This is a genomic window from Streptomyces sp. RLB3-17 (assembly GCF_007113425.2).
Lineage (GTDB): Bacteria > Actinomycetota > Actinomycetes > Streptomycetales > Streptomycetaceae > Streptomyces > Streptomyces mirabilis_D.
Genome location: NZ_CP041610.2, coordinates 8,981,506 through 9,096,848, shown reverse-complemented (window position 1 = coordinate 9,096,848; position 115,343 = coordinate 8,981,506). Strand labels below are relative to the sequence as shown.

The following is a 115,343-nucleotide window of genomic DNA, read 5'->3' as shown; positions in this document are numbered from 1 at the left end:
CACCGGCGGCCACCTCCGCGCTCTGGGTGACCTTGCCATCCGTTCCGACGGCGGTGCGGGTGAATTTCCACTGGTAGACGCCGGTCTCGGGCTTGACCACCCACAGTGCCCACGAGGACTCACCGCCGATCGCCTGTCCCGCCACCTGGGCCTGATAGCCCACCGGCTTGGACGCCAGCTGCGACGAGTTCAGCCTCACGTGCGCCGACACGGTGAACGAGCCGGTCTCGTCAGTCACCGGGCCGGTCGCCGAGGCGTAACCCGACGTTCCGTCCAGGACAAGGGAGTTGTTCTCCTCGTCGAGCACGGCACCCGTCGGTGACAGCGACAGCGCCGGTGCGGGGTAGGGCGACAGCTCCTTGACTTGGTTACCTGTCGAGGAGGTGGCGTCCCAGTGCGCCACGAGTTCGTTGGCTGCAACGCCGTCCTGAAGGAGTTGCGCCTCCGCGGCGATCTGCTTGGGCTTCAGGGCGTCCTGCCACACGGAGACCTCGTCGACGCGCCCGCGGAAGTTCTCCCCGTAGGCGCCGCCGACCAGGGAGCGGCCGAACTGCAGACCGGCCGAGGACGTCCACGGCTGATATGCGGAGGACAGCGAGTTCAACACCACCGGCTTGCCCTGCGGCCGACCGTTGACGAAGAGCTGGATGGTGTCGTTCGTCTTGTCCGTGTCCTTTCCTGTGTCGAATACGGCTGCCAGGTGTGTCCACGCATTCAGCGGCGCAGGCCCGGCGTCAGCGATCGACCGCAGGTAGACCGGGTTGTCCTTGACGTCCGCGGCGGTGCGGTTGAAAACCCACTTCTTATAGCTCGTGGAGTAGTAGAGCGTGAACGCCGACGCGTTCGTGCCTGGCGCCGACAGAACCACGTGGTTCTGCGAGGCGTCCGTCAGGTAGACCCAGGCCGAGACTGTGAAGGAGTCCTTGGTATTCACGGCCGGGACTGCGGTGGCGGCGTATCCCGAGCGCAGTGCGTCGTCCGAACCGTCATTGAGCCACAGTGAGTAGTCGGCGTCGCCGCGGCGCGCCAAGGTGGACCAGCCCGCGCCCGCGGTCTGCAGCGTGGCGTCGTGCCGGGTTCCCTCGGTGGCGGTGTCCTTCGCCACCGTCACCCCGGAGCCGGGCGCCCCGTCATCGAAGTGCCAGCGGCCGACCGCGCCTGCGGCTGGAGCCACCTTGAAGATGAACTCCGCGGGCGTACCCCACCGGTCGTGGACGTCCTTGGCCCGTACCGAGAGAACCTGGGTGCCGGAAAGCGGAGGTGTCACATCCGTGACGTCGGCCTTGAGGCCGCCAGTTACCTGCCGGGCCGGCGTGGACAGCAACTTCCACTCATAGGCTTTGACGTCGGTATGCCCGGCGGCGTCGATGTCGGCGGCGTTGGGCTGGAAGGTGAAGGAACCGGGCACACCCGGGCCTCCCTTGCCGTCGCAGAGCGTGCCGCACTCGGTGTAGGGGGAAACGGCAGTGACACGGGGCATCTTCGGTGCCAGCGAGTCGATCTTGAAGTAGCACCAGGAGCTGTACGAGGACCAGAGGTCGCCGCTCTTGCCGTCGTAGGACCAGTGCGACTGCGTCCGCGCCCTATAGCGATACAGGCCCCCATCAGCACGGTCGTTGGTGCGCAGCTTCTCCAGGGTCTCGTCGGGGTGCCAACCGGGGTTCGGCATGTAACCGGTCCACGCCTCGTGCCAGGGCGAGTCGTCACCGCGCTCGATGACGTACTCGGCCTGAAGGGAGCCCTCCTCGCTGCCCTTGTGGGACTCCACCAGGGTCTGCACCCGGGCCTGCACCATCGGATCCTTGCGCGTCACGATGAGCGGATCGGTGGATTTCTTGCAGTAAGCGGTGGTGCCATTGCCCGGAATGAGACCGACGTCCGTGGGCACGCCAGGCTTGTAGGCGAACGTGACCTGCAGCTCGGCGCTGTCGTCGAACCGCTTCCAAGCCCGCGGATCGCCCTCGTCCTTGGCCCGCAGCATCAGCGTCAACCGGCTGATCTTGCCATCCGCGAACGAGCGGACCGTATTCTTCAGATTCTCGTCCGGCTCATCGGGGTTGTCATTGAACTCGATCCACGCATCCGGCTGGTCCGGGCTGCACAGGGAGCCTCGTCCCGCCGAGACGTAGCGGTCACCCATCAGGTCGAGTTGCTTGGGTCCCGGCCACCGGGTGCCCTCGGAAATGTTGTCCGTGCGCACCAGCTCGGTCCAGTGCGGATCGCAGTTGAACGACCATGTCTCACGGGCACGGAACGTCGCGTCCAGCACGTACTTCCCGGCCAGCTTGGTGGGCGCGAACTCGAAGTACATGCGGTCTACGTAGCCACTGCCGCAGGAGTACCCGTCCGCGGTGCCACACTTGCCGACACCCTTGTCCCCGTCGAACATCCAGAACTTGTCGCCGTCGGAGGAAAGCTTCGTGCGCTCCGAGACACCCAGGCCGACGGAGGGGTCGATGTAAACCGGGTAGACCGTGTCCGCGCCGCGCAGCAATGCCAAGTCCGGGTGCACAGCTACGGTGCCGTCGTCCACCTTGACCGGTAGCACGGCACTGGCGTCGCCGTCACCGGGCTGCAAAGGGTCGTCCTGCGGTCCCCCGTTCGCGGGTACGTCCGCAGCGGACCTCAGGAGCTGGGTCTGCGACCCGGTTTCGGTGCCGCCGGCGGAATCCCACATCTGCCCGGCGGGCCCACGGAAAACCGCGTTGCCGTCCTCGTCGAGGGCCCTGAGACCGCCACCGGCGCCGGGCACCACGGTCAGACCGTCCCCCGAGGCCGCGAGCCTGACCTGATCCAGCGCGGGGTTCTGAGCGGCCTCGGACGTCTTGACGACGAGCACCTCGCGGTAGCCCTCAGCCGTGGCCGTCAGTTGAAGATCCACCCCGGCCAACACCTCGGCATAGGTGGCCGTTGCACCATCCAGCGTCGGTTCGGGCAGCGGACCGGCCCACCCCAAGGTGATCGACCGGCCGTCCTTGGCCAGGTCGAGCATGTCCGAACCCGGACCGCCGCCGGAGAAGGAAAGGTCAACGACCGCTCCCCTGGGGGCGATACGACCGTCGGCCCTACGCTCCAGCGTGGGATCCACGGCACTCCAGGACCCGTCGCTCTTCTTGACCCGCTGCGGTGTGGTCGCCTGCCTCAGCGTGAACGATCCGTCTGGATTGGCGCTGGTGGTCGAGTACTCGGTGCGGTCCGCCGTCACTTCTACGGGTTCACCGGAAGCCTGCGCCCGGGCCAGCGCGGTCGACTCGCCCACCACCCCCGGCGCTGCGTCCACGGCAGCCGCCGAGGCGGCTGTCCCAACCGGGAGTACGGGCAGCGCCGTCAGCACCAACGACGCGGCCACGCCCCCGAACAGCAGGCCGGACAGTCTTCGCGACCTCCACATGGGCTCCACGACGCCCCACCCCGTTTTCACTGCATTCACTCCACTCACATGATTCTCACAGTAAGCGGAAAGTAAAGACGTCATTACTTAAGCGCGTCAACGTTCATTACGCACATCAGCTCCCTTTACGCCCCGATCCATCCAGTTTTGACCCGGCGGGCGCGCAGCACTTGTCTCATTGAGTGCGCGTCATGTCTGAAAACGACTCGTGTCACAAGGGAGTTGAGCCCCGACGGCCAAACCGTCACCCAGGCGTTCACACAGGCAGCCCGCAGATTCCGGCGGACGGCACCCACCCCCTGGCCAAACAGTGAGGTTAGGCTAACCTACCTTGGAACTTGTCTGGCGGGCCCTACTAGTGTTCCGAGTCGGGAATTCCATTCAGATGTATAGGCTTGCTCTATGGCACGGACGGGGCGGCCGAAGGCCGAATTGACACTGTCGGACGAGGAACGAGCCGCACTCGAGGAGTGGGTGCGGCGTCGTTCCACGCCGCAGGCGTGGGCCTTGCGGTGCCGGATCATCCTGGCCTGCGCAACTGGCGCGTCGAACAAGGATGTTGCGGAGCAACTGGGTTCGACACCTCATGCGGTGGGCCGCTGGCGGGCCCGGTTCGTGCGGTACCGGATAGCCGGTCTGGGTGACATGCCACGTCCGGGCGGCCCCAGGACCGTGACGGACGAACAGGTCGCCGCGGTGGTCACCAAGACGCTGGAATCCACTCCGAAGAACGCGACGCACTGGTCGACGCGGTCGATGGCCAAGGAGATGGGCCTCTCGCAGTCGTCGGTGTCACGGATCTGGCGGGCGTTCGGCCTGCAGCCGCACCGGTCGGAGACCTTCAAGCTGTCGACCGATCCGTACTTCGTCGACAAGATCCACGATGTCGTCGGCCTCTACCTGGACCCGCCCGAGCGGGCCCTGGTGTTCTGCGTCGACGAGAAGTCGCAGATCCAGGCGCTGGACCGGTCCCAGCCCGTGCTGCCGATGATGCCCGGCGTTCCCGAGCGGGCGACCCACGACTACATCCGAGCCGGCACCACCCCCCTGTTCGCCGCGCTCGAGGTCGCCACCGGCAAAGTGATCGGCTCCCTGCACCGCAGACATCGAGCTGAGGAGTTCAAGAAGTTCCTGATCAAGCTCGACAAAGAGGTGCCTGACACGCTGGATGTTCACCTCATCTGCGACAACTACGCCACCCACAAAACCCCGGCCATCAAGAAGTGGCTGCTGGCCCACCCCCGGTTCCACCTGCACTTCACACCCACGGGGTCGTCCTGGCTCAACCTGGTGGAACGGTGGTTCGCCGAGCTGACCAACAAGCAGATACGGCGAGGCGTCCACCGATCCGTCCAGGCCCTGGAGAAGGACATACGCAACTGGATCGCCGCATGGAACACCGACCCGAAGCCCTACGTCTGGACCAAGACCGCAGACGAGATCCTCGAACGCCTCGCCAGCTATCTGAACAGAATTCCCGACTCAGAACACTAGCGGTGGTTTGTTGACGGCGGGTTCTTGCGGGAGTAAGCCGTGAGGTGAAGGCGTCAACTACGGCCTGGGGAGCCCGAGATGACGAAGCGACTGCCGTGTCCACCCGCACCCGGTCCACTGGAAGCGTACGCCGCTCGCTTCGATGATCTCTTCGGGACGCTGGCCCAGCGACGTGGGTTTCGTGAGTACCTGGCCGGGCTGCTGCTGCCCCGTGATCGGAACAAGACGCTGACTTGCCTGGCCGGCGCCGAGCCGGTTGCCGGTGCCCAGCACGCAGCGGTGCAGCGGCTGCAGTTCTTCCTGTCCGAGTCGGCCTGGGACCAGGAAACAGTCAACGCCCGCCGCCTGGAACTGCTGCTCGCCGACCCGGCCACCGCCCCGCACCCAGGCGGGGTGCTGGTCATCGACGACTCCGGTGACCGCAAGGACGGGACGGCGACCGCGCATGTGGGCAAGCAGTATCTCGGCTCGGTGGGGAAGATCGACCGTGGTGTGGTCACGGTGACCACGTGCTGGGCGGACGAGCGCGTCTACTACCCGGTGCACTCCTGCCCCTATACCCCGGCCCATCACTTCCCCCGCGGCAAGAACGATCCCGGCTTCCGCACCAAACTGCAGATCGCGGCCGACCTGGCCGCCCAGGCCAAGGCGGCCGGGCTGGTCTTCCGCGCGGTGGCCGCCGACTGCGCCTACGGCGACCAGGACAGCTTCCGCTCGAGCCTGCACGACACCGGCCTGCCGTTCGTGATGGCCCTCAAGCCCCGGCACGGCACCTGGGCCTACGGCCCCGACGTCCACACTCCCGTCGACGCCGCCCTCCGCCTGTCCTGGCGGGACCCCGAACACCCCGGGGACTGAACGCGCATCGAGCGCACCTTCCGCGACGGGCACACCACCACCTGGTGGGCCGCCGAGGCCCGGCTGGGCTGGTGGGGCCCGGACGGGAACGTCCGCCTGGTGGTGGCCACCGCCGACCCGGCCACCCTGCCGGCGAAGGCGACCTGGTACCTGGCCACCGACCTGCCCCGCCCGGGCTCCCCACGCGTCGCCGAATCGCCCTACCCGCCCGCCGCCCTCGCCGAGATCGTGCGGATCTACGGGCTGCGGCACTGGGTCGAACAGAGCTACAAGCAGGTCAAGGACGAACTTGGCTGGGCCGACTTCCAGGTCCGCTCCGATGCCGCCATCCGGCGCCACCAGACCCTCGTGAACTGCGCTTTCAGCTTCTGCTGGAACACCTGGTTCGCTCCGCCACCGCCCGTTCAAGCAGGTCCGCCAGCCGGGCCTGACGCACTGCCAGGCCCGTTAGAGAGGGGGAGAACCGATGTCCGCAGCTACCCCCTGCCGGAGCCCGCCCCCTCCATTCCCCTCGTCCTCGCCTGGCACGCCGATCTGCATGTCGACGGCACCCTGGCGCAACTCGTCGACCGTCGTGCGGGACTCACCGAGCACGCGCAGGCAGACACCGTGCCGACACTGTCCCTGGCACTGCGCATGGTGGCCACCCACGACCTGATCACCGTCGCCCCGGCGCTGCTCGGCACGCACGGACTCCCCACGGGCCTACGCGCCACGATCGCGATGCTGCCCACCGCTGGCTCCGCGACCTGATCACCACCAGACCTCGTCCAGGTGCCACTTGTCCCCAGGCCGAGGCCGCCGGCGGCGCAGCGCGCTCGCGTACCGCTGCCCGAACTTGCCGCACCAGCGGCGCACCGTCTCGTAGGAGACGGTCACGCCCCGCTCGAGCATCAGCTCCTCGACCGCGCGGAACGACAGCGGGAAGCGGTGATACAGCCACACACAGTGGGAGATGACCTCGACCGGGTACCGGTGCCCCTCGTACGACAGCGACGCGCTCCCCACGGACGACCCTTCCCCGGCTGATCAACCAGAAGATCATCCCACCGGCCAGCCAACGTGACAGTGCCCCGCGGCGAGCTGGACTGGTCACGGTGTGCGATCGACTCCGTCAGCGTCCGGGCCCTCAAAGGGGGCAGCTGACGGGACCGAATCCGACCGACCGCGGCAAGAAGGGATCGAAAATCCATCTCATCGTCGACCGTCGCGGTCTGCCCCTGTCGGTCGGCATCTCCGCCGCCAACCGCCACGACAGCCAGGCCCTCATCCCGCTGGTCCGTGGCATTCCGCCCATCCGCTCCCGTCGCGGCCCGCGACGCCGGCGCCCCAGCAAGCTGCACGGTGACAAGGGCTACGACTACCGGTACATGCGGCGATGGCTCGCTTCCCGCGGCATCCGGCACCGTCTCGCCCGCAAGGGCATCGAGTCATCCCGACACCTGGGCCGGCACCGCTGGGTCGTGGAACGGACCGTGTCCTGGCTGTCCGGCTGCCGCCGCCTCCACCGCCGCTACGAACGCAAGCCGGAACACTTCCTCGCCTTCACCGCCATATCAGCGACCCTCATATGCCACCGCAGACTGACCAAGTGAAGTGGCGTCTTAGGGCGGGCGTCTCGCCGGTGGCGAGGGTGGCCAGGGCCTGGGGGATGTTGATGCCGGTGGCCCGCTCGACGAGGAGTGGTATGAGGTCCCCCGCCGGCCGACCGTTGACCTCGATCACGCGGGGACCGCTCGCCGTCAGCCGCAGCTCGACGTGAAGCACCCCCAGCCCAGGCCCAGAGCCCGGACCGCGGCGGCCACGACCCCTTCAACAGGCCGCTCGACCTACTCGGCATCGCCTGACCTGCACGATCACCCGCAAACAGGACTTTGAAACGACCCTGCCTCAGGCCTCCCGCTTCGGACACGAGAAGATACCGAGGGAGAAGCAGTACCTGTGTGTACTGCTTCGCGCGCAAGACCCACAGCTATCTGGACCTCGACACGGGACTCGACTTCGACTCCCAGATCGTGGTGAAGGTCAACGCGCCGGAACTGCTGCGCCGCCAGCTCGGCTCGCGCCGCTGGCAGGGCGAGCACATCGCGATGGGCACGAACGTCGACTGCTACCAACGGGCCGAGGGCCGCTACCGGCTGATGCCCGGCATCATCGCGGCCCTGCGCGACCACGCGAACCCCTTCTCGATCCTGACGAAGGGCACGCTGATCCTGCGCGACCTCGACCTGCTGAAGCAGGCCTCCGAGGTCACCGACGTCGGGATCTCGGTCTCCGTGGGATTCACCGACTCCCAGCTGTGGCGCACCGTCGAGCCGGGCACCCCGGCCCCGGAACGCCGCCTGGACGTCGTGCGCACCCTCACGGACCACGGCATCGGCTGCGGGGTCCTGATGGCCCCCGTGATCCCCTTCCTGGGCGACAGCCCGGCCCAACTGCGGGCCACCGTAAGGGCGATAGCCGCCTCCGGGGCCACCTCGGTGACCCCGCTCGTCCTGCATCTGCGGCCCGGCGCCCGGGAGTGGTTCATGGCCTGGCTGGAGCACTACCACCCGTATCTCGTACGGCGTTACGAGCGGCTGTACGCGGAGGGCGCGTACGCCCCGAAGTGGTACCAGCGCCGGATCACCCGTCAGGTCCACGAGCTGGGCCAGGAGTACGGCATCGGTCCCACGCGCGCGGGGATGCCCCGCAGGATCGCCGCGCCCGCGGAGCCCGCCGAGCCCGTGGCGCCCGCCACGCCGGAGCCGACCCAGCTCACCCTGCTCTGACCACGGCGAACGGCCGTTGCCCGGACCGTCCCTGACGGCATCCGAGCGGATCACACGGCTCAATCGGGTCAAGACTTTCCAGAACGAGTTCTTCCGGGGCCCCTTTCCGGGACGATGCGGCGAAGGCCGTGGCGTGCACGGCTCAAAATCCTCCGTCCTTGGGAGGCTCTGTGAAGAAACGCGCAGCTGCTCTGTGCGGGGCGGCGGCCGTGCTGGCCGGGATGATCACGTCGATCCCCGCCGACGCGAGCGCCGGTTCCGCGACCGCACCGCGCACCACCCTCACCACCGCGAAACCCACCTGGAAGAAGTGCGGGACCAGCAGGTATCCGACGCTCCAATGCGCGTCCCTGAAAGTGCCGTTGGACCACTCCAAGCCCCACGGCCGGCAGATCACCCTCGCCCTCTCACGCGTCGCGCACACCGCGAAGACGTACCAGGGGCCGCTGCTGGTGAACCCGGGCGGTCCCGGCGGCAGCGGGCTCTCGCTGGCCGGATTCGTCGCCTCCTCGCTGCCGAAGGCAGTGGCGGCGCAGTACGACGTCATCGGCTTCGACCCGCGCGGCGTCGGCGCCAGCAGGCCCGCCCTGGACTGCAGGCCCGGGTCGTTCAACCCGGTGCGCCCGGACTCCGTGCCCAGTACCCCCGCGATCGAGAAGGCCAACCTCGACCGCGCCAAGGCCTTCGCCAAGGCGTGCGGCAAGAAGTACGCCGACCTGCTGCCGTACATCGACACGGTGAGCGCGGTCCGGGACATGGACTCGATCCGCGCCGCGCTCGGCGCCAAGAAGATCAACTACTTCGGTTACTCGTACGGCACCTACCTCGGTGCCGTGTACGCGAAGCTCTACCCGCAGCGCGTACGCCGTCTGGTGCTCGACTCCATCGTCGACCCCAGCGGTGTCTGGTACGAGGACAACATCGGCCAGGACTACGCCTTCAACGACCGCCACCAGGCGTTCATGGCCTGGGTCGCCAAGCACGACGCGACCTACAAGCTCGGCACGGACCCGGCCGGGGTCGAGGCCAAGTGGTACGCCATGCGGGGGGCACTCGCCAAGAACCCCGCGGGCAAGAAGGTGGGCGCCTCCGAACTGGAGGACACCTTCATTCCGGGCGGCTACTACAACGGCTACTGGCCCTCCCTCGCCAAGGCGTTCGCGGCCTACGTGAACGACAAGAACACGGCCCCGCTCGTCGCGGCCTACGAGAACCTCGGCGCCGTCAACGCCTCCGGCGACAACGGCTACAGCATCTACACCGCGGTGCAGTGCCGTGACGCGTCCTGGCCGCGCGACTGGAACCAGTGGCGCAAGGACAACTGGGCGGTGTACGGCAAGGCGCCGTTCATGGCCTGGAACAACGCCTGGTACAACGCGCCGTGCGCGTTCTGGCCGACGAAGACGCTGCGGCCGGTGAACATCGCCAACAAGGCGCTGCCGCCGACGCTGCTCTTCCAGGCCACGAACGACGCGGCCACCCCCTACCAGGGCGGCGTGACGGTCCACCACGCACTGCGCGGCTCCAGCCTGGTGGTCGAACAGGGTGGCGGGAACCACGGCATCACGCTGAGCGGGAACGCCTGCCTGGACAAGTACCTGGCGACGTACCTCACCAACGGCAAGGTGCCGCACGGCAGCGGTGTGGCCGACGCGGTGTGCAAGAAGCTGCCGGATCCGGAACCGCAGAGCACGAAGGCGGCGCTGTCCACCGCCTCGGACGGTGCGTCCTCGGCAGGCGCGACGCTGCACGGACTGCTCGGCCACCGCGGCTGAGCCCGCCCTGACGGCCCGTCGGGGGCGTTGTCGGACCCATGGTCCACCATGGACGCATGAGTGAGCTGACCCGCATTCCCGCCCCCGACGGGGTCGCCCCCGCCGCCGCGTACTCGCATGTCGTCCTCGGTACGGGCCGCTTCGTCGCGGTCTCGGGGCAGCTCGCCCTGGACGAGGACGGCAAGCTCGTCGGCGCGGGTGACGCGGCGGCGCAGGCCCGCCAGGTGTTCGAGAACCTGCGCCGCTGCCTGGCCGCCGCCGGGGCGACCTTCGACGACGTCGTCAAACTCACCTTCTTCGTCACGGACATGGCCCACATGCCGGCCGTCCGCGCGGCCCGCGACGCCCACATACCCGCGGACCGTCTCCCGGCCGCGTCGGCGGTCCAGGTCGCCGCGCTGGTCCGCCCCGAGTTCCTGATGGAGATCGAGGCGTACGCGGTGGTGGGCGAGTGAAGGCACTCCCGGTCCGGATCCGGGAGATGGTCCTCTCGGACTGCGAGCGGGTGGCCGAGATCCGCGTCCGCGGCTGGCAGCGCGCGTACCGGGGGCTGATGCCCGAGGCGTACCTCGACGCGCTCAGCGTGGCCGAGGACGCGGCCCGGCGGCGCGAGCGTTTCGGGCGGGGCGGCGGCGCGATCGTGAACCTGGTCGCCGAGCGGAACGGCGAGGTGGTCGGCTGGGCCTGCCACGGCCCGTACCGGGACGACGAAGCCCGCGGCGACGGCGTCGGGGCGGCCGAGTTGTACGCGATCTACGTCGATCCCGAGCGGGTCGGGACCGGGGTGGGCCGCGCGCTTCTCACGGAATCGATCGCCCGCTGCACCGCCGTGGGGCACGAGCGCCTGCTGCTGTGGGTGCTCGAGGGAAACACCAGGGCTCGCCGGTTCTACGCACAGGCCGGGTTCGGTCCCGACGGTGGCGAGGAGCCCTTCGACGTGGACGGTGTCGCGGTGCCCGAGGTCCGGTACGCCCGCACCCTCACGCGCCCGGGTGCCGGCACCGGGGCGCGCCCGTAGCGCGGGAACATCTTTGCGGTGACGACCCGTTCCCGTGCGGACGTCACGCACTACGCTCGAAGGGCCGGGTCCGGGACGCGACGACACGGTGAGCACGGTCGACGAGGCGCTGCGGGAGGCGGCCCGTCGGCCGCCCGCCGTGTCACCCGGGCAGTCGGGCCAGCGCGTGCACCGCCGCCTCGGCGAGTGCCGGATGGGCGAGCGCCTCGTTCAGGACGGGTCTCGCGCGTACGTCCCCCAGCGCCCCGAGCCCCTCCACACAGGCCAGGGCGACGCCGCGGTAGGGGTCGTGGGGGCGCAGCCTGCGCCCCAGGGTGGTGATCAGCGCCGGTACGGCCTCGGGGGCGCGCAGCTCGACCAGGAGCCGTACGGGATGCAGCGCGTAGGCGACGCGCAGTTCGTTGGTGGCGAGCGCGGCCGCCGCGCGGGCCGTGCGCGGATCGCCGAGGCGGGCGAGCGCGTGCGCCGCGGACGCGCAGCGCTGTGGGTCGCGGTGGTTCAGCAGCAGGACGAGCGCCTCGAAGGCCCGCCGGTCCCCGGCGAGTCCGAGCCGGAAGGCGACCAACTCCCGGGCCCACAAGGGCTGTCCGGGCGCGGTCAGCGCGTCGGCCAGCACATTCGGATCCTCGGTCGCCACGAGTTGCTCGTACGCCGGCGAAGCCCCCGCCTCGTTTCGTAGACGCTCCGTGAGTGATCGCAACTCTTCGTCCATGAAGCCGAGCCTAGGCGTGGCCCCCGTCGCTCCGGGACCTACATCACAAACTCGGGGGCTGGCGCGCTCGTTACCGGCGGGTTAAGCTCAGACGAGCGAGTTACCCACTCGCGCCTTGCTTGCGGTGGCCTGGTGACGCAGCCATCGTGAGAGCAGTCGGTTCGGTACCTCAGGTACCTCAGTACGACACGGCTCCGGGACAGGGCCGGTCGGCTTCACCGTTCCCTGGGTGCGCCCTCGCGGGCACCCCCCTCTGGACGGCACCGGGCGTGTGCGCTTGTCAGCCCGGCAACACCCGCACTCTCCGCACTCCGTGCGCCTCCTGGGCGTACCTGCGTGCGCTCCTCAGTCGTCACCCTCTTCCTGGAGTCCCGCGATGGCAACTCCCCTGTCCGACACCCCTCTGTCCCCCATCAAGACCGTTGCCGTCGTCGGCCTCGGCACGATGGGCACCGGCATCGCCGAGGTCCTCGTCCGGGCCGGCCGCGACGTCATCGGCATCGACATCAGCGAGGCCGCGGCCGCCCAGGCCGTCGCCGCCCTCGAAGCCTCCACCGCCCGCGCCGTGCGACGCGAGCGTCTCAGCGAGCAGGAGCGCGCCGACGCCCTGCCCCGCTTCCGCACCTTCACCGATCTCGCGGCCGCCGCCGACGCCGATCTGGTCATCGAGGTGACCCCGGAGTCGTACGACATCAAGCAGCAGGTCTTCCGGGCGCTGGACGGCATCGTGCGTCCGGACACCATCCTGGCCACCGGCACCAACGCCCTCTCGGTGACGCGCCTGGCCGCCGACTCGGCCCGCCCCGAGCGCGTCCTCGGCCTGCACTTCTTCAACCCGGCCCCCGCGATGAAGCTGGTCGAGGTCGTCTCCTCGGTGCTCACCGCGCCCACGGCCGTCTCCGCGGTCACCAACCTCGCGCTCGACCTCGGCAAGGAGCCCGTCGCGGTCGGCGACCGCCCCGGCTTCGTGGCCGACGGGCTGCTGTTCGGCTACCTCAACCAGGCCGCCGCGATGTACGAGGCCAAATACGCCTCCCGCGAGGACATCGACGCCGCGATGAAGCTCGGCTGCGGGCTGCCCATGGGCCCGCTCGCGCTGCTCGACCTGATCGGCGTCGACACCGCCCGGACGGTCCTGGAGGCCATGTACGCCGAGTCCCGCGACCGGCTGCACGCCCCCGCGCCCATCCTCAAGCAGCTCAGCGAGGCGGGTCTGACCGGCCGCAAGTCGGGGCGCGGCTTCTACTCCTACGAGGCGCCCGGCAGCGCGACGGTCGTGCGGGACGCGCTGACCCCCCTCTCCGGCGGCCCCGAGGTCCCCGGCCGCACGGTCCGCTCGGTCGGCGTCGCGGGCTCGGGGACCATGGCCTCCGGCATCGCCGAGGTCTTCGCGAAGGCCGGGTACGAGGTCGTCCTCGCGGCCCGCACCGAGGAGAAGGCACAGGCCGCGAAGGCCCGCATCGGCAAGTCCCTGGCCCGCTCGGTCGACAAGGGCCGGATGACCGCCGAGGCCGCCGCGAGCACCCTGGACCTGATCGTCCCGGCGGGCTCGTACGACGCCTTCGCCGACGTCGATCTGGCCCTGGAGGCGGTGGCCGAGGACCTGGAGGTCAAGCAGCAGCTGTTCGGGGTGTTCGACAAGGTCTGCAAGCCCGGCGCGATCCTCGCCACGACCACGTCCTCGCTGCCCGTCGTCGCCTGCGCCCGTGCCACCTCACGCCCCCAGGACGTGATCGGGATGCACTTCTTCAACCCGGCGCCGGCGATGAAGCTGGTCGAGGTGGTCCGGACCGTCCTGACCACGGACGACGTGCACGCCACGGTCCGCGAGCTGTGCGGGAAGATCCGCAAGCACCCGGTGGACTGCGGGGACCGGGCCGGTTTCATCGTGAACGCGCTGCTCTTCCCGTACCTGAACAACGCGATCAAGATGGTCCAGGAGCACTACGCCACCCTCGACGACATCGACGCCGCGATGAAGCTGGGCGGCGGCTACCCGATGGGGCCGTTCGAACTCCTCGACGTCGTCGGTCTGGACGTCTCACTCGCCATCGAGAAGGTACTGCACCGCGAGTTCCGCGACCCGGGTCTCGCCCCCGCGCCGCTCCTGGAGCACCTGGTGGCCGCGGGCTGCCTCGGCCGCAAGACGGGCCGCGGCTTCCGCGAATATGCCCGCCGCTGAGCGTCCCGGCGACCGGCTGCCCGACACCGCCCGCTGGGGCGGACTGCTCGGCCCGGCCGGCAGCCCCCCGCCCGTCGAGGGCGGGGGGTTCCCCGGACATGCGCGTTCCCCTGCGCACATGCAGTACGTTCGGGTCATGTCCCAGCCCGCCAAGTCCTCACGTACACCAGCCACGCCCGACGCTCCGGAGAGCGCCGCGGGCAGTCGCGCCGCCGCCCAACGGCTCAAGATGCGCCGAGAACTGGCGGCCGCGGCCATGGAGCTGTTCGCGACCAAGGGGTACGAGGCGACCACCGTCGACGAGATCGCGGCCCGGGCCGGGGTGGCCCGCCGCACGTTCTTCCGCCACTTCCGCTCCAAGGAAGAGGCGATCTTCCCCGATCACGACGACACCCTGATCCGCGCGGAGGCGGTCCTCAACGCGGCTCCGGCGCACGAGCACCCGCTCGACACGGTGTGCCGCGGCATCAAGGAAGTCATGACGATGTACGCGGCCCAGCCCGAGATCTCCGTCTCGCGCTACAAGCTGACCCGCGAGGTACCCACGCTCCGGGAGGCCGAGATCGCCTCCGTGGCCCGCTACGAGCGGCTCTTCACCCGCTATCTCCTGGGCCACTTCGACGAGCACGCGCACGACGACGACGCCAACGACGATCCGCTGCTCGCGGAGGTCGCCGCGTCCGCCGTGGTCACGGCCCACAACCATGTTCTGCGGCGCTGGCTGCGGGCCGGGGGACAAGGTGACGTCGAGGCGCAGCTGGACCACGCCTTCTCCATCGTCCGCAAGACCTTCGGGACGGGGATCGGGGCCGGGCGGGAGACCACGCCCCGTACGGCGCCGGCGTCCGCCTTCACCGAGGGTGACGTCCTGGTGACCGTGGCCCGGGTCGACGCGCCGTTGGACCAGGTCATGCGGACCATCGAGCAGGCGCTGCGGGAGCGGTCGTAGAGCGCGGGGCGCAGGCACCTGTCGGCGCCGGGGGCGCGGTCCCGCCCCGACTCACACGCGCCCGGGAGAGGGGCCGAGTCCCCTCCTGACGGCTCGGCCGGGGGCGAATCCGGGGGTCAGGGAGTCGTCCGGCTTTCCCGTCAGGAGTCCCGTCACCAGGCGTCCCGTCGCCGGGGCCAGCATCAGCCCCAGCACGTTGTGGCCGGCCGCCAGGACCACCCCCGGGCGCCCGGGGAGCGGGCCGATCAGGGGGGGGAGGCCGTCCGTGGTCATGGGGCGCGGGCCCATCCACTCCTGCTCCCTGTGCTCCCAGTCCGCCCCCCCCCCCGGCGGATAGGGGCGGGCCGCCGCCACGATCGCGTCCACGCGGGACTGGCGGAAGCGGTCGGGGTCGCGGTCGCACTCCATCGTGCCGGCGACCCTCACCTTCCCCCGGGCCCTCGACTCCGCCCGACCGGAAGGCACCCCCGCGCCCATCGGCGCGAAAGATCGAGGAACTGTCCACCCGCGACGTCCGCGACCCGCGCACGGCGATGGCCCTGTACCCGGCCTGCCTGGCGGACGCATTCTGACGCCGACCCGGCACGCCACCGCCCCCGCGGGACGGACGCGGCCCGCATCGCGGGTATCCCCCGGGGACCCCGGCGCCGCGGCATCCCCGGGGCCCCCGGCGCCGTGGCGTCGCCGCCGAGGGCCGGGGCAAGCGGTCCGGAGTCGGCGCCGATGGGCGGACGGGCGCCGCGAGCCCTGGGCCGAAAAGTGCCGCCTCCAGGCAGGCATGCCCCCCTGGTTCCGTCGCCCGCAGCCCCGGCTCCGCCGCCGAGCGCCCCCGTCATCGACCGCCCGGCGCTCCCGACGCCCGGCGCTCCCCGGGACGCCTCGCCGGCCCTCCGCAGCACCGCCCCACCCCGGCCCCACCCCCGCACGCACCCCCGCACGGGAACCCTCACGCCGTGCCACCGACACCAGGTGTTCTCCGAAGCGGCCCGCCGCCCCGCCCCTCCGGCCCCTGCACCGGCCCCTCCGCACCGCCCCTGACCAGTGCGTTTTGATCGATCATCGGTCGATCTGATCGATCATCGCTCACGTGTTACGTAAAGATTTCACCTGAGCGAAACTCATGGCACTCCGTGCCTTGCACGGTGACACGGCGTGCCATACGTTGATGTTGTCCGGGCGGCCGGCGTGCAGAGACCTTTCGTACGCCGGCTGTCCCCGCAAGCCAATGGCGAGCGCGCCCGGACGCCTGCGTCACAGGCAACCTTTTGCGCCAACCCGGCGCTGCCACCGCACCACCACCTTCGCCGAACCGACGGCACACCCCTCACTTCCAGCAGCAGCACCGACGTAACCCTCAAGTGTCTTCCCTCAAGACGCTCATCGCCGGAGGCAACACCGTGAAGGACATCCTGGACGCGATTCAGTCGCAGACGGCCACGTCTGCCGACTTCGCCGCTCTTCCGCTCCCCGAGTCGTACCGCGCGATCACCGTGCACAAGGACGAGACGGAGATGTTCGCGGGGCTCACCACCCGCGACAAGGACCCCCGCAAGTCGATCCACCTGGACGACGTGCCGGTGCCGGAGCTCGGCCCGGGCGAGGCCCTGGTGGCCGTGATGGCCTCCTCCGTCAACTACAACTCGGTCTGGACCTCGATCTTCGAGCCGATGGCGACCTTCGGCTTCCTGGAGCGCTACGGCAGGCTCAGCGAGCTCACCAAGCGCCACGACCTGCCGTACCACATCATCGGTTCCGACCTCGCGGGCGTCGTCCTGCGCACCGGCCCCGGCGTCAACGCCTGGAAGCCCGGTGACGAGGTCGTCGCCCACTGTCTGTCCGTCGAGCTGGAGTCCAGCGACGGGCACAACGACACGATGCTCGACCCCGAGCAGCGCATCTGGGGCTTCGAGACCAACTTCGGCGGCCTCGCCGAGATAGCCCTCGTCAAGTCCAACCAGCTGATGCCCAAGCCCGACCACCTGTCGTGGGAGGAGGCCGCCGCTCCCGGGCTCGTGAACTCCACCGCGTACCGGCAGCTCGTGTCGAGGAACGGCGCCGGCATGAAGCAGGGCGACAACGTCCTCATCTGGGGCGCGAGCGGCGGCCTCGGCTCGTACGCCACGCAGTTCGCGCTCGCCGGTGGCGCCAACCCCATCTGCGTCGTCAGCAGCGACCAGAAGGCGGACATCTGCCGGGCGATGGGCGCCGAGGCGATCATCGACCGCAACGCCGAGGGCTTCAAGTTCTGGAAGGACGAGCACAACCAGGACCCGAAGGAGTGGAAGCGGTTCGGGAAGCGCATCCGTGAGCTGACGGGCGGCGAGGACGTCGACATCGTCTTCGAGCACCCGGGCCGCGAGACCTTCGGCGCCTCCGTCTACGTCACCCGCAAGGGCGGCACCATCGTCACCTGCGCCTCGACCTCGGGCTACAACCACGAGTACGACAACCGCTACCTGTGGATGTCCCTGAAGCGCATCATCGGCTCGCACTTCGCCAACTACCGCGAGGCCTGGGAGGCCAACCGGCTGGTCGCCAAGGGCAAGATCCACCCGACGCTCTCCAAGGTGTACTCCCTGGAGGAGACCGGGCAGGCCGCGTACGACGTCCACCGCAACCTCCACCAGGGCAAGGTCGGCGTGCTCGCGCTGGCGCCCCGCGAGGGCCTGGGCGTGCGCGACGAGGAGAAGCGCGCCCAGCACATCGACGCCATCAACCGCTTCCGGAACGTCTGAGGTCCCCAGATGACTGAGCGTCAGAACGCCGCTGGACGGCGGGAGAAGGACCGGCCGTGGCTCATGCGGACCTACGCCGGTCACTCCACCGCCGAGGCGTCCAACGAGTTGTACCGGCGCAACCTCGCCAAGGGGCAGACGGGTCTCTCCGTGGCCTTCGACCTGCCCACGCAGACCGGGTACGACCCCGACCACATCCTCGCCCGCGGCGAGGTCGGCCGGGTCGGGGTGCCGGTCTCGCACCTCGGTGACATGCGCCGGCTGTTCCAGGACATCCCCCTGGAGCAGATGAACACCTCGATGACCATCAACGCCACCGCCATGTGGCTGCTGGCGCTCTACCAGGTCGTCGCCGAGGAGCAGGGCGCCGACATCACCAAGCTGCAGGGGACGACGCAGAACGACATCGTCAAGGAGTACCTGTCGCGGGGTACGCATGTCTTTCCGCCGGTGCCCTCACTCCGGCTGACGACGGACATGATCGCGTACACGGTCTCCCACATGCCCAAGTGGAACCCGATCAACATCTGCTCGTACCACCTCCAGGAGGCGGGCGCGACCCCCGTCCAGGAGATCGCGTACGCGATGTCGACGGCCATCGCCGTGCTGGACGCCGTCCGCGACTCGGGGCAGGTGCCCGCCGAGAAGTTCGGTGACGTCGTCGCCCGTATCTCCTTCTTCGTGAACGCGGGTGTCCGGTTCATCGAGGAGATGTGCAAGATGCGGGCGTTCGGGCGGATCTGGGACCAGGTCACGCGCGAGCGGTACGGCATCCAGGACGCCAAGCAGCGGCGTTTCCGCTACGGCGTCCAGGTCAACTCGCTGGGTCTGACCGAGGCGCAGCCGGAGAACAACGTCCAGCGGATCGTCCTCGAGATGCTGGCCGTGACGCTCTCGAAGGACGCACGCGCGCGTGCCGTGCAGCTGCCCGCCTGGAACGAGGCGCTGGGGCTGCCCCGGCCCTGGGACCAGCAGTGGTCGCTGCGCATCCAGCAGGTGCTGGCGCACGAGAGCGACCTGCTGGAGTACGAGGACATCTTCGAGGGCTCGCACGTCATCGAGGCGAAGGTCGCGGCCCTCGTCGAGGAGTCACTCGCCGAGATGGACCGGATCGACGAGATGGGCGGGGCGATGGCCGCCGTCGAGTCGGGCTACCTGAAGTCCCAGCTCGTCTCCTCGCACGCCGAGCGCCGGGCCCGGATCGAGGGCGGCACCGAGAAGATCGTCGGCGTCAACATCTACGAGTCGACCGAGCCGAACCCGCTCACCGCCGACCTGGACGCGGCGATCCAGACCGTCGACCCGGCCGTCGAGGCCCGGGTGGTCGCCGCGCTGCAGAACTGGCGCGACACGCGCTACCAGCCGCCGTTCAACCACCCGCGCCCCTGCAAGGCGCTGGAGCGGCTGAAGGAAGCTGCCAAGGGCACCGACAACCTCATGGAGGCCACCCTCGAGTGCGCCCGCGCCGGGGTCACGACCGGCGAGTGGTCCGAGGCCCTGCGCGAGGTGTTCGGCGAGTTCCGCGCCCCGACCGGCGTCTCGTCCGCGCCCGTCGCGGTGACCGCCGAGGAGGGCACCGCGCTGGCGCTGGTGCGCCGCAAGGTCGAGGAGACCGCCCGCGAACTCGGCGTCGGCAAGCTCCGCTTCCTGGTGGGCAAGCCGGGCCTGGACGGGCACTCCAACGGCGCCGAGCAGATCGCCGTGCGCGCCCGCGACGCCGGGTTCGAGGTGGTCTACCAGGGCATACGGCTCACGCCCGAACAGATCGTGGACGCGGCCGTCGCCGAGGACGTGCACGGCGTCGGCCTGTCCATCCTGTCCGGCTCGCACGCCCAGTTGGTGCCCGACGTGCTGGAGCGACTGCGCGAGGCCGGCGCGGCCGACATCCCGGTGATCGCCGGCGGGATCATCCCGAACGCCGACGCCGAACTGCTGCGCGCCGCGGGAGTCGCCGCGGTTTTCACACCGAAGGACTTCGACATCACCGGAATCATCGGCCGTATCGTCGACGAGATCCGGAAAGCGAACAAGCTCGACCCCCTGGAGGTCCCCGCATGACCACGCCCGTCAACCGCCTTCGCCCGCGGCGTTCCTGCCTGGCGGTGCCCGGCTCGAACCCCCGCTTCCTGGAGAAGGCCCAGGGCCTCCCCGCGGACCAGGTCTTCCTGGACCTGGAGGACGCCTGCGCCCCGCTCGCCAAGCCCGAGGCGCGGCACACCATCGTGAAGTTCCTGAACGAGGGCGACTGGACCGGCAAGACGCGGGTCGTACGGGTGAACGACTGGACGACGCACTGGACGTACCGCGATGTCGTCACGGTCGTCGAGGGCGCGGGCCAGAACCTCGACTGCATCATGCTGCCGAAGGTCCAGGACGCCCAGCAGGTCGTCGCGCTCGACCTGCTGCTCACGCAGATCGAGAAGACGATGGGCTTCGAGGTCGGCAAGATCGGCATCGAGGCCCAGATCGAGAACGCGAAGGGGCTCGTCAACGTCGACGAGATCGCGGCCGCCTCACCGCGTGTAGAGACCATCATCTTCGGCCCCGCCGACTTCATGGCCTCCATCAACATGAAGTCGCTGGTCGTGGGCGAGCAGCCGCCGGGCTACCCGGCGGACGCGTACCACTACATCCTGATGCGCATCCTCATGGCCGCCCGTACGCACGACCTCCAGGCGATCGACGGCCCCTACCTCCAGATCCGCAACCAGGAGGGCTACCGCGAGGTCGCCCGGCGCGCCGCCGCCCTGGGCTTCGACGGCAAGTGGGTGCTGCACCCGGACCAGGTCGCCGCGGCCAACGAGATCTTCTCGCCCTCCCAGGAGGACTTCGACCACGCCGAGCTCATCCTCGACGCGTACGAGTACTACACGTCCGAGGCGGGCGGCAAGAAGGGCTCCGCGATGCTCGGCGACGAGATGATCGACGAGGCCAGCCGCAAGATGGCCCTGGTCATCTCGGGCAAGGGCCGGGCGGCCGGCATGCAGCGCACGTCCAAGTTCGAAGCCCCGGAGGCCTGAGCACCATGCAGTTCGGACGCACGTACGAGGAGTTCGAGGTCGGCGCGGTCTACAAGCACTGGCCCGGGAAAACGGTCACGGAGTACGACGACCACCTCTTCTGTCTCCTGACCATGAACCACCACCCCCTCCACATGGACACGAACTATGCGGAGCGGACGACGGACTTCGGCAGGAACGTCGTCGTGGGCAACTACATCTACTCGCTGCTGCTCGGCATGTCCGTCCCGGACGTCTCCGGGAAGGCGATCGCCAACCTGGAGATCGAGTCGCTGAAGCACGTGGCGCCGACCTTCCACGGCGACACGATCTACGGCGAGACCACGGTCCTCGACAAGACGCCCTCGAAGTCGAAGAGCGATCGCGGCATCGTCCACGTCGAGACCAAGGGCTACAAGCAGGACGGCACGCTGGTGTGCGTGTTCCGCCGCAAGGTCATGGTGCCGACCGAGACGTACATCAAGGAGCGCGGGGGCGAGCAGCCCGGCCGTCCGGAACTCAAGCAGCAGGAGAAGTAGCCATGGCGCGACTCGCCCAGACCGCCGGTCTCACCGACGTCCAGCAGGAGATCCTCTCCACCGTCCGCGACTTCGTGGACAAGGAGATCATCCCGGTCGCGACCGAGCTGGAGCACCGCGACGAGTACCCCCAGCAGATCGTCGACGGCCTCAAGGAATTGGGCCTGTTCGGTCTGATGATCCCCGAGGAGTACGGGGGCCTGGGCGAGTCCCTCCTCACCTACGCGCTCTGCGTCGAGGAGATCGCCCGTGGCTGGATGTCGGTCTCCGGCATCATCAACACGCACTTCATCGTGGCGTACATGCTCAAGCAGCACGGCACGCAGGAGCAGAAGGACCACTTCCTGCCCCGGATGGCCCTGGGCGAGGTGCGCGGCGCGTTCTCGATGTCGGAGCCGGCTCTCGGCTCGGACGTCTCCGCCATCACCTCGAAGGCGGTCAGGGACGGCGACGAGTACGTCCTGAACGGCCAGAAGATGTGGCTGACGAACGGCGGCTCGTCGAACCTGGTGGCCGTGCTCGTACGAAGTGACGAAGGGCACCCGGAGGGCACCGCGCCCCACAAGTCGATGACGACCTTCCTGGTCGAGAAGGAGCCCGGCTTCGGAGAGGTCCGTCCCGGCCTCACCATTCCCGGGAAGATCGACAAGATGGGCTACAAGGGCGTCGACACGACCGAGCTCATCATGGACGGACTGCGCGTTCCGGCCAATCGGGTACTCGGCGGCACCACTGGCCGAGGGTTTTACCAAATGATGGACGGAGTCGAGGTCGGCCGCGTCAACGTGGCGGCACGTGGTTGCGGTGTCGCACAGCGTGCGTTCGAGCTGGGTGTCTCCTATGCCCAGCAGCGTCACACTTTCGGCAAGCCGATCGCGCAGCACCAGGCCATCCAGTTCAAGCTGGCCGAGATGGCCACCAAGGTCGAAGCGGCCCATGCAATGATGGTGAACGCGGCCCGTAAAAAGGACTCCGGGGAACGAAACGACCTCGAGGCAGGGATGGCGAAGTACCTCGCCTCCGAATACTGCAAGGAAGTGGTCGAGGACGCCTTCCGGATCCACGGCGGCTACGGTTTCTCCAAGGAGTACGAGATCGAGCGTCTCTACCGCGAGGCGCCGATGCTGCTGATCGGCGAAGGTACCGCCGAAATCCAGAAAATGATCATTGGACGCCGACTGCTCGAAGAGTATCGACTCCAGGGTTAAGCAGGGTTGGATGTACCGGTTCGGGGTGTTTTCTTCGAGAAGAAGATCACACCCCGTCAACACTCTTCGGCCGCCGACTCGGCTTCCTGGCTTGCCCAGTTGCGGCCCGCTCCCGGTACGATCCCGGGAAAGCCGCCGTCCCCCGTTCCAGCGCGGCATCATCCGCTACGAAGGTCATCCATGCCCCACAGCCAAACCTCTGCACCTCGCGGCCGGGTCCGCCTCGCGCGCGGAGCATCGCCGTGGCTTCTCCCGACCGTTGCCACCGCAGTACTCAGTCTGGCCAAGGCACGCCGCTCCGGCGCCGCCAAGGCCGTGGCCGTACCCGCCACCGCGCTCGCGGCGGGCATGCTGTGGTTCTTCCGCGACCCCGAGCGCGAGATCGCCCCGGGTCGGGTCATCTCGCCCGCCGACGGTGTGGTGCAGAGCATCATGCCGTGGAAGGACGGACGCACCCGCGTCGCGATCTTCATGAGCCCTCTGAACGTCCATGTCAACCGCGCGCCGCTCTCCGGCACGGTGACCTCGGTCGAGCACATCCCCGGTGGGTTCGTTCCGGCGTTCAACAAGGAGAGCGAGAACAACGAACGCGTCGTCTGGCATTTCGACACCGAACTCGGTGACATCGAGATGATCCAGATCGCCGGCGCGGTCGCCCGCCGTATCGTTCCTTATATCCCGCAGGGTACGAAGGTCGAGCAGGGCGACCGGATCGGTCTCATCCGCTTCGGCTCGCGCGTCGACATCTACCTCCCCGAGGGTGTCGAGGTCGATGTGGAAGTCGGTCAGAAGACCGTGGCTGGGGTGACTCGAATTGACCGTGATTGATCCTGAGACTCAGGCCGGCTGGGTGCCGGAGGCCGACGAGGTGGACGACGAGGAGGAGATGCCCCTCTCTCTCCGCCTCTCAATAGCGGACACCCTCACCCTCGGCAACGCCACGTGCGGCTTCATGGCGGTGTACTTCACCACCACGGGCATTCTGATCCCGCACCTCACCGGCAGCCAGGAGTCGGGCATGGCGCGCCACAGCGCCGCCACGGCCGTCATCCTGATGCTCTGCGCCGCGGTCTTCGACCTCTTCGACGGCCTCGTCGCCCGCAAGCTGCGCTCCTCCCCCATGGGCGCGGAACTGGACAACCTGTCGGACCTGATCAGCTTCGGTCTGGCGCCCGCGTACTTCGTCCTCGTCTACGGCATGGTCGCGGACGACGCGCACCAGAGAGTGGCGGCGCTCGGCGCGATCGTGGTGTTGCTCGCGGTCGTCCTCCGCCTCGCCCGCTTCTCCTGCGTCACGGTGAAGGACGGCACGTTCCAGGGCATGCCGTCGCCGTTCGGAGCACTGACGGTGGTCTCGATCGTGCTCCTGGAGCTGCCCTTCGCGGCGACGCTGATGGCGATCCTCGGCACGGCGTGGCTGATGGTGAGCCGGGTGGAGTACCCGAAGCCGCGCGGCCGCCTCGCGGTGGCGATGCTCTCCTGGATCGTCCTGTCCATGGGTCTGCTGGCGGCGTGGGCCTTCGACGCACCCAGCGGTCAGCTCCTGCTCCAGACCGGCTGTGCGCTGCAGCTCGTCATGGGCGCGGTGATTCCGCTGTTCGCGACGGCTCGGCGGGTGAACAACTTCCGCGACAACCGGCGTGAGGCACGGGCGGCGCAGCTGCCGTAGCTTTTCCTCGTACACGACGAAGGGGCCCGAACCGGACAACCGGTTCGGGCCCCTTCGTCGTACCTCTTCGTGCCTCGTACCTCGTCGTCCCCCTGGACGGGTCAGGTCAGGAAGTCGCGGGCGATGTGCTGGGCCACCGTCTCCAGGATCGGCCCCGCGTCGGAGATGCATCGCGCGATGTCGGGCTCGACCTCCGTGAGGGGGTACGCGCGCCGGATGCCGGCCCTGCCGAGCGCCTCCGGGCGCAGTGCCAGGCGCCCGCACACCGCGACGACCTCCTTGCCCGCGGCACGGGCGGCCGCGGCCACCCCCGCCGGAGCCTTGCCGTGGAGGGTCTGTTCGTCGAGGGACCCCTCACCGGTGATCACCAGAGTGGCCCTCTCCAGCGCGGGCGCGAAGCCGAGGACGTCGAGCATCACCTCGATACCGGGACGGAACCGGGCGCCCAGGACCAGCGCACCGTAGCCGATGCCACCCGCGGCTCCCGCCCCCGGCGCCGCGGCGTACTCCGCGGCCCTGGACCCGATCGACTTCTCCAGAACCGCGGCGAAGTGTCCGAGGGCCGCGTCCAGGATCTCCACGTCGTCGGGGCTCGCCCCCTTCTGGGGGCCGTACACGGCGGGCGCGCCCTTCGGCCCGGTGAGCGGGTTGTCCACGTCGCTGGCGAGGACGAAGTCCACGGAGGACAGGCGGGGGTCCAGGCCGGACAGGTCCGCGGTCGCCACGTCACTGAGCGCCGCACCGCCGGGAGCCACCGGCTCCCCCTCCGCGTCCACGAACCGCGCCCCGAGCGCGGACAGCATCCCCGCCCCGCCGTCCGTCGTCGCGCTCCCGCCCACGCCGAACACGATGGTGCGGGCCCCGGCGTCCAGCGCGGCCCGCAGCAGCTCCCCGGACCCGTACGTGGACGACGTCAGCGGCGCGAACACCCCGGCGGGCAGCCGCTGCAATCCGCTCGCCTCCGCCATCTCCACCACCGCGGTGTCGCCGCGCAGCGCGAAGGCGGCGGTGAGCTCGTCACCCAGCGGGCCGGCGACCCGCACCTCCCGCCGCTCGAACCCGGCCGCGACCGCCGCGTCCACGGTCCCGTCGCCGCCGTCGGCCACGGGCAGCGCCTCGACCTCGACACCCGGCACGACGCGGCGCAGCCCGGCCATGACGCGCTCCGCGACCTGCACGGCGGTCAGCGACCCCTTGAACTTGTCCGCGGCGATCAGCACCCGCGGAACACGCCCGGTGCCCGCACGTGTCGTCTTCACAGCAGAGTCCGCCACCTTGCATTCCCCTTGCTTTCCGGCCTCGCACACGTCAAGGCAGTCGCGCCGCTGCGACCTTAACCGGAGGACGCCCCCGCCGTCATGCCCCGACCGGCCCGTGGAACACCGCACGCTCATGCCCGGAATTGGGTAAACCGGAGCTATGACCCCTGTGGGCACCGAACTCGCGGACCGCGTTCTCGGCGGCTGGCTGGGCCGGATCGCGGGCAACATGCTCGGCAAGCCGGTCGAGCAGGGCGACCACTGGACGCGGGACCGTATCGACCGCTATCTGCGACAGGCCGCCGCCCTGCCGCTCACCGACTATCTTCCCGAGCCCGCCACCGACGGTGACGCCGGCGAGTTCGAGCTGCGGCCCGAGTGGCGGCAATGCGTGCGCGGCCGTATCCACGGCAGCTGCCGTGACGACGACGTCGACTACGCGATCCTGGGCCTGCACCTGCTGGAGACACACGGTTTCGGTTTCAGCACCGAGCAGGTCGGCGACCTGTGGCTGCTGCGGCTGCCGTATCTGCAGACGTTCACGGCGGAGCGGGCCGCGTACCGCAACCTCGCCAACGGCATCAAACCGCCGCTGACGGCGACGTACGACAACCCCTACCAGGAGTGGATCGGCGCCCTGATCCGCGCCGATGTCCACGGCTGGACCAACCCGGGTGCGCCGCGCCGGGCGGCCTCCCTCGCCCGTCGGGACGCCGTGCTGTCCCATACCGGCAACGGCGTGTACGGGGCGATGTGGGCGGCGGCGCTCGTCTCGGCCGCGTTCACCGCGCCCACGGTCCGCCACGCACTGGACACGGCGCTGACCGTCATCCCCGCGAGCAGCCGCCTCGCCCGCACCGTACGCCGGGTGCTCACGCTTCACGAGACCCGGATGACCTGGGAGGACACGCTCACGACGGTGTCCGAGGAGACCGCGGGGCTCGGCTGGATCCACACGATCCCGAACGCCGCCGTCCTCACGGCCGGGCTGCTCTACGGCGACGGCGACTTCACCCGGACCATCACGCTCACCGTCCGCGGCGGCCTGGACACCGACTCGAACGGCGCGACGGCGGGCTCGGTGGCCGGGGTCCTGTGCGGGGCCGAGGCCATTCCCGCGCAGTGGAAGGACCCGCTGGAGGACACCGTACGCAGCGCGGTGTTCGGCTTCGACGGCGTACGGATCAGTGAGCTGGCCGCGCGGACGCTCGCGCTGATGGTGACGGAGGCGGAGACGAACACGGAGACGGAGGCCGAAGCCGAGGCCGAGGGGCCGTCCGGCGCCGGTCCCGACATCCAGGGCCTGTCCTAGCCGACGGGTGCCGGGGCCGTCTCGAACACGTCCGAGGAGGGGCCGCGCAGGCTCGTTACGCTTCGAGGATGACCACTCCAGACTTCGCCACGTACATCGCGGGCCTCCCCCGTGTCCTGGCCGGTGCGGCCGCGCTCTTCCGCGACGGTGACGGCCGGGTGCTGCTCGTCGAGCCGAACTACCGTGAGGGCTGGGCCCTTCCGGGTGGCACCGTCGAGTCGGACGACGGGGAGACTCCGCGCCAGGGCGCGCGCCGCGAGACCGCCGAGGAGATCGGGCTCGACATCGAACTCGGTCCGCTGCTCGCGGTCGACTGGGTGCACGGGACGGCGCGACCCCCGCTGGTCGCCTACCTGTACGACGGCGGAGTCCTCGGCGAGCGGGAGCTCAAGGCGATCCGGCTGCAGGAGGAGGAACTGCTGTCGTGGCGGCTGGTGCCGCGGGAGGAGCTGGCCGAGTATCTGCCGGGCGCACTCGGCCGCCGGGTCCTCGCCGCGATGGACGTGCTGACGGAGGGCGGCGGAACCGCGGAGCTGGAGAACGGCCACCGGGTGGGCTAGTCGCCCTTTGGCTACGGCGGATTCCTCAACTTCACTACCTTCACGGGGCATTGATCGGCACAATGCCCGTGTGCCGCACTACGACTACATGGAGTTCGCCCTCGACGACGGGGCCCACGTCCGGCTCGAACTCGCGGCCGCGGGGGAGGCGTCGGCGGCCCCGGCCGCCGACGCCGATCTGCCGGGCGGCATTTCCGGGGTGGTCCCGGTCGGGCGTGGCGCGCGGGTCGCGTCGCTGGCGACGGACGGTCTACGCAGTGTGCTGAGCCCGCTGGGGCCCGTACTGCAGCAGGTGCACGACGCGATCCGCGGGATACCCGACCCGCCGCACGAGATCTCCGTCGACTTCGGCATCCAGATCGGACAGGACCTGAAGATCGGCATCGTCGGGGCCAACGGCCAGGCCAGCATGACCATTTCGGCGACCTGGCAGCTGCCCCGCCGGACGGAGCCGTGACCTGGTTCGGATCGCCGGACGACCCGTCGTCCGGCGACGCCCGCGGCGCGCTGGTGCGCGTCCTGTCCAGCGATCGCGGCCGGACCGCCGGGGCGGGTGTGTACCTCTCCGGCCGCAGGCTGCTGACCTGCGCGCATGTCATCAACCTGGCGCTCGGGCTGCGCAGCCTCAGCCCGCACAACCCGGGGGAGGTCACCCTCGACGTGTCCTTCCCGGTGCTGTCCGCCGCGGATCTGCACCAGGCCCGGCTGGTCGCCTGGATACCGCCGCGGTCCCCGCAGTACGGCCCGGTCGCCGACGGCTCCCTGGAGTGGGACGGCGATCTGGCCGTCCTCGAACTCGACGAGGCGCCTCCCCCGCCCGTGAGCCCGCTGCGCTGGCTGGAGATGGAGCGCGGCCAGCAGGTACGGGCCTGGTACGGCGGCGGGCAGCCGTTCTCGTACGCCGACGCGCGGGTGGGGGCGTACGACGGCCGGATCTGTTATCTCGACGGACAGTTGTCCGGCGCGGCCGTCGACGAGGGCTACAGCGGCGGGCCCCTCTGGTCGGTGACCGACCGGGCGGCCGTCGGCCTGGTCGTGGGGCGGATCACCGCGCCCGACGGGGCGTTCTCGGCCCAGCACACGCTGCGGCGCAGCTGGGGGCTCGGCTGGCAGTCGGTCCTGCGGGAGCTGGCCCGGGTGGGGGCGGCACCCGAGCATGTGAACGGCGGCCGGGAGCGGTCGGCCGCGACCCTCGCCGAGGCCGAGTCGGTGCGCGACATGATGGTCGGCCCGCTGCACAGCCTGCTGGGCGACCCGCGGGCGCGCGCCGACCACGCCACCGTGCTCGCCGCCCAGCTCACGCTGCGGGCCCCGGGCGACGGGAGCGCGCCGACCGTGGAGGAGCTCGCCCATCTGCTCAGCGGCACCGAGCGGGCGCTGCCCACGCTCGCCGAGTCGCTCGCGCCCAAGGTGGCGGACGATCCGCGCGGCCGGGCCGAGCTCGACCGGCTGCTCGCGCTGGGCCGGCTGACGGAGGCCGCGCGGCTGCTGTCGGTGGCCGAACACCGGGCGCTGGTGGTCAAGTTGGAGCATCTCACCGAGCACGATCCGGGCCTGTTGCCGCGGGCCGCGACCGCCGCGCTGCCGTATGTGGACCTGCCGCGCTCGCTGCAGGGGGCACGCCTGGCACCGTCGGCCGTGCCCGCGGTCGTCCACGAACTGGAGGGCTGGTACGGGGACGGGTCGCCCGTGCCCGACGAGTCGCCCCGGCTGCCCGCGCTGCTGCGGGTCGTCGAGTACGTGGCGGCGGAGACGTCCGGCGATCTGGCCCGGCAGGCGCTGCGGGAGTGGAGCGCCCGGGTCGCCGCCCGCCTGGGCATTCACCCCTCGGCGCTGCAGGAGCGGCGCGGTGACGCGGACCGCTGGTCCCGGCGGTCCGCGCCGGCCGGTGTACGGGTCCTGGTGGAGCTGGACCGGTACGCCAAGGACCCGGCGGACCACTACCGCTGCTCGGTGTGGCGGCTGCGCCCCGACGGCACCCCGGCGCGCGCCGCCTCGGAGTCCGACCGGCCGCGCACCGGACGGGAGATCGCCCGGCTGATCCGGGAGGTGGCCTGGGGCGCGGAGGGCGCCGGGGACGGGGTCGCGCTGGTCGCCGTGTCGGTGCCGCCGGACGCGCTGGAGCTCGCGCTCGACGAGTGGGACGGGGCGGGCGCCGAGGAGTACATCTCCGCGCGGCTCGGTGAGGACTTCCACCTCGTGCTGCGCTGCCCGAAGATCCGGCGGCGCTCGCGCACCGGACCCGCCGATCTCAAGCGTCGCTGGAACTCCCGTCACCAGAGCGACACCCTCCTCGCGGACCACAGGATCGGCGGCAGGGCGGGACTCATCGGGCTGCTGAAGACAACCCATCGGGACACCGCGCGCGTCCTTGTGCACGGAAGCACCGAGCACCGCGGCGAGTTGCTGCCCGTGTGCCTGGTGATGGGGGTGCCGGTCGTGCTCTGGGACCGGGCCGCTCCCGGTCCGGACGACTGCGCCCCGCTCGACGCCCTGGCACCGCACGGTCCCGTGGACGGACTCCCGGAGCGCGTACGGCACTTCAGGGTCCGCGCCTACGCGGACCGGGTGGTGCCCGCGCGTCCCGCCCTGGTGTGGGAGGACATCGAGCTGCCGCTGCCCGACGAACTCCAGCTCGCCGACCCCTCGGAAGGAACGGAGCGGACAGGATGACCCAGCAGACACCGGACGGGTGGCGGCTGTTCCGCGGTGACCGCGTGGCCCGTGAGGTGGAGTTCCCCGAGGCGCCGCCCTGGCGGCAGTTCGGCGACGGGCCGGGCGGCCGCCCGCGGCACCGTCCGTATCTGATCGGGCGCACGGAGGCGGACGTGGTCAGCGCCGCCCTCCATCTGCGTCGCCCGCTGCTCGTCACCGGGCACCCCGGTACCGGCAAGTCCTCGCTGGCGCACGCCATCGCGCACGAGCTGTCCCTCGGACCGGTGCTCCAGTGGCCCGTCAACAGCCGCTCGGTCCTCAAGGACGCCCTGTACGGCTACGACGCGATCGGCAGGCTGCGCGAGACGCATCTGCGCCAGGAGCGCGGGGACCCCGAGCCCGACATCGGCACCTATGTGCGGCTCGGGCCGCTCGGTACCGCCCTGGTGCCGCGCGACCGGCCGCGGCTGCTGCTCGTGGACGAGCTCGACAAGGGTGACGTCGACCTCCCGAACGATCTGCTGACCGTGTTCGAGGAGGGCGAGTTCGAGATACCCGAGCTGTCCCGGCTGCCGGAGACCCAGTCCGAGGTGCCGGTGCTGACCCATGGCTCGGGCGGCGAGCGGGTCACCGTGACGCGCGGGGTGGTGCGCTGCCGGGAGTTCCCGGTCGTGGTGATCACCAGCAACGGCGAACGGGACTTCCCGCCCGCCTTCATGCGCCGCTGCGTACGGCTCGATCTGCCGGACCCGGACGAGGCCCGGCTGCGGGACATCGTCGCCGCGCATCTCGGTGAGGACGCGCTGTCCGACGTGGACGACCTGCTGCACGCCTTCCTCAACCGCCGGGCACCGGGCGAACTCGCCACCGACCAGCTGCTCAACGCCGTGTTCCTGCGCAAGGGCGGAGTCGATCTGGACGCCGAAGGGCTGCTGGACGCCGTACTCCACCGCCTGGGCGGGATGGTCTAGCGTGCGCGGGGGCGACGGGGGCGACGGGAGGAACCCGCGTGACGCCGGTGGCGGGTCCGGCGGCTCGCACGTCACGGGTGCCCCGCCGATCCTGCCCCCGTTGAGCAAACTCGGCCGGCTGGCCGGTCACGAGCTGTCGATCCATGAACTGCTCGACACCCTGTGGCTGGCGACGCGGCTTCCCCCGGGAGCCACGGCGCCGCTCGCGAGCGCGCTGACCGCGGACGCCGTGCCGCCACCGGGCGCCGGCGCGGGAGACGCCGAGCGCTCCACGGCCGGCCCCGCCCCGGCCGAGCTCGACTCCCCCGCGCCCGCCGCACCGACCCAACCACCGCCTCCCGCCCAGCTGTTGGGCGCGCTGCACGCGGCGGCGGCGGCGCGCAGCGCACCCGAGTTCGCGGACCTCGCCGCGCCGGGGCTGCGTGGCGCGCCCGGCGAGGGCGCGCTGCCCGTACGGGTCCCCGAGGAGAAGGCGCTCGGGTCGGACGAACTGCGCCTCAGCCGTGCGCTACGGCTGCTGAAACAGCCCCAGCCGGGGCCGTTGAAGCGGGAGTTCGACGAGGAGGCGACGGCGGCGGCCATGGCCGAGACGGGACTGCCTGATGTGGTGACCCGCCCCGCCCGGCAGCGCTGGCTCGACCTCACCCTCCTCATCGACGACGGCATCTCGATGCTGCTGTGGCGGCGGCTGGCGATGGAACTGCGCGCCCTGCTGGAACGCCTCGGCGCCTTCCGCGACATCCGTGTGCACGGCCTGGACACCCGGTCGGCGGGGGCGCCGCTGCTGCGCTCCCGCCCCTTCGACCCGCACGCCCCGCTGCTCTCCCCCGCGTCGGTCGCCGACCCCTCGGGCGGCACCCTGGTGCTGGTGATCAGCGACGGCGTCGGCGCCTGCTGGCGGGACGGGCGACTGCACGCGGCGCTGGAACGCTGGGCGCACCAGGGGCCGACGGCGATCATGCACGCGCTGCCGTCCCACATGTGGGACGGGTCGGGCATCCGCTCGGAGCCGTGGCTGGTGACGACCCGGCGGCGCGGCGCGGCGAACGACACCTGGGAGGTCGCCGACCCGCTGCTGCCGCCGGGGCTCGGTGACGAGTTCCCCGGGGTCCCCGTCCCCGTACTGGAGCCGTATCCCCCGGCGGTCGCCGCGTGGGCGCGGCTGGTGGCCTCACCGGGCGGCAGCGCGGAGCTGCCCCTGCTGGCGCCGCTGCAGGCGAAGGCGCCACGGGCCGGGGCCGACACCCGGGGCGGTGGCGCGGCGGACGCCGTGCTCAGGTTCCGGGACGCCGCGTCCCCGGGGGCCTACCGGCTGGCCGCTCATCTCGCGGCGGTGTCCCCGCTCACGGTGCCCGTGATGCGGCTGGTGCAGGCGGCCGTGCCGTGGCGGGCCGACACCGCGCATCTGGCCGAGGTGTTCCTGGGCGGTCTGATGCGTCAGGTGGAGCCGGTCGACGAGCGGCTGCCGCCCCAGCACCGCCGGTTCGGTTTCGCCGGGGAGGCCCAGGAGATCCTGCTCGACACCGCGTCCCCGATCGATCTGCTGCGCACCACCCGGGCGGTCACCGCGCGGCTGCGCACCCTGGTGGGCCGCTCCCCCGACTTCCCCGCCTGGCTCGCCCATCCCTCCGGGACGGGTGAACTCCTGCCCGGGACCCGGCCGTTCGCCTGGCTGGAGGACCGTCTCCTCACCCACCTGGGTGCGAAACCGATGGCGGCGACGCCGCCGCGCACCACCGAGTACGAGGAGGTGCGGCTGCCGTCGGGCCTGGAGGCGGCCCCGTCGTGGCTGCCGCTCCGGTTGCAGGACCTGCACACCCTGGGCCCGTACTCGCTGCTGCAACGCGACGGCACGGGCGGCAAGCCCACCGCGTACATCGGGGAGGACGAGGAAGGGCAGCGGGTGCTGCTGCGGGTGTCGCACTCCTTCGACTCTCCCGTGGCACGGGAGTTGCTCGACGTGGAACGCCGGGCGCTGCGCCGTATGGACGGGATGTACGCGCCCGCCGTGGTGCGCAGTGACCTGGAGGGCCCCACGCCGTGGCTGGCGCTGCGTCTGGACACGCTGAGCGGTGGTCCGCCCGCGCCCACGTTGCGTGCCGTGCTCGACGCGGCCGGGGCGCTGCCCGGGACCCCGCTGTTCACCTGGCTGGGCTGGAACCTGGCGCGGGCGCTGACCCGCTGCCACCACAAGGGCATCGTGCACGGCGCGCTGACCCCGGGCACCGTGCTGGTCACCGAGTCGACGCTACACCTCATCGGCTGGACGTCGGCGCGCATCGACGGCGCGTGGAGCGCGTCGACGCCGTCCACGCCGGCCAACTCCCCTTACCGGGCACCCGAGGTGACGTACTGGGGCGAGTCCCGGATCACGGCGGGTGACGTGTACGCCCTCGGTTCCATCCTGTTGCAGGCCGCGACCGGCCGGCCGTGGCGCTGGTACGAGAACGACACGCTGCGCAGGAGTCCGCAGCTCGCGCAACTCGACGAGACCATCGCGGAGTTGCTGCTGCGTTGTGTCGAACCCGAACCCGCGGGGCGACCGACGGCCCGCGAGGTGGCCGACGCCTTCGGGGCGCTGCTGCCGGGCGGGGTGGAGTGGGAGGACGTGGAGGGCGGCACGGGCGGGGCCGACGACGGCCCCGCCGTCGAGCCGGAGACGGCGAGCGACGAGGAGGACGACCACGAGCAGTGGATGCGCACCATCCGCACCCCCTTGCCCGAGCCCCTGCGGATCGCGCTCGTGGGCGTCAAGGACGGGGTCGGCTGCACCACGACCACGATGGTGCTGGGGGCCGTACTGGCCGACCAGCGGCAGGAGCGGGTGCTCGCCATCGACGCCGACCGGCACACGGGCAGCCAGGTCCGGATCGGCGGGCGGGTCTTCCGCAACACCCTGGCCAGTCTGTCGGACCTGGCCGAGTCGCTGCACGAGGTGCGGCACTTCGAGGATCTCCAGCTGTTTCTGTCGCCGCACCGCTCGGGGCTCCAGGTTCTCGCCAACGACTCCGTCTCGCGCATCGCGTCGGTCGGCCAGTTCACGGACTACGACTTCCACCGGGTGACCCGCACGACCCGGGACTACTTCGACCTCACCCTGGTCGACTCGGACAAGTTCATGCCCACGGTGCTCAGGGCGGCCGACCGCGTGGTCATCGTCTCGCGGGCCGACCCCGCCGGTCTGACCCAGGCACAGCAGGCCATGGACCGTCTTGTCACGCTCGACCTGCCGGACCTGGTCCGCGAGGCCGTCGTCGTCCTCAACCACAGCCGCCCCGCGGCCGGCTGGACGCTCGACGCCGCCAGTATCCGCGGCCTGAGCTCCCGCTGCCGCGGCGTCGTGATGGTCCCTCGTGACGGCCACCTCACCATGGGCAGCACGGTCGAACTCTCCTGGCTGACTCCCGAGGCCTACAAGGCGTACCTGCGCCTCGCCGCCCTCCTGTTGGGCCCCCGCCCGATCTTCCCTTGACCCGGTCGACCCCCACGCACACCCACACGAATTCCGTTCGCAAGGGCGATCACCGGGCCCGTGCCCGACAAAGTGTCAGGCCGGTTGCAGCCGTTGTCCCCGGCCGTGGTGCGTTCGATGTACCAACGCCGATTGCCCGTCCTGCCGAAAAAGCCGCGGCACTTCACGATCAAGCGGCCTGCTCGTCCGCGGTGCCGTCGGGTGCCGCCAGCCAGGGCATCCGGCGGACGAGGCTGTCGCGCAGCTCGGTGAGGATCGCGATTCGCTCCTCCAGCTGAGCCACCCGCTGTACGCCGACGCCGTAGCCGTCGGCGCACAGCGGTGAGTAGGAGAGCACCTCGGGCAGCTCGGCGTCGAGGTAGGCCAGGAGGGACTTCACATCCTCCACGGTGAGCCCGCAGGACAGGAGCTCACGGATGTTCCGGACCCTGCGTACCGCACCGGGCTCATACAGGCGATAGCCCGCCGACGTACGGTCGGACTCCAGCAGGCCCTGCTCCTCGTAGTAACGCAGGGCACGGGTCGTGGTCCCGGCCCGCGCGGCCAGTTCACCGATCAGCATCGCTGCCACCTCCGAGTCCGACCATAGAGCTTCACCCGTACGTCAAGGTCAACTCCCGAGCCGGACCACCGTCTTCCCGGTGTACGCGCCGTTCACGAGATCGAGGAGAGCCTGCGGTGCGTTGGCCAGCCCATCGATCACCGTCTCGTCATGGACGATCGCGCCCTCGCGCAGCCACGTACGGAATTGCGCGCCGAACTCCGGCGCACGCTCAAGGTGATCGCCCACGGTGAAGCCGCGGAGGGTGAGCCGCTTGACGAGGACACTGAGCAGGTCGCCGGGACTGGCTTCGCTCCGTCGGCCGAGGGCTCCGCACACAGCGACGCGGCCATGCGGATTCATGACCTCTATCGCGGCGCGCAGCTGTTCACCACCCACGTTGTCGAAGTAGACGTCGATGCCTTCGGGTGCGGCCTCGCGCAGCCGGTCGACGATCGGTCCGTCGTGACGGTCGAAGGCCGCGTCGAACCCGAGACTCCCGGTCAGATGGGCGACCTTGCCCCGCGATCCCGCGCTGCCGATCACCCGGGCCGCTCCCTTGAGCCGGGCGATCTGGCCGGCCATGCTCCCGGTCGCCCCCGCCGCACTGGAGACGAAGACGGTGTCGCCGGGCCGTAGTTCCGCCGCGTCCATGAGCCCGACGTAGGCGACCAGTCCGAAGCTCAGGTAGGTGGAGGGCGTCGGGTAGGCGTCCCGGTCGACGCGACGGAACAGCCCGGCCCGCGCCACGGCGTACTCGCGCCAGCCAAGCCTGTGCATCACCAGGTCGCCCTCGTCAAGTGACGGATCCGCAGAGGCGATTACTTCGCCGATGGCATCGCCGTGCATCACCTCGCCGACCTCATAGCGGGGCATCGGCAGGCCGGGCCGGCCCGCGATCAGCATGAGCATGCCGGGATCAAGCGACATGAACAGGTTGCGGACCAGTACCTGCCCCGGTGCGGGATCGGGAACGGCGACCTCGGTGATCTCGAAGTCCCCGGGAGCGGGCAGGCCCTCAGGCCGTGCGAACAGCCGGGCTTCCAGCCCGGTACGGGAGATGCCGGAGCGGCTGGAGAACGTTGTGCTCTTCGAAGATGTGTCCATGCCGACGACGCTAGGGATTGACCCATGCGTCAAGGTCAAGCCGTCCGACCGGTGGCGACCTCGAAACGTACCTGAAGGCCGAGCGGGTGTTGGCCGATCACGCGCGGGGTCCCCCTGGACACGGGCCGGTGCGCGCGAGGGCGCCCCGGGCCTGTCCGGTTCGCGGCGAGTTGTCTTGCTCGTGCAGTGGGCCGTTGCTAAGCCTTGGGCACTCAACTCTATGGAGGACGCCGTGCATCAAGAGCCCCCTCTTCCCGTTCCTCCGCGTTCACGTGTCCGGGGATTCATCTGCGCCGTCGCGGCCATCGCCCTCGTGACGGTCACCGCCGCGGCAAGTCCCCCCGCCGTGGACACCCGGACGGCGGCGGACCCGGCAGCCATGGTCCGCGAGTGGAACGCCATCGCCACCGACACGATCAAGACCAGCCTCGGCCCACGTCCCTCCGGGCAGGCGGCGATCTGGGAGGGGTTCGTCTCCGTCGCCGTGTACAACGCCGTGGTGGGGATCGAAGGCCGCTACGCCCTGTACGAATGGCGCGAGCGCGGTCCGGCCAAGGCATCCTCCGCGGCGGCCGCCGCCACTGCGGCCCACGACATGCTGCTCACCTACTTCCCCGCCTTCAAGGGGCGGCTCGACACCGCCTACGCGGACTCGCTCGCCGCTCTTCCGGCCGGTCAGGCCAGAGACCGGGGCGTCGACTACGGAAAGCGCGCCGCCGCCCGCATCATCGAACTCCGTGAAGGGGACGGAAGGTTCGCGGACGTTCCCTTCACCGCTTCCCCAGCACCGGGGGTCTGGCGGCCCACCCCGCCCGCGTTCCAGCCCTTCATCGACACCTGGCTCGCCAGGCTCCGCCCCCTCCTGCTCGCCTCCCCGCAGCAGTTCCGCCCCGACGGACCACCCGCCCTCTCCTCATCCCGCTACGCCGAGGATGTCCAGGAGGTGAAGGCCATGGGCGCGAAGACCGGCTCGGGCAGGAGCGCGCAGCAGACCGAGACCGCCCTCTTCTTCAGCGGCAACCTGGTCGAACAGGTCCAGACAGCCGTACGAGACCACGCCGCTCGGCACCGGCTCGGCATCGCCGAGACGGCCCGGCTGTTCGCCGCGGTGAACGCGTCGGCGACCGATGCCGTCGTCACGGCGTGGGACGCCAAGCTCCACTACGGCACCTGGCGGCCGATCACCGCCATCCGCCTCGCCGACACCGACGGCAACCCCGCGACGACGGCTGACCCGGCCTGGGAGCCGCTGCTCCTCACCCCACCGCACCCGGACTACGTCGCCGGCCACACGACCGTCGCCGCTGCCGTGGCACGCGCCTTGACCGGCGTCCTCGGCACTTCCCGCATCGACCTCTACGTCCCCTCCGACGTCACCGGCACCACGCGGTTCTACGGGTCCGCCGACGTCCTCAACCGGGACGTCGTCGACGCCCGTGTGTGGGGCGGCGTCCACTCCCGCACGGCGGACGTGGACGGCTGCCGGGCCGGCACCCACGTGGCCGCCTGGGCGCTGGACCACTACTTCCAGCCGGTCGCCAAGGACGGCTCCCAGCCGTCCCTGCCGACACGAACGGCTGGGCAGGACAGGCTCGCCGAGCCCAAGTGCGGCGACGACAGCGACTGAACCACAGAGCCGAAAACGACCCGGCATCGTGCCGGGCTTCCGATCCTGCCTCGAACACTGGAGCAGCGCCCCGGCAGCTCAGCGGGGGCAGCCACTCCAGGGAGAAGGCTGTGAACGCGCCTCGATGACCCACATCAAGCCTCGTTCACAGCCTTTTCGGCGCAGGTGGATGTTCCGCCTCGTCAGTACCAGCTCTACGGCGTCCCGCCGCTGGGCTCCGGTCAGGGCGAGGGCTTCCTCGGCCGCCGGAAGCTGGGCGCGGACCTGTCCTGACGGGAAGGTCAAGCCGTGCTCACAAACCATTCATCCCCAGGCTCAGACTCACCTGCCACGAAGCAACGCTCGCGACAGGTTCAGTCCGGCTCGGTCAGGCCTCAGCGCTGCTGCTGTGGCTAAGGTCCGTCCTGCGTGTCCACAGGGACAGATCGCTGCTCGTCGCGATGGCAAGGGTCTGTCCGGAGGGCGAGAATCCGAAGGCTCGAAGCTCGGAGTAGTAGGAGTGGAAGATGTGCCACCATCGCTCTCCGTGTGGACCCGAGTGGGGCATTCCGCCGTCATGGGAGAGCAGGACACGCTCATTGGGCCAGGCCGGGGAGACGACCTCCAGTGTCCAACTGTCCGCGGTGGTGGTGTGCAGTCCACCCCCGAAGAGCCCGGCGATACGCACCCGGCTACCGGCGACCGGCCCCAACCCAGGGCACGACAGATCGGCGACCGCGTCGGGAGTGCTGTCCTCGGGATCCGGGTCGCGGTCCCGGGCGATCTTCTCCCCCGTGACCGCGTCGAAGAGTCCGTGACCATCGCGCGAGACGACCATCACCAGGTCGTGGCCGCTGGTGGGGTGCGACGCGAAGCCGATCCCGAGAAGTCCGCCGACGGGGACGCCGTACTCGTACTCGAAGACGGGCTGCCAGGGTTCGGGCGCGGGTACCACGGGGGCCGCGAGGAATCGGTCCCGCAGAGCCTGTTTGTAGGCGGAGAGCTCCGGTACAGGCCCTGGTTGTTCCGTCGGCGCTGCCTTCTCGGTCCACTTCGTCATCTCCCCATGATCCACGCGTCGGTCCCGTGCCGTGCATCTGGCCGTCCTGTACCGCTTGGCCGAACGGGAATTGCGCTCTGGAAACAGCCGACGACGTCCGCGCGCGCAAGAGACCTGTCCGCACCGGCGATTGGACCGGCGGGTTCACGAAGGAGGGACTGCGCGCAACACCTGGTTACTGCGAGGCAGCTTTGAGCTGAGCGGTGATTTTGGCCAGAGCCTTTTCGGCGGGGTGCTGCTTGATGAGCCCCTCACGACCTGCGGCGCGGAGCTCCACCACCGCCACACCTTCGGGGCCTGCGGCCACAACAGCGGTCACGACGGTGGGGTTCAGGCCCCCAATCCCTACACCGACCATCGCTCGTACGGCGATGCCCCCGTTGTCTCGGGCTTCCACGCCCAGCGGATTCCCTAGGTCGGCCAGAGTCGTGTGGACCAGCTGGAAGACTGCCGTCACCGTTCCGGACAACTCGACAAGAGTGGTACTGACGTCCTTCTTTGTCCATCTGAAGCCTCGAGCGGCTCCACGAGCACCGCCCCGTGCCCCTGCTCTGCCCAAACCGTGCGTTCCGGTGGCCGCCCCTCCGGCGGCAGCTCCTATCGAGCCGCCCTTCGCACCGAGTTGCATCAGTGCGGCGAGCAGGAGCTCGTTCTCGCCGGCCTCATCGAACATGCCCGCCTCCTCAGCACCAACAAGACATGGCTCTACAACCAAAGTCACCCAGTCTTACCACTGGCCGGCAGCCTCCTCTAGATCGGCTGTCGTATGTGGCTTCTCCGTGCGGTCCATGCATTCGTTGTCGGCGCGCGGCCTCGCCCCGGAGGCCGGCGAGGACCACGAACGGGTGGCGAGCCTGTCCGGAGGGCCAACGCACTTTGGTGCCACCCCTCCGTAGCTCAGCCGGTGTGCCGGTCGGTGGAGAGTAGCCACTGCCAGCGTTGACGTTCCGTGACGAGGGTGGCGGCCACGAGGAGAGACACGAGGACTGCCGCACAGATGGGCCATGCCAACCATGCGGCGATCGCGGCAGCAGTGAGCTGGAGCAGGACGAGCAGGATCGTGACCGTACCCGAGACTGGGATGATCACCTGCGCCTTGTCTCCCGGAGTGGAGAAGACGGTCGGGAGGCCGATCAGTACCACCACCGCCAAGACGGCAAGCAGCCATGAGTACTTGGACAAGGCCCAGGGAGTGGCCACCCAGGCGACGAGTTCCGCGGCGAAGCGCAGGACGGATGCGATGCGGTCGTCCGGTCTCTCCATGTTCGCCCCCGCGCAAGCTGTGTCGATCACCAGCGGGAGATCTTACGACCACGGATGGAGCTGTGAACGCGGCGCGTCCTGCCCGACGGGGATTGCCTCGGCACCGTAGACCGCCAATGGCCACCCTTGGTGAATCAGGCGTCTGAAGAAGGCGGCCGTGAGACCGGCAACTCGCACGGTGCTGCGGACGGCGTGCTGCGGCCGGCGTGCTCCGCCGCAGCGAGCAACAGTCGAAAATCGGTGGCCATCTGAGCCGGCCGATCCGACGCTGTACGCCATGGAAGAACCGCACCGCGGGATCCGCGCACTCCACACGGCATCCACGATCACCGTCTACCAGGCGTACGCCCCTGAAATCGGAGTGACCGCCGTCCGCGACGGCCGCTTTCCCTCCACGTGGCTGCGGGATCGCATGACGTGGATCAAACCCAGCTTCCTGTGGATGATGTACCGCTCCAACTGGGGCACCAGTGCTGGTCAGGAGACCGTTCTTGCCGTCGAGATCACTCGCGCCGGCTTCGACTGGGCGCTGCGCCACGCCTGCCTGTCGAGCTACGTTCGCGGCCTTCATCCGGATCGCGGCACCTGGCAGCGTGAACTCAAGCGCGCACCGGCCCGTGTCCAGTGGGACCCCGAACGCGATCTGCACCTGCGTCCCCTGCCGTACCGCTCGCTACAACTGGGGCTCTCGGGTGAGGCATCGTCGCGTTACGCGGACGACTGGATCGTGTCCATCAGTGACGTGACTCCGCTCACCAACGAAATCCACGCACTCGTCAGGGACGGCGAACTGGACTCAGCGACCCAACTGCTCCCCCAGGAGCAGGGATACCCCGCCGGTGAAGAACTACTGGCCCACCTGCGTCCCTGACCGGCAGTCCGGGCACAACCGCCGGCATCACCCATGGGCCAGATGGCAGCACAGGTCTGTGAACGCTGCTTGGTGATCCACGTCAAGCCTCGCTCACAGCCTTTTCAGCAAGGGAATACGGACCCTGTGCGCAGGAGATCCGTGGTGCCTGACAAAGTTGAATTCTGTGCTGTCGGCCATCCGTCCTGCCCGACGCTGTGGGCGACATGTGTTCGGGGACCTTCTGGTCGGCAGGCACTCAGGCGTCAGCGCGTATGCGGATGTTCCGCCCCGTCAGTACCAGCGGACGTGGGCGGCCGCGGCCTGGCCTGTACGGGCGGCGTGGCGGAGCACACGCAGCGGGCCGTCGAGGAGCTCGCCGGCGTGGTGGTCAGGATCGTCGCCCAAGCCGGTCATCCACGCGTGGATCCGCTCTACGGCGTCCCGCCGCTGGGCTCCGGTCAGGGCGAGGGCTTCCTCGGCCGCCGGAAGCTGGGCGCGGACCTGTTCGGCGTCGAGGAGGAAGTCCCCGAACCAGCCCGGCAGCCGCAGCACCGCGTCGGGACCGAGCGCGTAGGCCAAGGCCGAGAACGGGCTGGCCTTGCGGGCCACGGCCACGAACAGGCCCTCCTCACCATCGGACGGAAACTGGTCCATAACGGCGTCACGCAGGGCCTCCACGTGCTCGGCGTCGTCACGGCAGGCGTCGAGGAATGCGCTCAGCCGGAAGGCGTCCTCGTCAGCGCTCCAACTGCCAGGAGAGGTTGCCGACGCGCTGAACATGGACTCCTGCGCCTTGCCCCGCCACCAATCCAGCCCGCCGGACACGTCCCGGGGCACCGACACCGGTACCGGCGACAAGTCCTGAACCGCAGCGCGCAGCAGGTCCCACACCTTCTCGTCAGGCATCACGCCGACGACCCACACACCCGTGACGCTCAACCCTGCCTCCCACTGCTACTCCAACCCCAACAACCTGATCATGCACGACTCTGCGTGCCTCTACTTCGCCGGGTTGTGAACGCCGCTTGGTGACCCACGTCAAGCCTCGCTCGCAGCCTTTTCAGCGTGAGTTGCCAGTGCCACGGCCGTCCTCTTCGGGCGAGAGGGCTTGCGCCGTCAGGCGAGGGGGCTTGCGTCATCGCCAACTTGTCCGTTGCCTCAGGCGCTGGGGCGATGCCGGTCGGGCACGACGCCCCCAGTACGTCTCGGTCGGCGGCGCGCGATCCGGCTCGGCGGTCGATCGGGATACCTCCCCGGGAGGCGGTCGTCGGATTGCGGTGGGGCCGTACTCCCCTTAATTTCAGGTCGTCGGGTATGCCGATAAAGCGGCATAAAATCATTATGTCCGCTTCCCTGTGGTGACATCGAATGGAGCATTCATGTCGGTGATGACCGGTACTCAACCCCTACAGCAGTTCGGCCAGCAGATGGGCGGCTCGCAGCAGATCGCCCAGGTGGTCCAGCAAGCGATCCAGCAGGCGTGTCAGCAGGCAAGCCAGCAGGTCGCGCAGCAACTGCAGCAGACGTTCCAGCAGATCCAGCAGATCCAGCAGCAGCTCCAGCAGCAGGGATTGGCCCAGCAGGCGCACCCGTACCTGGCTCTCGCGCTGCACCGCTCGCTGCACACAGGCATTCAGCACGCCGTGGAACAGTCCGTGCAGCAGGCGCTGCCGACCGCGATCGTGGCGCTGCTCCAGCAGAGCCAGCACGGCCAGCAGAGCCAGCAGGGCCAGCAGGGCCAGCAGCAGTGGGGTGGTGGGTTCGGCCAGCAGTCGTTCGGTCAGCCGTTCCAGCAGTACCAGCAGCCTGGCTTCGGCTTCGGCCAGATGGGTCAGCCGTACGGTATCGGCTGACCCTTGGGCGGCCTGATGCGGTGTGCCCGGAGCAGTCTCCGGGCACACCGCATCACCGTGGAAGCGCGAGATCGTGGAAGCGCGAGCCGCCCCGCCGCCGGATCAGGAGCACAACGACGACGTAGGCGTGGTGAAGGTGGACGTGATGGTCAAGGAAAGGCCCGGAAACGGCAGCGAGAGCGGGGCCGAGGGTGCGGGGGTGGGCGGGCCCGGACCCGAGGCTAGGCAAGCGGGGCCGAGCAAGAAGGGCGCGCAGTCACCGCTCCCGGTGCAGCCGCGCCGGGAGCGGTACATGGTGACACCGCTGCCGCAGCATCTGCTCCCACCGGGAGTGCCCGAACTCGGCATGGACGCAATGTGTGACCGACTGGACCGGATGCCCGAGGTCAAAGTGGTCCGCAGACTCCGGCCGTCGGAGAAGACCCAATCGGGCGAACTGCCCCTCTCCTGCCCAGAAATCGCTGTCGTCGAGGCAGCCGAGGCTCAAGTACCGGCGATGCGGTCGCTGCACGTGCACATCGAACCGGACCTGCCGCTCTCCGGAACCGGCCCCGTCGCCGGGCCGACCACGGGGGTCCTGCCGCTCCGTGATCCGGGGCTGGTCGCACCGCTGGAAGAACCGGTGGCGATCTCGCTGCGCATCTGCGGGCCGGAGGGCGAACCGCTGGCCGGCGCCGGGGTGTTCCTGATCGGGGCGTCATGGCCGGGCCAGGGCCTCACCGGAGCCGACGGGACGACCACCGTCATCATGGCCACGGAGACCCCGCAGTCCATTCAGAGCCTGTACGTCCGGCCCGCTGGCGGTTATGCGGACCGCTGGATCCATCGCCCGGAACTGTCGGTGACCCGGGAGAACCTGGTCACCCTCACACCGCTGGCCAAGGTTTACCCCGGGCTGGAAGAGAGACAGCAGTACGGCTGGGGTCAGCAGGCCATGCGGCTGGACCGGCTGCCTCCCACATTCCGTGCCTTCGGGATCAAGATCGCGGTCATCGGTTCGGGTGTCGCCGCCGAGCACCCCGATCTCAAACAACGGGTGCACTCCGGGACCGATCTCGTACGCGGCACGGAAGAGGGCTGGGCCCACGACACGGTGGGTACCGGTACCCACGCAGCGGGCGTCATCGCCGGGGCGGACACCGGCACGGGCGTCATCGGCATCGCGGTCGACGCGGAGATCGATGTCTGTCAGGTCGTGCCCGACGGCTGCTTCAGCGACGTGATCGCCGCTCTGGACTACTGCATCGAACACGAGGTCGACATCGCCCATATCGCGGTGGCGACCCCGTACTCGTCGGCGCTGGTCTCACGCAAACTTGCCGATGCCAACGCGGCGGGTATCGCCTGTGTCGCCCCGGCGGGCGACACGGCTGGACCGGTCGCCTTCCCGGGCTCGTTGCCCACCGTGTTCACCGTGGGCGCCCTGGGAGTCTTCGGGTCCTATCCACCGGACACATCCCAAGCCACCCATTCGGGCCCGCAGCTGACACCGGAAGGGCTGTTCGCCGCGCCGTTCAGCTGCTACGGCCCCGGGGTCGACGCGGCTGCCCCCGGCGTGGCAGTTCTGTCGTGCTCGCCGCTCGGCGGATACACGGCTCTCGACGGCACCGGCACGGCGTCGGCCCACGTCGCCGGTCTTGCCGCCCTCGTTCTCGCCCACCACGAGGACTTCCACGGCCAACTGCTGCCGCGCGGACCTGGCCGGGTGCAGCACCTGTTCGACATCATCGCCGGCAGCTGCCGCCCGCTGGCTGCGCCTGGCACGGTGGAGGCGGCTCGCGTCGGACGTGGCCTCCCCGACGCTCTCGTCGCCCTCGGCCTGGCCCTCGGAGTGCAACTCTCTCCGGCCTTGTCCCCGTACGCCTCGTCCATGGCCGGTTAGGCCCACGCCCACAACAGCAAGCGCGAGCAACGGCGCCCGCCTTGAGGGGACGGGCGCCGTAGCGTTTGCCACGCGTCCCATAAGGCAGCTTGATGACCCACGTTATTCGGTCCCGCTTCCACCCGGCGGGGAAAAGGCCGTCCCGGACGGCGGGCAGGCCGCTCTGCGACGAGTACGCCTGGTGGGCGGTGATCGTGGACTCCGCGTCCCCCGCCTCAGCGAGTGTGAGGCCAGGTAGGGGCCCGATTGAACCGGACCCAGTTCGTCGCGACAGCCAGGGGGCAAGGGCCGTGTGCGCGGGACATGTCCCTTGGACGGCCGGCACAGCCGACGTGCGAGGGGCACGCCCCGATATCCACTCGCTCTGACCAGGCAGGCGTCCTACGCTCGGCCCATGGGCAGCCCTCTCGTAGCCATCCTCAGTGGCGCAGGTATTTCCACCGATTCCGGGATCCCCGACTATCGCGGGCCGAACGGGCTGTGGCGGCGCAATCCCGAGGCCGAGAAGCTCGTCACGTACGAGTACTACATGGGCGATCCGGAGATCCGGCGGCGGTCCTGGCAGATGCGACGCGAGAACCGCGCCCTCCAGGCCGAGCCGAACGCCGCGCACCGGGCCGTGGCCGACCTGGAGCGAACCGGCGTGCCTGTACGGGTGATCACCCAGAACGTGGACGGACTGCACCAGCTCGCCGGCATGCCCGCACGCAAGATCCTCGAGCTGCACGGGACCGCGCGGAGTTTCGTCTGCACCAAGTGCCACAAGCGGGGCCCGATGGAGGACGCGATCGCCCGCGTCCAGGCCGGCGAGGACGATCCGCTGTGCCTGGAGTGCGGCGGCATCCTCAAGTCGGCGACCGTGATGTTCGGCGAGCGGCTCGACCCTGCGGTCCTCGGCGAGGCGGTCGCCATCACCAAGGCGTGCCAGGTGTTCATCGCCGTCGGGAGCAGTCTGCAGGTGCAGCCCGCCGCCGGGCTCGCCGGTGTCGCCGCCGATCACGGAGCCCGGCTGGTCATCGTCAACGCCGAGCCGACGCCGTACGACGACCGGGCCGACGAGGTCGTACGGGAGCCGATCGGGATCGCCCTGCCGAAGCTGCTGCGCACCCTGGGCGAAGAGAGCTAGAGGCACAGAGCGCTGGAGAAGTGGGCTAGAAGAGTGCCGTGCCGCTCTCGAAGTCCAGCAGGCGCTGCTTGCGGTCCAGGCCGCCGCCGTATCCGGTGAGGCTTCCGTTCGCGCCGACCACGCGGTGGCAGGGCACGATGATGCCGATGGGGTTCTTGCCGTTGGCGAGGCCGACCGCGCGGGAGGCGCCCGCGTTGCCCAGGGCTTCGGCCAGTTCGCCGTACGAGCGGGTCTCGCCGTAGGGGATCCGGCGCAGCTGATCCCAGACGCTGCGCTGGAAGGGGGTCCCGGACATCCGCAGTTCGAGGGTGAACTCCTTCAACTCGCCCTCGAAATAGGCCTTCAGCTGGTCGGTGACCTCGCCGAAGGGCGTGTCGTCGCGTTCACCGAAGGTCTCCTCCGGCGGGCGGTGGCGTTGGCCGACCATGTAGAGGCCGCACAGGACGCCGTCGTCGGCGACGAGGGTGAGGGGGCCGTACGGGCTGTCGATGACCGTGTGCTGTTTCACAGTTCGTACCTTCGAGTCGTTTGAAGCCATCTGCATGTGCTTGAAGTCGCTTATACGGGCAGGAAGTTGATCGGGTGGCTGTCCGTCGCCCACAGGTACTGGACCGCGTACGCCCGCCACGGGCGCCACGCCGCCGCGCGCGCCGTCAGGGCGGCGGGGGTCGACGGCAGGCCCAGCTCCTGGGCCGCGCGCCGGATTCCGAGGTCGGTGGGGAGGAAGGCGTCGGGGTCGCCGAGGGCGCGCATGCCGATGACGTCGACCGTCCAGGGGCCGAAGCCGGGGAGGGCGAGAAGGCGGGCGCGGGCCTCGGCCCAGTCGCTCTCCACTCCCAAGTGGAGGGAACCGTCGGCGAGTTGGCGTACGAGCGTGGTGAAGGTGGTGCGGCGGGTGCTCGGCATCGCGAGCGACGACGGGTCCAGGGCCGCGAGCGCCTGAGGCGAGGGGAAGAGGTGGGTGAGGCCTCCCTCGGGGTCCTCGACGGGTTCGCCGTGCGCGGTGACCAGGCGGGACGCGTGGGTACGGGCGGCGGCGGTGGAGACCTGCTGGCCCAGGACGGCCCGTACGGCGAACTCGGCCTCGTCGACCGTGCGCGGCACCCGGCGGCCGGGAGCCTTCGCCACCAGGGGCGCCAGCACCGGATCCGTCCGCAGTTGGTCGTCGACGGCGACCGGGTCGGCGTCCAGGTCGAGCATGCGACGGCAGCGGCTGATCGCGACCGGCAGGTCGCGCAGGTCGCTGAGGGTGAGGCGGCAGGCGATGTGGTCGACGTGCGGGGTGAGCCCGACGATCCCGTGGCCGTAGGGCAGGCGCAGGGTGCGCCGGTAGGCGCCGTCGCGCCACTCCTCGACACCGGGTACGGCGGTCGCCGCGAGGTGGCCGAAGAGGTTGTCGGGGTTGAGCGGGGCGCGGAAGGGGAGCCGCAGGCTCAGGACGCCCGGTGTCGCCGGGGCGCGTTTCTTCGGCACCCGGTCGCGCAGCTCGCTCGGGGCGAGGGCGAAGACCTCGCGCACGGTGTCGTTGAAGGTGCGGATGGAGGAGAACCCGGCCGCGAAGGCGATCTCCGCCATCGGGAGCGTGGTGGTCTCGATGAGCAGCCGGGCGGTCTGGGCACGCTGCGCCCGGGCGAGCGCGAGCGGTCCCGCGCCCAGCTCGGCCAGCAGCTGCCGTTCGACCTGGCGGATGCTGTAGCCGAGCCGGCCGGCCAGACCCGGAACGCCCTCGCGGTCCACGACCCCGTCGCCGATCAGGCGCATCGCGCGGGCGACGAGGTCGGCTCGCTGGTTCCACTCGGGCGAGCCGGGGCTGGTGTCCGGACGGCAGCGCTTGCAGGCCCGGAACCCGGCCTGCTGACAGGCCGCCGCGCTCGGGTAGAACGTCATGTTCTCGGGTTTCGGCGGCACCACGGGGCAGCTCGGCCGGCAGTAGATTCGCGTGGTCAGGACCGCTGTGAAGAACCATCCGTCGAAGCGCGCGTCCTTCGACTGGACGGCGCGCACACAGCGCTCCATGTCGGTGTGCATCCCATTCCGCATGCCTCAAGCATCGGGTACCGGCGAGGCCGGGGCTGGCGAGAATCCGACATCAACCTCACTGCGCCCGAGGTCGGCCTTCGTCCGGCCGACGCCATGCGGACTCCCGCAGCAGCCGCAGCCCGTTCAGCCCGACCAGCACCGTGGAGCCCTCGTGGCCCGCGACGCCGAGCGGCAGCGGGAGGTGTCCGAGCAGGTCCCACAGGACGAGGACCGTGATGAACGTACCCGCGACCAGGAGGTTCTGGACCACCAGGCGGCGGGCCGCGCGGGACAGTCGTACGACCGCGGGGATCGCCGCCAGCTCGTCGCGGACGACGACGGCGTCCGCCGTCTCCAGCGCGAGGTCGGAACCCGCCCGGCCCATGGCGACCCCCGCATGGGCGGCGGCCAGGGCGGGCGCGTCGTTGACGCCGTCGCCGACGAACAGGACCTTGCGGCCGGCGCGTTGAAGCTCCCGTACGGCCGTGACCTTGTCCTCGGGCAGCAGGGAGGCGCGTACGTCCGTGATGCCGGTGGCGGTGGCCACCTGGGCGGCGGCGCGCGGGTTGTCGCCGGTGAGGAGCACGGGTGAGATGCCCGTCAGGGCGGTGAGTCCCGCGGCCGTCTCGGCGGCGTCGGCGCGCGGGCGGTCGGCCAGGACGAGCGTGCCGACGAGGGCGCCGTCGCGTTCCACGCGGACGACCGTGCCGCCTTCGACGTCGGTGTCCCTATCCATACGCGTGCCCGTGCCCGTGCCCGCATCCGCATCCGCGTCCGTATCCGCTTCCGCGTCCAGGCCCGAGTCGGGGCGGCCGACCGTGACGAACCGGCCGTCGACCGTGGCGGTGACGCCGTGTCCCGGCTTCGCCGTGAAGTCGCGGGCGGGAGCGAGGCGTAGGTCACGGGCGCGGGCGGCGGCGACGATCGCGCGGGCGAGCGGGTGTTCGCTGGGGTGCTCGGCGGCGGCCGCCAGCGCCAGCAGGGCAGCCTCGTCCAGCCCCGATCCGGTCGCCGGGTGTACGGCCGTCACCTCGGGCGCGCCCCCCGTCAGCGTCCCGGTCTTGTCGAGTGCGGCCGTGTCGATCTCGCCGAGGCGTTCCATGGCGAGCGCGGACTTGACCAGAACGCCGTGCCGGCCGGCGGTGGCGATGGCGGAGAGCAGTGGGGGCATGGTCGCGAGGACGACCGCGCACGGCGAGGCGACGATCATGAAGGTCATCGCCCGCAGCAGCGCGCCGGTGAGGTCCGCGCCGAAGGCGAGCGGCACGGCGAAGACGGTGAGCGTGGCGGCCACCACGCCCACCGCGTAGCGCTGTTCGATCTTCTCGATGAACAACTGCGTCGGCGCCTTGGTGCGCGAGGCCTCCTCCACGAGGGTGACGATCCGGGCGATCACGGAGTCGGCGGGGTCGCGCTCGACACGGACGCGCAGGGCTCCGGTGCCGTTGAGGGTGCCCGCGAAGACCTCGTCGCCCGGGGTCTTCAGGACCGGCAGCGGCTCGCCGGTGATGGTCGCCTGGTCGGCCTCGCTCGTACCGTCGAGGACCCGTCCGTCGGCTCCGATCCGCTCCCCCGGCCGGATCAACAGTTCGTCACCGACGGAGAGCCGGTTCACCGGGACGGACTCCTCACCGTCGGCGGTCACCCGGGTCGCCGTCGCGGGCGCGAGGTCGAGCAGACCGCGTACGGAGTCGGCGGTGCGGGCGGTGGCCAGGGCCTCCAGGGCGCCGGAGGTGGCGAAGATGACGATCAGCAGGGCGCCGTCCAGGACCTGTCCGATCGCGGCCGCGCCGAGGGCCGCGACGATCATCAGCAGGTCGACGTCGAGGGTCTTCCCGCGCAGCGCCCGCAGCCCCTCCAGCGCCGGTTCCCAGCCACCGGCGAGGTAGGCGATCGCGTAGAGCGGCCCGTACGTCCAGCCGGGCGCGTCGGCGAAGTGCAACGGGAGCGCCGACAGGAAGGCGGCGGTCGCGAGGAGCGCCCAGCGGGCCTCCGGCAGTGCGAGGAAGCGGGTGCGGCGGCGCGGGACCGTGCGGGCGGACGCGTCGAGGGTGAGGACGGGCGGCGAGTCAAGAGTGGAGGACACCCCGGCACCATACAGGAACACATGAAGACTCATTCATACCTTCATGTGCGATGAGTAAGATACGCCCATGGGTCATGGAGCCGTCACCACCGCGCAGGACGCCGCCGCTCGGAACGTCACCACGCGCGTGCGACTGGACGCGGCCAATGTCGCGAAGGTGGCCACCACGCTCCAGGCCCTGTCCACCCCCTCACGGCTGCTGATCCTCGCGCGGCTGCGCGAAGGGCCGCTTCCGGCGACGGAGCTGGCCGCCGAGGTGGGCATGGAGCAGTCCGCCTGCTCGCACCAGCTGCGGCTGCTGCGCAATCTGGGCCTGGTCGTCGGCGAGCGCCGCGGCCGGTCGGTGGTCTACGCGCTGCACGACCACCATGTCGCCGAGCTCCTCGACCAGGCCGTCTACCACGTGGAGCATCTGCGGCTCGGTCTCAGCGACGCGTCCGAGTAGCGCGGACGGTCTGCCACAGGGCGCCGGTGGCCGCCCCGATCGGTGACGGCCGGTCCTCTTCCTCGACGGCGCGCAGGTAGACAGGGGGCGTCACGGCCCCGCCCCGGCAACCCGACCCGGAAGGGTCAGTGGGTCTCCTCGCCCTGGGCGATCTCCACCTCGTGGTGGAAGGTGAGGACGCCGGTCGCCGCCGCGGAGGCCGAGACGGTCGCGCAGGCGACGAGGAGGAGGGCGATCCAGGAGGCGGCGCGAGGGCGACGCCCGGGAGCCGCGAGAAGGGCCGCGACCCGCTGGGGTACGGGCCCGGTGGTCGCGGCGGCGGCGAAGTCGGGGCGGGTGGAGCGGGCGGCCGTGGTGGCGAGGGCGGCGCGGGCGATGGCGCGCGCGGTCAGCCGCCGGTCCCCCACCGCCGTGGCGGCGGCCTCGTCCGCGGCGCGCTCGGCGGCGAGCGCGATGCTGTCGCGGACCGCGCGCAGCCCGGGATGGCAGTGCGCGGCGAACTCGGCCGCGACGAGGAAGCGGTGGTGGTTGCCCGCGTTGTGGGCCCGCTCGTGGGCGAAGAGCACTTCGCGCTCTTCGGGACAGAGGCTGCGGAGCATCCCGGTGGTCACGACGATGCGGTGCGGACGGCCCGGCAGCGCGTACGCGTCCGGGTGGGGTGATTCGATCACGCACAGGTCGCCCGCGGCGGGTCGGCGGTCGGCCTGGCTGCGGGCGGTGCGGAAGGCGCGCAACTGGCGCAGGGCGGACCGTACGAGGGTCGCGGCGCCGACGGTCAGGAGGCCGGTGGCCGCCGCCGCCAGCGGCAGGACGATCAGGTTCGACGGGGTGCGCAGGGGGTGGACGAGGTCACCCAGGCCCGCCAGGACCGGCAGCTTGAGCAGGCCGGTGAGGAGCAGCGCGCCGAGCGCGGCCACGGAGGCGCCGGCCAGCACGAGGACCGTGAGGGTCAGTGCCCACAGGGCGGCGACCGGCGCGAGACGGTCGAGGCAGCGGCGGGCCAGCCTCGGCAGCGCGAAAGGCAGCAGAAGCGGGACGAGCAGCGGAATGATCAGCAGTGTGGTCATTACCCACCCGATTCTAGCTGCTCACCCGATTCCAGAAGATCACGCAGGAGGCGCTCGTCGTCGGGGCTGAGCTGGGCGACGAACCGGGCCAGCGCCGTCTCCCGGTCCTCGTCCCGGTCGAGCTCGGTGTGCATGCGGCGGGCGGTGAGGCCGTGCGGGTCCTGGACGGGGAAGTAGGCGAAGCCGCGCCCCTGCCGCTCCCGGCCGACGAACCCCTTCTCGTGCAGCCTCGACAGGATCGTCGTCACCGTCGTACGGGCCAGCCCCGAGCCGAGCTCCGTCTGGACGCGGCCCGGAGTCAACGGGGCGCCGGCGGCCCAGAGGGCGGCCATGACAGAGGCCTCGAGCTCACCCGCCGGTCGGCGTTCGTCCTTCGCGCTGGTCATGGGAACGATCCTCACCCCGGTATCGTCTACAGTTCAGTAGACCGTCTACAGCATTGTAGTCACTCGGGTGCCGTCACGACTGCGCCCGCCCGTCCAGTATGAGAGGGCTCCCGGCGATGGCCGCACCTTTGTTCGCAGCGTCACAGCTCGGATCACAGCTCGGGTCGGAGCTGGCGGTGAACATCCTCAGTGCCCAGTCCCTGCTCGCCGCCTTCGGTGTGCTGGGTGTCGGCGTGGTGATGTTCGCGGAGACAGGGCTGCTGATCGGCTTCTTCCTGCCCGGTGACTCGCTGCTGTTCACGGCGGGCCTGCTATGCACGGGGTCGGGCCACGGCGGACTGAAGCTCTCCCTGGGACCGCTCCTGGTCTGCGCCGCCGTGGGCGCGCTGGCCGGCTCCCAGTGCGGCTATCTCATCGGACGCAAGGCGGGCGGCGCGTTGCTCGCCCGCAGCGGCTCGCCCCGGTTGCACGAGGGGGCCAAGCGCGCCGAGGAGCTGCTGGAGCGGTACGGCCACGCGAAGGCGATCGTGCTGGCCCGCTTCGTCCCGGTCGTGCGCACGGTGCTGAACCCGATGGCGGGCGCCCTCCAGGTCCCCGCCCGCACGTTCACCGTGTGGCAGGTCGTCGGCGGTCTCGTCTGGAGCATCGGCCTCACCCTCGCGGGCTACGCACTGGGCTCGTCGATTCCGAACGTGGACCGCTATCTGCTCCCGATCATCGCCGTGATCGTCATCGTGTCGCTGATCCCGCTGGCCGCCGAGTTCCGCCGCTCCCGCAAGGCCGCGGCCACGACAGTGGAGAAGGGTGCCGAGGGATGATCCTCGCGTTCAACGGGTCGTCGATCGACGGCTCCACCTACACCTACGTGGTGAATCTCGCCCATGACGCCCCGTCCTGGCTGGACAGTCTGGTGTCCGCCTGGTCGACGTACGGGCTGGCGCTGTTCGCCGTTCTCATGCTCGTGGGCTGGTGGCAGGCCCGTCGCAGCAGCGCCCAGGCGGCGATGGTCGCGCTCGCGGTGCCGGTGATCGTCGTCGTGGCGTTCGGGGTGAACTCCCTGTTCAAGATGGTCGTCCGCGAGGACCGCCCCTGTCAGAGCCTGCATGTGAAGACGCTGGAGGCGTGTCCCGCGCCGGGCGACTGGTCCTTCCCCAGCAATCACACGGTCATCGCCGCCGCGGCCGCCGTGGCCCTGCTCTACGTCTCCCGTCGCCTGGGCACCATCGCCCTGCTGGGCGCCTGTCTGATGGCCGTCTCCCGGGTCTGGGTCGGCGCGCACTATCCGCACGACGTGATCGCGGGTGTCCTGGTCGGCACGCTGATCGCGATGCTGCTGACGACTCTCCTGCGCAGACTCTCCGACCCGCTCGCGGGCCGGCTGACGGACTCGCGGCTGCTGCGGCCGTTGCTGGTCGCGGCGTAGGCCCACGGCTACGGCTACGGGGAACTGGCAAGCGCGCTTCCGGAGCGGCTGAAGGAGGACCATGCGGCACACGATCCTGGTCGTCGAGGACGATCACGCCCTGCGTGACGTCCTGCTGCGCGGGCTGCGCGACGAGGGCTTCGACACCGTGCCCGCCCCGGACGGGGCGACCGCGCTGCGGCTGGCCGGGGACGACGTCGACGCGGCCGTGCTGGACGTCGGGCTGCCCGACGCGGACGGGCGGGACGTGTGCCAGGCGATCAGAGCCAACGGCTTCCTCTCGCCCGTCATCTTCCTGACCGCCCATCACCACCTCACGGACCGGCTGGCGGGCTTCTCGGCCGGCGGCGACGACTATCTGCCCAAGCCGTTCCACCTGACGGAGCTGGCCGCCCGGCTGCGGGCGGCGCTCAAGCGCAGCGGACCGCTCCCGGCCACCACGGCCGGGGACCTGGTCCTGGACCCGGTCGGGCACAGCCTCAGCGTCGACGGCACCCGGGTCGGCCTCACCCCGACGGAGTTCCGGCTGCTGGCGGCGCTGATATCCGGGTCCGGGGACATCGTCCGCAGGCGGGAGCTGATCAGGGCCGGCTGGCCGGAAGGCGCCCAGGTCAGCGACAACACGCTGGACCAGTATCTGACCCGGCTGCGCCGCAAGCTCCGGGACGGCGGCAGCGCGCTGACCATCACCACGGCGCGCGGCATCGGCCACCGGCTGTCATGAGGGCGTTCGCCTCCCGCTGGTGGCCGCGCACGCTGCGGGGCCGGCTCTCCCTTGTCGCGCTCACCACGGCGACGATCCTGATGGTGATCCTCACGGTCGCGTTCAACACGGTCGTGCGCCGTCACCTTCAGCACCAGGCGGACGACGAGCTGCGCACCCGGGCCGCCGCCGTCGCCGCGACCGTCGTCACCGACGGCTCCCGGGTGCGGGTTCTGGAGACCCCGGGCGAGGAGCTCCTCGACACGAACGTGTGGATCTACTCGGGCGGCCGACTGCTCGAGAAGCCCTCGTCCGCCACCGCCACCAGCCCGCTGACCCGCGCCGCCGGCCGGCTCGTGGCGCGCGGCGCCCGGACGTGCGTCACCGTGCACAGTCACGACGAGGTACGGCTGTGCTCGCGCCCGGTGCCCGGTGGCAAGGGCGCCGCCTCCGTCGTCACCGCACTGGATCTCTCCCCGTACCGCGGCTCGGCCGACACCATGCTCTTCGCGTCCCTCGCCCTCGACGCCGCGATGCTCGCCTGCACCTACGCGCTGACGCGGCTGGCGGTGGGCCGCGCCCTGCGTCCCGTGCGTTCGATGACCGAGCACGCCACCCAGTGGAGCGCGATAGCCTCCCAGGAGCGCTTCGGCGCCGTGACCCGTCCCACCGAACTCGCCCAGCTGGGCGGTTCGCTGGACGCCCTCCTCGACCGGATCCGCGCGCTGCTGCGGCACGAGCAGCAGCTCACCCAGGAGCTGTCGCACGAGCTGCGCAACCCGCTCGCCCGGATCATCGCCGAACTCGACTGGTGGGGAGCCCGCCCCCGCTCCGACGCGGACACCAAGGCCACCCACGCGGCGATCGCCGACGCGGCCCAGTCCATGCGCACGATCTGCGACACCCTGCTCGACGAGGCCCGCGACAGCGCCGCCACCGCGCCCGGTACGGCCGACGTGCTGCCGGTGCTGCACCGCCTGGTGGACCGCCTCGGCCCCACGAAGGTGGGCGTGGAGGTCGTCGTCACCGCCTGCGAGCCGCGGTTGTCGGCCGGGGTGCCGGACGCCCTTCTGGAGCGCATCGTCAGCCCGCTGCTCGACAACGCCCTGCGGCACGCGCGCACCCGGGTCGAGATCCTGGCCCGCGCCCGGCCCGGCAGCGTACGTGTCGAAGTCGAGGACGACGGTCCCGGCGTACCGGCGTCGTTCGCGGCGCAGCTCTTCCAGCCCGGCCGGCGCGCCGACCCCGAGGACGGACACGGCGGAGCGGGCCTCGGGCTGCCGCTGGCGCGGCGCCTGGCCCGCTCCGCCGGCGGGGAGGTGGACCACGACGGGCGGCACACCTCCGGCGCGACGTTCGTGGTCACGCTTCCCGCGGGTTGAGCACGTCAAGTCTCAGTCATGAGGCCCGACCGTGCCCGCGGGGCCCTCAACACATCCTGACTACCGGGTGGCGGGAGCCGCAGGGGCGACGGGGACCAGCAGCGTGAACGTCGTCGGGTCGCCGCCCGCCAGGAAGAGTCTGCCGCCGAGCGACACGGCCAGGTCGCGGGCGAGGGCGAGACCGATGCCCGTACCGCCGTTGCGACCGCTGGTCCGTCCGCGCGCGAACAGTCCTTCCGGATCGACGGTGACCGTTCCCTCGTCGGCGACGTCGAAGGCGAGGGCGTCGTCGAGGTCGCGGACCGTGACGCGGACGCTGCCCCGGCCGTGCGTACGGGCGTTGTCCAGGAGGACGCCGAGGATCTCGGCGACGGGCCCGCCGGGCACCAGGACGTCGGCCGGGATGTCCTGGACGCCGCAGTCCAGGCGCCTGCCGTCCTGGGCGAAGAGACCGTGCCACCGGGCGTCGGTCTCCGCCAGGAGGTGGACCACCGACCGGTCGGGCACGACGGTGCCCGGCGGGCCGGACGAGCCGGCGAGCCGCAGCACTTCCTCCACCGTGTCGTGCAGCCGCCGGGTGGCGTCCAGCGCCTCCTCCAGTGCGGGGCGCAGCCGGGCGTCGTCCTGCGCGAGCCCCGCCTCCAGGGTGAGCTGCAGCCCGGTCAGCGGGGTGCGCAGCTGGTGGGAGGCGTTGGCGGTGAAGTCCTTCTCGTGGCGCAGGAGTTCGGCGAGGCTGTGCAGCATGTCGTTGTGCGTGCGGGCGACCTGGTCGATCTCGGCGATGGTGCTGGGCGCGGCCCGTGCGGTCAGGTCGCCCTCGGTGACGGCGCGGCAGTGCCGGGAGAGGTCCTCCAGCGGTGCGGCGAGCGCCCGTGCCTGACGCCGGGCGACGAGGACGGCGACGGCGAGCGCGAACACGGCCGCGCCGAGCAGGACCGCCCAGTCCACCAGGACACGGTTCCTGACGGCCGACACGGCGGAGGAGGCCCGTACGACACCGATGACCTGCTCGGCGTGCGAGACGGGCACGGCGACCACGAGCTCACCCCCGCTCTGGGTCCGCGCGATGACACCACGGAACGCACGGCGGACCGCCGCGTCCCCGCTGCGGGGCCCGGTGCCCGTGTGCAGCCGGGGTTTCGGGTCGTACAGGCCGAGGCGTTCACCCGGTCCCGGCGGGGGCAGTTCGGCGGGGTCGCCGGTCGCGTAGTCGGTGTTCACGCGTACGGCGGCGGCCAGGGCGGCCCGTTCGAGGGAGTCCCGCTGGTCGGCGTAGAGGGTGGCCCGGACGGCGAGGGCGAGCGGGATCGCGAGGAGGACGAGCGCGACCAGCACCGCGGTGACGGCCACCCGCACGACACGCTGTCTCATGCCCCCCATGATGCGGGGCGGCCTCCGGATCAGGCGGGGCGGCCACGCGCTTTTGCCGTCGTCTAACCCTCGCCGTGCGGGGCGTTAACCGGGCGGCTCCTAGCGTCGGTGCCATGACCGTCCGGTCGGATCCGCACCGGTGCGGCAGGGGTTTCCAGGAGGGCAGTGGCCATGGCACGCGTACGTACCGTCCGTAGTCTCGGGGTCGTGGGGCTCGTACTCGCCGCGGCGGTGACCGCCGGGTGCTCCGGTTCGAGTTCCGGGCCCCCCGCCGCCTCGCACGCCTCCTCCGGATCGGGCTCCACCTCCACCTCCACCACCACGGGCGGTGCGAGCGCCGCCCCGGCGCCCACCGAGTCCAATCCGCCCGGTGACATCCCCGACAACCAGGCGTACGTCGCCTTCCGGCCGGCGGGCGGCGGGTTCACGGTGAAGGTGCCCGAGGGCTGGGCCCGTACCGGCCAGGGCGGTACGACCGTCTTCACGGACAAGCTGAACCGCGTCGAGATCGCCACCGCGTCCGCCTCCTCGGCGCCCACGGTCGCCTCGGTCGGCTCCGAGGTCGTGTCCCGACTGCGCGGCCAGGTACCGAAGTTCGACGGACCCAAGGTGTCGCAGGTGAACCGGCACGCCGGAAGCGCGGTGCTGCTGAAGTACCAGGGCGACTCCGCGGCGGACCCGGTCACCGGCAAGGTCGTGCGCGACGCCTTCGAGCGGTACGCGTTCTACCGGCAGGGCCACGAGGTGGACCTCACCCTGTCCGGGCCCGTGAACGCCGACAACGTGGACCCGTGGCGCATCGTCACCGACTCCTTCTCGTGGAAGTGACCGTGAGCGCCATACCGACCCGGCCGGGGACCGCACCCGTCCGCACCCACGAGGCATCCCACGACGACGCCCTGACCGCCCGGGAGCTGTACCGCTTCTTCCGGGCCGGCGAGGAGGAGACGCTCGCGCTGCGCGGGGTGTCCCTGCGGGTGCGGCGCGGCGAGACGGTCGCCGTCGTCGGGCCTTCCGGCGCGGGCAAGTCCACGCTGCTGTCCTGCCTGGCCGGTCTGGACGAGCCCTCCGGCGGCGAGGTGCGGGTGGACGGCGTCCGCATCAGCCACCGGCCGGAGACCGAGCGCGCCCGGCTGCGGGCCCAGCACATCGGCGTACTCCTGCAGACCCGCAACCTCGTCGCCCACCTGAGCGTGCGCGACAACGTCCGGCTGGCACACAGCGCCGTAGGCGGTCGTCCCGCCGTGTCCGCACGGGAGTTGCTGGACGAGGTGGGGCTCGCGGGGCGGGCGCACGCGCTGCCCCGTCAGCTGTCCGGCGGTGAGCTGGCCCGGGCCGGGCTGGCCGTCGCCCTCGCCAACTCCCCCGCCGTGCTGCTGGCGGACGAACCGACCGGCGAGCTCGACGGGGGCACGGAGCGACTGATCCTCCAGATGCTGCGCGACCGCGCCGCGCTGGGCTGCGCGGTGCTGATCGTCACGCACAGCGCGGAGGCCGTACGCGTCGCCGACCGGGTGATCGCATTGGACGACGGGAGGGCCCATGATGTCTCCGGATGAGCCGGAAGCCGCCCCGGACGACGCGCTCGTCGTCTGCAGGGACGCCGCTCTCACCTTCGGGCGGGGCGCGAACGCGGTCGTGGCGGTGCACGGCGCGCACCTGCGGGTGCGGGCCGGGGACCGGCTCGCGATCGTCGGCCCCTCCGGGTCGGGCAAGTCCTCGCTGCTGCATCTGCTGGCCGGACTCGAACAGCCCACCAGCGGCACCGTCACGCGGCCCGCCCTGACCGGTTCCCAGGACATCGGCACCGGCACGAAGCCCGACGATCGTCGGTCGGCTCCCGAGTCCGACATCAGGCGTGACATCGGACTGGTCTTCCAAGGGGACAGCCTGATCCCCGCCCTCGACGTCGTCGAGAACACCGCGCTGCCGCTGGTGCTGGCCGGGGTGCCGGACGCCGACGCACGGCGAACGGCCCTCGCGGCCCTTGCCCAGGTCGGCGCCGAAGACCTGGCCGAGCGGCTGCCGGAGGAGATCTCCGGCGGCCAGGCCCAGCGCGTCGCCGCCGCCCGCGTCCTGGCCCAGGCCCCACGGCTGATCCTCGCCGACGAACCGACCGGACGGCTCGACCACACCACCGGCGGCCACGTCCTGGACGCCCTGCTCAGGGCGGCCGACCACACGGGCGCGGCCCTCGTCGTCACCACGCACGACCCGGCGGTCGCCGCACGGCTCAGCACCCGGCTGGCCATGCGCGACGGCCGGTTGCTCACGGCGGAGACCACCGGGGACCCGCAGGACACCACGGAGGAAGCGTCATGATCACCGCCTGGGCGGGCGGTCTCGCCCGTCACCGCACCGGCCGGCTGCTGGCCGCCCTGGCCGGCATCGCCCTGGCCGTGGCCCTGATCGCCTCGCTCGGTTCCTTCCTCACCGCGTCGAAGGCGACGATGACGCAGCGCGCCGTGCGCTCGGTCGCCGTGGACTGGCAGGTCGAGGTCCAGCCGGGCGCCGACCCCGCCGCGGCCCTGTCGCTGGTGCGGAAGACGCCCGGCATCAAGACGGCTCTGCCGGTCGGCTTCGCGCACAGCGGCGCGTTCGTGGCGACCGTGCGGGGCAGCACGCAGACGACCGGCCCCGGCATGGTCCTCGGCCTCCCCGACGGCTACCAGCAGGCCTTCCCCGGTGAGATCCGCCCGCTCACCGGCCGCACCAGCGGCGTCCTGCTGGCCCAGCAGACCGCCTCCAACCTGCACGTCGCCCCCGGCGACACCGTCGGCATCCGGCTCCCCGGCACCGCGGTGCGCCAGGTCCGGGTGGACGGCGTGGTCGACCTCCCGCAGGCCGACTCCCTCTTCCAGCGGGTCGGCGCCCCCAGCCAGACCCAGCCCACCGCGCCCCCGGACAACGTCGTCCTGCTCCCCTCCGCCGTCTTCGCCTCCCTCACCGCGCCCGCCCCCGCCACCACCCAGATCCACGCGGCCCGTGACGCGAAGCTTCTCTCCGATCCCGCCGCCGCCTTCACCTCCGTGACCCGCGCCGCCCACAACCTGGAGGCCCGCGCCTCGGGCGGTGTGATCGTCGGCGACAACCTCGGTGCCGCCCTCGACTCCGCACGCCAGGACGCGCTGTACGCGCAGATCCTCTTCCTCTTCCTCGGCGTGCCGGGCGCGATCCTCGCCGCCGCGCTGACCGCCGCGGTCGCCGCGGCCGGGGGCGAACGCCGCCGCCAGGAGCAGGGCCTGCTGCGCCTGCGCGGGATGCGTCCTCGCCGGATCGCCTCCCTCTCCGGCCTCGAAGCCGCCCTGGTGGCCGTCACCGGCGGCGCGGCCGGGCTCGGCATCGCCGCGCTGACGGGCCGTGTCGCCTTCGGATCGGCCTCGTTCGGGACGACGGCGGGCGCGTGGATGCTCTGGTACGCCCTCGCCTTCGTGCTCGGCGCCGCCGTGGCCTCGGGCGCGGTCCTTCTCCCCGCGCTGCGTGATCTGCGCACGGTGACGGTCGCCGACACCCGCAGGCAGGAGCGGCGCCCTGGTTCGGTGTGGTGGATGCGGTACGGCCTCGACCTCGTCCTGCTGATCGGCTCCTGGCTGATCTTCCGCGCCTCCTCCGGCAACCAGTACGCCCTGGTGCTCGCCCCGGAGGGCGTGCCGAGCATCTCCGTGTCGTACTGGGCGTTCCTCGGCCCGGCGCTGCTGTGGATCGGCGCCGCCCTGCTGCTGTGGCGGCTCACGCTCCTCGCGCTGACCTACGGCCGTCCCGTACTGACCCGGCTGGCGCGGCCGCTCGCCTCGAACCTGGCGGGGACCACGGCCGCCGTCCTCTCCCGACGTCGCCGTCCACTGGCCCGCTCGGTGGTGCTGCTGGCGCTCGCGGTGTCGTTCGCGATCTCCACGGCGACCTTCAACTCGACGTACAAACAGCAGGCCGAGGTCGACGCGCGGCTCACCAACGGCGCCGACGTCACGGTCACCGAACCGCCCGGCGCGCGGATCCCGCCGAGCGGGGCCGACGCGCTGAAGATCTCCGGCGTACGTCGGGTCGAGCCGCTCCAGCACCGGTTCGCGTACGTCGGCTCCGACCTCCAGGACCTCTACGGGGTGCGCCCCGACTCGATCGCCTCGGCCACCTCCCTCCAGGACGCGTACTTCTCCGGCGGCGGCGTCCGCACGCTCATGAACCGGCTCGCTCAGCGGCCGGACGGGCTGCTGGTCAGCGCGGAGACCGTCAACGACTTCCAGCTCTCGCCCGGCGACACGGTCAACCTGCGGATCCAGGACGCCCGGACCAAGGCGCTGCGCACGGTGCCCTTCCACTACGTGGGCGTCGCCAAGGAGTTCCCGACCGCGCCGAAGGACAGCTTCTTCGTCGCCAACGCCTCGTACGTGGCGAAGGCGACCGGCAGCGACGCGGTGGGCGCGTTCCTGCTGGACACCGGTGGTACGCACCAGAAGCAGGTCGCGGCGCGGCTGCGTCACCAGCTGGGCACCAGTGCCACCGTCACCGACCTCACCCAGACCCGTGGCACCGTCGGCACCAGCCTGACCTCCGTGGACCTGGCCGGGCTCACCCGGCTCGAGCTGGCCTTCGCGGTGCTGCTCGCGGCCGGGGCGGGCGGGCTGGTCCTGGCGCTCGGGCTCGCCGAACGCCGCCGGACCTTCGCCATCGCGACCGTGCTGGGCGCCGGGCCCCGGCAGCTGCGGGGCATGGTCCTCACCGAGGCGATCCTGCTGATCGTGGGGGGCCTCGCGGGCGGCGCGCTGATCGGCTGGGCACTGTCGGAGATGCTGGTCAAGGTCCTGACCGGTGTCTTCGACCCACCGCCGGCCAGTCTCGCCGTCCCCGGCGGCTATCTGGCGCTGACCGCCTGCGCCGCGACGGCGGCCGTCCTGATCGCGGCCCTCAACGGAGTACGCCGCGCGGCCGGACGCCCCGCCGTCGAGGAACTCCGCGATCTGTGACCGCCACTTCTAGCCGCAGGTCGGCCTCCGGCCCCGCCGATCCCGCCCCCTGTCCCACGCCCGCCTCCGGCCCCGCACGCGCCGCCGGCCCTACGCTGCCCTTCATGCGAACGCCCGCCCCCGCACCGGACCGCCGTCGCCTCGGCCGGCCGCGTGTCCTCGTCGTCGAGGACGACGACACGATCGGCCGTCATCTGGAGTCGGGCCTGCGCAGCAACGACTACGCGCCGACGTGGAGCCGGACCGGCGCGGGCGCCCTCGCGGAGTCCGCGCGGTCGTCGTACGACGTGCTGTTGCTGGATCTGGGGCTGCCGGACATGGACGGTCTCGACGTGGCCCGCACGCTGCGCGCCCGCTTTCCCGAACTGCTCATCGTGATCCTCACCGCCCGCACCGACGACATCGACGTCATCGCGGGGCTCGACGCCGGAGCCGACGACTACCTGGTGAAGCCGTTCAGCCTGACCGTGCTGCTCGCCCGGCTCCGGGCCCATCTGCGCCGCCGGGCCATCGCCGACCCGCCGCAGGAGCCGATCCGGCTCGGCGACCTGGTCGTCGACATCACGGCACGCCGCTGCACGCTGCACGAGGACGAGATCCCGCTGCGGCCCAAGGAGTTCGAACTGCTCGCCGTGCTGGCCCGGAACGTGGGCGCGGCCGTCTCGCGCGAGACGCTGATGGCCGAGGTGTGGGACGAGAACTGGTTCGGCTCGACGAAGACGCTCGACGTCACGATGGCGGGACTGCGCCGCCGGCTGACGGACACGGCGTCCCGTCCGTCCCGGACACCGCGCATCACGACCCTGCGGGGGCACGGTTACCGGCTCGAGCCGCCCTGAGGTGCCACGGCGTTCGGCGAGCGCCGACCGCGGGGCGGCGCCGAAGGCCCGGAGGGATTTCGCGGCGGGCTCAGAGGACCTTGCGGCGGGCCAGTACGGCCAGGGCCAGCAGCCCGGGGATCAGGGGCAGCCACACCGTCAGCAGCCGGTAGCCGAGGACCACCGACGCCGCCGCGCTGCCCGGGACTCCGGCCAGCGTGAGGGCCACGGCGAGCGCCGCGTCCAGGGAACCGATCCCACCGGGCGTGGGCAGGAGTACGGCGGCGCTGCTCGCGGCGAGGTAGGCCAGCGCCACCTGGGCCGGGGGCAGCGGCAGTTCGAGGGCCTGGGCCACGGCGACGACCACGGTGGCGTGCAGCGCGGCGAAGGCCAGCGAACCGCCCCACAGCGCGGCCGCGCGCGCCGGGACCTCGTGCACGGCCCGGACGTCGGCCAGCACGGCCCGCAGCGCGCGCCGCAACGGCCCGCGCAGCAGTACGGCGGCGGTGACCACCACGGCGAGCGCGATCGCGACCACCGTCGCCGAGATGTGCGGCAGACGGAGCAGACCGGGGCAGGTCAGCGCGAGCACGGCGATCAGGAAGCCGCGCGAGACGGCCCCGGCGGTGGCCTTCACACCGAGCGCGGTCGCCGACCGGACGACCGGCAGACCGCACCGGGTCAGGAAGCGGAGGTTGACCGCGCCCGCGCCGAGGCCCGCGGGCAGCACATGGTTGGCGGCGGAGGCCGCGAACTGGACGGCCACCAGCTGCCCGGCGGGCAACGGCCGGGTCACCGCCCCTTGTTGGGCGAGCGCCGAGCACACCCAGGTCGCCACGGTGGCGACGGCCGCCACGAGCAGCCAGCCGCGGTCGGCGACGGCCAGCCGACCGGCGCCGGTCGCGATCACCGGCCAGTGGCGCAGGCCCAGACAGACCGCGCCCACCACCACGGCGAGGGTCACCGCGGCATGCAGGGAGACTCGCCTCCGCACGGATGTCACGGATGTCACGGATGTCACGGTTGTCACGGCTGTCGTCGGGGTGCCGGGCGGAAGGAGGGTCATGTGGCCCCGCCTCTCTGGACGGCAGGGGCGACGTACACCATCAGATGACCGACGCGGTGCGTTTCCCACGTGCGGGCGTACGCGGGTGGCTTCTCGCCCGGTGCGATGAGCACGCCGACCGGGATCCGCTGTCCGGCCCGCACTATGGCGCCGGCGGTGGTGTTGGCGTTGTGGCCGTCGGTGTCGACGGAGGAGCAGCCGGCGTAGAAGGCGATCGGGACGCCCTCGTAGCCGGTCAGCATGCAGGGCGGTTTCACCCCCAGCCGGTGCAGCTCCGTCGCGGTGTCGGCCCAGTCCTGGTGGGAGACCGTGGTGCCGTGCACGGTGCGCTCCAGCACCACGAACTGCACCGCGAGATGCCCGGCCAGGCCGAGCGTCACCAGGGTGACGGCCACCGGTCGCCAGGCGCCGCGGGACGCGGTCAGCAGGTGGATCAGGCCGTCGGCGGCCGGGATGGCCAACAGGATGTACACGGGCAGCAGGAAGCGCGGTGCCGCGTATCCGATCATGAAGAGGTACGGGAAGGCCGCCGTCACGGCGCAGGCCAGGAGCAGCAGGCTGTTCACCCCGCGCCGGGCCTTGACGGCGATCACCGCTCCGAGAACGGCCACGACGGGCAGCGCGAACCACCACAGCATCACAGGTGGGGCGGGCATGGCCCCGGCGCAGGGGCGGCACAGGACGCGCCCGCCGAGGCTGCGCATCTGGTCGCCGACGGCGACGTTCCAGCCCAGGCCGCCCTGGATCTTGGAACCGTCGGACAGCCGCTGGGCGAGGCCGCCGTAACTGACGTACGCCTCGACGACCCACTCGCCCGCACCGGCGACCAGGCCCGCGACGAGCGCCACCAGCAGCCTCGGGCGCCACCAGCGGCGTACGCACACGACGAGGAAGAGCAGCGGCAGGGTCACGTAGACCGCGTCGGTGGGCCGCATCCACGCCATCAGCGCGGCGCTCAGGCCCACGCCCCACAGCGCCGCCCGGTCGAAGCGGTCGGCCTGGGCGCGCAGGAAGCATCCGGCGCAGGCCAGGGCGCCGATCGCGACCCAGTAGTTGGGCATGGCCTGCGGGCCGTAGAAGAGGGTCACCCAGAGCGTGGCGAACAGGGCGCCCGCCACCGCCAGTACCCGCATGGGGAACAGTCCGCGCCAGACGCGCAGCGCCACGAACAGGCCGAGTCCGGAGAGCACCGCGAGATAGACGCGCAGCAGGGCGGTGGACGAGGACCAGGACGCGATCGGTGCCACCAGCAGGGGCACTCCGCGGGCGCGCGGGGCGCTGAAGAAGGCGGCGGGGGCGTGTGAGCCGACCTGGCTGACGTAGACGGTCTCGTCCCAGCCGAGCCCCATGCCGGGCCGTACGAGGAGCAGTTGGGCCAGGGTGAAGGCGCCCGCGACCAGGGCCAGCCACTGCTGACCGTGCGGACGTCTGGAGATGCGCCCCGTCGAGGGCGGGTTGTGGCGATCGGCGCCGACGAACGGAGGGTTCACAGTCTTGGCCATCATCCACCCTTCGCCCTACATTCTGTAGGGTCCTTCACCCTACAAGACGTAGGGTGAAGGAGGAAGTTGCGCAAAACACGGTCAAATTACCGTGGATCGAGCGGGGACGCAGTCGGGGCGCGCAATCTCGTACCGCCCCAGGGCGCACTCGTACGCCCTCACCACCCCCCGCACCCCTACACGCTGTAAGGTGACGGACATGGCTCGCACAGGCCCCCATGGCAGAGCGGAACGACGCAGCGCCGGTGAGCTGGAGAGCGAGGTCCTCGCCACCCTCTGGGCCACCGACGAGGCCCTCACCCCCGCCGACATCCAGGGCGAGATCGGCGGCAACCTCGCCTACAACACCGTGCACACCATCCTCAAACGCCTGTACGACAAGGGTCTGGTCCTGCGCGACGTCGACGGCCGGCGCGGCGCGTACCGGCCCGCGAAGAACGCCGCCGAACTGACCGCCGAGGCCATGCACGAGGCGCTCGACCGGGGACCCGACCCGATCGCGGCCCTCCAGCAGTTCGTCACCGGCCTGAGCCCCCAGGAGGAAGAGGCCCTACGGGTTCTCCTCGGGGGGAGCGGGATGTGAGGATCGATGTCTACATCCCCCTTGTCCTGCCACTGCTGCTGACGGCGATCGCACCGCAAGTGGGCCTCAGGGTCTCCCCCGCGCTGGCCGCCCGGGTCCTCACCATCGCCGCCGTACTGGCCGCCACCGCCTCCACCTGGGCGCTGCTCCTGCTCGCCACCACCCTGGTCAACGAGGCGCCGCACGTGGCCACGGAGGCCGGCGAGGACGGGCGGCGGCTGCCCGAACCGGTCCCGGTGGCGATCGCCGTCGTCGCGATCATGCTCCTGTGGCTGATCGGCTTCCGGCTCGTTCGCGCCCTGCGCGCCCACTACGCGACCCGCCGCGTCCTCGAGCTGCTGTGCGAGGGACACCCGCCCGACAGTGAACTCATCGTCGCCGCCTCCTCGACGCCCCGGGCCTTCGCGATCCCCGGCTCGCCGGGCCGGATCCTGGTCACGGCGGCCATGTTGAGCGCACTGGAACCGGCGGAGCGGCGCGTACTGCTGGCCCACGAGCGCGCCCATCTCGCCCACCGCCACTCGGTGCTGTCGACCGCGGTGACCCTGGCCGCCGCCGCCAACCCGGTGCTCGCACCCGTGCGTACCACCGTCGCCTTCCTGGTGGAGCGCTGGGCCGACGAGGAGGCCGCGCGGCGCGTCGGGGACCGCCGTACCACCGCCCGTGCCCTCGCCCGGGCCGCCCTTGTCGCCCAACGCGCCCGGCCGGGCTGCGCCCTGAGCTTCTCCGAACACGCGGTCACCCGCCGGATCGCCGCCCTGCAGACGGCCCCGCCGCCGAACCTGTGGTCCATCGGCGTGGCCGTCCTCGCCCTCGGCGCCCTGCCCGCTTTCGGCGCGCTGGACGCCACCGGCGATCTGCTGCGCATGCTCGGCGAGAGCCTGCCGGGGTAGGGGCTGTGGGGGCCTGCCTTTCGGATCGGGCCCGGCTCGCCGGTCTCAGGTGGCGAGCGTCCTGCGCTCCCGCAGGTGGGCGTAGCCCATGAGACCGACGAGCACCGCGAACAGCACGGCCGACGAACCCGCCGTACCGAGGTCGAGCCCGCCCTTGGCGGTCGGCTTGGTGAGGAAGTCGCCCGCGGTCGCGCCGAGCGGACGGGTGAGGACGAAGGCGATCCAGAACAGCACCACGTTCGGCACCGCGGGGACGCGCATCAGCGCGACGAGGACCGCGAGCAGCCCGGTGACGAGCAGCGCGCCGCCCGCGTAACCGAGCCCGGAGCTGTCCGACAGGAAGTCGCCCATCGAGGTGCCGAGGGTGTTCGACACGAGGATCGCCGACCAGAAGAGGACCTCGGCCCGGAAGGTCACGATGTCGCGGATGACGAAGGTCATCCCGGTGAACTTCCAGACGGTGAAGATCACGACCAGCAGCGAGATCAGGATCGCGGCGCCCGCGGGGTACCCGAGTCCCAGGCCCTGCGGACCCCAACCCAGCGAGGTGGCCCCGTCGGAGAGGTACTTGGAGCTGGCGTCACGGTTCATGAAGTCGGACATCGTGGTGCCCGCCATGCTGGTGGAAAGGATCACCGTCCAGTAGAAGAAGGGGTTGTACCGGCGCGACCTGAGCTGCACGACCAGCGTGACCACGAAGATCAGGAACAGCAGGATCGTGGTGAGGAAGTAGCCCAGTTTGAGGGTCTGCGCGAAGAGGTCGCCCGCGGTCTCGCCGAGTGTCGTCGCGGCGATCTTCATGATCCAGAAGGCCAGGGTCACCTCTGGCAGCTTCTTCATCACGGAGGCGCCGGGGTCGGCGACTCGGTGGTCGGAGACGAGTTCCGTCTTGTCCAACGTTCACTCCTGGGGGGTGCATCGACGTCCCCCCAGGGCCACGGCCGAAGGAGGGCGCGTGTCCATTGGCTCAGTGTTGCGCATGCCTGCGCGCCACGCCGATCAACGTGGCGGTCGCAGCCTGAACGCATCCTGAACGCGCGATCATGCTTTCGGGAGGTCGTCCCGCACAGGCACCCTTCTCGGGCTCCTGGATGATCCGCTACGGCTCAGTGCGCCGGCCGGGTGAGGAGCGCCAGGGCGCGGACGTGGGCGACCTGGGCGGTGGCGGGCAGACGGGTGAGGAGTGCGCGGGCCCTGCGGGCGTACTCGTCGGCCATCGCGTGCGCGGTGTCCAGGGCTCCGGTCCGCTCCAGCACGGCGCGGATCCGGCACAGGGCGAGCTCCGGTTCGGTCTCGTCCAGCAGGGCATGGCGCAGCGCCGCGCGGCCCTTGGGGTCCGCGCGGCGGTGGGCGATCAGCACGGGCAGGGTGGGGCGGCGGTTACGGACGTCGCTGTCGGAGGGCTTGCCCACGGTGCGTGCGGCGATCGGGTCGTACGGCAGCACGTCGTCGCGGATCTGGAAGCAGATCCCGAGGTGGTCGCCGAAGTCGCCGAGCAGTTCCGTCGTCGGGGCGTCACCGCCGCCGAGAATGGCGCCCACGCGGCAGGCGGCCGCCAGCAGCACGGCGGTCTTCGCCCGGGCCATCGCCACGTACGCGCCCACGCCCAGTTCCAGGTCGCCGCGCATCGCCAGTTCGTCGAAGGCGCCCCGGCAGATCGCCACCCCGGCCTCGGCCTGCACGGCCATGGCGCGTTCGACACGGTCGGCGGGCACCCCCAGGCGACGGCACTCGGAGAGCGCCGCGAACCAGGAGAAGAACAGGGCGTTGCCCGCGACGACGGCCTGGGCGGGTCCGAACTCCGTGTGGACGGCCGCGCGGCCGCGCCGCTGGGTGTCGCGGTCGATGATGTCGTCGTGCAGGAGGCTGCCGACGTGCGCCCCCTCGACACCGACCGCGGCGGGCAGTACCGCGCCCAGTTCCCCACCCACCGCGAGCGCCGCGTGCAGCACCAGCGAGGGCCGCAGGAGCTTGCCCGGCGGAATCATCGCGTACCGGTGCACGGCATCCAGCCCCACCGAACTCCCCGGCCACCGCCGGACAAACTCCGCCTCCAGAAGCTCCGCGAACTCGACGCGGCGCGAGGGGGGATCGGGTGGGGTGTCCTCGTTGGGCTGTGCGGTCATGGAGGCTCCCCCGTCACCCGCTTGCGTGAGCGTGGCGATGCACCCACCCCAACAGACCCGCCACCCCACCGGAACGGCTCACGCGCGCCCCGTGGTGGCACGCCCTCGCCCCGCTGCCGGAGCTCGTGCTCCCACACCACCCGATCAGACGGTTTCACCGCACGGACGCGACCACAGCCAGAGATAGTCGACCGGTCGTACAATTGCGTCATGGGACGAACCAGCGACGCCAGGGAAAAGATCCTCAGCGCCGCGCAGTCGCTCATCGAGCTGCGCGGTTACTCGGCGCTGGGGGTGGCCGAGATCTGCAAGGCGGCCGGCGTGCCCAAGGGCAGCTTCTACTACTTCTTCGAGTCCAAGGAAGCCCTCGCCCTGGCCGTGCTCGACGAACACTGGGACGCCCAGAAGAGCGCCTGGGCACGCGTCCTGAACAGCGACGAGGAACCCCTGCGGCGGCTGTACCGGCTGTTCGAGGAGACGGAGGCCGGCCAGCGCGCCGGCCAGCAGAGCTGCGGCACCGTGTCCGGCTGCCTGTTCGGGAACCTCAGTCTGGAGATGAGCAACCACACCGAGCCCATCCGCACCCGCCTCCAGGAGATCTTCGACGCGCAGGTCGAGATGGTCGAGTCGGTCATCACCGAGGCTCGTGCGCGCGAGGAGGTCACCACCCCCGACACTCGGGAAGCGGCACGGGCGGTGGTCGCTCAGCTGGAGGGCCAGGTGCTGTTCGCCAAGCTCTACAACAACACCCGTCGGCTCAGCCCCCTGTGGGCGAACTGCCTGGCCCTGCTCGGTGCCCGCGCCCCGCAGGAGGCCGTGGCGGGCGCCTGACGCCCACCACGACACCGTTCAGAGGGCTCAGAGGGCTCAGAGGATTTCAGAGGGCGTTGACGTCGACGACCGCCGCAGCGAATGCCTCGGGTGCTTCCTGCGGCACGTTGTGACCGATGCCCTTCAGCGTCCGGTGGTCGTACGCGCCCGTGAAGTGATCGCGATAAGAGGCACCGTTTCCCGGCGGCGTGAAGGGATCCAGTTCGCCGTCGAGGGTGATCGTCGGCTGCGAGATGGCGGGACTCTGGGCAAGTCGCTTTTCCAGGCGATCGAATCGCGGGTCGCCCTTGGCCAGACTCAGTCGCCACCGGTAGTTGTGGATCACGATGGGAACCCAGTCCGGATTGTCGAAGGCGGTCGCGGTCCGGTCGAATGTGGCGTCACTGAAGTGCCATGTCGGGGAGACGTTCCTCCAGATGAGTTTCGCGAAATCGTGCTTGTACTGTGCGAGGCCGAGCCGTCCCCTTTCTGTGGCGAAATAGTATTGATACCACCACGCCCATTCGGCCTTTGGTGGCAACGGCGCCTTTTGGCTTTCACGGTTGGTGATGAGATAACCGCTCACGGAGACCAGGGCCTTGCAGCGCTCCGGCCAGAGCACCGCGATGATGTCGGCCGTCCGCGCTCCCCAGTCGAACCCGGCGAGGATCGCCTTCTCGATCTTCAGCGCGTCCATGAGCGCGATGATGTCGAGCGCGATCACAGACTGCTGGGCGTTGCGGAACGTCTTGTCCGACCGGAACCGTGTGGTGCCGTGACCGCGCAGGTACGGCACGATCACCCGGTAGCCCGCCGCGGCGAGCCTGGGAGCCACATCGACATAGCTGTGAATGTCGTAGGGCCAGCCGTGCAGCAGGACGACCGCGGGGCCGTGCGCGGGGCCGGCCTCCGCGTATCCCATGTTCAGCTCACCGGCACGGATCTGCTTCAGCGGGCCGAAAGAGGTGTGCGTTCCGGGGCCGGACGCGCCGGGCGACGGAGAAGCCGAGGCGGAGGCCGATATCACCGGGAGCGTCGGCAGCGAGGCACCGGCTGTTCCGATGCCGAGAATCCGGGAAAACGTGCGCCTGTCTATGACATTCACCTCTCTTGACCGATGCGTGGAGAGTGGGGGAATCGACAAGGTCGACACGTCATGGATGACTTCGTGAATGACGTCATGAATTAAGTCATGAATGACGTGATGTATGACGTCAGGTGCCGTCGCCGCCTCGCCAGATGTTGTCGAAGGCCGCGTCTTCGATGCTTCGCCGTTGCCGTACCGCCTCCAGTTCCGTCACCGCGCCGTTGACGGCGGCCAGTACGGCAAGGACCGAGTCGTCGACGAGACCCGCGGCCTCCTCGGTCGGCTCGTCGTGGATGCCCACGGCGGCCGCGAGGACGGTGAGGATGGGCTCGCCCGAGGTCCAGCGTTCGTCCGCGTGGCTGCGGTCCGGGGAGTCGGCCGCTTCCGTACGGCCGCCACCGAAGGGAATCCAGCGGTGGCGTGGCCGGGCGAGCCGTCCCTCCGCCTCCAGGTCCGCGCGATAGGCCGCGGACAGCCCACGGCCGCGGCGCCACAGCCAGTCGTCCACGGACTCGTACGGTCTCTGCCGGACCAGCGACGCCACGGCCCCGTCCAACAGACGGTCACCCATGGTCCACTGCGCGCCGGGCACGATGCGGTCGTCCTCCAGCGTGATGGCCTGGGCCTCGATGAGGTCGACCAGTTCGGCTCCCGCGAGGGCCAGCGACAGGTCGCCCTGCTCGACGGGCCGGCTGGACGGGACGTCCATGGCGATCATCAACAGGTCCCGCGGTGTGGTCATGACGGACTCCACGTCTGAGTCATCGGTGGCTGCCCGCGTCCGCGGCGGATTCCGTCGGTGCGGGCTGTCGTACCGGGGCGGTGGCTCGCACTACCACCATGTGGTGCGGGAAGCCGATGCGCAGCACGGCGGCGGCCACGGCCGCCACGAGAACCACGGAAGCGGCCAGGACCAGGGCCTGCTGATAGCCGTGGTGAAGCAGGGGCGCGACCACCAGCGGGCCGAGGATCTGGCCGACGGAGTATCCGGCGGTCAGGAGCGCGACGGAGCGGGGGAACTCCAGGTGGGCCCCGGTGGCGAGCGCGAGGGTGCTGACCCCGATGAATGTCGCGCCGAACAGCACCGCGGAGACCAGGGCGGCCGGTGCTCCGCCGATCAGCGCGGGCAGGGCGATGCCCACCGCCTGGACGACGAGCGCGGCGAGCAGCAGGTCGGGGCGGGACCAACGGCGCCCGAGCCGGGCCCACAGCGCGGAGGAGGGCACGGCGGCCAGACCGACCAGCACCCAGGCGCCGCCGCCGAGCGGTCCCGGGGAGCTCTGCTCGATCGCGGCGACCAGGAACGTGCCCGCGATGATGTAGCCGACGCCTTCCAGCGTGTAGGAGGCGAACAGAGCGGTGAACCAGCGGTGCGTGCGCGGCGCGTGGCTGGAATCCGCGGCGGCGGCAGTGACTGTGGTGGCCTCATGGGCCCGGTCGGCATTGGCCTGGATGGCCTGCGTGGCCTGCGTTGTCGTGGGACGCGCTTCGGGGCGGAGGTTCCACGAGGCGACGGCGAGCACCGCGGCGAGTGCGGCCGAGGCCCACCAGGCGGCCCGCCAGTCGGCGACGGGGCGCAGTACCAGGACGAGCAGACCCGACAGGGCGATGCCGGCGCCGACCCCACCGAACGCCCATCCGGGCAGATGAGCCGGGTACTCCCGAAGGTGGCTGAGGAGCGAGCTGACCGCGATGACGAAGATCAGAGCGCTGGCAACCCCGGCCAGCAGCCGCAGCGCGAACCACACGGCGGTGTCGTGGGTGGCGGGCATCGCGGCCAGGGTGCCGGTCAGCACGACGAGGGAGATGCGCAGCAGGGCCCGCGAGCGGACCAGCGCGGGGGCCAGGATGCCGACGAGCGCGCCGAGGAGATAGCCGATGTAGTTGGCGGTGGCCAGGTTCGCGCCGGCACCCGCGGACAGCCCCGCCCCGGCGTGCATCAGCGGGAGGATCGGGGTGTAGACGAACCGGCCGACCCCCATGCCCGCGGCGAGTGCCGCGGCGGCCTGGGCCACGTGGCGCCAGGGCGAGTGCAGCGCGCCGGCACTTCCGGCAGGGGAAGCGCGCAGGGGTCGTACGCTCATGACGAAGTCCACGTCGCACCGGTCCCCGCCGTCAGCGCGCGGCGTCGGTCCGGCCCGGGTCGTTGGGGTGGGACTCGAGCGCGGTGACGGTGAGGCTCATCCACGGGCGCAGCGGCAGCGTGCCGAGCACCTTCTCGTGGAGTTCGTCCTCGTCACCGGCACACCAGATGCCGATGCTGCGCAGCTCGCCGACCGGGCGCCACAGCCGTGCCAGGTTGCCGGTGGCGGCCAGTTCCCGGGCGCGGACGGCCTCGGCGGCGCGCCGCCGGTCGACCTCGTCCTGAGTGGTGCCCTCGGGGATCGTGGTGGTGATCTCGACCAGGAACTCTCGCATGGTCCTGCTCCGCTCGATGGGACGTCCGGCAGGCACCGGAACGCCGCGTGGGGTGATGGTGGCCGCCCGGAGGACCGCTGAGGTCGTCCGCCGTCAGGTGTCCCGCCGGGCCGCCCTCGGTCGGGCTTCCCTGGGCTCCATCGTCCGCCCGCCACCGGGGCGATGCCACGACAGGCTTTCTCCCTGCTGAGAGGCACGGCCTCGCACCGACGTAGCATGACCAGCGTGGAGTTGCGCCAACTGCGGTATTTCGTCGCTGTCGCCGAGGAGCTGAACTTCGGCCGGGCCGCCGAGCGCCTGCTGATCGCGGGCCCCTCTCTGTCGCAACAGATCAAGGCGCTCGAACGCGACCTGGGCGTGCGGTTGTTCGATCGCGATCGTCGCTCGGTGTCCCTCACCGCGGCCGGTTCGGCCCTGCTCCCCCACACCCGCGCCCTGCTCGAGCGGGCCGACGACCTCCAGCGGCGGGCCGGTCGGCTGTCCGGATCGGAACCGGTACGACTCGGCTACGTCAACTGGCTCCCGTCGGACCTCACCGCCCGCACCGCCACCGTGGCCCAACTCCACCTCGACGCATGGGTGGCGCCCTCGCACACCCAGGCCGCCCGGGTCGCCGCGGGCGGTCTGGACCTCGCGGTGTGCTGGGTGCGGACCGAGGACCTGGAAGAACGCGGCCTGCGCGCCCGGCTCATCGGCGCCGACCGGCTCTACGCCGTCGCCGGCGGTGCCGACACGAGCGACGTGGCCGCCCGGGACACCGCCGTCCTCCTCGACGACGACACCACCTCCTGGTCGTCCTGGAACGTCTACGCCGAAGAGCTGGCCCAGGACACCGGCGCCCGCGCGGTACGCATCTCCAACGGCGGCATCACCGGACCGGCGTTCTTCGATCACGTCCGTCGCTGCAGTCGCCCGGTGGTCAACTCCCCCAAGGGTCAGACCACCCCGCTGCCGCCGGATCTGGTCCAGCGCCCGGTCACCGCACCGGAGATCTACTGGACCTGGTCGCTGGTCTGGCGCGAGAACGAGGACCGCCCGGCCGTCCTCGCCGTCGTCGACGCCCTCTGCGACGGCGTGGGCGACCTCGGCGTCCGCGCCCCGGGCGCCTGGCTGCCGGACGGGGATCCGTACCGGTAGGGGCACCGGCCCACTGACCTGGACTGGGAGGCTGCGCCTACCAGCAGGGAGGAAATCGGTCCTGGCCAGGACTCTGTTGACCTTTGACTTCTCCACTCCATCCCGCCTAGCTTCCAGATAGTCGACCGGTCGGCTAGTGATTGAGATCGGCGACCAGTCAAGAAGCCCCCGCTTCATCGCGGAATCACGGAACCCGGAGAAGATCAGCATGAGCTCTCAGAACCAGAAGGTCGCCGTCGTCACCGGAGCCTCGCAGGGCCTCGGCGCGGGCATTGCCGAGGCCTACCGCAAGCTCGGGTACGCCGTCGTCGCCACCTCGCGCACGATCGCCCCCGCCGACGACGCGGGCGTCGTGACCGTCCAGGGTGACATCGCCGACCCCGCCACCGCCGAACGCGTCATCGCCACCGCGGTCGAGCGGTTCGGCCGTGTGGACACCCTGGTCAACAACGCGGGCATCTTCCTCGCCAAGCCCTTCCACGAGTACACCCAGGACGACTACGCCGCGGCGACCGGCGTGAACCTCACCGGCTTCTTCCGCATCACCCAACTGGCCGTGGAGCACATGCTCGCCCAGGGCGGCGGCCACATCGTCAACATCACCACCAGTCTGGTCGACAACGCCGACTCCAACGTGCCCTCCGTACTCGCCTCGTTGACCAAGGGCGGTCTCCAGTCCGCCACCAAGTCCCTCGCCATCGAGTACGCCACGCGCGGCATCCGCGCCAACGCCGTTTCGCCGGGCACCATAAAGACCCCGATGCACGCCGAGGAGACCCACGAGGCCCTCGCCGGACTGCACCCGGTCGGCCGGATGGGCGAGACGAGCGACATCGTCGACGCCGTGATCTACCTGGAGAACGCCCCGTTCGTCACCGGCGAGATCCTCCACGTCGACGGCGGCATGAGCGCCGGTCACTGACGGAACACGACAAGGGGAGAATCCTGATGAACAGCACGACGGACAGCGACACGGAAGCGATCCTGCGCGGCGTCCTCGACCAGTGGAAGGCCGCCGTCGACGGGCACGAGCCGGAGGAGGTCGCCGCCCGGTTCACCGAGGACGCGATCTTCCAGGGGCTGCACCCCTACAGCGTCGGAAGGCCGGGCGTCGCGGCCTACTACGCCTCCCAGCCCGTCGGCATGGCCGCCGCGTACCGGATTCTCGAGACCAGACGCCTCACCGACGACCTCGCACTCGGCTATCTGAGCGTCGACTTCTCCTTCACCGACCGCCCCACCCTCAACGTCAAACTCGGCGTACTGGTGCGACGCGTGGGGGAAGCCTGGTACATCAGCCACTACCAGGTGTCACGGCTCGAGTAGTCCAGCTCCCTCACAGGGACTTCACCTACAGGGACTTCACCCAGGCCGCGGTGTCGCCGGGGCGGCCGAAGCGAAGGGTGTCGAGGGGAGCGAAGCGCGGGTCGCCGGTGCGGCGGGTGATCTCGCGGCGCCGGTTCGCGTGCTGGGACCAGGCCCACCAGAGGGGGTGTTCCCGGCTCAGCCAGCCGGTCCAGGTCTCCCTGTTGCCACCGAACAGCGGCTCGCGTGTGACGGTGCGGCGGACGGAACGGCGCAGGACGCGGGGCAGGACGACCCGTTTGGGATAGTCCAGCCATATCACCGTGTCGGCCCGGTCCCACATCAGGTCACGGACCTCGGGATAGCCGAGGGAGTCGATGACCCAGCGGGGTTCGGCGGTGATCCGCAGTACGTCCTCGCGCAGCTTCTCGTTCACGGCCCACCCGGCGCCGGTGAAGTACAGCGCGTCCATCTCGTGGTACGGCAGGCCGAGGCGACCGCTCAGGCCCCGGGCGAGCGTGGACTTGCCCGCACCGGTACTGCCCACCACCAAGATCCGCCGCATCCCCGCACCCTAACCGAGCCGGTACCGTCTCCACCGCGATCCGGACGGCGGCGGTCGACGGCGAGGTGGAACGTCGATCTGCGGTGATCGAGAAGGGGTGTTGCCGACCCGCTCGGAGCCGGATTGGCAGCCCCCTTCTCACGCCTGACAACCAATCAGAACGTGCGTCAGGCAACGAGGCACGACTTGATCGTGTCGGTGTCCGGCGGCATGTCCAAGTCCGGGTCGATCGCCCCGCCCCCCTCGGGCACCCGGAGCCGCTGGAGCGCGCGGTGACCTCAAGGCACCCGTAGGCGGTCATCAATCGGTGAATCCATCCTCACAGCTCGACCACAAATTACATACATCCCTCTCTTCATACCGGCCCCGATGGTCTAGATTGACCATGCTTCAGCTGTTCGGACACGAGGCGACCAATAATGATCTATAGGTCCGGCGCTACGGGAAGACGACAGTCTCGTCCCCGGCGCCAGACGTGGGGGTGATCAATTCTTGGAGCCCGACCGGGGCCTTGGGTGCAGGGAGCGCCAGAGGTTTCGACGGGTGCCACGCCTCGAGAGGCCGGCAGGACATACAAGTCCGCTGCCGGCAGGGTGGGTTGTTCACGTAACTCCTGAATAACCGGGATGTCATGCTCAGGGCAAGACTTCCGGTGCGGAGGAACGGTGCGTCGCGATGCAGGGGGCGGGGGCCTCCTGCGGGGAGCAACAGTGCTAGGCGAACACGTCGAACCACTGGGGACCTGGGGGGTTCTGTGCGGCAAGGGGGACTAGTCGGCCTGTTTCCGTCGGCGCGCGAGCGTCTGGCGAACGACGCAATCAGACAGCCCACGATCGAATGGGAGCAGCGGTACCGCCGTGCCGTGATCACCAGCGATACCGTGGCCACCGCCTTCGTGGTGGCGGCGATCGGCAACTTCTTCGGGGCCCGGGACGCGGCCAACTGGCACGAGAAGTGGGGGATTCTCGCCTTCGGCACCGAACTGCTGGTGCTGGGGACGCTTGCGCTGAGCCGGTCATGGGCTCCGGCCGTGCTCGGCCAGGGCGCCGAGGAATTCCGCCGGCTCGGACGCTCACTGTTCACGGCGACCGTCGTACTGGCACTCGGCGGGATCGCCCTCACCTCGCGCAACATCAAGCTCTGGATCTTCGTCGCGATCCCCGCGATCGCGCTCGTCACCATGCCCGCGCGGTATCTGCTGCGCCTCTGGCTGCACAAACAGCGGAAGGAAGGGCGCTGCCTGAGACCGGTGCTCGCTGCCGGAAGCCCGGCCACCGTGTGCGACCTGATCACCCGGACCCGCAAGTTCCCGCACATCGGCTGGCGAGTGGAGGCGGTGTGCACGACGGACGGCCGCGGGCTCGACGGTGACGAACTGGACGGAGTGCCCGTCGTCGGCCGACTGACGGACGTCGCCAAGCACGTCCGCCACGACGGCTTCCGTGTCGTCGCGGTCACACCGGACCCGCACTGGTCACCGGACCGGCTGCAGCGGCTGGCCTGGAACCTCGAAGGCAGCGACGCGGAGATGGTCGTGGCCCCCGTACTGATGGAGGTGGCCGGCCCGCGGCTGCACATCGACGCGGTGCTCGGGATCCCGCTGCTGCGGGTCAGCATGCCGACCTTCACCGGGGGCCGCCGGGCGATCAAAGGGGTCGTCGACCGGATGGGCGCGGCGATCCTGCTGATGCTGTTCGCGCCGCTGATGGTGTTCGTCGGGCTGCTCGTGCTGGTGGACAGTCGGGGTGGGGCGTTCTACCGCCAGCGCAGGGTCGGCAAGGACGGCCGCGAGTTCACCATTCTCAAGTTCCGCACCATGGTCGCCGGGGCTGACGGGGCACGTGCCGAGCTGGCCGACCGCAACGAGGGCGCCGGCCTGCTGTTCAAGCTCCGCCGGGATCCACGGGTGACCCGGGTGGGAGCGGTGCTGCGCCGGTACTCGATCGACGAGCTCCCGCAGCTCTTCAACGTGCTCACCGGATCGATGTCGCTCGTCGGTCCGCGGCCTCCGTTGCCGGAGGAGTCCGCCGCGTACGACCCGGACATCCGGCGGCGACTGCTGGTCAAGCCCGGACTCACCGGCCTGTGGCAGATCAGCGGACGCAGTGACCTGTCGTGGGAGGAGGCGGTTCGGCTGGACCTGCGGTACGTGGAGGACTGGTCGCTCGCCCTGGACACAGTGATCTTGTGGAAGACGCTGCGTGCGGTGCTCTATGGGCAGGGGGCCTACTGATGCGCGGGGGACTGCGGCGGGGCGGTCCCGCCGGCGCTCGGACCGCAGGCCGTGAAGGCCTGCCTGGGGGGAGGAACGGGTCATGAGAGTCAGCGTTTTCGGGCTCGGCTACGTGGGCTGCGTGTCGGCCGCGTGCCTGGCCAGCATGGGTCACGAGGTCATCGGGGTGGACGTGAACCAGGTGAAGGTCGACCTGGTCAACGACGGCAAGGCCCCGGTGGTGGAGGAACGTATCGGCGAGCTCATCGCCGAGGTCGTGCGGACCGGAGCGTTGCGCGCCACCGGTGACGTCCGCGAGGCGATCATGGACAGCGAGGTGTCGCTGGTCTGCGTGGGCACGCCGTCGGAGCCCAACGGCAGCCTGTGCACCACGTACTTGGAGCGGGTCACCGAGCAGATCGGCGCCGCGCTGGCCGAGCGGGGTGGGCGGCACACCGTCGTGTTCCGCAGCACCATGCTCCCGGGCACCTGTCTGAACCTGCTGGTACCGATTCTGGAGAAGTACGTCGGCGGCACGGCCGGGGTGGACATCGGGGTCGCGGTCAACCCGGAGTTCCTGCGCGAGGGCACGAGCGTGCAGGACTTCTTCGACCCGCCCAAGACCGTCATCGGCGAGCTCGACCCGGCAAGCGGCGATGCGGTGACGGCGCTGTACGACGGCTTGCCCGGCGAGGTGTTCCGGGTGCCGATCCCCACGGCCGAGGCGATCAAATACGCGGACAACGCGTTCCACGGCCTCAAGATCGGCTTCGCGAACGAGCTGGGCGCGGTGTGCCAGGCGCTCGGCGTGGACTCGCACCAGGTGATGGACGTGTTCCTGGCCGACCGCAAGCTGAACATCAGCCCCGCCTACCTGCGGCCCGGCTTCGCCTTCGGCGGCTCCTGCCTGCCCAAGGACCTGCGCAGCCTGGTCCACGCGGCACAGCGGGCCGACGTCTCGGTGCCCATCCTCGCCCACGTGCTGCCCTCCAACTCCGATCATCTGCAGCGCGCGGTGGAGCTGGTCGAGCGCACCGGCAAGCGCCGGGTGGGCCTGTTCGGGCTGTCCTTCAAACCCGGCACCGACGACCTCCGCGAGAGCCCGCTCGTCGAGCTGGCGGAGAGGCTCTTCGGCAAGGGTTACGACCTGCGGATCTACGACGCCAACGTGAGCCTCTCCCGGCTGCTCGGCGCGAACCGCGAGTACATCGAGACCCGGCTGCCGCACCTCGCGCAGCTGCTCGCGGATTCCGTCGACGAGGTGCTCGGGCACGCCGAGGTGCTCCTGGTCGGGACCAGGGATCCGGCCGTGCTGTCGTCGCTGCCCCAAGGCGGCGACGGCCCGGTGATTGTCGACCTCATCCACCTTCCCGATGCCGAAGCGCGCCGGGCCGAACCGGGGTACGTGGGCCTTGCTTGGTGATTCGACCAGTGGCGACCGGCCGGACCGGCGCGCGCTGATCCTGGTGGAGAACCTGTCGGTGCCGTTCGACCGGCGGGTGTGGCAGGAGTGCACGACACTGCGCGACGCGGGCTGGAAAGTGCACGTCATCTGTCCGCAGGGGAGCAAGCGGGACACGGAGCCGGAGGCGGAGATCGACGGGGTGCGGATCCACCGCTACCCGTTGCGCGCGGCCACCGGAGGACCGGCCGGCTACCTGCGGGAGTACGGATCGGCGTTGTGGCACACGGTCCGGCTGGCCCGGAAGGTCGGCCCGGTCGACGTGGTCCACGCCTGCAACCCGCCCGACCTGTTGTTCCTGCCGGCACGATGGATGAAGCGGCGCGGAGCGCGGTTCGTCTTCGACCAGCACGACCTGGTGCCCGAGCTGTACCTCTCCCGGTTCGACCGCGGCGAGGATCTGCTCTACCGCGCCGTGTGCGCGCTGGAACGGCTGACCTACCGGGCCGCGGACGTCGTGCTCGCCACGAACGAGAGCTACCGGGACGTCGCGGTACGCCGTGGCGGCCGGCGGCCGGAGGACGTCTTCGTGGTACGCAGCGCGCCCGACATCGACCGGTTCCACCCCGTACCGCCCGAGCCGGAGCTGAAGCGCGGCAAGCCTCATCTGCTCTGCTACCTCGGCGTCATGGGCCCGCAGGACGGCGTCGACTACGCCTTGCGTGCCCTCGCGAAGCTGCGCGACGAACTCGGGCGCACCGACTGGCACGCGGTGTTCGTCGGCGCCGGCGACACCTTCGACGCGATGGTGGAGCTGTCCCGGCGGCTCGGGCTCTCGGAGCAGGTGCAGTTCACCGGGCGCATTCCGGACGACGACCTGGTGCGCTACCTGTCCACCGCGGACGTGTGCCTCTCCCCCGACCCGCACAACCCGCTCAACGATGTGTCGACCATGAACAAGGTCCTGGAGTACATGGTGATGGGCCGGCCGATCGTCTCGTTCGACCTCCGGGAGGCGCGAGTCTCCGCCAGCGACGCCGCCGTCTACGCGCCCGCCAACGACGAGGCCCAGTTCGCCAAGCTCATCGCGCTGTTGCTGGACGATCCGGAGAAGCGGGCCCGGATGGGCAAGATCGGCCAGGAGCGGATCAGCGGGTCGCTCTCCTGGCGGAACTCCCAGCGATCGCTGCTCGCCGCCTACGCCGCCGCCTGCCGCGACCAGACTCCGGCGTCGGCGGGCGACCCGGACCGTGCACAGGGTGGAGGCCGCACCGTTGAACGATGACACGATACGCCTGGTCACGATCGGGCGGATCATCCGTCGGCGCTGGCGGCTTCTCACCATCCTCGCCGTGGTGGGTGCGCTCGTCGGCTACGGCGCCTCTTTGCTGTTCCCGCCGCGCTACACGACGTCGGCATCGGTACTGCTGCCGGGGGCGTGGGAGGAGCGCGAGCTGCTGACTCAGCAGGAAGTCGCGACCAGTTCGGTGGTGGTCGACCGCGCGGCCGCCACGCTCAACTGGCCCGGGGTCAGCGGCAACAAGCTGCGGGATCAGGTGAGCGCCACGGCCGCCAACGGGAACATCATCAAGATCTCGGGCACGGCCGACACCCCGAAACGCGCACAGCAACTCTCCGACCAGGTGGCCCAGCAGTTCGTCACCTTCGCCGCGCGGGTCGTGGACGACAACACCGACCCCGAAGCGACGGCGCAGCTCGAGGCACTGCGGCAGATGGTGGTGCAGACCAACCGCCGCATCACCGACCTGGCCGACGCGGCCGATCCGGGGCGGACCGTGGAGAGCGTGCAGTCCCGCACCGAACTCGAGAAGCTGCGCACCACGCTGCAGGAGGCCATCACCAAGCTGGACCAGGCCGACCCGGCCGCCAAAAAGGCCAACATGGTCGTCATGGGGCCGGCGGCCCGGCCGGCCGGCGAGACACCGCCGACGAGGATGCAGCTCATCGTCGCCGGAGCGCTGCTGTTCTTCCTGCTCGCGGTCATCGGCCATCTCACCGCCGCACGGATGAGCCGCCGACTGCGCACCCAACCGGAGATCATCGCAGCGCTGGGCTCGACGCTGCTGGGCACCGTCGACGTACCTGGTCAACGGTCCACGCACCGGCCGGGAGGCCGTGGCCCGCGGGCCCGGATCCGCCGCCTGCTGGGCGTCGACATCCGGTGGGACCTGCCCACCCCGCAGACGTCCGGCGACGAGGCCGGCCGGCAGATCCGCTACCTGCGGGTGTGCGCCCGCCTCCGGGACCAACTGCCGACCCCCCGGCGGCTGCTGGTCGTCGTCCCGGACGGCGACGAGATCGCCCGCCTGGCCGCCGGGCAGCTCGTCGCCGAGGCCGAGAACGACCCGCTGCTGCGGGTGGTGGGGGTCTCGGTGTCCCAGCCACTGGTGCCGGACCGCGACAACGAGTCCGGTGCCCTGGTCGTGCTCAGCGCGGGCGTCTGGACCGCAGCTGAGCTCGCCGGCATCGCCGAGGCGTGTGCGGACGCCAAGCACGAGGTCGTCGGCATCGTCCTCGCCGGCACGGTCCGGGTCCGTTCGACGCGGTCTGCCGGCCGTGCTCGGGATGCCGCCACGCCGGTGCTCGCGGTGGGCGACAACGCGAAGGGAAGTTCAGGGTGACGACGAGTACGACTGCGGAGTCGTCGGCCGCCGCTCCGCTGCTGGACCTGCAGGCGCTGGTGGTGGCGGTGCGGAGGCGGCGCCGCCTCTGGTGCTCCGCGGCGCTGCTGGGGCTGCTCGTCGGCGCGGCGGTGTCGGTCCTGATGCCACCGCCGCCGACCGCGGTGACCAAGGTGCTGGTCGCGCATCAGGAGGACCAGCCGAACGACCCCGGAACGCTGATCCGCACCGACGTCGGACTGCTGCAGACCACGCGGATCGCCGGCAAAGCCCTGCAGTCCCTCGGGTCCCCGGAAAAACCGGAGGACTTCATGAAGAACTACGGGGCTGTCGGTCTGACCAACAACCTGCTGCAGATCACTGTGACGGCTGACAGCGACGCGGAGGCGGTGGCCCGCGCCAAGGCGCTGGCCGACGCGTTCGTCGCGGACCATGTGCGGCGGATAAAGGACGCCGCCAACTCCGAGGCCAAGGCCCTGCTCGACCAGCGTGACCGGATGCAGGGCGAACTCGCCCAGGTCAACAAGGCGATCGGGGACGGATCGTCGCAGGGCGGGCCGAAGGCGTCGGCGAACCTGGAGTCGCTCTTCGCCAGCCGGGCCGAACTCACCTCGCGGATCACCGATTTCAGTCAGCGCGCCGCGGAGGCGCGCATCGGCACGCCCAAGCTCATCGCCGGCACGCAGGTCGTGGACACCCCGCGCGCGGTGCGGAACTCCCTGCCCAGGGCCGTTGCCACCAACGCCGCGATCGGGCTCGTCCTCGGGCTCGTCCTCGGGCTCGCGGTGGCCGCGGTCGGCACGGTGGTGGCGGACCGCCCCGTGCTGCGCCGGGACATCGCGGCGAACCTCGGCGCCTCGGTCATCGCGGAGCTGCCCCGCCGGTCGGCCAGGCTGTGGCGGCGCCGACGGGTCCGGGCGGCACGCGAACGGCTCACCACGTCCCTGGCCCGCACCGTGCGCGGCTCCGCGGACCCGGTCTCGCTGCTGGAACTGGGCTGTGCGCGCAGCGCGAGCGTGATCGCCCTGGACGTGGCCAGGGCACTGGCGGCGGACGGGCCGGTGGTCGTCATCGACGGTCTGCCCGGCCCGCAGCTCGCCAAGCACCGCCCGAAGCCGGGAGACCCGACCGTGGTCAGCGGCGAGCGTGCCGCGGACGTGTCGCCTCAGGAGCGCCGGCTCGGCGTCGGCTCGGTGGCGCCCGGCACGGCGTGGACCGACCTCCAGTACCTCGGCACGCGGACCGTGCTCGTCGTGCGGGCCGGGCACGGCAGCGCCGCATGGCTGCACACCGTGGCGCGGCAGCTCGCGGACCAGCGCATTCCGGTGATCGGTGTGGTGCTGATCGACCCCGATCCGCGTGACCGGACCGACGGCACGCTGTGGGACGGGCTGGCCAACGCGCTGCGCGGCCGGACCGAGCGGCCGACCTGGCAGAACGCGACCGGCCGGCGGCTCACCGAACGCCAGCCGATACGGGCCGCACGGATCCCGGACAACGACCAGGAGGTGCGGTAGGACGTGTGTGGCATCGCAGGCACTTACCGATGGCCGGACGGAAAGGCAGTGACCGACCGGCTCACCGACACCCTCGCCCACCGCGGCCCGGACGGCTCGGGCCGCTACGGCCACCCCCTGGGCGACGGCGAGGTGCAGCTCGGGCACCGCAGGCTGGCCATCGTCGACCTGTCGGAGACCGGCGCCCAGCCGATGGTCTCGGACGGCCTCGCCCTGACGTACAACGGCGAGCTGTACAACGCGCCCGAACTCCGGGCGGAGTTGGAGGCCACCGGGGTGCGCTTCCGCGGCACCTCCGACACCGAGGTGGTCCTGGAGGCCTGGCGGCGCTGGGGCACCGACTGCCTGCCCAGGCTGCGCGGCATGTTCGCGTTCGGCATCTTCGACGAGCGCACCGGTGACCTGGTGCTCGTCCGCGACCAGCTCGGCATCAAGCCGCTGTTCCTGCTCCGGCGCGGCGAGGGCCTGATGTTCGCCTCCGAGCTCAAGGCGCTCGCCGCCGTGACCGGCAAGTCACTGGAGGTGGATCAGGCGGCGCTCGTGGCGTCCCTCCTCTACTACTGGGTGCCGGACTCGCGCTGCGCGTTCCGCGAGGCGGAGAAGCTGCCGCCGGGGAGCTGGCTGCGCTGCCGGCCCGACGGCCGGGTGGAGCGCGGCAGCTTCTGGAACCTGAAGGACGTCGCCGCCGAGGGCCGGGACCGCGCCCTGGCCGGTGAACAGCCGGACCTCGCCGCCATCGTCGAGGAGTCGACCCGCCGCCACCTGATCTCCGACGTACCCGTGGCGACCTTCCTCTCCGGCGGCCTCGACTCCAGCTATCTGACCGCGCTGGCGGCCCGCCACCAGCCCGGGATTTCCGCCTACACCATCGGATTCCGCGCCGAGGACGCCAAGTTCGAGGCGATGCCCGACGACCTGCGCTACGCCCGGCAGGTCGCCGAACGGTACGGCGTCGACCTGCACGAGATCGAGATCGCCCCCAACGTGCTCGACCTGCTGCCCCAGATGACGTACAGCCTGGACGAGCCGATCGGCGACCCCGCCGCGATCAACACGTACCTGATCTGCATGGCCGCCCGGGAGGCCGGGGTCAAGGTGATGCTCTCGGGGATGGGTGCCGACGAGCTGTTCGCGGGGTACCGCAAGCACTTTGCCAACCTGCTCGCGCTGCGCTACCAGCGCGTCCCGCGACCCCTGCGGCGCGGGGTGTCCGGGGTCGTGGACCGGCTGCCGGTCGCCTCGGCCCGCCGCGGTTACCGGTCGGTGCGTTTCGCGAAGCGGTTCCTCTCCTTCGCCGATCTGCCCGAGGAGACCGCGTTCCGGCGCAGCTACACCATGTACGACCAGGACGAGTTGCTCGCCCTGCTCAACCCGGATCTGGCCGGGACGGTCGACGACGTGGTCACCGAACACACGGACGTCTACCAGGACAACGACCTCGACGACTTCGTCAACCGCATGTGCCTGACCGATGCCCGCATGTTCCTGCCGGGCCTGAACCTCGCCTACACGGACCGGTCGAGCATGGCCGCCTCCACCGAGGTCCGGGTGCCGTACGTCGACATCGAGGTGGTCAAGGCGGCGTTCGCCGTGCCCGGGAATCGCAAGATCGTCGGGCGACAGGGCAAGGCCGTCCTCAAGGAGGCGGCCACCTCGGTCCTGCCCCGGGAGATCGTGTACCGGCCCAAGGGCCTGTTCAGCGCCCCGCTGCGCGCCTGGATGAGCCGGGACCTGGCACCGCTGGTGCGCGAGGTGGTCAACGACGGCGAGCTCGTCCGGTCCGGGCTGCTGCGCCGCGACGCGCTGGCCCGGATGGTCGCCGAGGACGCCGCCGGACAGACGGACTACTCCAAGCATCTGTGGCACGTACTGACCCTCGAGTACTGGTATCGCGACGCGACCTCTGGCTCCGCCCAGAGCACTCGGTCGACGGCTTAGGAATCAGGAGTTCTGGTGAAGCAGGTTGTACAGAACTACAAGAGCGGCGAGCTGGCGGTGCTCGACGTGCCGGTGCCGGGGTGCAAGCCGGGCGGTGTGCTGGTCCGCAGCGCCTACTCGCTGATATCCACCGGAACCGAGCTCATGAAGGTGTCCGAGGCCGGCATGTCGATGCTGGGCAAGGCCCGCTCCCGGCCGGACCAGGTGGCCAAGGTCATGCAGAGCGTGGCCACCAACGGGGTGCCCGCCACCTACCGCAAGGTGATGGGCAAGCTGGACTCCTACACGCCGCTGGGCTACTCACTGTGCGGGGTGGTCGAGCAGGTCGGCACCGGGATCGACGATGTGAAGGTCGGCGACCTCGTGGCCTGCGCCGGCAATGAGCACGCGCTGCACGCCGAGCTGAACTGGGTGCCGAAGAACCTCTACACCCCGGTGCCGGACGGCCTCGCGCCGCGCCACGCGGCCTTCGGTACCGTCGGGTCGATCGCGATGCAGGGCGTTCGCCAGGGCGAGCCGCAGCTCGGCGAGGTGGCGCTGGTCATCGGCCTCGGGCTGATCGGGCAGCTGGTGGTACAGCTGCTCGCCGCCGCGGGAGTCCGCGTGGTCGGAGCGGACCCCGACCCGGTGCGCTGCGAACTCGCCGAGCGCCTGGGCGCCGCGGCCTGCGGCGATCCCGCGTCCGCGGCCGTGGAAGCCGCCGTCGCCGAACTCACCGACGGTCACGGCGTGGACCAGGTGTACCTGGCCGCCGGCGGCGGCAGCAACCAGCCCGTCGAGCTGGCCGCCCGGCTCTGCCGGGACCGCGGCCGGGTCGTCGACATCGGCAAGTGCCGCCTGGACCTGCCGTGGAACGCGTACTACGAGAAGGAGCTCGACGTCCGCTTCTCGCGCTCGTACGGCCCCGGGCGCTACGACCCGGAGTACGAGCTCGAGGGGCGGGACTACCCGATCGGTTACGTGCGCTGGACCGAGCGCCGCAACCTGGCGTGCTTCCTCGACCTCGTGGCCCGCGGCAGCGTCGACGTGGAGCCCCTGGTCTCCCACATCGCCGACTTCGATGACGCCGTCGAGACGTACCAGCGCCTGAAGGACGGCGAGCTCAAGGCCGTGGCCGTGCTGTTCCGCTACCCCGAGCAGAAGGAGGAAGCGGGGGAAGCGCAGGCCCCGGCCGTTGCCGTGCCCGCGGTGAAGCGACCCACCGGCGGAGCGTCCACCCCGGCCCGGTCCGCCAAGACGCCGGTGCGCCTCGCGTTCGTCGGCGCGGGAAACTACGCGACGTCGATGCTGCTGCCGCACCTGGCACAGCGCGACGGCGTCGAGCTGTCCACGGTCGTCACCACGACGGCGCTGTCCGCGGCCAACGCGCAACGGAAGTTCGGCTTCGCCGAGGCGACCACCGATCTCGACTCCGTGCTCGGCGACAAGTCCATCGACGCGGTGTTCGTCGTCACCCGGCACAGCTCGCACGCCGAACTGACCCGGAAGGCGCTGCTGGCCGGCAAGACGGTGTTCGTGGAGAAGCCGTTGGCGCTCACCGAGGACGAGCTGGCCGGCGTGCTCGCGGCGGTGGAGGAGTCCGGCAACGACCGGCTGCAGGTGGGCTTCAACCGCCGGTTCGCGCCGCTGCTGCAGGAGGCCAGGAAGCGGTTCGGCGCCCGGACCGGACCGGCGAGCCTCCGCTACCTGGTCAACGCGGGCCGGCTTGGACAGGGCAGCTGGTACCTCCAACAGGGCACCGAGGGCTCGCGGTTCGCCGGCGAGGGCGGGCACTTCGTCGACACGGCGAGCTGGCTGCTCGAGGCCGACCCGGTCTCGGTGTACGCGGTCGCCACGTCCGGCAACGAGGACCTGCAGGTCGTGCTGCGCTACCCGGACGGGTCCACCGCCACCATCAGTTACGTCACCACCGGTGCGGCCGGCTTCCCCAAGGAGACGCTGGATCTCATCGCGGACGGCAAGGTGCTGCGGCTCGACGACTTCGTCCGTGCCTCGGTGTTCGTAGACGGAGGGGTCGGCCGTAAGCGGTGGGTCAGTTCGCGGCTGCCCAAGGCCCGGGACAAGGGCCAGTCCGCCGAGCTGGCCGCGTTCATCAAGGCCGTGCGGACCGGTGGGCCGATGCCGGTGCCGCTGGAGTCGCTGGTCGCCACCACGTCGGCCACCCTCGCCGTGCAGGCCGGCCTGGTCGGCGGCGCGCCGGTGACACTGGCGAGGGCGCGATGACCATGACCGCGGGCTGGTACCTGCGGCGGCTGTCCCGGATGGGACCGCGGGAGGTCGGCGGCCGGGCGGGCGACGCGGTGCGCAGGCGGCGGTGGCGGTCGGCGCGGCCCGACTGCCCGAGCGTGACCGGCGCCCGGTTCACCGCGGTGCTGCCCGCCGGGACGCTCGCCGCCATACCTCCGGACGCCGCGAAACGTCTCATCGCCGAGGCGGACCGGCTGATGTACGGGCACGTCGAGTATTTCGGGGTGGTCCGCGACGACCTGACCGACCCGGACTGGTGGTACGACCCGAAGACGGGGCGCCGGGCTCCCTGGGGCTACGCCTTCGACGTGCCGTACCGGAACGAGGACGCGGTCGGGGACATCAAGCAGATCTGGGAGCTGTCCCGGCATCAGTACCTCACCGTGCTCGCCGCCGCCTACGCGATCACCGGGAACGAGCGGTACGCCGAGCGAGTGGCCGAGCACCTGCGGTCGTGGTGGGCGGCCAACCCACCGCTGCGCGGCGTGCACTGGATCAGCGGCATCGAGCTGGGCATCCGGCTGCTGTCCTGGGTGTGGATCCGCAGGCTGCTCGACGGCTGGCCGGGCGCGGCCGAGCTGTTCGAGGGCAACCCGGTGGCGCTGAACCAGATCTGGCACCACCAGCGCTGGCTGGCCGCCTTCCCCAGCCGGGGGTCCTCGGCGAACAACCACGTCGTCGCCGAGGCCGCCGGGCAGTTCGCCGCAGCCTGCGCGTTCGGATGGTTCCCCTCCTCGGAGCGTTGGCGAGCCGACGCGCTGAGGTCGCTGGAGCGGCAGCTGCACGGCAACACCTTCGACTCCGGCCTCAACCGCGAGCTGGCCACCGAGTATCACGGACTCGTGCTGGAGCTCGGCCTGGCCGCGGTGGCCGAGGCGGATGCCGCAGGCAGGCCGGTGCCCGCGTCGATCCGGCTGGTGCTGCTGCGGATGACCGACGCGCTCGCGGCCGTCGTGGACGGCCGGCTGCGGCCGCCGCGCCAGGGGGACGCGGACGACGGGCACGGTCTGATCGTGGACGGCGCGGGCACCGACCGCTGGGCCTCGCTGCTGGCCACCGGGGACGCCGTGTTCGGCCGGCTCGCCTGGTGGCCGGCGGTGACCGGCTCCGATGTGCGCACCCCGCTGCTGGCCGCGCTCATCCGGCCGTACACGAAGAACGGAACGGCGCCGGCCGTGACCCGCCCGGCAAGCCGACCGGCCCATTTCGCCGACGCGGGCATGACCATCCTGCGCGGTCCGGCGGAGATCTGGTGCCGCTGCGACGGTGGTCCGCACGGGTTCCTGTCCATCGCCGCGCATGCCCACGCGGACGCGCTGTCCGTGGAGGTCCGGCACGACGGGGTCGACGTGCTCGCCGACCCGGGGACGTTCTGCTACCACGGCCAGCCCGAGTGGCGGCAGTACTTCCGGTCGACCCTCGGCCACAACACCCTGCAACTGGACGGCGGTGACCAGTCCGTCTCCGGCGGCCCGTTCCTGTGGACCCGGCATGCCCGCACCCGCGTCCTGGCCGCGGACACAGCCGGCGAGGGCGTGGCTCGCTGGTGTGCCGAGCACGACGGGTACCAGGGCTCCGTGCACCGCCGCCAGGTGGAGCTGACGGCCGCGAGCCAGGAGCTGAGAGTGGTCGACGAGGTGCGCGGCCCGCGGCGGACCGTGCGGCTGGCGTTCCACCTCGGCCCGGCGATCGCCGCGGACCTGGCGGGCAACCGGGCCGTGCTCACCTGGACCCGGGACGGCGAGGACCGCTCCGCGGTGCTCGACCTGCCCGGGCAGCTGAGCTGGCGGGCGCATCGCGGCGAGAGCGACCCGCCGCTGGGCTGGTACTCCGTCGGCTTCGGGCGCAAGGAACCCACCACAACCCTGGTCGGCACCGGCTTCGCCGACGGCGCGGAGGGCTTCACCACCGTGCTCAGGTTCCGCGGCTAGGGGGGCGCGTGGGGATCAAGAGGCGGCACTGGGCGTTGGCGGCGGCACCGCTGGCGCTGGCCCTGCTGGCGACGACCGGCTGTGAGAGCACGCCGCGCGCCCGGGCAAAGCCGGCCGCTGCGCCGTCCACGCCCGTGGCCGGGGTGTGCGCCAAGCCCGCGGCCGGACCGGCGAAGGCACCGGCGGGCGCGGTGAGCGTCGACCCCGCGGTGGTCGGTGACCTGGCGGCGAAGACCAAGAACAGCCCCCCGAACACCACGTTCTGGCTTCGGCCGGGCAAGCACCGGCTCGATCCGGACCGCTACGCCCAGGTCATCCCCAAGAAGGGGGACAGCTACCTCGGTGCGCCGGGCGCGGTGCTCGACGGCCGGAAGAAGAACCAGTACGCGTTCGGCGGCACCGCCGGCGACGTCACCATCCGTTACCTGACCGTGCAGGGTTTCGTCGCGCCGCGCGACGAGGGCGTGGTCAACCATGACTCGGCCGACGGGTGGGTGATCGAGCACACGACGATCCAGAACAACTCCGGCGCCGGGCTGATGGCCGGTGCCCGCCAGCGGGTCCGCGCCAGTTGCCTGCGCGACAACGGCCAGTACGGCATGAACGCGTACAAGGCCACCGGCCGTATCAGCGGCCTGGTGGTCGAGGGCAACGAGATCGTGGGCAACAACACCGGCGACTGGGAACGGCGGCAAGAGGGCTGCGGCTGCACCGGAGGCATCAAGTTCTGGGCCGTCAACGGCGCCGACGTCCGCGGCAACTGGGTGCACGACAACCGCGGAGCCGGGTTGTGGGCGGACACCAACAACAACGACTTCCGCATCGAGGACAACGTGCTCGAGGCCAACGACGGTGCCGCGCTGATCTACGAGACCAGCTACAACGCGGTCATCCGGGGAAACACGATCCGGCGGAACAACTGGGTCGAGGGCCGCAGGTACGCCGACCGCGGCGACAGCTTCCCGTTCGCGACCATCTACCTGTCCGAATCCGGCGGCGAACCACGGATCCGAGCCCGCACGGACAAGATCGAGATCTATCGGAACGTGCTGGAGAACAACTGGTCCGGGATCACGCTGTGGGAAAACGCCGACCGGTTCTGCAACAGCCCGGCCAACACCTCGTCCGGTGACTGCACGTTGCTGGTGAAGAACACCCACCGCTGCGCGCAGCCGGCGATCGCCACCGCGCCGCTCTACGCCGACTGCCGGTGGAAGACCCAGCGGGTGGACATCCACGGCAACCGCTTCGTGCTGGACAAGTCCGTCGTCGACTGCACGGTGAAGTGCGACCGCATGGCGGTGCTCGCCAACTACGGCACCTATCCGGACTGGTCGCCGTACCAGGGCGAGCGGGTGGCCGAGGCCATCACCGGCAAGCAGCACAACCGCTGGCACGACAACGTCTACGTCGGACCATGGAAATTCGTCGCCCACGACCCGAGCCGAATCCTCGACTTCGAACAGTGGCAGGGCACGCCGTACCAGCAGGACGCGGGCAGCACCTTCCGCGCACAGGACGGTGGTTGAGATGGGCGCGGACCACACGCCGAAGATCGTCGGGACAGTCTGGGGGCTGCTGGTCCTCAACACGCTCGGCTCCGCCGGGGCGAAGACCATCATCCCGCTGCCCCGCTCCCTCATCCAGATGGTCACCATGGGCGCGCTGGTCGCCGCGTTCGCGCTGGCGCTCGCGGTCAATCTCCGGCTGCGCATCCGAGCCAGCTCCTTCGTGTTCCTGCTCACCCTGCTGCTGGTGGAGAGCGTGATCTCCAGCGCGAACCTGGAGTCCGGGTTCGGCGCGCTGTTCCGCTGCTTCCGGCTGGCTCTGTTCGTCGGCACGCTGTGGCTGCTCAGCCGCTGGTGGAACGGCGGCCTGACGTTCGTCCGGTACCACATCCGGATGTACTTCGCGGTGCTCGGATCGGTGGCCACCGGCCTGGTCGTCTCACCGGGCGCGGCCCTGCCCGACCTCTACGGCGGACGCCTGGTCGGCGCGTTGTGGCCGCTCACCCCGCCGCAGATCGGGCAGTACGCAGCGGTGATCATCGGGCTCACCGTGCTGCTCGTCCTGGGCCGCCGGACCGACAGGGCCAGCGCCGTGGTGGTCATCGTGCCGTCCTTCGTGCTGCTCGCGCTGACCCATACCCGGACGGCCACGCTCGGCCTGTTCATCGGGCTGGCATTGGCGATCGGCTCGCTCATCCTGACCAGCGCCGCGGCCCGCCGGTTCTTCACCTGGGCGGTGCTGTGCGCCGTGGTGGCCGCGGTGGGGTTCGCCTCCGCGCTGCAGGCGTGGTTCCTGCGCGGACAGAGCAAGGAGAACTTCTCCAACCTCACCGGTCGGGCCAAGGTCTGGGACGCCCTGCTGGCTGCGCCCCGGTCGACCTCGGAGCAGTTGTTCGGCGTGGGCCTGGGCGACAAGTCGTTCGGCGGGCTGCCGATCGACAACAGCTGGCTGGCCGTCTACAACGAGCAGGGGCTGATCGGCGTCACCCTCGTCGCGGCGGTCATCATCGTGTTGGGCGGCGTCGCGTTGCTGCGGCCACCGTCGCTGCAGAGGGCCTGCGCGATCTTCCTGATCAGCTACTGCGCGATCGCGTCGTACACCGAGGCCGGTCTTGGCGACGCCTCCCCGTATCTGCTGCATCTGGCCCTGGCCGCCTCGCTGTTGGCTGCGCCCGCCCCGGCCGCGGCCGCTCCTCTCTCGACGCCCGAAGTCCCTCGACGACACATCCCGCGCTGGGCCCAGAGATCGGAGGTGACCTGAGCATGCACGGCGTTCACGTCCTAGTAGTGCACAACCGCTACGCCTCGGCGCAGCCGAGCGGGGAGAACAAGGTCGTCGACCAGGAGGTGGAGCTGCTGCGGGCGGCCGGCCACCGGGTCGAGGTGTTCGAGCGGCGCAGCGACGACATCGCCGCCCGCTCCCTCCTGGGCAAGGTCGCGGTGCCGCTCCTTGTGCCGTGGAACCCGGCGGTGCGCGCGGAGCTCGCCGCCCGGCTGCGCACCGAGCGGCCGGACGTGGTGCACGTCCACAACGTCTTCCCGCTCCTGTCGCCGGCGGTGCTGGCCGCCTGCGCCGACGCCGGCGTGCCCGCCGTCGCCACGCTGCACAACTACACACAGATCTGCCCGCCCGGCACGCTGCAGCGGGACGGCCGGCCGTGCACCGAGTGCGTCGGGTCCGCGCCGCTGCCCGCCGTCCGGCACGGCTGCTACCGCAGCTCCCGCCTTGCGACGGTGCCGCTCGCGGTCAGCATGTCGGTCAACCGTCGGCGGTGGTGGTCCGGCGTGGAGCGGTTCTTCTGCATCTCCGCGGCGCAGCGCGACGTCCTGGTGCGGGCCGGCATGCCGGCCGAGCGACTGGCGGTGAAGCACAACTTCGTGCCCGAACCGGGCGCCCACCGAGCGGGCGCCGGCGAGCATCTGCTCTATCTCGGCCGGCTCGCGGAGGCCAAGGGCGTGCGGCTTCTCATGGCCGCGTGGGACGAGATCGCCGCCGGCGGCGGTGTGGGCGTCCCGCTCGTGATCGCCGGTACGGGGCCGCTGGAACCGGAGGTGACCGCCTGGGCGGCGGGCCGGGACGACGTCCGGTACGTCGGCCTCTATGACACGGCGGAGTGCCGACAGGCCATCGCGCGGTCGGTCGCCGTGGTGGCTCCCTCGACGTGGCTGGAGGCGTTCGGCCTGGTGGTCGTGGAGGCGATGGCGGCGGGGGTCCCGGTCGTCGCCGCCGGCCACGGCGCCTTCGTCGAACTCGTCGAGGACGGGGTGACCGGGCTGCTGCACCGGCCGGGCGAGTCCGCGTCGCTCGCGTCCCGCATACGCCGGATCGCGTCCGAACAGGACCGGAACCGGGAGATGGGCCAGGCGGCCCGACGCCGTTACGAGCAGGGGTTCAGCCCGGCCGTCGGCCTTGAGCGCCTGGTGGAGGGGTACCGCACCGCGATCGCGGGTCGGTCCGGCGGCGGGGACAGCCCGTCGTCGATGGGGAACGGAAACGCTGGCTCGCGGTGGGGGACCCGCGCGAGCAGGGATGGGGGCAGTAGATGACACGATGCCGACTCTGCGGCTCGGCGACGCTCACGAGCGTCGTCGATCTGGGGGCGACCCCGCCGTGCGAGAGCTTTCTCGCCGCGGACCGACTGGACCAGCCGGAGCCGACGTACCCACTGCACCTGCGAGTGTGCACCGACTGCTGGCTCGCGCAGATCCCTCCGCTGATCACGCCGGAGGAGACGTTCAGCGAGTACGCGTACTTCTCCTCCTTCTCGACCTCCTGGGTGGAGCACGCGCGCACGTTCGTCGCCGACGCCGTACAGCGGGTGGGGCTCGGCTCCGACGCCTTCGTGGTCGAGGTCGCGAGCAACGACGGGTACCTGCTGAGGCACGTGGTGGACCGCGGGATCCGCTGCCTCGGCATCGAGCCCTCGGTGAACGTCGGCGCAGCGGCTCGGGACGCGGGTGTGCCCACGCTCACGGAGTTCCTGTCCCCGGACACCGGCTCGGCCGTCCGCGCCGAGCACGGCCCGGCGGACCTGGTCGTGGCCAACAACGTGTACGCGCACATCCCCGACGTGGTCGGGTTCACCCGAGGGCTGCGCGCCCTGGTCGCCGACGACGGCTGGGTCTCCATCGAGGTGCAGCACCTGCTGACCCTGATCGAGGAGAACCAGTACGACACGATCTACCACGAGCACTTCCAGTACTACACGGTCGCGTCTGCGACCCGGGCGCTGGCGAGCGGCGGACTCGCGCTCGTGGACGTCGAGCTGCTGCCCACGCACGGCGGCTCCATCCGGCTGTGGGCCCGGCCGGCCGAGGTGGCCGGCGAGCCGACCCGGCAGGTGGCCGACGTGCTGGACCGGGAGAAGGCCGCCGGGCTGCAGGAGCTGTCCGGGTACACCGAGTTCTCCGCCCGGGTGGCCAAGGTGCGCCGGGACCTGCTGCGGTTCCTCATCGAGGCGGCCGAACGCGGCGAGACGGTCGTCGGCTACGGCGCCCCGGGCAAGGGCAACACCCTGCTCAACCACTGCGGCATCCGGCCCGACCTGCTCCCCTACACGGTCGACCGCAACCCCTACAAGCACGGCAGGTTCACCCCGGGCACCCGCATCCCGATCCTGCCGCCCGAGCAGATAGCCGCCGACAGACCCGACTACGTCCTCGTCCTGCCGTGGAACCTGCGGGCCGAGCTGGTCGAGCAGCTGTCCTTCGTCCACGACTGGGGCGGCCGACTGGTCTTCCCCATCCCGGAACTGAGCATTGTCGAGGTCAAGGCGTGAAGGTCGTACTGTTCTGCGGCGGTTATGGGCTGCGTATGCGCAGCGGAGCTTCCGACGACGTGCCCAAGCCGATGGCGATGGTCGGCCCGCGCCCGCTGATCTGGCACGTCATGCGCTACTACGCGCACTTCGGGCACACGGAGTTCATCCTGTGCCTCGGGTACGGGGCCCACCACATCAAGGACTTCTTCCTCAACTACGAGGAGACGACGTCCAACGACTTCGTGCTGCGGGGCGGGCGGACCGAGCTGCTGTCCACCGACATCGCCAACTGGACGATCACGTTCGCGCAGACCGGCATCGAGTCACCGATCGGGGAGCGGCTGCGCCGGGTGCGCCACCACCTGGACGGTGACGAGATGTTCCTCGCCAACTACGCCGACGTGCTCACCGACGCCCCGCTGCCGGAGATGATCGACCGGTTCGCCCGGCGCGACGCCGGAGCGTCGATGATGGTGGTGCCGCCGCAGTCCTCGTTCCACTGCGTGGAACTGGGCGAGGACGGCCTGGTGGGAGGCATCACCGCGGTGAGTGACATGCCGCTGTGGGAGAACGGCGGCTACTTCGTGCTCCGCCAGGAGGTCTTCGACCACATCCCGGAGAACGGGGACCTGGTCGCCGACGGCTGCGCCCAACTGGCCAAGCGCGGACGGCTGGTGGCGCACCAGCACCGTGGCTTCTGGAAGCCGACCGACACCGTGAAGGAGCGGGCCGCGCTCGACGACGCCTACGCCCGGGGCGACCGCCCGTGGGCCGTGTGGGATCACGACGGTGCGGGGACGGGCGCGACCGGAAGCCGGGCCGGCGCCGCGGCGAGGACCTCGTGATCCGGCTCGGAGCCGGGCGGCTGGACCGGATCGTCGCGGTGGGCGCGCACTGCGACGACATCGCCATCGGCGCCGGCGGCACACTGCTGACGCTGTGCCACGCACGGCCGGGTGTCCGCATCGACGTACTGGTGCTCTCCGGCGGTGGCAGCGAGCGGGAGCAGGAGGAGCAGGCCGCGCTCACCGCCTTCTGCCCGGGCGCCGACCTGCGGCTGACCGTGCACAAGCTGCCGGACGGCCGGCTGCCCGCGCACTGGGACGAGGCCAAGGCCGCCGTCGAGGAGCTGCGCGCGGGGACGGAGCCGGATCTCGTCCTCGCCCCGCGCACCGATGACGCGCACCAGGATCACCGCGGTCTGGCGAAACTGATGACGACCGCGTTCCGCGACCACCTGGTGCTCGGCTACGAGATCGTCAAGTGGGACGGCGATCTCGGCCGTCCGGCGGCGTACCAGCCGCTGTCGCCGGAGATCGCCGAACAAAAGGTGCGGCTGCTGCAGGAGCACTACCCCTCGCAGCGGCACCGGCCCTGGTACGACCGGGAGGCCTTCCTCGGGCTGGCCCGGATCCGCGGTATCGAAAGCCACGCGCGCTACGCCGAGGCGTTCGCCGTCACCAAACTCACTCTCGACCTGGGGGAATGAACCTTGCGCGTACTGCTGACCGGGCACCAGGGCTATCTGGGCACCGTCATGGCCCCGGTCCTCACGGCCGCCGGGCACGAGGTCGTCGGTCTTGACGCCGGCCTGTTCGCCGACTGCGTCCTCGGCCCGACGCCCGCGGACCCGCCAGGGGTGCGAGTGGACCTGCGCGACGTCACGGCCGAGCACGTGGCCGGGGTGGACGCCGTGATCCACCTGGCCGCGCTGTCCAACGACCCGCTGGGATCACTGGCGCCGGAGCTCACCTACGACATCAACCACCACGCGTCCGTACGGCTGGCCCGGCTGGCCCGCGACGCCGGGGTGCGGCGCTTCCTGTACGCGTCGACGTGTTCGGTCTACGGCGCCGCCGGCGGGGACGAGCTGGTGGCCGAGGACGCCCCGCTGCGGCCGGTGACGCCGTACGCGGAGTCCAAGGTGCGGGTGGAGGACGACCTGCACGCGCTGGCCGACGACGACTTCAGCCCGGTGTTCATGCGCAACGCCACCGCCTTCGGCTTCTCGCCCCGGCTGCGCGCCGACATCGTGCTGAACAACCTGGTGGGGCACGCCCTGTTGTCCGGCGAAGTCCTTGTGCTCTCCGACGGCACCCCCTGGCGGCCGCTGGTGCACGCCGCCGACATCGCACGGGCCTTCACGGCCGCGCTGGTCGCGCCGCGGGAGTCGGTGCACGACCTGGCGTTCAACATCGGCAGCGAGATCAACAACGTCACGGTCGCCGAGATCGCCGAGCAGGTCGCCGAGGCGGTGTCCGGCGCGAAGGTGGTGATCACCGGGGAGAACGGCGCCGATCCGCGGTCGTACCGGGTGGACTTCTCCCGGTTCCGCACCGCGATACCCGGCTTCGACTGCGAGTGGACGGTGAAGCAGGGCGCGCTCGAACTCGCCGACGCCTACCGCGAACACGGGCTGACCCGGGAGGACTTCGAGCGGCGCTTCACCCGCCTTGCCGTGCTGCGCGCGGCGACCGAAGCCGGCACCGTCGACGACACCCTGCGGTGGCGCCGATGACCACGGCCGGCCAGGAGATGCACACGCTGGTGGAGCGGTTGTACCCGCTGTGCCGGAGCATCACCGGCGACGGGGTGCGCGCCACCCTGGAGATCGTCGGCGAGTACCTCCCGCTGCGGACGCACGAGGTGCCGACCGGGACTCAGGTCCTCGACTGGACGGTGCCGCAGGAGTGGAACATCCGGGACGCGTACGTCGCCGACCCCGCCGGCAACCGGGTCGTCGACTTCGCCGCGTCCAGCCTGCACGTGCTCGGCTACAGCGTGCCGGTGTCGGCGACCATGCCACTGGCCGAGCTGCGCGGACACCTGCACACCCTGCCGGACCACCCGTCCTGGGTGCCGTACCGCACCAGCTACTACCAGCCGGAATGGGGGTTCTGCCTGGCCCAGGAGACCTTGGACGCGCTGCCGGACGGCGAGTACGAGGTGCGCATCGACTCCACACTCGCCGATGGCCACCTCACCTACGCCGAGCACGTGGTCCCCGGGCAGGTCACCGACGAGGTGATCGTCTCCTGCCACGTCTGCCACCCGTCGCTGGCCAACGACAACCTGGCAGGCATCGCGGTGGCCACCTTCCTGGCCCGAGCGCTGGCGGAGCAGAAGCCGTACTACACCTACCGGTTCCTGTTCGCCCCCGGCACCATCGGGGCGATCACCTGGCTGGCCCGCAACGCGGAGCGGATCGAACGGGTCAAGCACGGGCTGGTGCTGGCCTGCGCCGGCGACTCGGGCCGGCTGACGTACAAGCAGAGCAGACGCGGTGACGCGGAGATCGACCGGGTGATGCGTCATGTGCTGGCCGCCTCCGAACGCCCGCACCACGTCGCCGAGTTCACTCCGTACGGCTACGACGAGCGGCAGTTCTGCTCGCCCGGGTTCGATCTCGGCGTGGGCTCGCTCAGCCGGACCCCGTACGCCGGCTACCCCGAGTACCACACCTCGGCGGACAACCTGGACTTCGTCTCCCCGGAGGCGATGGCGGACACGCTCGCCGTCTGCCGCGAGGCGTTCGCCGTCCTCGACCGCAACCGGCGGTACGTCAACCTCAGCCCCTACGGCGAACCACAGCTGGGCCGACGTGGGTTGTACGACTCGCTCGGCGGCCGCAGCGACGCGAAGCAGGCCCAGATGGCCATGCTCTGGGTGCTCAGCCTCTCCGACGGCGAGCACAGTCTGCTGGACGTCGCCGAGCGGTCCGGGCTGCCGTTCGACACCGTCGCCGCCGCGGCCGACGCCCTGTGCGGCGCCGAACTGATCAAGGCATGACGCCGATGACCACCGAGGGGGAGAAGACGACGGCACCGGCGGCCCCGGCCGGACCCGGACCCGTACCCGGACCCGCCAGGCAAACCGCCAAGCGGGCCATGGTCGGCCGGCTGTCCTGGGGACTGGCCGACCAGGCGGCCTCCAGCGTGAGCAACTTCGCGGTGGGCATCTACGTGGCCCGCTCGCTGGGGGTGACCGCGTTCGGTGTGTTCAGCCTCGCCTGGGTGACGTACGGCGTGGTGCTCAACGTCTCCCGCGGGCTGGCCACCGATCCGCTCGTGGTGCGCTTCAGCGGCGTGCCGGGCGCCTCCTGGCGCGGGGCGGTGAGCCGGTCGACAGGTACCGCACTCGTTGTCGGTGCCGCCCTCGGCGCGGTGTGTCTGATGGCCGGGCTCGGCCTCGGCGGCCGCGTGGGGCCCGCGTTCGCCGCCCTTGGTGTCATGATGCCGGGGCTGCTGCTCCAGGACGCCTGGCGGTTCTCGTTCTTCGCCGCCGGCGCCGGGCGGAAGGCGTTCGTCAACGACGTCGTGTGGGGTGTCGCACTCGTCCCGGCCATGGTGGTGGCGGCCCGTGCGGGCAGCGTGGCCGCCTTCGTGCTCGCCTGGGGCGCGTCCGCCACGGTGGCGGCGGGGTACGGCTACCTCCAGTCGGGCATCCGGCCCCGGATGACCGAGGCACGCGGGTGGCTTCGCGAGCAGCGCGATCTCGGTTACCGGTACCTGGTCGAGAACGTCAGCCTCAGTGGCGCGAGCCAGCTGCGGGCGTACGGGCTCGGCGCGATCGTCGGGGTCGGCGCGGTGGGTGCGGTGCGGGGCGCCGAGCTCCTGCTCGGCCCGTTCCTGGCGGTGCTCATGGGGCTTTCGCTGGTCACCGTCCCGGAGGCGGCACGGGTGCTGCGGCAGGCCCCGCATCAACTGGGCAGGTTCTGCCTCCTCCTTGGCGGGGGGCAGGCCGCCGGCGCGCTGCTCTGGGGCGCGGCGCTGCTGCTGATGCCCGGCCGGTTCGGCGAGCTGGTGCTCGGCGGCGTCTGGCACTCCGCCTCGGAGCTCATCGTGCCGATCACCCTCGGCGTCGCGGGCGCGGGCCTCGGCACCGGCGCGGCGGCCGGGCTGCGCGCACTCGGCGCGGCCCGGCGCAGCCTGCGCTGCCAGCTGTTCGCCTCCGCCTGCTATGTCAGCGGCGGGCTCGGCGGGGCGGCCGCGGCCGGCACGGTCGGCTCGGCCTGGGGCGTCGCCGCCGCGACCATCAGCGGCTCGGCCGTGTGGTGGCTGCAACTGCGGTCCGCCCTGCGCGAGCGCCACCGCGATCCCATTCCCGAAGTGAGGACCTCATGACGGACCGACCCAGGCTGAGCATCGGCCTGCCCGTGTACAACGGCGAGGAGTACCTGGCCGAGTCGCTCGACGCCCTGCTCGGCCAGACCTACGAGGACTTCGAGCTGGTCATCTCCGACAACGCCTCGACCGACGGGACCCAGGAGATCTGCCGCAAGTACGCCGCGCGGGACTCGCGCATCCGGTATCTCCGGCTGCCCCGGAACATCGGCGCCACTCCGAACCACAACCATGTGTTCACCGAGTCCCGCGGCGAGTTGTTCAAGTGGGCCTCGCACGACGACCTGTACGGCCGGGACCTGCTGCGGCGCTGCGTTCAGGCGCTGGACGAGCGGCCCGACATGATCCTCGCGCACACCGGCCAGGCGGTCATCGACGGCGACGGCCAGGTGAAGGTCCCCTACGAGTACACGCTCGCCACCGACTCCCCGCACGCGCCGGAGCGCTTCCGCAGTCTGTTGTTCGAGCCGGGTGGCGACGACTTCTACGGGGTGATGCGGGCCGACATGCTGCGCCGGGTGAAGCCGCTCGACAGCTACCACCACGCGGACCGCACGTTCGTCGCCGAGATCACCCTGCACGGGCCCTTCCACCAGGTGCCGGAGCTGCTGTACTTCCGCCGCGACCATCCCACGCGCGCCGAGCGGGCGAACCCTTCCAAGCGCTCCCGGTGCGTCAACCTGGACCCGCGCCGGGCGGGCCCGCTGCACCCGACGCCCCGGCTGCTCGCCGAGTACATGTGGGGCTTCGTCGCGGCGATCCGGCGGGCGCCGTTGTCCCCGGCCGACCGGCGCGCGTGCTACCGCCATCTGGTCGCGTGGATGGCCAGCCGGGTCCGGCCGGGCGCCGGTGAGCGCGTCGAGGACCGCGCCCCGGTCGACCCGGCCCTGCTCACCGTCTCCGTCGACGCCCTTGTCGCCGGCCGTGAGGGGAGGCAGGCATGACGCCCGCGAACCGGACTCCGGTGCGCGTCGGGGTGTTCGGCCTGCTCGGTTCCGGCAACCTCGGCAACGACGGGTCGCTCGAGGCCGTGCTCGGGTACCTCCGCGCCGAACACCCGGAGGCGGTCGTGGACGCGCTGTGCGGCGGACCCGAGGCCGTGACGACCCGGTTCGGGATCCCCGCGACGCGGCTGCACTGGTACAGCGGGGAGTACCGGACCGCGTCGCGTGCGGGCGCGATCGCGGCGAAGGGTCTGGGCAAACTCGTCGACGTCTTCCGCACGGCTGCCTGGGTGCGCCGGCACGACGTGGTGATCGTGCCGGGCATGGGCGTCCTGGAGGCCACGCTGCCGCTGCGGCCGTGGGGTTTCCCGTACTCGCTGTTCCTGCTCTGCGCGAGTGGCCGGCTGCTGCGCACCCGGGTGGCGCTGGTCAGCGTCGGCGCCGCGACGATCGGCAACCGGCCGACCCGGGCCCTGGTGCGCTGGTCGGGGCGGCTGGCCGCGTACCGCTCGTACCGGGACGCGCAGTCCCGCGACGCCATGCGGGCGATGGGCGTGGACACCGCGCGCGACGAGGTCTACCCGGACCTCGCGTTCGCCCTGCCGACGCCGCGGGCGAGCGGACCCGACAAGCTCTCAGTCCCGTCGTCCCCGCCGGGCCCGGTCTGCGTCGGCGTCATGGACTTCCACGGCGGCAACGACGATCGCGCCCGGGCCGAGGAGATATACCGGCGTTATCTCGACGGGACGATCCGGTTCGTCCGCACGCTGGCCGAGGAGGGCAGGCCGGTCCGGCTGCTCACCGGCGACCAGTGCGATGCGACGGTGGTCGCCGCGATCCTCGACGCGGTGGACTCGCCGCTGGTCACCGCTGCCGAACCGTCCTCACTGGCCGACCTGATGAAGGAGATGGCGGCTGCCGACACCGTGGTGGCGATCCGGTACCACAACCTGATCTGCGCGCTGAAGACCGGTACGCCGGTGCTCGCTCTCTGCTACGCGGCGAAGAGCGACTCGCTCATGGCGGAGATGGGCCTCGGCGCGTACCGCCACCCGGCGCGCGAGGTCGACGCCGACCGGCTGCTCGAGCAGTTCCGTGCGCTGGAGAAGCGTTCGGCCGAGCTGCGACAGACCCTCACCGAGCGGAACCTGGCCGCCGCCCGGCGACTCGAGCACCAGTTCAACTCCTTGACCACGACCCTGTTCCCGGCGACCGACCACGCCCCCACCTCGCGGAAGGCTCCATGAAAGCGACCGAAGTCCCGGAGATCACCGGCGCGTACCTCTTCGAGCCGACGCCGTACGCCGACGAACGCGGCTTCTTCTGCCGCACCTTCGACGCCGACGTGGTCCGCTCGGTGGGCCTCGACCCGGACGCCTTCGTCCAGGACAGCCTGTCCCGCTCGGTCCGGGGCGTGCTGCGCGGCCTGCACCTGCGCTCCGGCGCAGGCGAGGCCAAGCTGGTGCGGTGCTCGTACGGGAGGATCTTCGACGTCGTCGTGGACCTGCGGCCGGACTCGCCGACGTACCGGAACCGGGCCTTCTTCGAGCTGTCCGGCGAGACACAGGTGACCTTGTACATCCCGGCGGGGTGCGCGCACGGCTTCCAGGCGCTGACCGAGACCGCCGACACCTCGTACCGGATCGACCGCCCGCACGATCCGGCCGAGGACGTGACGATCGCCTTCGACGACCCCGAGCTCGCCATCCCCTGGCCGCTGCCGGTCGCATCGATGTCCCAGCGGGACCGGGAGGCGCCGAGCCTCGCCGAGGCCCTCAAGCACCAAGAAGGTTGAGGTCCGCGTGCACACCGAAGACACCGAAGAGTTCCTCCTGCCCCGCTCGCGGCTGGCCAACGAGCGACTGCACGCCCTGATCCCCGGGGGCGCGCACACCTACGCCAAGGGCGACGACCAGTACCCCGAGAACCTGGCCCCGGTCATCAGCCACGGCCGCGGTGCCCACGTGTGGGACATCGACGGCAACCGCTACATCGAGTACGGCTCCGGCCTGCGGTCGGTCAGCCTCGGCCACGCCCACCCACGCGTGGTCGAGGCGGTGCGGCGGGAACTCGACCGCGGCAGCAACTTCGTCCGGCCGTCCATCCTGGAGGTCGAAGCCGCGCAACGCTTCCTGGCCACGGTGCCGACCGCCGAGATGGTGAAGTTCGCGAAGAACGGCTCCGACGCCACCACCGCCGCGGTGCGCCTCGCCCGCGCCGCCACCGGGCGCCCGCGGGTGGCCCTCTGCGCCGACCATCCGTTCTTCTCCGTCGACGACTGGTTCATCGGCACCACGCCGATGTCCGCCGGCATTCCGGCGGCGACCAACGAGCTCACCGTGGCGTTCCCCTACGGGGACCTGGCCGCCACGGAGGAGATGCTCACCCGGTACCAGGACGAGGTCGCCTGCCTGATCCTGGAACCCGCCACCCACACCGAGCCGCCGCCCGGGTACCTCGCCGGGCTGCGCGAGCTGGCCGACCGGCACGGTTGCGTACTGATCTTCGACGAGATGATCACCGGCTTCCGCTGGTCCGAGGCGGGCGCCCAGGGCCTCTACGGCGTCGTCCCCGACCTCTCCACGTTCGGCAAGGCGCTGGGCAACGGATTCGCCGTCTCCGCGCTGGCCGGGCGCCGCGATCTGATGGAGCGGGGCGGGCTGCGTCACTCCGACGACCGGGTGTTCCTGCTGTCCACCACGCACGGTGCGGAAACACACTCCCTGGCAGCCGCGATGGCCGTGCAGACCACCTACGTCGAAGAGGGCGTCACCGCAAGGCTGCACGCCCTCGGCGAGCGGTTGGCCGCCGGTGTCCGCGAGGCCGCGGCCGGCATGGGCGTCGGCGACCACGTCGTCGTCCGGGGCCGGGCCAGCAACCTGGTCTTCGCCACCCTCGACGAGAACCTGCAGCCGTCGCAGGAGTACCGCACCCTGTTCCTGCGCCGACTCCTCGCGGGCGGGGTGCTGGCCCCGTCGTTCGTGGTGAGCAGCGCGCTCGACGACGCCGACATCGATCACACCGTCGACGTGGTGGCCCAGGCATGTGCGGTGTACCGGAAGGCACTGGACGCCGGGGACCCCACCCCCTGGCTGGCCGGACGACCCGTGAAGCCCGTATTCCGCCGCTTGGCGTGACGTGACGTGACGTCAGCGACGCTCCCGCTGACCGGCGTCGGCCATCCGGTCGACCGGCCGGTCAGCCATCCGGTCGACCAGCCACGCGGTCGCCGGTATCACCGCCAGCGCGGTGCACCAGCCGCCTAGGACGTCGGTCGGGTAGTGCGCGCCCAGGGCGACCTGCGCCCAGCCCATGGCGGCGCCGGCGACCAGCGCCGCGGCGAGCACCAGTAGCGTGCCGGCCGTCCTGCCGAGGCCGAGTCGGCCGGTCGCCGGCAGCGCCACCACGAGAGCGAGCGCGGTGAGGAAGGCGGTGTGCCCGCTCGGGTAGGACAGGTTCCCGTCGTGGATGGTGCGTCCCACCAGGGACTTGAGCAGCGTCGCCGTCCCCACGGTCATGCCGACGCCGGCAACGAGGAGCACCGCCGCGCGAGGACGCCGCAGCAGCAGACAGCCCGTCACGAGGGCGACGACCAGCGTCGCCGCTCCCACGGGCTCCCCCAAGAAGTCCAGGGCCAGGGCGACGTGCCGCCATGGCGGCCCCACACCGTCCAGCGCCGCCGAGATCCGCGCGTCCACCCTGCCGGGCTTGCTGTCGTCGGCATACAGGACCCCGAGCACGACGACCACCAGCGCGGCGAGGGCCGCGACCGGCCCGAGCCACCCGCGCAGCGACGGGGGCAGCACAGCGGGCGCCGACCGGCCGGTCACACGCCCACCGCGTCCGGTCGACCTGCGGTGCTCCGCCGTGATCGGTGGATGGTGTTCCGGACCCCGGTGACCGTAGGTCCGGGCACGCCGCGGCCCATGTGTCCCGTCAGTACCTCGGCTCCCGCGGGCCGGCTCTTGACCTGCCCCGAGGGCCCGCCGATCCGGCGTTTCGCACCACGGGTCAACTGTCCGCCCACCTGGTGGTCCGGGCCCGCGCCGCGGCCTCCTGCTTGGTGGCGGTCGAGCCGAACACCCCGCTCATGACCGAGACGGGGAAAAGCCCGCACATCGTCGCAGACCAACCTGCCCCCTGTCGTCCACTTGCCACCCTAACCAACGATGGGGGCGCGGCAGACCGCCGTCGGAAAGTCCGTGTGTCAGCACTCCGCGAATTTTGCTTCTGGATCGCCTTTCCTGCGGGGCCTCGAGCACGTCGGGTAGACGGGCCGCGACCGCCGTCAGCGGACCTGCGCGGTGAACGCCTCGTACGCCGGCTCGTCGAAGAGGACGAACGTGACCTCCTCGACGGCCGTCCGCGTGGCCCGTACGGTCTCCACCGCGATCCGGGCGGCGTCGTCCATCGGCCACCCGTAGATACCGGCGGAGACGGCCGGGAAGGCGACCGTGCGGGCGCCGAGTTCGTCGGCCACCTTCAGCGACTCCCGGTAGCAGGAGGCGAGGAGTGCCGAGCGATCCTCCTCACGGCTGAAGACCGGGCCGACCGTGTGGATCACCCACCGCGCGTCAAGCTCGCCCGCGGTGGTGGCGACCGCCTGGCCCGTGGGCAGGCCCTTGCCGTACTGCGAGGCGCGGAGCCTGCGGCAGTCGGCGAGGATGGCGGGGCCGCCACGTCGGTGGATGGCCCCGTCCACGCCTCCCCCGCCGAGCAGCGACGAGTTCGCCGCGTTGACGATCGCGTCGGCGCTCTGACGGGTGATGTCTCCCTGGACCAGGGTGATGGCGGTCATGACGGCCTCGGCCTCCTCGTATGCGGACTTCGATCCTCGCCGCATTGCGCTCCGGCCGCCACGCGATAACCGACTGTCAGACGACCACTCCGTCGATCTCGAAGGTCTGCACGGACGCGGCGGAGAAGGCCGCCGTCAGCGTCTTGCCGCTCAGATAGGTGTCCGAGTGGGCGGTGTAGAGGTCGCCGCTGCCGGAGGTGACGGTGTTCCAGCGTCGTACGAGTCCGCCGCTGCCCCCGGTGACCTGGCTGAACTTGGACAGGTCGAAGGTGAGGTTCTGCGCGGCGCCGGAGTTGACGGCGACGATGACCAGGCGCTTCGCGCTCGCGTCGTACGCCGCTGCCGCGTATCCGACACCGGTGTCGATGATGGTCATGCCGGGGCGGATGTGCCGGCTGAACTGGGCCATCACGTAGTACTTGGTCTGGACGGTCGTCGGCTGGAGGGTGCTCTGGTCGTAGGCGATCATCGCCCAGCCGGTGCTGGGGTCCATCACCTGCCAGTACACCCACGCGGTCGGGTGCAGCCAGCGGAAGTCCAGGCAGAGGTTGCTCGCCAGGGTGAGGCCGGTGGCGTCGGAGTCCCCGGTCTCGGAGTTCCACAGTCGCTTGCCCGCCGTGGTGACGACGTCGGTGTAGAGGAGGTCACGGCGACCGCCGGAGCCCTGGTACCCGTGCACGTTGACCCGGTTGACCTGGGCTTTCGTGGTCGAGCTGAAGGAGTTCCAGGTCGTGCGGGCCAGGTCGTAGTTCGTCTCGTCGGACGCGGAGACCAGGGTGCCGGTCAGACCGCGCTTGTCGAGTTCGCTGCGCAGATACGGGAGGACGGCCGCCTGGACGGTGGCGTCCATGTGGCAGCCCTCCTGGGTGCCCGTCGCCGTCCACCAGCTGGAGGAGGGCTCGTTGAACGCGTCGACGGAGCTGAAGTTCACACCCCAGTTGTTCTTCGCGTAGAGCGCCACCGCGGCCAGATGGGAGGCGTGCTGACGGTAGTTCCAGGACTGGAGGTTGTTGCCGCCGTCGGACGCGCCGGACGGGTTGTGGTTGAGGCACATCCACCACATCGGCGAGTTGGCGAACAGCTCGCTGACGGCGCCGCGTTGGGTCGCCTTGACCAGGGCCGCCCGCTGGTTGGCGTCGGCCGTCCAGTCCCAGGCGGAGGAGGTGGGATCCTCGTTGTTCCAGTCCTGCCAGTACCCCTCGATCTGCTTGAACGCGGGGATGTTGGCGGAGGCGACCATGCTCGCGCCGCTCACGGTGTTCCCGCTGCACGCGCCCAGGTTGTAGCGGGCGATGTTGAGGCCGAGGCCCGGCAGCGTCTTGCCGCCGTACGCCACGGACTTGGTGGTGAAGAAGATGTCGGCGAAGTCGTCCCGGGCGCCGAACGCATTGGCCCACCAGGCGAGGGAGGTGCCCCAGCCCTCCCAACTGCCGTACTTCGTACCCGGGTTGACCCCGATGGTCGCGTCGGCCCGAGCGGTGCCCGTGGCCAGCGCACTACCGAGCAGCGCACCACCCGCCGCGGCCAGCACCGATCTGCGCTTGATCATGTGGAAGTCTCCTGTCACGGTCATGCCACGGCCCCATCGCATGATCGGGCCGGGGCGGGACGTTGTCGAGACGCGTGACAGCGCTTTCTTCCTGTGAAACGAGGCACGGATGTGACGGCTAGCGCCGCCTCTGGTCAGGACTGGTGGTCGCCCCTGGTCAGGACCGGCGGCATCCTCCGGTCAGGAGTGACGCAGGCGCCGCCACACGGCCTTCGCCGCGTTGTGCCCCGACATGCCGTGCACACCGGGGCCCGGCGGGGTGGCCGAGGAACAGATGAAGACGGCCGGGTGCGGTGTGCTGTACGGGAACAGGGAGAGCTTGGGACGCAGCAGGAGCTGGAGTCCGGCGGCGGCGCCGCAGCCGATGTCGCCGCCCACGTAGTTGGCGTTGCGCGCGGCGAGTTCGGGCGGGCCCGCGGTGGCGCGGGCCAGTACGCGGTCGCGGAAGCCGGGTGCGAACCGCTCCAACTGCCGCTCGATCGCGTCCGTGAGGTCACCCGTCCAGCCGTTCGGAACGTGTCCGTACGCCCAGAAGACCTGCTTGCCCTCCGGGGCCCGGGAGGGATCGACGACGCTGGGCTGCACCGTGATCAGGAAGGGGACGTCCGGCGCCCGGCCCTCGCGCGAGGCGGCGCGCAGGGCGGTGGCGATCTCGGCGCGGCTCGCGCCCACCTGCACCGTCCCGGCGATGCGTGCCTCCTCGGCCGTCCAGGGGACGGGGCCGTCCAGGGCGTAGTCGATCTTGAAGACGGACGCCCCGTAGCGATAGTCCTCGTAGTACCGCCCGAAGCCCGCGATGCGGGACAGCGCGGCGGGTGAGGTGTCGAAGACGTAGGCACGGGCGGGCGGCAGGTCGTCGAGACGCTTGACCTCGTAGTCGGTGTGGACGGTGCCGCCGAGGTCCTTGAGGTACGCGGTGAGCGCGTCGGAGATGGACTGGGAGCCGCCGCGCGCGACGGGCCAGCCGCGGGCGTGCGCGGCCAGCGCGAAGACCAGGCCGACGGCGCCGGTGGCGATGCCGTCGAGCGGGGCCATGACGTGTGCGACGAGACCGGCGAACAGCGCCTGGGCCCGCTCGTCACGGAAGCGCCGCATGAGCCAGGTCGAGGGCGGCAGTCCGGCCAGGCCGAATCGGGCGAGCGTCACCGGGTCGCGGGGCAGGGCGGTCAGTGGCAGGGACATGAAGTCGTGGGCCAACGTGTCCCACGTGGGGAGGAAGGGGGCGACCAGTCTGCGGTACGCACCGGCGTCGCGCGGGCCGAACGAGGCCGCCGTCTCGGCCACGGAGCGGGCGAGCACCGCCGCGGTGCCGTCGGGGAACGGGTGCGCCATCGGGAGCTTCGCGTGCAGCCACTCCAGGCCGTACCGCTCCAGGGGCATCGCTCGGAAGGCGGGTGAGTTGATGCCGAGGGGGTGGGCCGCGGAACAGGGGTCGTGCCGGAAGCCGGGGAGTGTCAGCTCTTCGGTGCGGGCGCCGCCGCCCACGGTGTCCCGTGCCTCGAACACGGCCACGGAGAAGCCGCGGCGGGCCAGCTCCACGGCAGCCGTCAGTCCGTTCGGCCCCGCACCCACCACGACCGCATCGAGCATCGATGGCACCTTCGGACTCCTTTGTCAGCCGACGGCCACTGGACATCAGGATATGCCGGGGGACTGACAGCCTTGATGGCGCGGGGGGTTGGGAGACGGGGAGTCGTCCGGCAGACGGGGGGTCTGGGGCCGCCGGGTCAGGGGCCGCCTGGATCGAGCGCCCGCCGGACCTCGGGTCGCCGGGGTCCACGACCCGCCGGGGGCCGAAAAGTCATCCGCAAGATCTACGACATCGCCGACGGCCCGCACCGCGTCATCGGCCCGATCGACGCCCACGGTGTCAACCCGGTCGGCGAGTCGTAAGGACCAGAAACGCAGATCAGGGACACGGCCGCGATCGTCACCGGAGGCACCTCGGGCGTCGGAGCCGTTCCCACTCGCCGTCCGGGGCACGTGTGCGGTGCCGGACGGGCGCAGCGCAACCCCTCGGCCTTCGCCACCGCTCTCAGCCCCAGGGGCCGCGGCCGGCTGTCGCCGCCGCCATGCCCTCGGCGCGTCGGTGGGGTCAGAGGCCGGCGGTCAGCAAGCCCCGTACCCGTCGGGCCGTGGTCTCGTCGCGGGCCGCCGTGAAGGGGAGGGTGTTGCCTCCCGTGATGCGGAAGGGTTCGCCCGTGAGGGTCAGGTGGACGCCGCCCGCCTCCTCGACGAGGAGCAGGCCCGCCGCGTGGTCCCAGGCCGCCTCCCAGGAGAAAGCCGTCCCGTCCAGCTCACCGCGGGCGACGGCCAGATACTCCAGCCCCGCCGAACCGCAGGGACGCGGCCGCACGCCCTCGGTGCGCAGGCCGAGGAGAGCGCGCTTCTGCTCGTCGGTGGTGTAGTCGGGATGGGAGGTGGCTATCTCGAGGTCACGGCCGGGCGTGGGCGCACCCGGGCGCAGCAGCTCGCCGTCGAGGCGGGCACCCCGGCCGCGCACGGCGACGGCGAGCTGGTCGCGGGCCGGGGCATAGGTCCAGGACGCCTGGACGACCCCGCCCACGGCGAGCGCGACGAGCGTGCAGAAACCGGTGTCGCCGTGGACGAACTGGCGGGTGCCGTCGACCGGGTCGACGATCCAGACCGGGGCCTGCCCCTGGATCGCCTGGTACGTCGCCGGATTGGCGTGGACCGCCTCCTCGCCGACCACGACCGAGCCGGGCAGCAGCTTGGCGAGCGCCTCGGTGAGGTACTCCTCGGCCTTGCGGTCGGCGTCCGTGACCAGGTCGTGCGGGCCGCTCTTCTCGTCGATCTCGTCCGCGGTCAGCTGCCTGAAGCGCGGCATGATCTCGGCGGCAGCCGCCTGCCGGATCGCTTCTTCGACGTCGGACGTGCGGTGCGCGAGAAACTCGTCGATGGTTTCGATGTCTTCGATCATGGCTCCATGACAACACGCGCCACTGACAATCCCCACCCCTCCGGTGCACTCCGGGTGGAATCGCCGTGAATTCCCGGAGTTGCTGATCAGCGACCCACCGCGTACCCCTGCATCCCTCGCGGGTTCGCCGCCGCCGACAGCACACCCGTCCCCGGATCCCGGGCGACCGCGCACAGCCGGCCCTCGGACCATGCCTCCGCGACCTGGACGTCATGGCCGCGACGGCGCAGCTCCTCGACGACCGCCCCGTCCGTGCGGGACTCGACGGTGAGGCTGCCGGGGCGCATGCCGCGCGGGTGGAACGAGCTCGGGAAACTGTCGTTGTGCCAGTTCGGGGCGTCGATCGCGCCCTGGAGGTCGAGTCCGCCGCGTACCTCGCCGCGCAGCGCCACGGCCAGGAAGAAGTGGGTCTGCCACTGGTCCTGCTGGTCGCCGCCCGGGGTTCCGAACGCCATGACCGGCACTCCGTCGCGCAGCGCCAGCGAGGGTGTCAGCGTCGTACGGGGGCGGCGGCCCGGCGTGAGGGAGTTGGGCAGCCCCTCGTCCAGCCAGGCCATCTGGAGCCGGGTGCCGAGCGGGAAGCCCAGCTCGGGGACGACAGGGTTGGACTGAAGCCAGCCGCCGCTGGGGGTGGCGGCGACCATGTTGCCCCAGCGGTCGACGACGTCGAGGTGGCAGGTGTCGCCCCGGGTGCCGCCGTCCCGGGCCACCTCGGGTTCCCCGGCGGCCCTGGCCACGGTGGGTTCACCCGCGCCCGGCAGCGCCAGCGCGTCGAAGCCCGGCTCCCCGTCGGCGACCTCGCGCGCGTGGCCACTGATCATCGGGGTGCGCCCGCCGGGACTGCCGGGGCGCAGCTCGCTGGCGGCCTTGTGGCCGATGAGGGCGCGTCGCTCGGCGTTGTACTCGGGCGACAACAGCTCGTCGAGGGGCACCTCGGCCGCGTCCCCGTACCAGGCCTCCCGGTCGGCCATGGCGAGCTTGCAGCCCTCGACGAGCAGGTGGACGTACTCCGCGGAGCCGTACCGCGGCAGCTGGGGCGGGAGCAGGGCGAGCTGCTGCAGGAGGACCGGGCCCTGGCTCCAGGGGCCCGCCTTGCACAGGGTCCAGCCGCGCCAGTCGTACGTCGCGGGCGCCTCGTAGCTCGCGGACCAGGAGGCGAGGTCGGTGGCTGTCAGGGTGCCGGTGTGGCGGTGTCCGCTGGTGTCCATGGTGGGCCGCCGGGCCTGTCGTACCAGGGCCTCGGCGATGAAGCCCGAGCGCCAGACGCGGCGCGCGGCCTCGATCTGCGCCACGCGGCCGGTCTCCCCGGAGACCTCGGCGAGCAGTCGGCGCCAGGTCGCGGCGAGGGCGGGATTGCGGAACAGTTCGCGGGGACGCGGCGCCTTCCCGCCGGGCAGGTAGACCTCTGCCGACGAGGTCCACTCCGTCTCGAAGAGCGCGCGCACCGACTCCACGGTCTCGCCGACCCGCTCCACGGGCGGGTGCCCGTCCTCCGCGTATCCGATGGCGTACTTCATGACATCGGCGAGGGACCTCGTGCCGTGGTCGCGCAGGAGCAGCATCCACGCGTCGAAGGCGCCGGGCACGGCGGCCGCGAGCGGCCCGGTGCCGGGTACGAGATCCAAACCGAGTCTCCTGTAGTGGGCGATCGTCGCCCCGGCCGGCGCGACGCCCTGTCCGCACAGCACACGCACCTCGCCGCCCGCCGGGGCGAGGATGATCGGGACCTCGCCGGCGGGTCCGTTGAGGTGCGGCTCGACCACGTGCAGCACGAAGCCCGCGGCGACGGCGGCGTCGTACGCGTTGCCGCCGTCCTCCAGGACGGCCATCGCCGACTGCGAGGCGAGCCAGTGCGTGGAGGACACCATGCCGAAGGTCCCCTGAAGCGTGGGTCGAGTAGTGAAGGACATCTCTCACCTCGGTGTCTGCGCGCGTCGGCCGGTGCCGATCAGTCCTCCGGACGCGTTGTGGGAGGAATCCGGGGAGTTCCGGCTCGGCTCCGGTCGCCCTGACCAGGGAGCAGACTACCGATCGGACGCGCTCTCACTTCGGCGCCCATCGGCCGACGACCGTCGCCCACCGGTGCGGCGGTGAAACGGCTGGGAGCCGCCGGAGGCTTCGATGTGGTTCCTGACATCCGTCCGCGCGTCGAGGCGCCGTCCGGGACGGCACCTCGACGCGGTTCTCGGCGGGCGGAGACGCTCGGTCAGACGACCGGCAGCTTGCCCTTGTCGGTCAAAACCGTGCCGAGGTAGGTCGCCGTCCTGCCCTTGACCCAGTACACCTTGACGCGGACCTTGTGGCCCTTGGCGATCCGGGGCGAGATCTCGCAGTCCTTGACGGAACTGGTCTCGCAGGTGTTCCGCCGCTTGCCCGTGGTCGCGTCATAGGTGACCGCCCGGATCGAGTGCCCGTCCTTGGCCGAGTCGATCACGTCGGTGAACTGAGGTCCCCCGGAGGAGTTCCGCGGCTCGAACACCACGGTCGCGACGGACTTGCCGTTCTTCTTGAACGAGCCGACGTAGTTGCCGCCGGCGAAGGACGTTCCCGTGCCCAGTGCCAGTGCCAGCCCGGTGGCGGTGACGGCTGTGCCGACGCGGGCCATGATGTGCCGATTCATTACTCTCCCGTTGACGTGCTGTGCCGCTGAGTACGCGGCTCGCGGTCTGTAGCTCATACCTCTTTGTGAGTCAGAAGTTCAACTTGAGCCACGTCGGCACCGGGAGACGGACCGTCGGGACTGTTCATGCGCCGCCTGATCCCTGACCCCTTGCGGCACTGCCCGATGCCGACGTGCGCCGCGGGACCGTGGCGTCCGGCAACAAGAAGCGACACCCCGCTCGACGAGCGCCACGCACCCCTCAGTTCGCACTCCCCCGCGCCGTCACCAAGCCCGACTCGTAGGCGAACACCACCAGTTGGGCCCGGTCGCGGGCGCCCAGCTTCGTCATCGCCCGGCTGATGTGGGTCTTGGCGGTGAACGGGCTGATGACCATGTGCGCGGCGATCTCCTCGTTGGTCAGACCGCGCGCGGCCAGTGCCGTGACCTCGCGTTCGCGGCGGGTGAGGCACTCCAGGCCGGGCGCGGTGGCCCGGTCCGGGGGCCGGGCGACGAACTCGCCGATCAGGGTGCGGGTCACGGACGGGGACAGCAGTGCCTCCCCCCGCGCGACGACCTCGATGGCCTGAAGCAGGTCGGCGGGCTCGGTGTCCTTGAGCAGGAAGCCGCTGGCCCCGGCCCGCAACGCCTCGAAGACGTACTCGTCCAGGCCGTAGTTGGTGAGCATGACGACGCGTACGGCGGACAGCTCCGGGTCGGCGGCGATACGGCGGGTGGCCTCGATGCCCGACATCACCGGCATCTGCACGTCGACGAGGGCGATGTCCGGCAAGGAAGCGCGCACCAGCGCGAGGCCCTGCTTGCCATCGGCGGCCTCGCCCACGACCTCGATGCCGTCCTCGGCGTCGAGCAGGGCGCGGAAGCCGGCGCGCATCAGCGCCTGGTCGTCGACGAGCGCGACCCTGATCACGGCACCTCCTCCGGTAACCCCAGCGGCAGTTCGGCGCGCACCGAGAAGCCGCCCTCCGTGCGCGGTGCGGCGTGCAGGGTGCCGCCGAGGGCCGTGACGCGTTCGCGCATGCCGGTGAGGCCGATGCCGGGGGTGGGCGGACGGGACGGGTCGGCGCCGCCGTCGTCGTCGACGGATATCGTCAGGTCGTCGGTGCTGTAGTCGAGTTGGACGGCCACCTTGGCGGGGCCCGCGTGGCGCGCGGCGTTCGTCAGGGCCTCCTGGACGATGCGGTAGGCGGCACGGTCCACCGTCGCCGTGAGCGGACGCTCCTCGCCGCACACCGTCAGCTCCACGGCGAGACCGGCCGCGCGGGCCCGCTCCACGAGCAGCGCGGGAGTGCCGGTCGGCTCGTCGGTGCGCAACACCTCCAGCGTGGCCCGCAGTTCGCGCATGGCCTCGCCGCCCGCTTCCTGGATGGCGAGCAGCGCGGGCGGGACCTCCTCACCGCGTTTGCGGGCGAGGTGGACGGCGACGCCCGCCTGGAGCTTGACGATCGAGATGCTGTGCGTGAGCGAGTCGTGCAACTCGCGGGCGATCCGCAGCCGTTCCTCGCCCGCCCGGCGCAGGGCCGCCTCCTCACGGGTGCGTTCGGCTTCCATCGCGCGCTGTTCCGTCTGGCGCAGATACGCCTGCCAGTTGCGGTCGGCGAGGCCTGTCACCAGGGCGCACAGGAACCAGCCGGCGAGCAGGAGAGAGCGCTCGGCGCCTGCGCGTGCCGTGAGGTCCGTGGTGACGAATGCCGCCAGGAACAGGGCACTCGCGAGCGCCGCCACTCCTCGGTGACCCGCTCGGGCCGCCGTGTGGACGGCGCCCAGTACAGGGAGGGCGGCGAGGGTGCCGGGGTGGGCGTGCAGGACGTACGCCGTCGTGGTGACCGTACTGACCGCGAGTACCCGGCGCGGGGCGCGGCGGTAGGCCGCGAGGGCGAGGGAGCCCACGGTGATCAGCGCGTAGTCGGCGGGGGTCGCGCCGTCGTCGACCGCGGCGGCGGTCATGACGAGGGCACCGACCACGACCGCGAGGGCCGCGTCGGTCAGGTGCCTGCGCGTGCCCTGGTCCAACGCCATGTCCCGCACGATAGACGGCCGTTCGGACAGTGGCGTCAGACCTGTGGAGGGGGCCCGGCGTACTCCGGCTGGAGTAGATCACGGCGCGCGCTGGGCGGGTGGGGGTGGCTCGGGATGCCTTCGGGTGGACGACGACCGGGGACGGCTCCCTGAAGGAGGGTGGCGACGGCGGCCGAACCGGCGGCCCCGCCCTCATTCCCTACCAGGAGGCATCCCAT

At 71.1% G+C, this 115,343-nt stretch carries 96 protein-coding genes and 4 pseudogenes (2 of these 100 only partly in view); 64 read left to right on the top strand and 36 right to left on the bottom strand.

Annotated elements, in window-relative coordinates:
• On the bottom strand, positions 1 to 3,391 hold the 5' portion of the coding sequence (locus FNV62_RS40855) for a LamG-like jellyroll fold domain-containing protein (protein WP_205522309.1). 335 nt of this gene lie to the left of the window's left edge; 3,391 of the gene's 3,726 nt are visible here — the first part of the coding sequence; its start codon is at positions 3,389 to 3,391; its stop codon lies beyond the left edge, outside the window.
• A gap of 402 nt (positions 3,392 to 3,793) precedes the next feature.
• Between FNV62_RS40855 and FNV62_RS40850 the strand changes: the two genes are divergently transcribed.
• The gene (locus FNV62_RS40850; RefSeq protein WP_144315962.1) at positions 3,794 to 4,885 is read left to right on the top strand and encodes an IS630 family transposase; all 1,092 of its coding nucleotides are present in this window, start codon (positions 3,794 to 3,796) and stop codon (positions 4,883 to 4,885) included.
• A gap of 78 nt (positions 4,886 to 4,963) precedes the next feature.
• Positions 4,964 to 6,339 (top strand): annotated as a pseudogene (locus FNV62_RS58105) (IS701 family transposase); the annotation flags it as partial.
• Positions 6,340 to 6,505: 166 nt separating this feature from the next.
• Here the strand turns inward: FNV62_RS58105 and FNV62_RS40840 are convergent.
• Positions 6,506 to 6,751: pseudogene (locus tag FNV62_RS40840) on the bottom strand (IS6 family transposase); the annotation flags it as partial.
• Between the two features lie 66 nt (positions 6,752 to 6,817).
• Between FNV62_RS40840 and FNV62_RS40835 the strand changes: the two are divergent.
• The 5 genes and pseudogenes from FNV62_RS40835 to FNV62_RS40810 all read left to right on the top strand — a co-directional run.
• Positions 6,818 to 7,338, top strand: a pseudogene (locus FNV62_RS40835) (IS5 family transposase); the annotation flags it as partial.
• A 324-nt stretch (positions 7,339 to 7,662) separates the two neighbouring features.
• Positions 7,663 to 8,514, top strand: a pseudogene (locus tag FNV62_RS40825) (radical SAM protein); the annotation flags it as partial.
• Between the two features lie 170 nt (positions 8,515 to 8,684).
• Positions 8,685 to 10,289: an alpha/beta hydrolase gene (locus FNV62_RS40820; RefSeq protein WP_143656188.1), complete on the top strand. Its 1,605-nt coding sequence runs from the start codon at positions 8,685 to 8,687 to the stop codon at positions 10,287 to 10,289.
• 56 nt (positions 10,290 to 10,345) lie between these two features.
• Positions 10,346 to 10,744 carry a RidA family protein gene (locus tag FNV62_RS40815; protein ID WP_054230293.1) on the top strand — a complete coding sequence of 133 codons (399 nt, stop codon included), beginning with the start codon at positions 10,346 to 10,348 and terminating at the stop codon, positions 10,742 to 10,744.
• Positions 10,745 to 10,770: 26 nt separating this feature from the next.
• Positions 10,771 to 11,307 carry a GNAT family N-acetyltransferase gene (locus FNV62_RS40810; RefSeq protein WP_144316556.1) on the top strand — a complete coding sequence of 179 codons (537 nt, stop codon included), beginning with the start codon at positions 10,771 to 10,773 and terminating at the stop codon, positions 11,305 to 11,307.
• Between the two features lie 142 nt (positions 11,308 to 11,449).
• On the opposite strand, the gene FNV62_RS40805 is transcribed toward FNV62_RS40810, so the two are convergent.
• Positions 11,450 to 12,019, bottom strand: a complete 570-nt coding sequence (locus FNV62_RS40805; protein ID WP_054230294.1) for an adenylosuccinate lyase — start codon at positions 12,017 to 12,019, stop codon at positions 11,450 to 11,452.
• A 376-nt stretch (positions 12,020 to 12,395) separates the two neighbouring features.
• Here FNV62_RS40805 and FNV62_RS40800 point away from each other — a divergent pair, with 376 nt between their 5' ends.
• Both FNV62_RS40800 and FNV62_RS40795 read left to right on the top strand, forming a co-directional pair.
• Complete coding sequence (locus FNV62_RS40800) at positions 12,396 to 14,201, top strand: 3-hydroxyacyl-CoA dehydrogenase family protein (protein WP_054230295.1); 1,806 nt, start codon at positions 12,396 to 12,398, stop codon at positions 14,199 to 14,201.
• A 136-nt stretch (positions 14,202 to 14,337) separates the two neighbouring features.
• Entirely contained in the window at positions 14,338 to 15,150 is an 813-nt protein-coding gene (locus FNV62_RS40795; protein WP_060901027.1) for a TetR family transcriptional regulator, read from the top strand.
• Positions 15,151 to 15,201: 51 nt separating this feature from the next.
• On the opposite strand, the gene FNV62_RS40790 is transcribed toward FNV62_RS40795, so the two are convergent.
• Positions 15,202 to 15,717: an NAD(P)/FAD-dependent oxidoreductase gene (locus FNV62_RS40790; RefSeq protein WP_413083897.1), complete on the bottom strand. Its 516-nt coding sequence runs from the start codon at positions 15,715 to 15,717 to the stop codon at positions 15,202 to 15,204.
• Positions 15,718 to 16,547: 830 nt separating this feature from the next.
• Between FNV62_RS40790 and ccrA the strand changes: the two genes are divergently transcribed.
• From ccrA to pssA, 7 genes are all read left to right on the top strand, one after another.
• Positions 16,548 to 17,885: a crotonyl-CoA carboxylase/reductase gene (gene ccrA / locus FNV62_RS40785; RefSeq protein ID WP_054230524.1), complete on the top strand. Its 1,338-nt coding sequence runs from the start codon at positions 16,548 to 16,550 to the stop codon at positions 17,883 to 17,885.
• Between the two features lie 9 nt (positions 17,886 to 17,894).
• Entirely contained in the window at positions 17,895 to 19,943 is a 2,049-nt protein-coding gene (locus FNV62_RS40780) for a protein meaA (RefSeq protein ID WP_097286868.1), read from the top strand.
• Complete coding sequence (locus FNV62_RS40775; RefSeq protein WP_075029694.1) at positions 19,940 to 20,905, top strand: HpcH/HpaI aldolase/citrate lyase family protein; 966 nt, start codon at positions 19,940 to 19,942, stop codon at positions 20,903 to 20,905. The genes FNV62_RS40780 and FNV62_RS40775 overlap by 4 nt, the downstream gene beginning before the upstream one ends.
• Before the next feature lie 5 nt (positions 20,906 to 20,910).
• Positions 20,911 to 21,423 (top strand): MaoC family dehydratase, encoded by a 513-nt coding sequence (locus tag FNV62_RS40770; protein ID WP_054230298.1) that lies wholly within the window; start codon positions 20,911 to 20,913, stop codon positions 21,421 to 21,423.
• Between the two features lie 2 nt (positions 21,424 to 21,425).
• Complete coding sequence (locus tag FNV62_RS40765; protein ID WP_054230299.1) at positions 21,426 to 22,631, top strand: acyl-CoA dehydrogenase family protein; 1,206 nt, start codon at positions 21,426 to 21,428, stop codon at positions 22,629 to 22,631.
• Between the two features lie 180 nt (positions 22,632 to 22,811).
• Positions 22,812 to 23,459 (top strand): phosphatidylserine decarboxylase, encoded by a 648-nt coding sequence (locus FNV62_RS40760; protein WP_054230300.1) that lies wholly within the window; start codon positions 22,812 to 22,814, stop codon positions 23,457 to 23,459.
• 22 nt (positions 23,460 to 23,481) lie between these two features.
• Entirely contained in the window at positions 23,482 to 24,300 is an 819-nt protein-coding gene (pssA, locus tag FNV62_RS40755; RefSeq protein WP_054230301.1) for a CDP-diacylglycerol--serine O-phosphatidyltransferase, read from the top strand.
• A 101-nt stretch (positions 24,301 to 24,401) separates the two neighbouring features.
• Here the strand turns inward: pssA and FNV62_RS40750 are convergent, their stop codons facing one another.
• Positions 24,402 to 25,520, bottom strand: a complete 1,119-nt coding sequence (locus FNV62_RS40750) for a glycerate kinase (RefSeq protein ID WP_097286867.1) — start codon at positions 25,518 to 25,520, stop codon at positions 24,402 to 24,404.
• Positions 25,521 to 25,719: 199 nt separating this feature from the next.
• Here FNV62_RS40750 and FNV62_RS40745 point away from each other — a divergent pair, with 199 nt between their 5' ends.
• From FNV62_RS40745 to FNV62_RS40720, 6 genes are all read left to right on the top strand, one after another.
• Entirely contained in the window at positions 25,720 to 26,871 is a 1,152-nt protein-coding gene (locus FNV62_RS40745) for an ADP-ribosylglycohydrolase family protein (RefSeq protein WP_225900550.1), read from the top strand.
• A 68-nt stretch (positions 26,872 to 26,939) separates the two neighbouring features.
• A complete protein-coding gene (locus tag FNV62_RS40740) occupies positions 26,940 to 27,431 on the top strand; it encodes an NUDIX domain-containing protein (protein ID WP_097286866.1) in 492 nt (163 codons plus the stop codon).
• A 70-nt stretch (positions 27,432 to 27,501) separates the two neighbouring features.
• Entirely contained in the window at positions 27,502 to 27,888 is a 387-nt protein-coding gene (locus FNV62_RS40735; RefSeq protein WP_143609818.1) for a CU044_2847 family protein, read from the top strand.
• Positions 27,885 to 30,104 carry a trypsin-like peptidase domain-containing protein gene (locus FNV62_RS40730; protein WP_144315960.1) on the top strand — a complete coding sequence of 740 codons (2,220 nt, stop codon included), beginning with the start codon at positions 27,885 to 27,887 and terminating at the stop codon, positions 30,102 to 30,104. Before FNV62_RS40735 ends, FNV62_RS40730 begins: the two co-directional genes overlap by 4 nt.
• Positions 30,101 to 31,057, top strand: coding sequence for an AAA family ATPase (locus FNV62_RS40725; RefSeq protein WP_054230305.1), 957 nt, complete (start codon positions 30,101 to 30,103; stop codon positions 31,055 to 31,057). The genes FNV62_RS40730 and FNV62_RS40725 overlap by 4 nt, the downstream gene beginning before the upstream one ends.
• Positions 31,058 to 31,157: 100 nt before the next feature.
• The gene (locus FNV62_RS40720) at positions 31,158 to 34,529 is read left to right on the top strand and encodes an SAV_2336 N-terminal domain-related protein (protein ID WP_143609816.1); all 3,372 of its coding nucleotides are present in this window, start codon (positions 31,158 to 31,160) and stop codon (positions 34,527 to 34,529) included.
• A 169-nt stretch (positions 34,530 to 34,698) separates the two neighbouring features.
• Here FNV62_RS40720 and FNV62_RS40715 read toward each other — a convergent pair whose 3' ends face one another.
• Positions 34,699 to 35,091: a MerR family transcriptional regulator gene (locus FNV62_RS40715; RefSeq protein WP_144315959.1), complete on the bottom strand. Its 393-nt coding sequence runs from the start codon at positions 35,089 to 35,091 to the stop codon at positions 34,699 to 34,701.
• A 48-nt stretch (positions 35,092 to 35,139) separates the two neighbouring features.
• Positions 35,140 to 36,177, bottom strand: coding sequence for an NADP-dependent oxidoreductase (locus FNV62_RS40710; protein ID WP_144315958.1), 1,038 nt, complete (start codon positions 36,175 to 36,177; stop codon positions 35,140 to 35,142).
• Between the two features lie 232 nt (positions 36,178 to 36,409).
• Here FNV62_RS40710 and FNV62_RS40705 point away from each other — a divergent pair, with 232 nt between their 5' ends.
• Positions 36,410 to 37,804 carry a vanadium-dependent haloperoxidase gene (locus FNV62_RS40705; RefSeq protein ID WP_225900549.1) on the top strand — a complete coding sequence of 465 codons (1,395 nt, stop codon included), beginning with the start codon at positions 36,410 to 36,412 and terminating at the stop codon, positions 37,802 to 37,804.
• A 367-nt stretch (positions 37,805 to 38,171) separates the two neighbouring features.
• Here FNV62_RS40705 and FNV62_RS40700 read toward each other — a convergent pair whose 3' ends face one another.
• The 3 genes from FNV62_RS40700 to FNV62_RS40690 all read right to left on the bottom strand — a co-directional run bounded on the left by FNV62_RS40700 (position 38,172) and on the right by FNV62_RS40690 (position 40,106).
• Complete coding sequence (locus tag FNV62_RS40700; RefSeq protein ID WP_144315956.1) at positions 38,172 to 38,843, bottom strand: hypothetical protein; 672 nt, start codon at positions 38,841 to 38,843, stop codon at positions 38,172 to 38,174.
• Positions 38,844 to 39,018: 175 nt separating this feature from the next.
• Entirely contained in the window at positions 39,019 to 39,516 is a 498-nt protein-coding gene (locus FNV62_RS40695) for a hypothetical protein (RefSeq protein ID WP_143656181.1), read from the bottom strand.
• Between the two features lie 224 nt (positions 39,517 to 39,740).
• A complete protein-coding gene (locus tag FNV62_RS40690) occupies positions 39,741 to 40,106 on the bottom strand; it encodes a hypothetical protein (RefSeq protein WP_097289307.1) in 366 nt (121 codons plus the stop codon).
• Between the two features lie 277 nt (positions 40,107 to 40,383).
• Here FNV62_RS40690 and FNV62_RS40685 point away from each other — a divergent pair, with 277 nt between their 5' ends.
• Positions 40,384 to 40,977, top strand: coding sequence for a DUF4291 domain-containing protein (locus FNV62_RS40685; protein WP_144315955.1), 594 nt, complete (start codon positions 40,384 to 40,386; stop codon positions 40,975 to 40,977).
• Positions 40,978 to 41,250: 273 nt separating this feature from the next.
• On the opposite strand, the gene FNV62_RS40680 is transcribed toward FNV62_RS40685, so the two are convergent.
• On the bottom strand, positions 41,251 to 41,898 hold the full coding sequence (locus FNV62_RS40680) for a hypothetical protein (protein ID WP_143603421.1): 648 nt from the start codon (positions 41,896 to 41,898) through the stop codon (positions 41,251 to 41,253).
• A 467-nt stretch (positions 41,899 to 42,365) separates the two neighbouring features.
• Complete coding sequence (locus FNV62_RS40675; RefSeq protein ID WP_144315954.1) at positions 42,366 to 42,860, bottom strand: hypothetical protein; 495 nt, start codon at positions 42,858 to 42,860, stop codon at positions 42,366 to 42,368.
• A gap of 25 nt (positions 42,861 to 42,885) precedes the next feature.
• On the opposite strand from FNV62_RS40675, the gene FNV62_RS40670 reads away from it, so the two are divergent.
• Complete coding sequence (locus FNV62_RS40670) at positions 42,886 to 44,694, top strand: S8 family serine peptidase (RefSeq protein WP_225900548.1); 1,809 nt, start codon at positions 42,886 to 42,888, stop codon at positions 44,692 to 44,694.
• A 394-nt stretch (positions 44,695 to 45,088) separates the two neighbouring features.
• Positions 45,089 to 45,820: an SIR2 family NAD-dependent protein deacylase gene (locus FNV62_RS40665; RefSeq protein ID WP_144315953.1), complete on the top strand. Its 732-nt coding sequence runs from the start codon at positions 45,089 to 45,091 to the stop codon at positions 45,818 to 45,820.
• 25 nt (positions 45,821 to 45,845) lie between these two features.
• Here the strand turns inward: FNV62_RS40665 and FNV62_RS40660 are convergent, their stop codons facing one another.
• The 3 genes from FNV62_RS40660 to FNV62_RS40650 are packed head-to-tail and all read right to left on the bottom strand — an operon-like array spanning position 45,846 to position 49,958.
• Positions 45,846 to 46,328, bottom strand: a complete 483-nt coding sequence (locus tag FNV62_RS40660; protein ID WP_097286856.1) for a methylated-DNA--[protein]-cysteine S-methyltransferase — start codon at positions 46,326 to 46,328, stop codon at positions 45,846 to 45,848.
• 50 nt (positions 46,329 to 46,378) lie between these two features.
• On the bottom strand, positions 46,379 to 47,860 hold the full coding sequence (locus FNV62_RS40655) for an AlkA N-terminal domain-containing protein (RefSeq protein WP_318658480.1): 1,482 nt from the start codon (positions 47,858 to 47,860) through the stop codon (positions 46,379 to 46,381).
• A gap of 55 nt (positions 47,861 to 47,915) precedes the next feature.
• The gene (locus FNV62_RS40650) at positions 47,916 to 49,958 is read right to left on the bottom strand and encodes a heavy metal translocating P-type ATPase (RefSeq protein ID WP_144315952.1); all 2,043 of its coding nucleotides are present in this window, start codon (positions 49,956 to 49,958) and stop codon (positions 47,916 to 47,918) included.
• Between the two features lie 34 nt (positions 49,959 to 49,992).
• Here FNV62_RS40650 and FNV62_RS40645 point away from each other — a divergent pair, with 34 nt between their 5' ends.
• Positions 49,993 to 50,370, top strand: coding sequence for an ArsR/SmtB family transcription factor (locus FNV62_RS40645; RefSeq protein ID WP_054230317.1), 378 nt, complete (start codon positions 49,993 to 49,995; stop codon positions 50,368 to 50,370).
• A gap of 125 nt (positions 50,371 to 50,495) precedes the next feature.
• Here the strand turns inward: FNV62_RS40645 and FNV62_RS40640 are convergent, their stop codons facing one another.
• Both FNV62_RS40640 and FNV62_RS40635 read right to left on the bottom strand, forming a co-directional pair.
• Entirely contained in the window at positions 50,496 to 51,437 is a 942-nt protein-coding gene (locus FNV62_RS40640) for a M48 family metalloprotease (RefSeq protein WP_054230318.1), read from the bottom strand.
• Positions 51,437 to 51,823 carry a BlaI/MecI/CopY family transcriptional regulator gene (locus FNV62_RS40635; protein ID WP_054230319.1) on the bottom strand — a complete coding sequence of 129 codons (387 nt, stop codon included), beginning with the start codon at positions 51,821 to 51,823 and terminating at the stop codon, positions 51,437 to 51,439. Before FNV62_RS40635 ends, FNV62_RS40640 begins: the two co-directional genes overlap by 1 nt.
• Before the next feature lie 116 nt (positions 51,824 to 51,939).
• Here FNV62_RS40635 and FNV62_RS40630 point away from each other — a divergent pair, with 116 nt between their 5' ends.
• The 4 genes from FNV62_RS40630 to FNV62_RS40615 all read left to right on the top strand — a co-directional run bounded on the left by FNV62_RS40630 (position 51,940) and on the right by FNV62_RS40615 (position 55,331).
• Entirely contained in the window at positions 51,940 to 52,641 is a 702-nt protein-coding gene (locus tag FNV62_RS40630; protein ID WP_164657656.1) for a DedA family protein, read from the top strand.
• Positions 52,638 to 53,246 carry a phosphatase PAP2 family protein gene (locus FNV62_RS40625; protein WP_054230321.1) on the top strand — a complete coding sequence of 203 codons (609 nt, stop codon included), beginning with the start codon at positions 52,638 to 52,640 and terminating at the stop codon, positions 53,244 to 53,246. Before FNV62_RS40630 ends, FNV62_RS40625 begins: the two co-directional genes overlap by 4 nt.
• Before the next feature lie 61 nt (positions 53,247 to 53,307).
• Entirely contained in the window at positions 53,308 to 53,970 is a 663-nt protein-coding gene (locus tag FNV62_RS40620; protein ID WP_054230322.1) for a response regulator transcription factor, read from the top strand.
• Positions 53,967 to 55,331: a sensor histidine kinase gene (locus tag FNV62_RS40615; protein WP_144315950.1), complete on the top strand. Its 1,365-nt coding sequence runs from the start codon at positions 53,967 to 53,969 to the stop codon at positions 55,329 to 55,331. Before FNV62_RS40620 ends, FNV62_RS40615 begins: the two co-directional genes overlap by 4 nt.
• 60 nt (positions 55,332 to 55,391) lie before the next feature.
• On the opposite strand, the gene FNV62_RS40610 is transcribed toward FNV62_RS40615, so the two are convergent.
• On the bottom strand, positions 55,392 to 56,702 hold the full coding sequence (locus FNV62_RS40610; protein WP_097286850.1) for a sensor histidine kinase: 1,311 nt from the start codon (positions 56,700 to 56,702) through the stop codon (positions 55,392 to 55,394).
• A gap of 171 nt (positions 56,703 to 56,873) precedes the next feature.
• Here FNV62_RS40610 and FNV62_RS40605 point away from each other — a divergent pair, with 171 nt between their 5' ends.
• From FNV62_RS40605 to FNV62_RS40585, 5 genes are all read left to right on the top strand, one after another.
• Entirely contained in the window at positions 56,874 to 57,530 is a 657-nt protein-coding gene (locus FNV62_RS40605; RefSeq protein WP_097286849.1) for a hypothetical protein, read from the top strand.
• Between the two features lie 11 nt (positions 57,531 to 57,541).
• Positions 57,542 to 58,261 carry an ABC transporter ATP-binding protein gene (locus tag FNV62_RS40600; protein ID WP_054230528.1) on the top strand — a complete coding sequence of 240 codons (720 nt, stop codon included), beginning with the start codon at positions 57,542 to 57,544 and terminating at the stop codon, positions 58,259 to 58,261.
• Positions 58,245 to 59,024, top strand: a complete 780-nt coding sequence (locus tag FNV62_RS40595) for an ABC transporter ATP-binding protein (RefSeq protein ID WP_225900547.1) — start codon at positions 58,245 to 58,247, stop codon at positions 59,022 to 59,024. Before FNV62_RS40600 ends, FNV62_RS40595 begins: the two co-directional genes overlap by 17 nt.
• Positions 59,021 to 61,663 carry an FtsX-like permease family protein gene (locus FNV62_RS57235; protein WP_144315949.1) on the top strand — a complete coding sequence of 881 codons (2,643 nt, stop codon included), beginning with the start codon at positions 59,021 to 59,023 and terminating at the stop codon, positions 61,661 to 61,663. Before FNV62_RS40595 ends, FNV62_RS57235 begins: the two co-directional genes overlap by 4 nt.
• Before the next feature lie 104 nt (positions 61,664 to 61,767).
• The gene (locus FNV62_RS40585) at positions 61,768 to 62,502 is read left to right on the top strand and encodes a response regulator transcription factor (protein ID WP_097286846.1); all 735 of its coding nucleotides are present in this window, start codon (positions 61,768 to 61,770) and stop codon (positions 62,500 to 62,502) included.
• Positions 62,503 to 62,572: 70 nt separating this feature from the next.
• On the opposite strand, the gene FNV62_RS40580 is transcribed toward FNV62_RS40585, so the two are convergent.
• Together FNV62_RS40580 and FNV62_RS40575 are read right to left on the bottom strand one after the other, a co-directional pair.
• Positions 62,573 to 63,502, bottom strand: coding sequence for a lysylphosphatidylglycerol synthase transmembrane domain-containing protein (locus FNV62_RS40580; protein ID WP_143628832.1), 930 nt, complete (start codon positions 63,500 to 63,502; stop codon positions 62,573 to 62,575).
• A gap of 41 nt (positions 63,503 to 63,543) precedes the next feature.
• Complete coding sequence (locus tag FNV62_RS40575; RefSeq protein WP_399223739.1) at positions 63,544 to 65,049, bottom strand: hypothetical protein; 1,506 nt, start codon at positions 65,047 to 65,049, stop codon at positions 63,544 to 63,546.
• A gap of 199 nt (positions 65,050 to 65,248) precedes the next feature.
• On the opposite strand from FNV62_RS40575, the gene FNV62_RS40570 reads away from it, so the two are divergent.
• Together FNV62_RS40570 and FNV62_RS40565 are read left to right on the top strand one after the other, a co-directional pair.
• Positions 65,249 to 65,632, top strand: coding sequence for a BlaI/MecI/CopY family transcriptional regulator (locus FNV62_RS40570; protein WP_054230328.1), 384 nt, complete (start codon positions 65,249 to 65,251; stop codon positions 65,630 to 65,632).
• Positions 65,629 to 66,525: a M56 family metallopeptidase gene (locus tag FNV62_RS40565; protein ID WP_143628830.1), complete on the top strand. Its 897-nt coding sequence runs from the start codon at positions 65,629 to 65,631 to the stop codon at positions 66,523 to 66,525. Before FNV62_RS40570 ends, FNV62_RS40565 begins: the two co-directional genes overlap by 4 nt.
• A gap of 45 nt (positions 66,526 to 66,570) precedes the next feature.
• Here the strand turns inward: FNV62_RS40565 and FNV62_RS40560 are convergent, their stop codons facing one another.
• Together FNV62_RS40560 and FNV62_RS40555 are read right to left on the bottom strand one after the other, a co-directional pair.
• Complete coding sequence (locus FNV62_RS40560) at positions 66,571 to 67,422, bottom strand: hypothetical protein (RefSeq protein ID WP_205521801.1); 852 nt, start codon at positions 67,420 to 67,422, stop codon at positions 66,571 to 66,573.
• 209 nt (positions 67,423 to 67,631) lie between these two features.
• Positions 67,632 to 68,651: a polyprenyl synthetase family protein gene (locus FNV62_RS40555; RefSeq protein WP_144315948.1), complete on the bottom strand. Its 1,020-nt coding sequence runs from the start codon at positions 68,649 to 68,651 to the stop codon at positions 67,632 to 67,634.
• Between the two features lie 210 nt (positions 68,652 to 68,861).
• Between FNV62_RS40555 and FNV62_RS40550 the strand changes: the two genes are divergently transcribed.
• Positions 68,862 to 69,482, top strand: a complete 621-nt coding sequence (locus FNV62_RS40550) for a TetR/AcrR family transcriptional regulator (RefSeq protein WP_054230332.1) — start codon at positions 68,862 to 68,864, stop codon at positions 69,480 to 69,482.
• A gap of 46 nt (positions 69,483 to 69,528) precedes the next feature.
• Here the strand turns inward: FNV62_RS40550 and FNV62_RS40545 are convergent, their stop codons facing one another.
• The 4 genes from FNV62_RS40545 to FNV62_RS40530 form a co-directional block, all read right to left on the bottom strand.
• Entirely contained in the window at positions 69,529 to 70,566 is a 1,038-nt protein-coding gene (locus FNV62_RS40545) for an alpha/beta fold hydrolase (RefSeq protein ID WP_143628826.1), read from the bottom strand.
• Positions 70,567 to 70,675: 109 nt separating this feature from the next.
• Positions 70,676 to 71,290, bottom strand: coding sequence for a GOLPH3/VPS74 family protein (locus FNV62_RS40540; protein ID WP_054230334.1), 615 nt, complete (start codon positions 71,288 to 71,290; stop codon positions 70,676 to 70,678).
• Between the two features lie 19 nt (positions 71,291 to 71,309).
• Positions 71,310 to 72,632: a YbfB/YjiJ family MFS transporter gene (locus FNV62_RS40535; RefSeq protein ID WP_373559531.1), complete on the bottom strand. Its 1,323-nt coding sequence runs from the start codon at positions 72,630 to 72,632 to the stop codon at positions 71,310 to 71,312.
• A 31-nt stretch (positions 72,633 to 72,663) separates the two neighbouring features.
• Positions 72,664 to 72,966 carry a muconolactone Delta-isomerase family protein gene (locus tag FNV62_RS40530; RefSeq protein ID WP_054230335.1) on the bottom strand — a complete coding sequence of 101 codons (303 nt, stop codon included), beginning with the start codon at positions 72,964 to 72,966 and terminating at the stop codon, positions 72,664 to 72,666.
• Between the two features lie 216 nt (positions 72,967 to 73,182).
• Between FNV62_RS40530 and FNV62_RS40525 the strand changes: the two genes are divergently transcribed.
• From FNV62_RS40525 to FNV62_RS40515, 3 genes are all read left to right on the top strand, one after another.
• Positions 73,183 to 74,103, top strand: a complete 921-nt coding sequence (locus tag FNV62_RS40525) for a LysR family transcriptional regulator (RefSeq protein WP_097286842.1) — start codon at positions 73,183 to 73,185, stop codon at positions 74,101 to 74,103.
• Positions 74,104 to 74,311: 208 nt separating this feature from the next.
• Complete coding sequence (locus FNV62_RS40520) at positions 74,312 to 75,025, top strand: SDR family NAD(P)-dependent oxidoreductase (protein WP_060901102.1); 714 nt, start codon at positions 74,312 to 74,314, stop codon at positions 75,023 to 75,025.
• A 26-nt stretch (positions 75,026 to 75,051) separates the two neighbouring features.
• Positions 75,052 to 75,429 carry a hypothetical protein gene (locus FNV62_RS40515; protein ID WP_097286841.1) on the top strand — a complete coding sequence of 126 codons (378 nt, stop codon included), beginning with the start codon at positions 75,052 to 75,054 and terminating at the stop codon, positions 75,427 to 75,429.
• A 25-nt stretch (positions 75,430 to 75,454) separates the two neighbouring features.
• Here FNV62_RS40515 and FNV62_RS40510 read toward each other — a convergent pair whose 3' ends face one another.
• Positions 75,455 to 75,973: an adenylate kinase gene (locus tag FNV62_RS40510; protein ID WP_054230339.1), complete on the bottom strand. Its 519-nt coding sequence runs from the start codon at positions 75,971 to 75,973 to the stop codon at positions 75,455 to 75,457.
• Between the two features lie 754 nt (positions 75,974 to 76,727).
• Here FNV62_RS40510 and FNV62_RS40505 point away from each other — a divergent pair.
• The 21 genes from FNV62_RS40505 (at position 76,728) to FNV62_RS40405 (ending at position 104,335) form a co-directional block, all read left to right on the top strand.
• Positions 76,728 to 78,206: a sugar transferase gene (locus tag FNV62_RS40505; protein ID WP_097286839.1), complete on the top strand. Its 1,479-nt coding sequence runs from the start codon at positions 76,728 to 76,730 to the stop codon at positions 78,204 to 78,206.
• An 82-nt stretch (positions 78,207 to 78,288) separates the two neighbouring features.
• Positions 78,289 to 79,608 (top strand): nucleotide sugar dehydrogenase, encoded by a 1,320-nt coding sequence (locus tag FNV62_RS40500; protein ID WP_054230341.1) that lies wholly within the window; start codon positions 78,289 to 78,291, stop codon positions 79,606 to 79,608.
• Entirely contained in the window at positions 79,559 to 80,872 is a 1,314-nt protein-coding gene (locus FNV62_RS40495; RefSeq protein ID WP_413083894.1) for a glycosyltransferase family 4 protein, read from the top strand. Before FNV62_RS40500 ends, FNV62_RS40495 begins: the two co-directional genes overlap by 50 nt.
• Positions 80,862 to 82,229, top strand: a complete 1,368-nt coding sequence (locus FNV62_RS40490; protein WP_143628824.1) for a Wzz/FepE/Etk N-terminal domain-containing protein — start codon at positions 80,862 to 80,864, stop codon at positions 82,227 to 82,229. Before FNV62_RS40495 ends, FNV62_RS40490 begins: the two co-directional genes overlap by 11 nt.
• Positions 82,226 to 83,746 carry a Wzz/FepE/Etk N-terminal domain-containing protein gene (locus FNV62_RS40485; protein ID WP_143609792.1) on the top strand — a complete coding sequence of 507 codons (1,521 nt, stop codon included), beginning with the start codon at positions 82,226 to 82,228 and terminating at the stop codon, positions 83,744 to 83,746. The genes FNV62_RS40490 and FNV62_RS40485 overlap by 4 nt, the downstream gene beginning before the upstream one ends.
• Positions 83,747 to 83,749: 3 nt before the next feature.
• Entirely contained in the window at positions 83,750 to 85,684 is a 1,935-nt protein-coding gene (gene asnB / locus FNV62_RS40480; RefSeq protein ID WP_143609791.1) for an asparagine synthase (glutamine-hydrolyzing), read from the top strand.
• Positions 85,685 to 85,699: 15 nt separating this feature from the next.
• Positions 85,700 to 87,907 carry a bi-domain-containing oxidoreductase gene (locus FNV62_RS40475; RefSeq protein WP_144315946.1) on the top strand — a complete coding sequence of 736 codons (2,208 nt, stop codon included), beginning with the start codon at positions 85,700 to 85,702 and terminating at the stop codon, positions 87,905 to 87,907.
• Positions 87,904 to 89,862 (top strand): heparinase II/III family protein, encoded by a 1,959-nt coding sequence (locus tag FNV62_RS40470; protein ID WP_144315945.1) that lies wholly within the window; start codon positions 87,904 to 87,906, stop codon positions 89,860 to 89,862. The genes FNV62_RS40475 and FNV62_RS40470 overlap by 4 nt, the downstream gene beginning before the upstream one ends.
• Positions 89,863 to 89,870: 8 nt before the next feature.
• Positions 89,871 to 91,391 (top strand): right-handed parallel beta-helix repeat-containing protein, encoded by a 1,521-nt coding sequence (locus tag FNV62_RS40465; protein ID WP_144315944.1) that lies wholly within the window; start codon positions 89,871 to 89,873, stop codon positions 91,389 to 91,391.
• A 1-nt stretch (position 91,392) separates the two neighbouring features.
• Positions 91,393 to 92,631: a hypothetical protein gene (locus FNV62_RS40460; protein WP_097286833.1), complete on the top strand. Its 1,239-nt coding sequence runs from the start codon at positions 91,393 to 91,395 to the stop codon at positions 92,629 to 92,631.
• A gap of 2 nt (positions 92,632 to 92,633) precedes the next feature.
• Complete coding sequence (locus FNV62_RS40455) at positions 92,634 to 93,917, top strand: glycosyltransferase (RefSeq protein WP_144315943.1); 1,284 nt, start codon at positions 92,634 to 92,636, stop codon at positions 93,915 to 93,917.
• Positions 93,914 to 95,149 (top strand): class I SAM-dependent methyltransferase, encoded by a 1,236-nt coding sequence (locus FNV62_RS40450; protein WP_144315942.1) that lies wholly within the window; start codon positions 93,914 to 93,916, stop codon positions 95,147 to 95,149. Before FNV62_RS40455 ends, FNV62_RS40450 begins: the two co-directional genes overlap by 4 nt.
• Positions 95,146 to 95,976: a glucose-1-phosphate cytidylyltransferase gene (locus FNV62_RS40445; RefSeq protein WP_143603401.1), complete on the top strand. Its 831-nt coding sequence runs from the start codon at positions 95,146 to 95,148 to the stop codon at positions 95,974 to 95,976. The genes FNV62_RS40450 and FNV62_RS40445 overlap by 4 nt, the downstream gene beginning before the upstream one ends.
• The gene (locus FNV62_RS40440) at positions 95,973 to 96,620 is read left to right on the top strand and encodes a PIG-L deacetylase family protein (RefSeq protein WP_054230351.1); all 648 of its coding nucleotides are present in this window, start codon (positions 95,973 to 95,975) and stop codon (positions 96,618 to 96,620) included. Before FNV62_RS40445 ends, FNV62_RS40440 begins: the two co-directional genes overlap by 4 nt.
• A gap of 3 nt (positions 96,621 to 96,623) precedes the next feature.
• Positions 96,624 to 97,649 (top strand): NAD-dependent epimerase/dehydratase family protein, encoded by a 1,026-nt coding sequence (locus FNV62_RS40435; RefSeq protein WP_097286829.1) that lies wholly within the window; start codon positions 96,624 to 96,626, stop codon positions 97,647 to 97,649.
• Positions 97,646 to 98,920, top strand: a complete 1,275-nt coding sequence (locus FNV62_RS40430; protein WP_186003151.1) for a DUF4910 domain-containing protein — start codon at positions 97,646 to 97,648, stop codon at positions 98,918 to 98,920. Before FNV62_RS40435 ends, FNV62_RS40430 begins: the two co-directional genes overlap by 4 nt.
• A gap of 5 nt (positions 98,921 to 98,925) precedes the next feature.
• Complete coding sequence (locus FNV62_RS40425) at positions 98,926 to 100,254, top strand: hypothetical protein (RefSeq protein ID WP_144315941.1); 1,329 nt, start codon at positions 98,926 to 98,928, stop codon at positions 100,252 to 100,254.
• Positions 100,251 to 101,198 (top strand): glycosyltransferase family 2 protein, encoded by a 948-nt coding sequence (locus FNV62_RS40420; RefSeq protein WP_143628811.1) that lies wholly within the window; start codon positions 100,251 to 100,253, stop codon positions 101,196 to 101,198. Before FNV62_RS40425 ends, FNV62_RS40420 begins: the two co-directional genes overlap by 4 nt.
• A complete protein-coding gene (locus FNV62_RS40415; RefSeq protein ID WP_144315940.1) occupies positions 101,195 to 102,445 on the top strand; it encodes a polysaccharide pyruvyl transferase family protein in 1,251 nt (416 codons plus the stop codon). Before FNV62_RS40420 ends, FNV62_RS40415 begins: the two co-directional genes overlap by 4 nt.
• Positions 102,442 to 102,993 carry a dTDP-4-dehydrorhamnose 3,5-epimerase gene (gene rfbC / locus FNV62_RS40410; protein WP_143628807.1) on the top strand — a complete coding sequence of 184 codons (552 nt, stop codon included), beginning with the start codon at positions 102,442 to 102,444 and terminating at the stop codon, positions 102,991 to 102,993. The genes FNV62_RS40415 and rfbC overlap by 4 nt, the downstream gene beginning before the upstream one ends.
• 7 nt (positions 102,994 to 103,000) lie before the next feature.
• A complete protein-coding gene (locus tag FNV62_RS40405) occupies positions 103,001 to 104,335 on the top strand; it encodes a glutamate-1-semialdehyde 2,1-aminomutase (RefSeq protein ID WP_143628806.1) in 1,335 nt (444 codons plus the stop codon).
• A 12-nt stretch (positions 104,336 to 104,347) separates the two neighbouring features.
• On the opposite strand, the gene FNV62_RS40400 is transcribed toward FNV62_RS40405, so the two are convergent.
• The 9 genes from FNV62_RS40400 to FNV62_RS40360 all read right to left on the bottom strand — a co-directional run bounded on the left by FNV62_RS40400 (position 104,348) and on the right by FNV62_RS40360 (position 115,125).
• Positions 104,348 to 105,028 carry a phosphatase PAP2 family protein gene (locus FNV62_RS40400; RefSeq protein WP_143628804.1) on the bottom strand — a complete coding sequence of 227 codons (681 nt, stop codon included), beginning with the start codon at positions 105,026 to 105,028 and terminating at the stop codon, positions 104,348 to 104,350.
• A 458-nt stretch (positions 105,029 to 105,486) separates the two neighbouring features.
• Positions 105,487 to 105,996 (bottom strand): O-acetyl-ADP-ribose deacetylase, encoded by a 510-nt coding sequence (locus FNV62_RS40395; RefSeq protein WP_097289296.1) that lies wholly within the window; start codon positions 105,994 to 105,996, stop codon positions 105,487 to 105,489.
• A gap of 76 nt (positions 105,997 to 106,072) precedes the next feature.
• Entirely contained in the window at positions 106,073 to 107,545 is a 1,473-nt protein-coding gene (locus tag FNV62_RS40390) for a beta-1,6-galactanase (protein ID WP_143628801.1), read from the bottom strand.
• Between the two features lie 180 nt (positions 107,546 to 107,725).
• The gene (locus FNV62_RS40385; protein ID WP_144315939.1) at positions 107,726 to 109,135 is read right to left on the bottom strand and encodes a phytoene desaturase family protein; all 1,410 of its coding nucleotides are present in this window, start codon (positions 109,133 to 109,135) and stop codon (positions 107,726 to 107,728) included.
• A gap of 505 nt (positions 109,136 to 109,640) precedes the next feature.
• Positions 109,641 to 110,486 carry an inositol monophosphatase family protein gene (locus FNV62_RS40380; RefSeq protein ID WP_143628799.1) on the bottom strand — a complete coding sequence of 282 codons (846 nt, stop codon included), beginning with the start codon at positions 110,484 to 110,486 and terminating at the stop codon, positions 109,641 to 109,643.
• 86 nt (positions 110,487 to 110,572) lie between these two features.
• The gene (locus tag FNV62_RS40375; protein ID WP_144315938.1) at positions 110,573 to 112,396 is read right to left on the bottom strand and encodes a gamma-glutamyltransferase family protein; all 1,824 of its coding nucleotides are present in this window, start codon (positions 112,394 to 112,396) and stop codon (positions 110,573 to 110,575) included.
• Between the two features lie 296 nt (positions 112,397 to 112,692).
• On the bottom strand, positions 112,693 to 113,106 hold the full coding sequence (locus tag FNV62_RS40370; RefSeq protein WP_143628796.1) for a hypothetical protein: 414 nt from the start codon (positions 113,104 to 113,106) through the stop codon (positions 112,693 to 112,695).
• A 241-nt stretch (positions 113,107 to 113,347) separates the two neighbouring features.
• The gene (locus tag FNV62_RS40365; protein WP_067362402.1) at positions 113,348 to 114,016 is read right to left on the bottom strand and encodes a response regulator; all 669 of its coding nucleotides are present in this window, start codon (positions 114,014 to 114,016) and stop codon (positions 113,348 to 113,350) included.
• Positions 114,013 to 115,125, bottom strand: a complete 1,113-nt coding sequence (locus tag FNV62_RS40360) for a sensor histidine kinase (RefSeq protein ID WP_097289295.1) — start codon at positions 115,123 to 115,125, stop codon at positions 114,013 to 114,015. Before FNV62_RS40360 ends, FNV62_RS40365 begins: the two co-directional genes overlap by 4 nt.
• Before the next feature lie 216 nt (positions 115,126 to 115,341).
• Between FNV62_RS40360 and FNV62_RS40355 the strand changes: the two genes are divergently transcribed.
• On the top strand, positions 115,342 to 115,343 hold a 2-nt sliver of the coding sequence (locus FNV62_RS40355; protein WP_054230366.1) for a carboxymuconolactone decarboxylase family protein. It continues 1,000 nt past the right edge of the window; a 2-nt sliver of its 1,002-nt coding sequence is all that appears in the window; the start codon is cut by the window's right edge — 2 of its three bases fall inside, at positions 115,342 to 115,343; its stop codon lies off the right edge, out of view.

Excerpts from the sequence above, each read along its gene's own strand:
- FNV62_RS40725 (WP_054230305.1), top strand. The coding sequence starts at position 30,101 with ATGACCCAGCAGACACCGGACGGGTGGCGGCTGTTCCGCGGTGACCGC.
- FNV62_RS40815 (WP_054230293.1), top strand. The coding sequence starts at position 10,346 with ATGAGTGAGCTGACCCGCATTCCCGCCCCCGACGGGGTCGCCCCCGCC.
- FNV62_RS40605 (WP_097286849.1), top strand. The coding sequence starts at position 56,874 with ATGGCACGCGTACGTACCGTCCGTAGTCTCGGGGTCGTGGGGCTCGTA.
- FNV62_RS40515 (WP_097286841.1), top strand. The coding sequence starts at position 75,052 with ATGAACAGCACGACGGACAGCGACACGGAAGCGATCCTGCGCGGCGTC.
- FNV62_RS40740 (WP_097286866.1), top strand. The coding sequence starts at position 26,940 with ATGACCACTCCAGACTTCGCCACGTACATCGCGGGCCTCCCCCGTGTC.
- FNV62_RS40470 (WP_144315945.1), top strand. The coding sequence starts at position 87,904 with ATGACCATGACCGCGGGCTGGTACCTGCGGCGGCTGTCCCGGATGGGA.
- FNV62_RS57235 (WP_144315949.1), top strand. The coding sequence starts at position 59,021 with ATGATCACCGCCTGGGCGGGCGGTCTCGCCCGTCACCGCACCGGCCGG.
- FNV62_RS40595 (WP_225900547.1), top strand. The coding sequence starts at position 58,245 with ATGATGTCTCCGGATGAGCCGGAAGCCGCCCCGGACGACGCGCTCGTC.
- FNV62_RS40745 (WP_225900550.1), top strand. The coding sequence starts at position 25,720 with ATGACCCCTGTGGGCACCGAACTCGCGGACCGCGTTCTCGGCGGCTGG.
- FNV62_RS40460 (WP_097286833.1), top strand. The coding sequence starts at position 91,393 with ATGGGCGCGGACCACACGCCGAAGATCGTCGGGACAGTCTGGGGGCTG.
- FNV62_RS40395 (WP_097289296.1), bottom strand. The coding sequence starts at position 105,996 with ATGACCGCCATCACCCTGGTCCAGGGAGACATCACCCGTCAGAGCGCC.
- FNV62_RS40775 (WP_075029694.1), top strand. The coding sequence starts at position 19,940 with ATGACCACGCCCGTCAACCGCCTTCGCCCGCGGCGTTCCTGCCTGGCG.
- FNV62_RS40455 (WP_144315943.1), top strand. The coding sequence starts at position 92,634 with ATGCACGGCGTTCACGTCCTAGTAGTGCACAACCGCTACGCCTCGGCG.
- FNV62_RS40710 (WP_144315958.1), bottom strand. The coding sequence starts at position 36,177 with ATGGACACATCTTCGAAGAGCACAACGTTCTCCAGCCGCTCCGGCATC.
- FNV62_RS40630 (WP_164657656.1), top strand. The coding sequence starts at position 51,940 with ATGGCCGCACCTTTGTTCGCAGCGTCACAGCTCGGATCACAGCTCGGG.
- FNV62_RS40645 (WP_054230317.1), top strand. The coding sequence starts at position 49,993 with ATGGGTCATGGAGCCGTCACCACCGCGCAGGACGCCGCCGCTCGGAAC.
- FNV62_RS40655 (WP_318658480.1), bottom strand. The coding sequence starts at position 47,860 with ATGCGGAATGGGATGCACACCGACATGGAGCGCTGTGTGCGCGCCGTC.
- FNV62_RS40700 (WP_144315956.1), bottom strand. The coding sequence starts at position 38,843 with ATGACGAAGTGGACCGAGAAGGCAGCGCCGACGGAACAACCAGGGCCT.
- FNV62_RS40615 (WP_144315950.1), top strand. The coding sequence starts at position 53,967 with ATGAGGGCGTTCGCCTCCCGCTGGTGGCCGCGCACGCTGCGGGGCCGG.
- FNV62_RS40575 (WP_399223739.1), bottom strand. The coding sequence starts at position 65,049 with ATGGCCAAGACTGTGAACCCTCCGTTCGTCGGCGCCGATCGCCACAAC.
- FNV62_RS40795 (WP_060901027.1), top strand. The coding sequence starts at position 14,338 with ATGTCCCAGCCCGCCAAGTCCTCACGTACACCAGCCACGCCCGACGCT.
- FNV62_RS40805 (WP_054230294.1), bottom strand. The coding sequence starts at position 12,019 with ATGGACGAAGAGTTGCGATCACTCACGGAGCGTCTACGAAACGAGGCG.
- FNV62_RS40695 (WP_143656181.1), bottom strand. The coding sequence starts at position 39,516 with ATGTTCGATGAGGCCGGCGAGAACGAGCTCCTGCTCGCCGCACTGATG.
- FNV62_RS40760 (WP_054230300.1), top strand. The coding sequence starts at position 22,812 with ATGCCCCACAGCCAAACCTCTGCACCTCGCGGCCGGGTCCGCCTCGCG.
- FNV62_RS40610 (WP_097286850.1), bottom strand. The coding sequence starts at position 56,702 with ATGAGACAGCGTGTCGTGCGGGTGGCCGTCACCGCGGTGCTGGTCGCG.
- FNV62_RS40520 (WP_060901102.1), top strand. The coding sequence starts at position 74,312 with ATGAGCTCTCAGAACCAGAAGGTCGCCGTCGTCACCGGAGCCTCGCAG.
- FNV62_RS40535 (WP_373559531.1), bottom strand. The coding sequence starts at position 72,632 with ATGAGCGTACGACCCCTGCGCGCTTCCCCTGCCGGAAGTGCCGGCGCG.
- FNV62_RS40690 (WP_097289307.1), bottom strand. The coding sequence starts at position 40,106 with ATGGAGAGACCGGACGACCGCATCGCATCCGTCCTGCGCTTCGCCGCG.
- FNV62_RS40790 (WP_413083897.1), bottom strand. The coding sequence starts at position 15,717 with ATGCGTCCGCCAGGCAGGCCGGGTACAGGGCCATCGCCGTGCGCGGGT.
- FNV62_RS40370 (WP_143628796.1), bottom strand. The coding sequence starts at position 113,106 with ATGAATCGGCACATCATGGCCCGCGTCGGCACAGCCGTCACCGCCACC.
- FNV62_RS40780 (WP_097286868.1), top strand. The coding sequence starts at position 17,895 with ATGACTGAGCGTCAGAACGCCGCTGGACGGCGGGAGAAGGACCGGCCG.
- FNV62_RS40380 (WP_143628799.1), bottom strand. The coding sequence starts at position 110,486 with ATGATCGAAGACATCGAAACCATCGACGAGTTTCTCGCGCACCGCACG.
- FNV62_RS40450 (WP_144315942.1), top strand. The coding sequence starts at position 93,914 with ATGACACGATGCCGACTCTGCGGCTCGGCGACGCTCACGAGCGTCGTC.
- FNV62_RS40625 (WP_054230321.1), top strand. The coding sequence starts at position 52,638 with ATGATCCTCGCGTTCAACGGGTCGTCGATCGACGGCTCCACCTACACC.
- rfbC (WP_143628807.1), top strand. The coding sequence starts at position 102,442 with ATGAAAGCGACCGAAGTCCCGGAGATCACCGGCGCGTACCTCTTCGAG.
- FNV62_RS40715 (WP_144315959.1), bottom strand. The coding sequence starts at position 35,091 with ATGCTGATCGGTGAACTGGCCGCGCGGGCCGGGACCACGACCCGTGCC.
- FNV62_RS40620 (WP_054230322.1), top strand. The coding sequence starts at position 53,308 with ATGCGGCACACGATCCTGGTCGTCGAGGACGATCACGCCCTGCGTGAC.
- FNV62_RS40665 (WP_144315953.1), top strand. The coding sequence starts at position 45,089 with ATGGGCAGCCCTCTCGTAGCCATCCTCAGTGGCGCAGGTATTTCCACC.
- FNV62_RS40375 (WP_144315938.1), bottom strand. The coding sequence starts at position 112,396 with ATGTCCTTCACTACTCGACCCACGCTTCAGGGGACCTTCGGCATGGTG.
- FNV62_RS40510 (WP_054230339.1), bottom strand. The coding sequence starts at position 75,973 with ATGCGGCGGATCTTGGTGGTGGGCAGTACCGGTGCGGGCAAGTCCACG.
- FNV62_RS40430 (WP_186003151.1), top strand. The coding sequence starts at position 97,646 with ATGACCACGGCCGGCCAGGAGATGCACACGCTGGTGGAGCGGTTGTAC.
- FNV62_RS40425 (WP_144315941.1), top strand. The coding sequence starts at position 98,926 with ATGACCACCGAGGGGGAGAAGACGACGGCACCGGCGGCCCCGGCCGGA.
- FNV62_RS40415 (WP_144315940.1), top strand. The coding sequence starts at position 101,195 with ATGACGCCCGCGAACCGGACTCCGGTGCGCGTCGGGGTGTTCGGCCTG.
- FNV62_RS40530 (WP_054230335.1), bottom strand. The coding sequence starts at position 72,966 with ATGCGAGAGTTCCTGGTCGAGATCACCACCACGATCCCCGAGGGCACC.
- FNV62_RS40570 (WP_054230328.1), top strand. The coding sequence starts at position 65,249 with ATGGCTCGCACAGGCCCCCATGGCAGAGCGGAACGACGCAGCGCCGGT.
- FNV62_RS40495 (WP_413083894.1), top strand. The coding sequence starts at position 79,559 with ATGCCGAAGCGCGCCGGGCCGAACCGGGGTACGTGGGCCTTGCTTGGT.
- FNV62_RS40770 (WP_054230298.1), top strand. The coding sequence starts at position 20,911 with ATGCAGTTCGGACGCACGTACGAGGAGTTCGAGGTCGGCGCGGTCTAC.
- FNV62_RS40540 (WP_054230334.1), bottom strand. The coding sequence starts at position 71,290 with ATGACCACACCGCGGGACCTGTTGATGATCGCCATGGACGTCCCGTCC.
- FNV62_RS40385 (WP_144315939.1), bottom strand. The coding sequence starts at position 109,135 with ATGCTCGATGCGGTCGTGGTGGGTGCGGGGCCGAACGGACTGACGGCT.
- FNV62_RS40585 (WP_097286846.1), top strand. The coding sequence starts at position 61,768 with ATGCGAACGCCCGCCCCCGCACCGGACCGCCGTCGCCTCGGCCGGCCG.
- FNV62_RS40800 (WP_054230295.1), top strand. The coding sequence starts at position 12,396 with ATGGCAACTCCCCTGTCCGACACCCCTCTGTCCCCCATCAAGACCGTT.
- FNV62_RS40850 (WP_144315962.1), top strand. The coding sequence starts at position 3,794 with ATGGCACGGACGGGGCGGCCGAAGGCCGAATTGACACTGTCGGACGAG.
- FNV62_RS40810 (WP_144316556.1), top strand. The coding sequence starts at position 10,771 with ATGGTCCTCTCGGACTGCGAGCGGGTGGCCGAGATCCGCGTCCGCGGC.
- FNV62_RS40765 (WP_054230299.1), top strand. The coding sequence starts at position 21,426 with ATGGCGCGACTCGCCCAGACCGCCGGTCTCACCGACGTCCAGCAGGAG.
- FNV62_RS40555 (WP_144315948.1), bottom strand. The coding sequence starts at position 68,651 with ATGACCGCACAGCCCAACGAGGACACCCCACCCGATCCCCCCTCGCGC.
- FNV62_RS40650 (WP_144315952.1), bottom strand. The coding sequence starts at position 49,958 with ATGAGTCTTCATGTGTTCCTGTATGGTGCCGGGGTGTCCTCCACTCTT.
- FNV62_RS40420 (WP_143628811.1), top strand. The coding sequence starts at position 100,251 with ATGACGGACCGACCCAGGCTGAGCATCGGCCTGCCCGTGTACAACGGC.
- FNV62_RS40360 (WP_097289295.1), bottom strand. The coding sequence starts at position 115,125 with ATGGCGTTGGACCAGGGCACGCGCAGGCACCTGACCGACGCGGCCCTC.
- FNV62_RS40685 (WP_144315955.1), top strand. The coding sequence starts at position 40,384 with ATGGAAGAACCGCACCGCGGGATCCGCGCACTCCACACGGCATCCACG.
- FNV62_RS40635 (WP_054230319.1), bottom strand. The coding sequence starts at position 51,823 with ATGACCAGCGCGAAGGACGAACGCCGACCGGCGGGTGAGCTCGAGGCC.
- FNV62_RS40390 (WP_143628801.1), bottom strand. The coding sequence starts at position 107,545 with ATGATCAAGCGCAGATCGGTGCTGGCCGCGGCGGGTGGTGCGCTGCTC.
- FNV62_RS40550 (WP_054230332.1), top strand. The coding sequence starts at position 68,862 with ATGGGACGAACCAGCGACGCCAGGGAAAAGATCCTCAGCGCCGCGCAG.
- FNV62_RS40500 (WP_054230341.1), top strand. The coding sequence starts at position 78,289 with ATGAGAGTCAGCGTTTTCGGGCTCGGCTACGTGGGCTGCGTGTCGGCC.
- FNV62_RS40525 (WP_097286842.1), top strand. The coding sequence starts at position 73,183 with ATGACCAGCGTGGAGTTGCGCCAACTGCGGTATTTCGTCGCTGTCGCC.
- FNV62_RS40640 (WP_054230318.1), bottom strand. The coding sequence starts at position 51,437 with ATGACCACACTGCTGATCATTCCGCTGCTCGTCCCGCTTCTGCTGCCT.